Raw genomic sequence first — 115,343 nt, 5'->3', positions numbered from 1 at the left:
GACGACGGTCATCTCTTCCTCACCGACCGGGACTCGTTCCTCATCATCTCGGGAGGGGTGAACATCTATCCGCGGGAGATCGAGGATGCCCTCCTCTCCCACCCGTCGGTGCTCGACGCCGCGGTCATCGGCGTGCCCGACCCCGATCTCGGCGAGCGGGTGACAGCGGTAGTACAACCGGTCGAGGGGCAGCACGGGGACGACGACCTCGCCGACGCGCTGCTGGAACACCTGCGACCGCGGATCGCGCGATTCAAGTTGCCGCGCGAGGTGATCTTCCGAGACACCCTGCCGCGCACGCCGACCGGGAAACTGGTCAAGCGCAACCTCTGACCCTTCGAGGCTCGTCGACCTCGACGCGCTCCTCCGTCGCTTGCTCGGCCCGGCGGCTTACGCTCCTCGCACCTCAGGGAGCAGAAGTGGGCCGCTCGCTTACGCTCCTCGCACCTCAGGGAGCGGAAGTGGGCCGCTCGCTTACGCTCCTCGCACCTCAGTATCTGCGGCCTGGCGGCCGTCGTGGACTACGAAAGAACACTCGTGAGCGTCCGAATTTCTTGCTCCCTGAGGTGCGAGCGAAGCGAGCCACGAAGGGCATCGCAAGGCAACTCACCACGCCCTTCGTGGCTCGTCGCTTGCGCTCCTCGCACCTCAGGGAGCAGAAGTGGGCCGCTCGCTTACGCTCCTCGCACCTCAGGGAGCATGGGGGTCGCATCTTGCGGATCAGGGAGCAGTGGGAGTGCCCTTCCCGAACACCCCACCGTGGCATCCGGCCGGTCCTAGACTGGCCGGATGTCGGGTAACGCGTTCCGCTGGCCCTTGATCGCGACGCTCGCGGCGATGATCGTGTTGGTCGGAGCAACTCCCCCGAGCGCATCCGCCGCGCCGGCTGCCCGTCCAGAGGTGGTCGTGTCGTCGTCGTCGATCGCCACCGAATGTGCGGGTAAGCCCGTCCGGGTCGCGGCCCGCTGGTACTTCCCACCCGGTCAGCCCGCCGCGGTCGTCTGGCTCCAGCACGGCTTCTCCCGCACCGCGGCCAACCTCGACATCGTGGCCCGCGCATACGCCGACGCCGGCTTCCTCGTCGTGAGTCCGACGCTGGACTCGGTCAACCTCGGCGGGTGCGCCGTCGCCTACAACATCGCCGACAACGCTGCCTTCGCCCGAACGATCGGTGGGGTGTTCGGGTCGGGTCGCGACCTCGACAGTCCACTGGCGAACAGCCTTGTGCAGGCACGAGACGCCGCCGGACGGACCGACGTGACCATGCCGTACCGGATGGTCTTCTCGGGGCATTCGGCCGGCGGTGAGTTCGTCGTCGTGGCGGCCGACGCACTGCGCCGAGCCGACCCGGTCGCCTATCGGCGGCTGGCCGGACTCATGTTGTTCGATCCGGTCAACTCGTTCTTCGGCGGTCACTTCGCCACTGCCGCAGCGACTCTCGGCACCGATCGGCTGCCGATCCGGGTCATCGCGTCGCAGCCCTCGGTGTCCAACAACTTCGGCCAGGGTGTGTCCGTCCTGCAACGGACGACGCGGCAGGCGTTCCTCGGCTCGCGACTGGTCACGGGCATCCACATCGACGCCGAAGGCGAGTCGACCGACCTGATCGGCGAACTGTCCGAACTGGCCGTCCCGCGTCCCCGCAACGGCCGGGTCCTCCGCACGCTGGCCACGGGCTGGTCGTCGGACATGGTGAACGACGCCGCCACCGCGACCTACTACCCCGGCGGCCGCTACTACGACCACCTGCTCGACACCCGCACCGTCACCACACTGCCCGTGGGCTGAGCAAAACGCGAAACGGCCCCCGCACTCGCGATGAGTGCGGGGGCCGCGTCGTGTTCGGGTCAGTGACTACCGGTAGTCGTTGGAGAACCCGTAGTCGTCCAGCGGCACCGCAGCGCCGGCCGGAGCACCGAAGGTGCCGTCCGGGCTGTAGTAGGTGTCGTCGTACGACGGCACCGCGTATGCCGCGGCACGCGCCTCCTCGGTCGGCTGAACCTGGATGTTGCGGTATCGGTTGATACCGGTACCGGCCGGGATCAACTTACCGATGATCACGTTCTCCTTCAGACCGATCAGCTTGTCGCTGCGGCTGTTGATCGCGGCGTCGGTCAGGACACGCGTGGTCTCCTGGAACGACGCCGCCGACAGCCACGACTCGGTCGCCAACGAGGCCTTGGTGATACCCATCAGCACCGGACGTCCGGCAGCGGGCTCGCCGCCCTCGGTCACGACCTGACGGTTGGCCGCCTCGAACTCGGCGCGCTCGACGAGCGAACCGGGCAGGAACTCGGTCGAACCGTGGTCGATGATCGTCACGCGACGCAGCATCTGACGCACGATGGTCTCGATGTGCTTGTCGTGGATCGACACACCCTGGCTGCGGTAGACCTCCTGGACCTCGTTGACCAGGTGGATCTGCACCTGACGGGGACCCATGACGCGCAGCACCTCGTGCGGGTTGGCCGAGCCCTCCATGAGCTGCTGGCCGACCTCGACGTGGTCGCCGTCGGCGAGGAGCCGCTCGGAACCGTCGTCGTGCTTGAACACGCGCAGACGCTGACGCTTCGAGATCTTGTCGATGACAACCTCTTCCGACCCATCGTCCGGGATGAGGGTGATCTTGTAGAAGCGGTCGTCGTCCTCGAGGCGCACCCGGCCCGAGACCTCCGCGATCGGCGCGACGCCCTTGGGGACGCGGGCCTCGAAGAGCTCCTGGACACGCGGCAGACCACCGGTGATGTCGTCACCGACGCCACCCTGGTGGAACGTACGCATCGTCAGCTGGGTACCGGGCTCACCGATCGACTGGGCCGCGATGATACCGACGGCCTCGCCGATGTCGACGAGCTTGCCGGTGGCCATCGAACGGCCGTAGCACATCGCACACACACCGGTGCCGGTCCCACAGGTCAGGACCGAACGGACCTTGACATGCGTGATGCCGGCGGCGAGCAGTGCCTCGATGGCCGGGTCGCCCAGGTCGTGACCGCGCTCGACGATGACGTTGCCGTCGGCGTCGACCGCGTCCTGCGCCAGCGTGCGGGCGTAGGTCGAGGTCTCGACATGTGCATCGCGGATGAGCGAGCCGTCGGCCTGCTTCTCGGCGATGGTCGTGGTGATGCCACGCTCGGTGCCACAGTCGGTCTCACGCACGATGACGTCCTGCGACACGTCCACCAGACGACGGGTCAGGTAACCCGAGTCGGCGGTACGAAGCGCGGTGTCGGCCAGACCCTTACGGGCGCCGTGCGTGTTGATGAAGTACTCGGCGACGGTCAGGCCCTCGCGGAACGAGGACTTGATCGGACGCGGGATGAACTCACCCTTCGGGTTGGTCACCAGACCCTTCATGCCCGCGAGCGAGCGGATCTGGGTCATGTTGCCCGCGGCACCCGACTTCACGATCATCGGGATCGGGTTGTCGTCCGGGTAGTGCGCCTCCATGGCCGCACCGACCTCTTCGGTCGCCTGCTTCCAGATCTCGACCAGCGAGTCACGACGCTCGTCCGGGGTGAGGGCACCGCGCTGGAACTTGCGCTCCAGGCCGTCGGCCCGCTCCTCGTACTTGTCGAGGATCTCGGCCTTCTGCGGCGGCACGAGCACGTCGGCCATCGAGATGGTGACGCCCGAACGGGTGGCCCAGTAGAAGCCGACGTCCTTCAGCTTGTCGACGGTCTGGGCGACCACGATCATCGGGTAGCGCTCGGCGAGATCGTTGATGATCACGGCCTGACGCTTCTTCGGCATCTGCTCGTTGACGAACGGGTACTGGATCGGCAGCAGCTCGTTGAACAGCACACGACCCAGCGTGGTCTCGATGTCCCACGCCTGACCGTACTTCCAGCCGTCCGGGAACTGCTCGGCCTCGATCTCGGCCGGCGGACGCTGATCGGTCAGACGCACCTTGATCCGCGAACGCACGGTGAGTGCACCACGATCGACGGCCATGATGGCCTCCGACGGGTTCGAGTAGACGCCGCGCTCGACGTCGTCGCCCGTGGCCGGGGTGTACTCGCCGATCGCACCCTCCTGGAGGGTGGTCAGGTAGTACAGACCGGTCACCATGTCCAGACGCGGCATGGCGAGCGGGCGGCCCGACGCCGGCGACAGGATGTTGTTCGACGACAGCATCAGGATGCGTGCCTCGGCCTGCGCCTCCGCCGACAGCGGGAGGTGCACGGCCATCTGGTCACCGTCGAAGTCGGCATTGAAGGCCTCACACACCAGCGGGTGGAGCTGAATGGCCTTGCCCTCCACCAGCTGCGGCTCGAAGGCCTGGATGCCGAGGCGGTGCAGCGTCGGTGCACGGTTCAGCAGCACCGGGTGCTCGGAGATGACCTCTTCGAGGACGTCCCACACCGCGGGACGCTGACGCTCGACCATGCGCTTGGCCGACTTGATGTTCTGCGCCTGATTCAGGTCGACCAGACGCTTCATCACGAACGGCTTGAACAGCTCGAGAGCCATCAGCTTCGGCAGACCACACTGGTGCAGTTTGAGCTGCGGACCGACGACGATGACCGAACGGCCCGAGTAGTCGACACGCTTGCCGAGCAGGTTCTGACGGAAACGACCCTGCTTGCCCTTGAGCAGATCGCTCAGCGACTTCAGCGGGCGGTTGCCCGGTCCGGTGACCGGACGGCCGCGACGACCGTTGTCGAAGAGTGCGTCGACCGACTCCTGCAGCATCCGCTTCTCGTTGTTGACGATGATCTCGGGAGCACCCAGATCGATCAGTCGCTTGAGGCGGTTGTTGCGGTTGATCACGCGGCGGTACAGGTCGTTGAGGTCAGAGGTCGCGAAGCGGCCACCGTCGAGCTGCACCATCGGGCGCAGCTCCGGCGGGATCACCGGCACGGCGTCGAGGACCATGCCCAGCGGCGAGTTGCCCGACTGCTGGAACGCCGCGACGACCTTGAGTCGCTTGAGCGCACGCAGCTTCTTCTGGCCCTTGCCGCTACGGATGGTCTCGCGCAGCGACTCGGCCTCGGCGTCGATGTCGAAGGTCTCGAGGAGCTTCTTGATCGCCTCGGCACCCATCGAACCCTGGAAGTACTCGCCGTAGCGCTCTTCGAGCTGACGGTAGAGCTTCTCGTCGATGATCAGGTCGCCCAGCGAGAGCTTGACGAACTTGTCCCAGATCTCCTCGAGGCCGTCGAGCTCGCGCTGAGCGGCGTCGCGCATACGACGCATCTCACGCTCGGCACCGTCGCGCACCTTGCGGCGCACGTCGGCCTTGGCGCCCTCGGCCTCCAGCTCGGCGAGATCCTGCTCGAGCTTCTGCTGACGCTCGTTCAGGTCGGCGTCGCGCTGGTCGGCGACAGCCTTCTTCTCGACCTCCATCTCCGCTTCGAGCGTCGAGAGCTCGTTGTGGCGGAGCTCGTCGTCGACCGCGGTGATGACGTAGGCGGCGAAGTAGATGATCTTCTCGAGATCCTTCGGCGCCAGATCGAGCAGGTAGCCCAGCCGGCTCGGCACACCCTTGAAGTACCAGATGTGCGTGACCGGTGCGGCCAGCTCGATGTGGCCCATGCGCTCACGGCGCACCTTGGCCTTGGTCACCTCGACGCCGCAGCGCTCGCAGATGATGCCCTTGAAGCGGACGCGCTTGTACTTACCGCAGTAGCACTCCCAGTCCCGGGTGGGGCCGAAGATCTTCTCGCAGAACAGGCCGTCCTTCTCGGGCTTGAGCGTGCGGTAGTTGATCGTCTCCGGCTTCTTGACCTCACCGTATGACCAGTTGTGGATGTCGTCGGCTGTCGCCAGACCGATCTTCAGTTCGTCGAAAAAGTTGACGTCGAGCACTTGTTACCTTTCCAGAGCTCTGTTGTCAGTGGGCGCGGGCGCCGGGAGTGAATCCGGCGCCCGGCCCGAGGTGGTGAGGGTCAGTTGGCGAGATCGTCGACGGTGGCCGACTCGTTGCGCGACAGGTTGATGCCGAGGTTGGCAGCGGCGCGCTCCAGGTCCTCGTCGTCGGTGTCGTGCATCTCGATGGCCGCACCGTCGGAGCTCAGCACCTCGACGTTCAGGCACAGCGACTGAAGCTCCTTCAGCAGCACCTTGAACGACTCGGGGATACCCGGCTCCGGGATGTTCTCGCCCTTGACGATCGCCTCGTAGACCTTCACGCGGCCCACCACGTCGTCCGACTTGATGGTCAGCAGCTCCTGCAGCGTGTACGCCGCGCCGTAGGCCTGCATGGCCCAACACTCCATCTCACCGAAACGCTGACCACCGAACTGCGCCTTACCACCGAGCGGCTGCTGGGTGATCATCGAGTACGGACCGGTCGAGCGAGCGTGGATCTTGTCGTCGACCAGGTGGTGCAGCTTGATGATGTACATGTAGCCGACCGACACCGGGTACGGGAACGGCTCGCCGGAACGACCGTCGAACAGCGTCGCCTTGCCGTCGCCGTTGACCATCACCTCGCCGTCGCGGTTCGGCAGCGTCGAGGACAGCAGTCCGGTCAGCTCCTCCTCGCGAGCGCCGTCGAACACCGGGGTGGCGGTGTTGGTGTCGGGCTCGGCCGAGTACATGTCCTCGGGCAGCCTCGACGCCCACTCCGGCACACCCTCGGCGACGTTGATGTTCCAGCCGGCCTTGGCGACCCACCCGAGGTGGGTCTCCAGGATCTGACCGATGTTCATACGACGCGGCACACCGTGGGTGTTCAGGATGATGTCGACCGGGGTTCCGTCGGGCAGGAACGGCATGTCCTCCTGCGGGAGGATCTTGCCGATGACGCCCTTGTTGCCGTGACGACCGGCGAGCTTGTCGCCGTCCTGGATCTTGCGCTTCTGGGCCACGTACACGCGGACCAGCTCGTTGACGCCGGGAGCCAGGTCGTCGTCGTCCTCGCGGCTGAACACGCGCACGCCGATGACCTTGCCGGTCTCGCCATGCGGCACCTTCAGCGAGGTGTCGCGGACCTCACGGGCCTTCTCACCGAAGATCGCGCGCAGCAGACGCTCTTCCGGGGTCAGCTCGGTCTCGCCCTTCGGGGTGACCTTGCCGACCAGGATGTCGCCGTCGCGGACCTCGGCACCGATACGCACGATGCCGCGCTCGTCGAGATCGGCGAGCACCTCGTCGGAGACGTTCGGGATGTCCCGGGTGATCTCCTCGGCACCGAGCTTGGTGTCGCGGGCGTCGATCTCGTGCTCCTCGATGTGGATCGAGGTGAGCACGTCCTCTTCGACGAGACGCTGGCTCAGGATGATCGCGTCCTCGTAGTTGTGACCCTCCCACGGCATGATCGCCACGAGCAGGTTCTTGCCGAGCGCCATCTCACCGTTCTCGGTGCAGGGGCCGTCGGCGAGGACCTGGCCGGACTCCACGCGCTGACCCTCGTCCACGATCGGACGCTGGTTGGCACACGTGCCGTGGTTGGAACGCGCGAACTTGCGCATCCGGTAGGTGTCGCGGGTGCCGTCGTCGGACATGACGGTGATGTAGTCGGCCGAGACCTCTTCCACCACACCGGTCTTGCCCGACACGATGACGTCACCGGCGTCGACGGCGGCACGCAGCTCCATGCCGGTGCCGACCAGCGGCGACTCGTTGCGCACCAGCGGCACGGCCTGACGCTGCATGTTCGCACCCATCAGGGCGCGGTTGGCGTCGTCGTGCTCGAGGAACGGGATCATCGCGGTCGCGACGGACACCATCTGACGCGGCGAGACGTCGAGGTACTCGACGTCGGTCGCGCCGACGAACTCGACCTCGGAGCCCTTCTTGCGCACCAGGACACGCTCGTCGGTGATGCGGCCGTTGCCGTCGAAGTTGGTGTTCGCCTGTCCGATGAGGAAGCGGTCCTCCTCGTCGGCGGTCATGTACTCGATCTCGTCGGTGACGACACCGTCGACGACCTTGCGGTACGGCGTCTCGATGAAGCCGAACGGGTTGACCCGCGCGTACACCGACAGCGAACCGATCAGACCGATGTTCGGACCCTCAGGGGTCTCGATCGGACACATGCGGCCGTAGTGCGACGGGTGCACGTCGCGCACCTCGAGGCCGGCGCGCTCACGGCTCAGACCGCCCGGGCCCAGCGCCGACAGACGACGCTTGTGGGTCAGACCCGACAGCGGGTTGTTCTGGTCCATGAACTGCGACAGCTGGCTGGTCCCGAAGAACTCCTTGATCGCCGCCACGACGGGACGGATGTTGATCAGGGTCTGCGGGGTGATCGCCTCGACGTCCTGGGTGGTCATGCGCTCACGCACGACACGCTCCATACGCGAGAGGCCCACGCGGATCTGGTTCTGGATCAGCTCGCCGACGGTACGCAGGCGACGGTTGCCGAAGTGGTCGATGTCGTCGACCTCGACGGGCACCTCGACTCCACCGGGGACGGTCATGTAGGTGGTCGTGTGCGGGTCGGCCTCGTGCAGACGCACCAGGTACTCGACGGTCGCGATGATGTCCTCGCGGGTCAGCGTCGACTCACCCACCATGGGGTTGCCGGTCAGGCCCAGCTTCTTGTTGACCTTGTAACGGCCCACGCGAGCGAGGTCGTAACGCTTGTCCTTGAAGAAGAGGTTCTCCAGGAGGTTCTCCGCGGACTCCTTGGTCGGCGGCTCACCCGGACGCAGCTTGCGGTAGACCTCGAGCAGCGCCTCGTCCTGGTTCCCGGTGTTGTCCTTCTCCAGGGTGGACATCATGATCTCGGAGAAACCGAAACGCTCGGTGATCTCCTCGGCGGTGAAGCCCAGCGCCTTGAGCAGCACGGTGACCGGCTGACGGCGCTTGCGGTCGATACGCACACCGACGGTGTCGCGCTTGTCGACGTCGAACTCCAGCCACGCACCGCGACCCGGGATCACCTTGACGGTGTGCAGGGTCTTCTCGGTGGTCTTGTCGATCGAGGCGTCGAAGTACACGCCCGGGCTACGGACCAGCTGGCTCACCACGACACGCTCGGTGCCGTTGATGATGAAGCTGCCCTTTTCGGTCATGATCGGGAAGTCGCCCATGAAGACGGTCTGCGACTTGATCTCGCCGGTGTTGTTGTTGATGAACTCCGCGGTGACGAACAACGGCGCCGCGTAGGTCATGTCCTTGTCCTTGCACTCCTCGACGGAGGCCTTGACCTCGTCGAAGTGCGGCTCGGAGAACGACAGGGACATGGAACCGGAGAAGTCCTCGATCGGGGACAGCTCGTGGAGGATGTCCTCGAGCCCGCCGGTCGGGTTCTCGTCACCGCGGGCGATCGCCTTGGCGCGCCACTCCGGCGAACCGACGAGCCATTCGAATGAATCGAGTTGGAGGTCGAGGAGGCCTGGGACCTCCAGCGGCTCGCTGATCTTTGCAAACGACGCGCGATGCGGCGCGCCGGGGATTGTTGAGGTGGACTGGCGGTTGACTGCCAAGATGCGTCCTTCCAACACGACGTTTTCACAACCTAGATGTGCAGTACGTGGCTTGATGGGCCGTTCGCTGGTGACACCCTGGGATCGGCGATCACCGCAGCACACACGTCTAAGGAGTGGCCGAAGAAGGATCGATAGATGGACAGGAGGCAGCCAGCGCAACGTCCAACTGTAGCAGAAAATAGACGCACTTTGTCAAGCCGTCTGGAAACGATTTCGCGCGGGTGGCTGCCTGCACGTCGATCGCTGGTCACAGCGTGGCCCGACATCGCCTCCACGTCAAGCGCTACGCGCGAAATTCGTGAAGTTGGGTTTTGCCACCGCTGCCGACCTGGTGATCTGCGTGCGCGAGAGGCCGATCAGAAGGGCTCGACAGCGCGAATCCGCCACTGGTCACCCTCACGCACCATCGCGAACTGTGCGCGCGGCGCACCGCTGTTGGTGGCCATGCTGTTCTGGGTCTCGCTCACGACGAGGTTCGCGATGACGGTCGCCGTCGCGCCGTCGTCGGCTCCGCTGAGGTCCCGCACGCCGATCGCGTCGACACGACACTCCGCACCCGTCTTGGTCTGCGTGATCAGCTCACGCTGCGCCTTCAGGGTCTCGTCGAACTCGGTACGCGCCTGACCGGTGAGGGCGTCCTGGGCACGCTTCTGCCACTCGTCGAGTTCGGTGTGGTCGTACCCGAACACCGCGCAGATCCGCTCCTGGGCCTGCGAGGTCAGCTGCGCCGTCGACTCCTGGTCCACGAACGCCTTGTTGGGGCCGATCTCGGCACCGGGATGAAACGCCAGGATCGCCGCGACGACGAACAGCCCGGCCGCGACCGCGGCGAGCACTCCGGTGCGGATGCCGAGGAAGTTGCGCGCACCGCTCCTCCCCCGCCGGTTCGACCGCCTGCCGGGACGCCGCCCCATCGGGCGGTCCTTCGTGCCCGTCGTCGGAGCACCCGACGCCGACGCGTCGCCCCGGCGCAGGGTCGAGACCCGCGCGACGGGCTTGGCCTTGGGCTTGGTGAGGTCGGGCTTGGTGGTGTCGGGATTGGTGGGGGTCTCGGGCTCGGCCGACTCTGCGTTGACCGTGGTTGCGTCGCGAGGCTCGTCGCCAGGCCCTTCGAGGCTCGTCGACTTCGACTCGCTGCGCTCGCTCAGCCCGGCGGCTTTCGCTCCTCGCACCTCAGGGGGCAACGAGGTCCGGCCGGCGACCTTCGGGGTCGGACGGCGCTTCGGGGTGGGCTTCTTCTTCGGGCGATCGGCGGCCATCAGTTGCCCCCCTCCGGAGCCGGGGCCGCGGGAGCGGGCGCACCGCCGGCGTCGGTGTAGGCGATGCCCTCGAGTCCGAGGATGTTCTCGGCCTTCCAGGCGTCGCCGTCCTTGGTCATGCTGACGTCGAAGCCGCGCGTCTCGTCGATGCCGGGCTGGCCGGGACGTTCGAGTGTCGTCACGACATAGACCAGCACCTTGGCCTTGTCCTCGTCGGCGTCGACCTCGCTCGGTGCGCTGCGCAGCAGTCGCGCGCTCAATTTGGCGGTGTTGGGACCGGCCGTCCCGAGCATGTCGAGGACGCTGCCGTCCTTGCCGCCGAGCACCTCGGTCTTGGCCTTGCCGGTCAGCGAGGCCTCGGCACGTTCCCGGAAGCCGTCCAGATCGGCCGGGTCGATCGTCGTGATGTTGAGGACGGCCTGCTCGGCCGCCTGCGTCGCGGCGTCACGGGTCTCCTGTGCGGGGTACTCGTCGAAGTAGACGTTGTAGGCGCGTACACCGAACACGGCCACGAGCACCACGCCGACCACGACCGCCACTGCGGCCAGTGCAACCGGCGCGTACTTCGCCGCCCGGCGCACGGCGGGGCGGATGCCGCTGGGCTTCTTCTCTGTCGGTTCTGGGGTGCCAGTCATCGGGAACACACTGTATATATCGCTCCTGAGCGCAAGCCAAGGCCACGAGCCGGACCATGCGGCCTGATCGCGACGGCGTCGCTCGTCGGGTGGTCGGGTCTACCGCGGCCGGACACCGAGCAGCGCTGCGAGCTGCCGGGCGAGCGGGTTGAGGTTGAGCTTGTCGGGATCTTTCTTGGGGGTGTTGTCCCACGGCTGCGGGTAGGCGGGGTTGGCGTATTGGGCGCGTTCGGCGCTGCGCACACCGGTCGGGTTACCGAACGGCACCGTGCACTTGGCCTCGGTGTTGAACGCGAAGTCGTCGTAGCGCGGATCGAAGTCCGGATTCTGTCGGCGTGCCTCCGCCAGCACCAGATCCGTGCTCTCGTAACCGCGGGTACAAGCCGCGGGATTGTTGGTCTCGAGGACGACGCCGAAGTGGATCTGGCCGTCGCCCGGAGCGGGTGCATGGCTACCCGCCGACAGCGCGGACAGCATGGCGAACGTCGTCGACGTCGTGTAGGTCGCCGGCTCGATCGTGCGGGCCACCTCGGCGAGATCCTTCACGACCTTGGAGAGGTCGTTGCCGTTCTTCTGGATCAGCTCTGAGATCTGCGTCGCCGACAACGTGCCCGTCGTCAGCAGTCGCCGAAGGTCGGGATCGGCCGAGGCCAGCGTCGCGGTGACCAGATTCAGGTTGCGCGACCACGTGAGGATCGCGTCGGACTGATCGGCCTGGGTGCCTAGCACGACGTTCGAGTTCTGGATGAGCGCGACGGTCTCACTCAGGTTGTCCACGCCGGCCCGCGACAGCTTGCCGAGCGAGTCGACGAGGCGGGTGAGGTTCTCACCCTGCCCGTTGAACGCGCGGCCGAGTTCGGTGATGACGGTGTTCAGGTCGTCGACCGGGATCGAATCGGTGAAGTCGATCGCCGAGGCGACCACATCTTCGAGCGGCTCGGGAAGCGAGTACTTGGTGATCGTGTCGCCGCCCTTCAGGTACGGCCCTTCCGACGACGTCGGTTGCAGGTCGACGAACTGCTCGCCGATCGCCGACCGGTTCGCGACGACCGCGGTCGCCGACGCCGGGATCTCCGGCCCACCCGAGTCGATGTCGAGCGCGACGTCGACTCCCTCGGACGTGAGCGTCAGCTTGCCGACGCGACCCACGGGCACACCCTGGTAGGTGACCTCGGCGTTGGTGAAGATGCCGCCCGAATCGGGCAGCTTGGCGGTGACCGTGTACATCCCGACGCCGGCGAGCTTGTCCAGGCGGGCGTACTTCGCGCCCACGTACACCAGCGCCACCAGACCGACGATCACGAACACGATCAGCTGTATCTTGACTAGCTTGCCGATCATCGTCCTGCTCCTGACGGGTTCTGGGTGGGCGCCGCCGGTGCGAGTCCCATCGCGGCCAGCGGGCCGTCGAGGATGCCCTGACCCGGGGTCGCGGGAGTCGGCATCGGGCCGGCGCCCTCTGCCGGCCGGGAGAAGGACGCGGGATAGCGCCCACCCGACGGCGGGGTGTTCGGTCCCGGACGCCAGTTCGGACCCGGCGGAAGCAAGGTGATGGTCGGCCACCCGTAGCGCGGTCCGTTGCCGCGGTAGTACGGGTTGCGCGGGTCGACCGGCACGCTCACGCGAGCAGGCGGCGAGTACTTCGGGGTCCCCTGGCCGACGCCGAGCGCCTCGAGCTGATTGAGCACGCGGAGGTCGAGCGTCATGAACAGGTTGGTCGAGTCACCGCGGACACCCGGCAACAGCCAGTCCGGGAACGGGTGGGTGAGCATCAGCGGCGCCGCGGTGATGAGATCGGGAGCCGCGGCGGCGAGCTGGGTGAGCACCGGCCGCAACGCCTTCAGATCGTTGATCAGCGCCGTGCGCGACTTGCCCAGCACATCGGTACCGACCTGACCGAGCTGATCGAGCTTGGTCAGCAGCTCGACGAACTGCGGTCGCTGCTCCTCCAGCACCTCGACGCCCGCGGGCAGCTGCTTGAGGATGCGGTCGATCTGCGCGGTCTGCGCGGCCGTGCGCGTCGACAACTCGGCCAGACCGTCGATGGCGGTGATGATGTCGTCACGCTGCCGGTTCAGCCCGGCGATGAGGTCCTCGGTCTCGCCGATCAGGTTGCGGACCTTGTCGGTCCGGCCGTCGAGCGCCTTGTTCAGCTCGGTGACGATCGGCTGCAGCTGATTGAGACCACCGCCGTTGAGCAGCAGGGCCAGTGCGCCGAGAACCTGCTCGATGTCGGTGGCGGTGCGTGTCCGCGACACCGGGATCGGCTGGTCGGGGTTCTGGCGCGGCGCGTCGGCACTGCCGTCCGGTTCGGTCAACGCCACGAACTTCTCGCCGAGCAGCGAGGTCTGCTGCACGCTCGCCTCGGCCTCGTCGGAGAGATCGACGTTGTTCTGCACCTCGACGGTGACCTGGGCGAACCACTGGTCGTTCGGCACCTCGACCTTGGTCACGCGCCCGACCGGGATGCCGTCGCGCTTGACCGTCGACTGGGGCACGAGGTCGAGCACGTCGTCGAACTGGATCTTGTACGTGCGCGCGTTGTCCCCGGTGTTCACGCCACCGGGCAGCGGGATCGACTGGATGCCGTTGGACATGCAGCCGGTCACCAGCAGGGTCAGCGACAGTGCTGCGCCGGCCATCGCCGTACGCATCGACGAGCGGTTCATCAGTTGCCTCCCCGGGGTCGCGGGGTGGACGACGGGGCCGGCGACCTCGAGGACGACGGGTTGCCGATCTCGGGGTCGGGGTTGCCCGGGACGGTGCCCGGCACCGGCGCGCGCTGCAGCTTGTTGTTGCTCATGATGCCGAACGGCAGCACGGGCAGCAGCGGCTCGAGCACACCCTTCTGGATCTGGTCACCGATCTCCTCGCACTGGCTGATCAGCGGACGCAACGTGTCGCTGAACTGATCGGCCGCGGGGTTGCCCGGCAACAGCTGCCCGAGGTCGAGCAGGCGACACTGCGCTCCGATCAGGTCCTGCAGGTCCGGGATCGTCAGCCGCATCGACAGCGTGCCCGACTCGGCGTCGTAGGCGTTGATCAGGTTGTTCACCGTGATCGGCAGCACGGTCAGGACCTCTTTGAGGTTGTTCTTCTGGTCGAGCAGCGCCTGGGTCGTCGGCTGCAGGTCCTTCACCGTCTCGCCGATCTGCTCGCGGTTGTCGGCGAGGAAGGTCGCCACGTCGCCGAGAGCGATCGACAGTTTGTTCAGCGCGGCGGCGAGCTGCTCGCGCTCACCGGCGAGGAACTGGTTGAACGAGGCCATCTGGGTGTTGAACTGCCGTACCTGCGCATCGTTCTCGCGCAGTGCGCCGACGAAGGTGTTCAGGTTCTTCACGGTGTCGAAGAGGTTGCCGCGCGAATCGCTCAGCGTCGTCGAGGCCTTCGACAGTCCCTCGATGGCCGCACCGAGCTTCTCGCCGTTGCCCTCGAGGTTCTCCGCGCCGGTCGTGACGAGTTCACTCACCGCACCCTGGCGGCCGGTGCCGTCGGTCTTGTTGGCGCCATCGGGTCCGAGGGCGTCGGACAGTTCCTTGACGCTGGCGTAGATCTGGTCGACCTCCACCGGGACCATCGTCTGGTCGACGGAGAGGGTGAGGTCGCGCGGCGCCTTCTCCCCACCCGTGTAGGCGGGGGTGAGCTGCACGTAGCGATCCGCGACGACCGACGGGATGATCTGCACCGCACGGACATCCGCGGGCAGCTCGACCCCGCGGTCGACGGTCATGGTCACCTTCACCGTCTCGCCCTCCGGCGTGACCGAGTCGACCTTGCCGACGGCCACACCGAGCACCCGGACGTCGGAGCCCTCGTAGATGCCGACCGACCGCTTGAAGGTCGCGGTGATCTTCGTGGTGCCGGTCGAGGAGAACACCCACCAGAGCGCTCCCGCGAGGATGAGCGCGATGATCAGCCCGATCACGATCACCACGATGTGCCGCGGCGTGAACCAGCGGCCGGGACCCGAATTCTGGGTCAGATCCGGTGTGGTCATCAGCCGACTCCCGTCCCGCCCTGGTTCTCCAAGGCCTGCTTGTTCGGCGGACGCGTCGTGTTCTGCTGTGGCAGCGCCGGCGGCAGCAGGTTCACCACCGAGGACTCGAACCAGCGACCGTTGCCGAGCACGTTCGCGTACAGGCGATAGAACGGCGCCATGTACTTGATCGAGTCGCGGATGTTCTGGTTCTGACGCTGCAGCAACTCGTTGACGCCCTTCAGCGCGTCGAGTGCCGGTCCGATCTGCTCCTCGTTGTCGCGCACGATGCCGGTGAGCGAGTCGCTGAGGCTCGTGGTGCTGGCCAGCAGCGCCGAGATGTTGCGCTGACGGTTGTTCAGCTCGTCGAGCAGCTGACCCGCGCCGCCGATGAGGCGCACGAACTCCTCGTTGCGATCGGCCAGGATCTTCGAGGTGTCCTTCGTCGCGGCCAGCAGACGCTGAACCTCCTGGTCGCGGCTGGAGATCGTCTGCGACAGGCGGGCGATGCCGTCCAGCGCCGGACCGGTCGTACCCGCGGTCCCCGAGAAGGTGTCCGAGAGCACGCGCATCGACTCGGCCAGCTGGTCGTTGTCGAGCTCGCCGATCTGCTCGGCCGCGCCCGAGAACGCCTCGATGACGTCGTACGGGGCCACCGTGTCGGTCAGCGGGACGTCGGGATCGGCGGGCTCGCTGCCACGCGGGTTCAGCGACAGGAACTTCTGACCGAGGATTGTCTTGATCTGGATGGTCGCCTGCGTCTGGTCGCCGATCCAGGTGTCCTCCACCCGGAAGGTCACGTTGACGCGATCCCCGTCGAGGGTCACGTCGTCGACCTCGCCCACCTTCACGCCCGCGACGCGCACCTCGTTGCCCGGCTTCAGACCGGCGGCCTCGGTGAACTTCGCGGTGTAGCGCGCACCCGCGCCGAGCAGCGGCAGTTCGGCGAGATAGAACGAGCTCAGTCCGAGCATCAGCAGGATCAGGATGCCGATGGCACCGATGCTGACCGGGCTGCGCCGGCCGCCGAAACGCCGGTGCGGATGCTGCACCGGGGCGTCGGCCTGATCGCGGTCGGTCTCGTCGCGGTCGTCGCGCACGTTCGGATCGTTGTTGTCTGCCATCGTGGTCACCCCCCTGGCCGGTCGTCTGCCCAGCAGCGCGTCGCCGCACTGGTGTAGAGCACATGGTTGATGTCGGGCAGCGGGATCAGCGGCTGCGTCAGCACCGGCGACTTGCCGTTGCCCGCCACCACGTCGATGCCGCAGAGGTAGAACTGGAACCAGGAACCGAATGTCGCTGCGCGACCGATCTTCTGGAGTTTGATCGGCAGGTTGGTCAGTGTCTCCTCGATGTCCTCGTCACGCTTGTTGATCTGGTCGGCCAGCGATTTCAGTCCGGCGATGTCGCCCTGGATGGACGGGCGCGTCGCACCGAGGATGTTCGCCGTGACCGAGGTCAGGTTGGAGACCGAGGTGATCGCCGAACCCACCGAACCGCGTTGTGCCGCAAGGCCGGTCACGAGCTTCTCGGTGTTGTCGAGGAGGCTGGTGAACTGCTCGTCGTTGCGGTTGACGGTGTCGAGGACCTTGGTGAGGTTGGTGATCAGCTCACCGATGACCTTGTCCTTGTCGGCGATCGCGTTCGTCAGATCGGCCGTGTCGCTGACCAGACGGGTGATCGAACCACCCTGCCCGTCGAAGATCGCGATGATCTGCTCGGTCAGTTTGTTCACGTCGGAGGCCGACAGCTGCTGGAACAGCGGCCGGAAGCCGTTGAACAGTTCGGTCAGGTTCACCGGCGGGTGGGTGTCCGTGACGCCCGGCGTCAGGCCGAACGTGTGACCCTGCGCGACCGTCTGCGACGGGTCGCCCGCCCCGCGCTCGAGGGCGAGGTACCGCAGACCGGTCAGGTTGCGGTAGCGGATGAAGAGCTGGGTGCCGTCCGGCAGACGGTCGCGGTCGACGTTGAACGAGACCTTCGCCTTGTTGCGGTCATAGACCTCGACGCTCTCCACCTGCCCGACGCGCACGCCCGCGATCCGGACGTCATCGCCGGGATTGAGCAACGTGGCGTCGGTGAACACGGCGTTGAACTTCGCATCACCGTCACCACCGGCATTGGCGATGGTCACCGCGAGCAGACTCGTGGTCACCACGGTGACCACGCCGAAGACGATCAGCTTGATCAGCGGTCCGACGATCGACTTCATTTGATGTCGACCTTCGCACCCTGCAGCGCACCGCCGCCGATCATGGTCACCCAGGTCGGCACCTCTTCCGGCGACTTACCCGACGTGGCGCCGTAGATGACCTGCAACTGCTTGCGATACTCCGGGTCATCGAACGGGTTGGACTCCACCGCCACGGGCTTCGCACCGGCCGGGGCCGACGAGACGGTCCCCGCCGGGACGCCGCTGAACTGGGGCTGCGGGAGCTGCCGGACGTTGCGCGGGCCGGGGTTGCGGGACGGCGGCTGGTAGCTGCCGTCCGCCAGGCCGCCGCCCGGGTACTGCGGGAACGGGCGGTCGCCACCCATCTTCGGGTCGTAACAGACGGCAGGCGGATCGAGGTCCATGAAGCGGGGTTCGTCCTGGTTCGGTAGGTAACGGCCACGGGGATTGACGAACTGCAGGTTCACTCGCACACCCGGGTTGTCGGTCCCCTCGCCGACGATCTTGCGCGACTCCGGGATCAGACCCGCGAAGTTGCGGAACGTACACACGAAGGTCGGCGACTGCTTGGCCAGTCCGACGAGCAGTTCCTCGGAGTCGACGGCGAGGTCGATCAGGTCGGTGCGATTGGCGCGCAGCCAGCCGGTCAGGTCGTCGGATGCGACGCCGAGGGTGGCGATGAGCGTCCGGAGGTCGTCCTGACGCTCGACGATGGTGTTCGTCGTCGTGCGCAGCGAGTCGAGTGCGTCGACCACATCGGGCAGCGCCTGCGAATACGTCTGGGAGAAGCTGGCGAGTCCCTCGAGGGTGCCCTCGAGCTCGGGCAGGTTCTCGTTGATCTCGCCGAAGATCTGGTCGAGTTCCTCCAGCGTCGTGCCCAGCTGCTCACCGCGGCCGGACAGCGCCGACGACAGCGAGGTCAGCGTTGCGTTCAGGTCCTGGGGCGGGATCGCCTCGAGGACCGGCAGCAGCTTGTCGAACAACTGCTGGATCTCCAGGGCGTTGCCGCTGCGATCGGTCTCGATCGTCGCGCCGTTGCTCAGCGTCGGGCCCGAATTGTCCTCGGGCACCTGCAGGGCGACGTACCGCTCACCGAACAGCGTCTTCGGCAGGATGCGCGCGGTGGTCTTGTCCGAGAGCGTCGAGGCCTGATCGGGGTTGAGCCCCAACACCACTTCGACGCGACCGTCGGGTCCGGGCTTGACCTCGCGCACCTCGCCGACGGTCATTCCGCGGGCCTTGACGTCGGCGTTGGCCGGCAACGCGTTGCCGGTCGAGTCGGTCACCAGCGTGACATCGGTGAACTCGGTGAACGACTTGTTGAACTTGGTGATCGTGAGGGTCAGGAACAACGCGACCACGAGGAAGAACACCAGGCCGAGCAACCGTTTACGCAGCAGCGTCACGCTAACCCCCCACTCGCACGGTCGTCGTGGTACCCCAGATCGCCAGACCGAGGAAGAAGTCCAGGACCGCGATGAGCACCAGTGCCGCTCGGACCGCGTGACCGACGGCCACGCCCACACCTGCGGGACCGCCCGAGGCGTAGTAGCCGTAGTAGCAGTGCACCAGGATGATCACGAACGCGAAGACCAGCACCTTGCCGAACGACCACAAGACGTCGGCCGGTGGCAGGAACAAATTGAAGTAGTGGTCGTAGGACCCGCCGGACTGACCGTTGAAGACCGTCGTCACCACGCGTGAGGCCAGATACGCCGACAACAGGCCGAGCACGTAGAGCGGGATGACCGCGATGAAACCGGCGATGACACGGGTCGACACGAGGAACGGGATCGACGGCACGGCCATCGTCTCCAGCGCGTCGATCTCCTCCGAGATGCGCATGGCGCCGAGCTGGGCGGTGAAGCCACAGCCCACGGTCGCCGACAAGGCGAGGCCGGCCACCAGCGGCGCCACCTCACGGGTGTTGACGTAGGCGGAGAGGAAGCCGGTGAGGGCCTGCGAACCGATCTGATCGAGTGCGGCGTAACCCTGCAGGCCGACGACCACGCCGGTGAATCCCGACATCAGCACCATCACGCCGATGGTGCCGCCGATGACCGCGAGTCCGCCCGAGCCGAACGCGACTTCGGCGAGAAGGCGCATGACCTCACGCGTGTAGTGCACCAGCGTCTTCGGGATCCAGGCGAGCGTGCGGCCGTAGAACGACATCTGCTCGCCGGCACCGTCGAGCACCTTCAGCGGCTTGCCCAGCTGCTTGCGGGCCTCGTACATGTAGTACTCGGGCCGGCTCTTGGCGATGGTCACACCGCCCCCACCTTCGGTCACGTCTAGCTCCCCTTCGGTGGGACGACCTGCAGGTAGACCGCAGTGATGATCAGGTTCGCCAGGAACAGCAGCAGGAACGTGATGACGACGCTCTGGTTGACCGCGTCACCCACGCCCTTCGGGCCGCCCTTGGGGTTGAGGCCCTTGTACGACGCCACGACTCCGGCGAGGACGCCGAAGATCGCGGCCTTCAGCGTCGAGACCCAGAGGTCGGGGAGTTGCGCCAGCGCGCCGAACGACGCGAGGTAGGCGCCGGGCGTGCCGCCCTGGACGACCACGTTGAAGAAGTAACCACCACCGATGCCGATCACGGCGACCAGACCGTTGAGCAGCATCGCCACCAGCACCATGGCCAGCACACGTGGAACGACCAGGCGCTGGATCGGATTGATGCCGAGCACCTCCATCGCGTCGATCTCCTCGCGGATGGTGCGTGACCCGAGGTCGGCGGCGACGGCCGAACCGGCCGCGCCGGCGATCAGCAACGACGTCACCAGCGGCGAACCCTGCTGGATGACGACGAGCACGCTGGCCGCACCGGTGTAGGACTCCGCACCGAGCTGCTTGATGAGCGAACCCGTCTGCAGCGAGACGATTGCGCCGAACGGGATCGCGATCAGCGCGGTCGGCAGGATCGTCACACTGGCGATGAACCAGGCCTGCTGGATGAACTCCCGCCACTGAAACGGGCGCACAAAGGTCTGGCGTGCAACATCGACGAAGAGCTGAACGATATTGCCGGTCTGTGACAGGGCACCTGTCCCGGCTTGCGCGATTCGGTCGACGCCACGCGTGGTGGCACTGCTCATCCTTAGGGAGTCCGCCCTTCGTTCCCATCAGCACGATGGCTGGGCTTGGTCAGTGCATCACCGGGTGTGTGCCACTGCTCGGTCGGGGCATCGCTGCCGCCGTAGTCGATGACGTCGGTGTTGGCCTGATCGGACCGCGCGTGCCCGGCGGTGACGCCGGCGGGGGCGGGGGTCCACTCGTTGTCGCCGCCCCGGCTCTCGCCGCCCCGGCTGTCGCCGGGTTCCCGACCGTTCGCCATGTTGTCGGCGTGGGCGCGGCTCTCCTCGCGGATCTGGTCTTCTTGTTCCTGGCTGCGCCGGATCGCTTCCTGCGCGTTCTCGGGCAGGTCGGGCAGCATCGCGTGTACGCGTTCGCGGTGACGGGCGATCGCCTTGCGTTCGGGCATACCGGGATTGGGCTGCACCTGCGGGATGATCTCGGTGAAGTCCTCCTTGGTACCACCACCGGAGATACCCGCGGCCTGCATCGCCTCTTCCTGCTTCTGGACCGCCTCGTCCTTCTCCTCGGACATACCGATCGGACCGAACCGATCACCCGAGAGGAACTGCTTGACCACCGGCTGCTCCGAGGTCAACAACTGCTCACGCGGACCGAACATCACCAACTCCTTACGGAACAACATGCCGATGTTGTCCGGAATCGTCCGCGCGATGTTGATGTTGTGCGTCACGATCAAAATCGTCGCATCGATCTGCGCATTGATGTCGATCAACAACTGGCTGATATAGGCCGTACGCACCGGATCCAGACCCGAGTCCGGCTCATCACACAAAATGATCTGCGGATCCAGCACCAACGCCCGCGCCAAACCCGCACGCTTACGCATACCGCCGGAGATCTCACCCGGAAGCTTGTCCTCGGCACCGGTCAGACCGACCAGGTCGATCTTCTCCATCACGATGTCGCGGACCTCGTTCTCCTTCTTCTTCGTGTGCTCACGAAGCGGGAACGCGATGTTGTCGAACAAACTCATCGACCCGAACAGCGCACCATCCTGGAACAACACACCGAACAGCTTGCGGATCTCATACAGTTCCTTGGCCGAACACTGCGTGATGTCGGTCCCATCGATGATCACCGACCCCTGCTCGGGATGCAGCAAACCGATCAACGTCTTCAAAAACACCGACTTACCGGTACCCGAAGGACCCAGCAGCGCCGAGACCTCCCCCTCCGGCAGGGTCAGCGACACATCACGCCAAATGTTCTGCGAACCGAACGACTTCGTGAGCCCCTCGACACTGACCTCAACACCCACAACTTCCTCCAGACGATCGCTGCCCCCGAGGCGGCCACGGTGTGACCGCGCACCAACCGGCGGCATGTGTGGTTGGGGTCACTCTAACCGACCCGACCCTGCCCACGACGCCACCGCGTGGTTCTCAGCATTGGCTGTGAGGAAAGCTACCGCCCGGTAACTCTCTCGCGACGATGACAATATCCGATGGTTCGCGGTGAGGGAAGTGGGGTCACGCCCCCCGATGTGACGGCCACCGCAGACCTGGGCTCGACCTGCGGGACATCGAATCGACGACCTCACCCCGCCCCTCGGTTCGAGGGGCGGGGGTGGTCGAAGTGATGTCTGCTTCTGATTCGGATGAACCGATTCGGCCGTTACGACGTCTAAGTCTCATGACCGTCTTCCCGGCCGATCGATATGGACTCATCAGGCGCGAAGCGACACTTCGCGTCGGCATCACCGACGACAAGGTCGCCGCGGCAGTCCGTCGGGGCGACCTGATCCGCGTTGCACCAGGTATCTGCGTGCTAGCGGATTCCTCGATAACGAAAGACGCGGACGCGCTTTACCGGCTGCGGTGCATTGCGGTGGCTGATTCGATCCGTGACCGCAGTACTGCGACGCTGAGCCACGACTCCGCCGCCGCACTCCACGGCATGCCGCTCCTCCACCCGGACCGCGACGTCGTCCATCTCACCAAGCGGACAAAAGGAGGTGGCTTCGTCCGCGGACATCGCCACGTGCACGTCGGCCCGCTACCCCACGACGACGTCACCGTCATCGACGGCATCGGCGTGACCACGCTCCCTCGTACCGCCGTTGACGTCGCCGTTGCCGGCAATTTCGAACGAGCTCTTGTGGTCTTCGACCGTGCGCTGACGCTGAAGGCAGATCGAGAGGTCATGTCGGAGATGCTCGCCGCCCGCGCGCGGTGGCCCGGCATCGCGGCGGCCCGACGCGCACTCGAGTACGCCGATCCCCTGTCGGAGAGCGTCGGCGAATCCTGGAGCAGGGCACAGATCATTGCGGCGGGGTTGCCGTTGCCGCGCCTCCAACACACCTTCCGGACATCCGAGGGCGAAGTGCGCGCCGATTTCGATTGGGACGGAAACGTCATCGGAGAATTCGACGGGATGCAGAAATACGGTCTCAGACCCGGTGAGACCCCGCGCGAGGCGCTGATCCGGGAGAAGAAGCGTGAGGACTCGCTGCGGGCGAAGGGGTTCATGGTGGTCCGCTGGACGTGGGGCACGCTCGAGCGCGGCGAACTCGTCGACCTGCTGAGGCCTTGGCTCGAGAAGCCTGACGGCTCCGCGGCCTAGCCGGACTTCCAGACTTCGTTTCGTCGAAGCGACCTCGATCGAAGTCGCCTCGACGAAATGAGTTCTGGAAGTCGCCCACCCCTCCCCGAAACAGCAACGAGCCCAGGACAGCGATGCTGTCCCGGGCTCGTGAACGCTGGCGCGTGAGAAGCGGTCTTACTTGACCGAAACCTTGGCGCCGGCCTCTTCGAGCTTGGCCTTGGCAGCCTCGGCGGCGTCCTTGTCGACCTTCTCCAGCAGAGCCTTCGGAGCGCTCTCGACGAGGTCCTTGGCTTCCTTCAGGCCCAGACCCGAGACGACCTCGCGGACGACCTTGATGACCTGGATCTTCTTGTCGCCGGCACCCTCGAGGATGACGTCGAACTCGTCCTGCTCGGCAGCAGCCTCGGCGCCACCGGCAGCCGGCGCACCGGCAGCGGCAACGGCGACCGGAGCGGCCGCGGTGACCTCGAAGACCTCTTCGAACTTCTTCACGAAATCGCTGAGCTCCAGCAGGGTCAGTTCCTTGAACTGATCGATGAGCTCGTCAGCGGTGAGCTTCGCCATGATTGGCGTCCTTCCTGTCGGTCCCCGTACGGGGGTTGGTGTTCATCCCCGTACGGTTCGGGGATTGTGGTGGTGGTGCGGCGGACGACCTATTCGGTCTCGCCGGCTTCGTTCTTCTTCTCCTGCAGGGCCGCGGCCAGGCGCGCCACCTGCGAAGCCGGCTGGTTGAACAGACCGGCGGCCTTAGCCAAGTTGCCCTTCATGGCACCGGCGAGCTTGGCCAGCAAGACCTCACGGGTCTCAAGGTCGGCGATCTGCTCGATCTCGGCAATGGACAGCGCGCGGCCGTCCATGTACCCGCCCTTGATGACCAGAGCCTTGTTGTCCTTGGCGAACGTCTTGATCGCCTTCGCGGCCACAACCGGCTCACCTTCGATGAAGGCGATCGCGGTCGGACCGGTGAACAGCTCGTCGAGCCCTTCCACGCCCGCCTCAGCAGCGGCACGCTTCACCAGGGTGTTCTTGGCGACGGAGTAGGTTGCACCCTCACCGAGGGAACGCCGCAGCTGGGAGATCTGGGTGACGGACAGACCACGGTATTCCGTGACAACCGTCGCAGTGGAGCCCTTGAACTGCTCTGCGATCTCCGCAACAGCGGCGACCTTTTCGGACTTGGCCATACTTCGCCTCCTCTCCTCGTCACTATGAGTTGGTCGAGTTCAACCAAGAGCGACGGGCGCAGGGAGGCGATCGAGGGCGGAGATGACAAACGCCCCGGCACACAGGCACGGGGCGTGAACGCACACACTGAACGTGTGGAGCGACATTCCTCGTTCATCCTGCGTGGGCCGGCGACCTCGTCGCGCCTTCGTCCGGGAAATCCCGACGACCAACGGTCTCTGGTTGAACCGATACGACACACGGGTGTGCATCACATCGAGGGCTAGGCTACGCGGACGTGGACGAACAATCCAAATCGCCCGATCCGCACGCCCCCGATGACCGCGCGCGGGCCGCCGCGGACGCCGTCTACGACCGCCACCTGCAGCGGGCCTTCTGGCTTCCGGGAACACGCGCGGCCGCGGTCGCCTGGCCGATCGGACGCATGCAGGCGCAGTTCGGATCGTGGCACTACTGGTGGCACGCCCACCTCGTCGACCTTCTCGTCGACGCAGCCATCCACCGGGTGGCCGGCTCATCCCACGGCGACCGGTCATACGACCCCGACATCGCCGACGACGTCGACCGGTTGCTGCGCGGCATCCGGATCCGCAACGGCGGCCGCTGGACCAACAACTACTACGACGACATGGCGTGGCTCGGACTCGCGATCGAACGCGCCGACCGCCATCTGCACCTCGACCACGAAGGCGGACTCCGCGTGCTCGCCGGCCAGATGCTCGACGCGTGGGTGCCCGACGACGGGGGCGGGATCCCGTGGCGCAAAGCCGATCAGTTCTTCAACGCGCCCGCCAACGGCCCGGCCGCGATCCTGCTGGCACGCACGGGTCATGTCGAGCGCGCGGTGGCGATGTGCGACTGGATGGACGCCAACCTCGTCGATCCCGACACCCACCTGATCATCGACGGCCTCAAGAGGCTCCCCGACGGTTCGCTGAAGCCCGAGACCGGCACCTTTACGTACTGCCAGGGCGTCGTGCTGGGCGCCGAACTGGAGGCCCTGCGCGCGACCGGGGATCGCACGCACCTCGACCGCCTGGCCCGGCTCCTCGACGCCGTCGAACGCCACTCCTGCACCAACGGGGTGATCGACGGAGGGGGCGGCGGCGACGGGGGCCTCTTCCACGGCGTGCTGGCCCGTTACCTGGCGCTCGTCGCCACCGACCTTCCCGACGTCGGCGGTTCGGATGATCTGCGTGCTCGTGCAGCACGGATCGTGACCCGAAGCGCGGACGCCGCGTGGGCCAACCGCACCGAGGTCGCCGGACACCCGGTCTTCTCCAGCGACTGGCGCCGACGTGCCGTGATCCCCACCGATGGTGGGGCAAAAGCCCAGTTCGTGGCGGGTGCGGTCAATCCGTCGGAGGTCCCGGAGCGAGACCTCTCCGTGCAGCTGTCGGCCTGGATGGTGCTCGAAGCCGCGGCGGCGATCGACCTCGGTTTACCTGAATGTGACCAGGAACACACACGCCGATGACCAAAAAGACGCCGCCCGGTTAGCCATCCGATACCGGGCCTGAGTTATTCTTCAACGAATGCGTGAAGTGACCTGGAACACACTGTAATCCGCAGCCAGCGGACGAACCGGGGAACCCACGACCGACACGACGGGGTGTCGGTGTCCACCCGGCCGTCTCGATCCGTGCAACAACCCGCGGGTGCGCCACCTCCCCCAGGCAGGGTGATGCACCATGACGTATCAGCTGGATCCCACACAGTCGCGCGCACGGGTCGTTCCGTCGACACGCACGCGCACCAGCGGTGCGCCGCATTTCGGCACCCTCCCCCTGGGCGATCCCACCGGCGGCGCCGACGGCATCCGCTGGCGTGAACAGGTCGACGGCAAGCAGCTCTACCCACGCGTGGTCATCGACCGCAACGTCTCCATCACCATGAGCGACGGCGTGGTCCTGCGCGCCACCGTGATCCGCCCCGCCAACAGGTTCGGGCAGACGATCCTCACGCCCTACCCCGCGGTCGTCAACATCAACCCGTACAACCGTGCCGCCATCGACTTCATCGACCAGACCCTGCACGCCCCGGTCCTCGGCAAGGCGCTGCACACCGCGTCCCGGTCGATCGACGCCACCGGCACCGCGCTCGAGGGACTCACCACGCTGACGAAGACGCTGTCCGGTGGCGTCTTCGACGTCTTCGGCATCAATCGGAACCTGGTGCGCAGCGGGTACGTACAGGTGGTCGTCGATGTCCGCGGAACCGGTGCGAGCCTGGGCAAGTGGCAGATCCTCGGCCCTCGCGAGCAGCAGGACTCGGTGGAGGTCATCGACTGGGTGACCGGGCAGGAATGGTGTGACGGAAGCGTCGGGATGGCCGGTTGGTCGTACTCTGCCATCAACTCGCTGCAGGCCGCGGACAAGCGGCCCGCCGCGCTCCAGGCCGTCTTCGCGGTCGAGGGGTGCGACGACCTGGTGCGCGACATCTACATCACCGGCGGCATGCCGTCGGCGTTCATCCCGGTGTGGTTGTCGGCGGTCAATATGCTCAAGTGGGTTCCCAACCCCGCCAATGTGATCCGCGACCTCGTGCGCGGCGACGCGGTGCGCTGGGCGATCGACCGGGTGAAGTCCCCCGCCACCGAGATCCCCTCGTTGCTGTGGGGGTTCCTCACCGCACGCGATCCACGTATCTTCGACGACCCGTACTTCGACGACCGCGATCCGGTCGTCGACCGCATCGAGGCGCCCACCTTCACCGTCGGAGCGTGGCATGATCTGTTCGGCCGCAGTGCAACCGGCGTCTACGAGCGGTTGCAGATGGAGCCCGGACGCAAGCAGATGATCGTCGGCGACGGTTATCACCTCGACGTCGGGTCGGGGTACGGCGGTCAGTTCGCTCCCCCGCGTCTGGACGTCCTCGAACGCGCGTGGTTCGACCGCTGGCTCAAGGGGCACCGCAACGGGATCGAGTACTACGGACCGGTCACGATGCTGCAGCAGGGCGGCGCCTGGACCGCGGGCCAGAGCTTTCCCCGCCCGGGGGTGGCTCCGACGCGGCTCTACCTCACCGCCGAGTCATCGTCGACCGCCGACCATTCGGTCCACGACGGGTCGCTGAGCACCACTCCCGCTCAGGGGGTTTCGTCGCTGCACGTACGTCCGGACAGCCGCGGGCTCCGTTCCCGCGACATGACCCAGGTGACCGCGGGCGCGACCCTGGTCCTCGGCGCCGACTACGCCAAGGACGCGCGTTACCAGGAACGCGGCGCACTGTCGTTCACCACCGAGCCGGTACTCGAGGCCACCCCGATCAGCGGCGCGATGAACCTGCGCCTCAACGTCGCAACCACGGCACACGAGGCGATCTGGGCGGTGACCGTGAACGACGTCGCGCCCGACGGCACGTCGGTCGTGTTGACCAACGGCGCGCTGTCGGCCTCGAATCGCGCTCTGGACCAGTCGAAGTCGACGTACGCCGACGACGGCAGCCTGCTCTCCGCGCACCACTACCTGTCCCACAAGCGCAAGCTGCCGGTGCCCGCCGACGAACCGATCCGCCTCGACGTCGACCTCGTCCCCACCGATGCGGTCCTGCAGCCGGGTCATCGGCTCCGTGTCGACGTCTACGCCGCGAGCCTGCCGCGCTACCTGACCCTCGTGCCCGACCTCATCAAGGCACGCGGCCGACGCCATCAACGTCTCGTGCTCGACCCCGACCACCCGAGCCACCTGACCCTGCTGGCCGGCGACGGGCTGCGCTGAGGTCGTTCTCCGGACAGGCCGAGGAGCGGCCCAGCTGGCATAGTGGCTGCCATGCACACGGATCGCGCCGATCGGGGACCGACGTGAGACTCGGCATGCTGTATTCCCTCTCGGGCAACCAAGCGGAGATGGAGCAGTCGATCCTGGACGGGGCGATGCTCGCGGTCCACCAGATCAACTCCCGCGGCGGCGTTCTGGGTTCGGACATCCAGGTCGCGATCTACGACGACCACTCCGAGGTGTCGTCGACCGCCCGCGGGGTAAATCATCTGTGCACCACCGAGAACGTCGACGCCATCGTCGGTGGGTACACCTCCGCGGCCCGCCTGGCGCTGACCCCGGCCATCCACGCGAACGCCTCGTTGTTGATGTATCCCACCTACTTCGAAGGTGAGGAGACCGACTCGCGGATCTTCTACTGCGGCGCGGCGCCCAACCAGTACATCGCCGACTATCTGGCGTGGATCGCCGGCACACTCGGCCGGCGCGTGTACGTCGTCGGCTCGGATTACATCTATCCGCGCGTTCTGGCCGAGGCGATCCGACGACTGGCCGGAAGCCTCGGGATCGAGATCGTCGGTGACCGCTACGCACCCCTCGGAGAGACGAGGTTCGAATCGATCATCGACGACATCGATCGCGTGCGTCCCGACGTCGTGGTCTGCAATCTCGTCGGCGCCGACTCGACGACCGCGTTCTACACGCAGCATCACCTCGTCGGACTGACCCCGGACACGGTTCCGATCGCGGCGACCGTCACCACCGAACTGGACCTGGCCCACATGCCGACCGAGGTCAGCGACGGTCACTACATGGTCGCGACCTACTTCTCCGAGCTGTCGTCGCCGGTGAACGACACGTTCCGGCGCGATCTGGCCCAGGTGCGGGGCCAGCGGTGGAGTCACGCCGCCCAGATCGGGGCGTTCAATGCGGTGCACGCGCTCGCGCTGGCCGCCGAGCAGGCCCAGTCACTCGACGTCGACGCCCTGTCGCGCGCGCTCATCGGCATCCGTTTCGAGGACAATCCCGAGGGCGCGCCGTTCTACTTCCGTGCCAATCACTACAGTTCGCATCCGTCCTACGTCGGCCGTGCCGCGGGCGGGAAGTACGAGGTCATCGCCGACTTCGCCGCACGCCAGCCCGATCCGTGGTGGTCAGGGAGCCGTCCGCCGGCTCCGGTCGCCCCGCCCGCGGGACGTCTCGCCGACGCATAGGGCGAGGTAGTAGTCGGTGCGGTCGACCATCGACTGCAATCCGCGTCCGGTCAGCTTCTCGATGCGGGACAGGCGGTATCGCAAGGTGTTGATGTGGATGCCCAACTCGTTGGCCGTCGCGCCCGAGTGGCAGTCGAGCGCGAAGAACGTCACGAGAGTCGACACGTAGCTCGTGTCCTTTTCCTTGTCGTAGGCGAGCACGGGGTCGAGCAGCGAACTGCGCAGCGCCGCTGACCGTTCGGAGTCACCGGCGAGCAGCGTCGCGGCGAGCGGCACCGGCAGGGCGATCGTGGCCGACGACTGGTCGTCGGCGCGGGAGTTCCGTTCTGCCATCTGCCGCGCGTTGATGAGCCCCCTCGTCAGGTCGTCGCTGCTGCGGATCACGTAGGAGCTGCCGCCGACGGCGAGCTCGGCGTGCCGGGCGACGAAGACGTCGGCGAACATCTGCAGATGTGCCTCGAAGTCGCGTCCCGTCGGGGGCGTCGAGTCCTTCTCGGTGCCGGTCTTGATCAGCGCGTATGCCACCGAGTCATGTGCTGCCGCAACGGTTGCGAGGCCCGCGCAGGCACCCAGGTCGTGCAGTGCGTCGACGACCCTCGCCGCCGAGGTGTCGCTGTGCGGCCCGATGATCACCGCCACCGAGTGGACGCGGTCACCTGTTCCGTAGCCGAAGGACCCCACCCACGGGTCCATCGCCGAGGACGGGATCCGCGCCTCGATCAGCTCGCGGACGAGGGAACCTTCCAGCGGTCTGCGCATCGTCCGGTTCACCCGCAACAGGTACGCGTCGGCGTCGGCGTCGTTCGCGAGTTTGCGGACCCGGGTCGATTCGAGGGGACGTCGACGCGGATTCGAGAGCACCAGCGCCGCGCCCGACCTCGGCAGGGAGATGTGCAGGGCCGCGGCGGTCCCGGGAATCGCGTGCAGGAGAGCGGGGGGCAGGGCGGTGGACTTTCTCAGGAGATCGGTGTCGACGGTCGCGGACGGCACCGTGAGGACCGCGCCGTCGAGCACCACGGCCCCGCTGATCCCCGACGCGCGGTGAAACGCGCCGAGGGACGCCAGAATCGATGCCACCGGACCTGATTCGTCGATGGCATCGTCGACCATCGCACGCGGCGCGACGACCATCTCGACGTCGCGGAAGCTCCTCGCCCTGGGGAGCATGTAGATCGGCACACCGTGGCTCACGCAGGCGGACACGAACTCGGCGGACAGGTTGTCGTCATCGGTGTCCACCACCACGGCTGCCGCTGCGCACTGCCGCAGGGTCGCCGCGAACGTCTGCGGTGCTCCCGACGCCGGCCACCCCGTCGGGCCCATGAGGACGAGGTCCCCCGCGCCCACCTCGGCGGGCTTGATCCGACCGACCTCGCAGGTTCCGGACACCTCCACGTGTCGCGTCCGCTCGGCGGCCCCCGGAGTGACCGACAGCAGACCCACACCGACGACGACGTCACCCACCGTCGCCATCCGATCGCCTCCTCGCCGCCGCCCTGTTCGTCGATTATCGGTGCTCACAGTCGTTCTCACCACCCGACCGCACACCGCCGTCGTTGTTTCCGTTGTGTGACATCACGTTTCCGGTCCATGTCGGACACATCCGCGTTACGCGCCGCCCACGACGGTTTGCGCAGGTCGCGCGCTCTCCATCGGTCCGTCGCGTGTCAACGTCCAGCGGTCGGCGCCGTGGTACTGGCTGATGAGCCAATTGTTCGGCGGGCCCGCGCCGGGTTTCGTGATGGGCGTCCCGAGACCGCCGAGCCACGAGGAAGTACCCATGACGAAAGCCATCAGCCGGACCGACAAGGTCCGTACCGCCGTCGACATCGGCGGGACGTTCACCGACGTCTTCATCCAGCACTCCGACGGCACGATCGTCACGGCCAAGTATCCGACGCAGAGCAACCCCATCGAGGGCGTGCTGGCCGGGATGGAGCAGGCCGGCGTCGGATGGGAAGATGTCGAGTTCTTCTCGCACGGAACGACAATCGCGACCAACGCACTCATCACGAGGAAGTTCCCGAAGGTCGCCCTGGTGACGACCGAGGGATTCCGCGATGTGATCGAGATCCGGCGCGGCGACCGTGAGTCCTGGGATCCGTACCAGGAGGTCGCACCTCCGGTTGTCCCACGTCGGCATCGCCTGACCGTCAGCGAACGGATCGGCTACGACGGAACCGTGCTCGAGCCGCTCGACGAGGACGCTGCCCGCGAGGTCGCACGGGTCCTGCGCCGCCGCGAGATCGAGACCGTGGCAGTGTGTTTCGTCAACTCGTTCACCAATCCCGCACATGAGAACCGGATGGCCGAGATCCTCGCCGAGGAGCTGCCGGGCGTGTCGATCACCACCTCCAGCGATGTCCTGCCGGAGATCTTCGAGTACGAGCGGTTCTCGACGACCGTCGCCAATGCCGCTCTGGTCCCGATCATCGGCCCCTACGCCCGGACGCTCGAGGGCCGGCTCGCGGATGCCGGCTACGACAACGATGTCCTGCTGCTCCATTCGGGCGGCGGAGTCATGACACCGGCCATGGCCGAGAAGTACGGCGCCCGCCTGGCCGCCTCCGGGATCGCGGCGGGGGCGATCGCGAGCCGGCACATCGCCCGCACATGCGGGTTCGAGAATTCGATCGGGTTCGACATGGGCGGCACCTCGACCGACGTCTCGCTCACCGACAACGGCGTGCTGGCGACGACCAACATGTGGAGCGTCGCGTTCGGCCACCCGATCTGCTTCCCCAGCATCGAGGTGCTCACCATCGGCGCCGGTGGTGGTTCGATCGCCTGGCTCGACGACGCCGGTTCGCTGCGCAACGGTCCCCAGTCCGCGGGGTCCGACCCCGGACCGGCCTGCTACGGCGCGTCCGGGGATCTCGCCACCAACACCGACGCCAACCTGATCCTGGGCACCGTCGGCAAGAAGCTGGCCGGCGGCGTCAAGGAGCTCGACGAGTCGATGGCGCGGGCCGCCCTGGAGAAGATCTCCGCGCCACTGGGTCTCGACGTCGAGACGGCGGCGCAGTCGATCATCAAGGTCGCCAACGCCAACATGGCCGACGCGATCCGCCTGATCTCCATCCGCAAGGGCCACGACCCGCGGGACTTCGCGCTGGTCGGTTTCGGCGGAGCCGGCCCCCTGCACGCCGCCTACCTCGCCAAGGATCTGGGCATCCCGACGGTCATCATCCCGCCGCACCCGGGCGTCACCTCGGCCATGGGCTGCATGCTGGTCGACATCCAGCACGACATCACCCGGATGTACCTCGCCGACGCCGACGGCGCCGACCTCGACCACCTGGCCGCGACCTTCGCCGAGTTGCAGGAGGAAGGACGCGAACGTCTGACGGCCGAGCACGTCGACCCCGCCGACATGCTCTTCGAGTACTACCTCGACATGCGCTACGAGGGACAGTGGCGGGCGATCGCGGTGCCCGTGTCCATGCCGCTGACGAGTCTGGACGAGGTCGTCGCGACGTTCCACGCGACACATCTCAAGGAGCACAACTTCGCGGCGGAGGACACCGGCGTCGAGATCTACCGGATCTCGTTGCGCGCCATCGGACTCACCCCGCGGATGGACGTCACACCCGCCGACCTCATCGATCCGGCGACCTTCTCGCCGGAACCACTCGAGGTGCGGGACGTGCTCTTCCCCGACGAGGTCGCCCGGCTGGCGACGCCGGTGTACGACCGCGCCGGCCTGCCGCCCGGAGCCGTGCTGACCGGCCCGTGCATCGTCGACCAGCTCGACTCGACGACCGTCGTCCCGCCGCGGACATCCGCGCGGGTCGACGAGTGGGGCAACCTCCTGCTCACCGCCGCCGAGTGATCTCCCAACCGTCTCAGACAGAACAGGAAACCCCAACCATGGCAACAACACTCGACCCGGTCACGTTCGAGGTGCTGAAGAACGCCTTCATCAACACCGTCGATCAGATGGCCGAACAGATCCTGCGCACCTGCTACTCGTTCGTCATCTACTCCCGTGACTTCTCCTCGGCGCTCTGCGACACCGAGGGCAACACCGTCATGCAGGGCACCGGCGACATCGCGGCCCACGTCGGAACACTGCACTACACCGCGAAGGCGGTCATCCGGCAGTTCGAGGGCGACATCCATCCGGGCGACGTCTTCGTGATCAACGACGTCTACGAAGGCGGAAGCCACTTCAACGACACCCGGATCATCCGGCCCATCTACTACCAGGGCGAGCTGCTCGGCTACGCCCAGGCCAACGGCCACTGGGCCGACGTCGGCGGCGCCACTCCCGGGTCGTTCAACGTCAAGGCGCTCGATCACATGGGCGAGGGACTGCGGATCCCGCCGACCCGCCTGTGGAGCAAGGACCAGTTCCTCGAAGACGTCGCCTACCTCATCGCGAAGAACACCCGCAACCCGCGCGACATCATCGGCGACATGCAGGCACAGGCGGAGGCGACCCGCGTCGCCGAGCGCGAGATCCAGCGTCTGTGCGACAAGTACGGCGTCGAGACCATCAAGACGGCGATGGCCGAGGTGCAGGACTACGTCGAGGATCTCACCCGCGCCAAGATCGCCGAACTTCCCGATGGTGTCTGGTACACCGAGGATTACATCGATCAGGACCCGGCGCGCGGGGAGGGTCTCATCCCCATCAAGACACGGATGACGATCTCCGGAGACACCGTTCACTACGACCTCAGCGAATCACACGCCTCGATCTCGTCGATGCTCAACGCGGGATTCGGCGGGTCGTTCGCCGGCATCGTCGCCGGCACGAAGATGCAATTTCCCGACATCCCACTGAATTCCGGGTTCTACCGCGTCGTGACAGCAGACCTCGGGCCACTCGGGTCGGTGGTCAACGCCGACTGGCCGTCGCCGTGTGCCGGCTTCTGCTCGGGCCCGTTCGAGAAGATCATGAGTTCGGTCTTCGAGATCTGGTCGGACATCCAGCCCGAACGGGCGATGGCGTGCACGTTCAACCTGGAGTACCTCCTGGTGGGCGGCCGAGATCAGCGCGGCGACGGCAACCCGAATTTCATGTGGTACGACTGGATGATGGGTGGCTGGGGCGCCCGCAACGGCGCCGACGGTTACAACGCGTCCGCTGCCGTCTTCGGAGTCCAGTACGGCACACAGCCTTTCGAAGGGCAGGAGCGTCTGGCCCCGGTCCTCACATCGTGCCACGACCTGGTGCCCGACTCCGGCGGGCCCGGCAAGTTCCGCGGGGGCCTCGGCGCCGAGAAGGGCGGAAAGCTGTGGGCCAGCGACAACACCGTCATGTCCTACTGCTGTGATCGCGAACGGTCGGTCACCTGGGGACTGTGGGGCGGCCTGCCGTCCATCCCGCACGGGGTCTGGCTCAACAAGGGCACCGAGGACGAGCAGTACCTCGGCTCGATCTTCGCCGCGGTCCCCATCAAGTCGGGAGACGAGTTCACCCGTCCGTCGGCCGGTGGCGGCGGTCTCGGGGACCCGCTCCAGCGCGACGTGGACGCCGTGCTGGAGGACGTCATCGACGGTTACGTCTCGATTGCCCGGGCGGAGAAGGACTACGGCGTCGTCGTCAAGGAGATCGATCCCGAGATCTTCGCATACGAGGTGGATCTCGAAGCCACCCTCACCGCACGCGAGTACATCCGCAGCAATCGGCACGCGTGGATCGAACGCGACCCGCAAGCGGTCTCCGAGGAGTACCGCTCCGGTCTGATCAACGAGATGGACTGTGTCCGCCAGTACGGCGTGATCCTCGACTGGGGCAGCGGTGACGTCCTGACCAACACGACGTCGCAGTTCCGGCAGATGTTGCAGCGGCGCACCGTCATCCACTGGACCGACGACCCCACCGTCGACTTCGTCCCGGGCACGCTGACGGTGTCGGAGCCGGCCACCGTCTGACGTTCCCGGCACCGGGGACCCGATTCGTACGACACCCAGCGGCGGGTGATGGCGACGACGCCATCCACCCGCCGCTGCCGGCACATCTGACCACCACTCGAACACCAAGGAATGCAATGACTCTCGACATCTCGTCCTCCAGGACGGGCGGAGTTCCGCCCCTGGACGTCACATACACCGACGATCCCCAGGTCCTCGCACGCGCCGCGGCCGAGGACTACTCCATGCACATCGTGCCCAACTCGTGGCGGACGTCGCGTTCGTCGGTGTCGATGGCCTGGTTCGGCCTGATGAGCGCGATGTTCTTCGTGGTCGTCGGCGCCACCGTCTCGCTCTCCGTCGGAGCCGCCGACGCCCTCATCGGCATCGGACTCTCGGTCGTGGCCTACGGCGCCATCAACTCCGTCGCCGCCAAGTTCGCCAATCAGACCGGAACCAGCGTCTCGCTGTTCTCCCGCGTCGTGTTCGGCCGTGCCGGATCCGCCTTCGCCGCAGCCCTGTTCGGGATCACCATCGCGTATTACGTGGTGGCCGAGGGCGCGATCGTCGCGTCGGCCCTGCACGCCTACTTCGGTGCACTCCCGATCGCGTTCTGGGCGTTGGTGGTCGTCGCCTATCAGGCGCCGCTGGCGTGGCGCGGTGTCGCCACCTGGCTCGACCGGCTCAACGGGGTGCTGTTGCCGCTCTATGTGGTCGGGCTGGTCGGTTCGGTGGTGTGGGCGATCGCCGAATACGGTTACAGCAACGACTGGCTCACCTACGAGCCGGAGGCCGCGGCCGATCTCGGGGTGCCCGGGTGGTGGTACGCCTTCGTCATCTACATGGGCGTCTGGGTCGTCACGATGATGGCCTGGGACTACGCGCGATTCGGCCGCCCGCAGGATGCGACCTTCAACGCACGGGTGTCCTTCGGTACGCCGTTCTACGTCGTCACCCTCTTGATCAACGCAGCGGTCGGTATGTTCCTCGCCCAGACCATCACCATCGCCGGACCGCTCTCCGAGGAGTCGGCGATCCTCGGGATCGTCGGCATGATGGGTATCTGGGGTCTGCTGTGGGTCGTCGTCAGCCAGACACGCGTCAACAGCGGCAACTTCTACCTGGCGTCCACCAACTTCCAGAACTTCTTCGCCCGCACGGTCAAGTTCTCGATGCCCCGCACCTTCTGGGTCGGCGTCGTCGCGGTGATCGTCTACCTGATGATGCTGACCAACGTGCTGTCCTGGATCACAACCTCCCTGCAGTACCAGGGCGTCCTCATCGTGGGATGGGTCGCCATCGCGCTGACGCACATCGCCTGGATGCGGCTGCGTCGGATTCCCGCCGACTCCCTGGAGTTCCGCCCGGGACGCGTGCCCGCGGTCAACCCCGCCGGCGTCGGCGCGTGGGCGACCGCGTCCGTGATCGGCATCGCGCTCGTCTTGTTCGGCGGTACTTTCGGCGCGGTGTGGGCGTCACCCATCGCCTTCGTCGTCGCGGGCGTCATCTACGCCGTGGCGCTGAAGTTCCGCCGCGAGGGCTGGTTCACCATGCAGCGACCCCACGATCCTCGCGATGAGGTCGACGACATGTGGGAGGCACGCATCCGCTGCCACTGCTGCGATGACAGCTACATCGCCTACGAGATGGACCGCGACCCGGCCGCCGGACATGCGCCGATCTGTCTGGCCTGCGCATCCGACGACCTGGAGTTCCAGCGGGCCGCCGACAAAGAGGCTGCCGGGCGGTAGTTCTGCAAACCCACCACCGTTGACGAATCCACCACCAAGCTGGAGCAGTCCAAGCTGGAGGTGGATTCGTCCATGCGTGGGGGTCTGCGGTGCCGGATGTCACCCGTCGTGACCGGGGTGGCGCACGCAGGGAGAGGTCGATGTCACCGTCACGTTCTCGTTCCCACTGGAGAACTCGGTGTGATGGATTCCCACGGCGAATCCGCGCGCGTCCTCGACGGTCAGGTCTCGGGGATCCCTCGACGGCGACTGCTGCTTGCGTGTGAATCCCTGGGACATCAGCTTCTCGATGCCGCGGCGCACCGTGTCGACACGCTCGGCGGAGGGATCGCGGAAGGTCTGGTTCTCGCGGTACCACCAGGGTGGGCCCGACGGCATCAGTGTGTTCGGGTCGGTGGCGCAACCGTTTTGCTGAAACCTCATCGAGGTGTTCGCCGGCATGGGCGTCGTCACGTAGTCGGGATCGACAGCGGCCATGTTGCCGCTGACCGCAACCCACACGTCTTCCTTCGACATCGACAGCGCAGGAATGTCTTTCGGCTTCTGGACGCCGCAACCGGACAGTAGGGCGCCGACAACGAGCAGACAGGCGGCGGCCACCGACGCGGGTGTTGATCGGTCACGCAGCAACTTCGGCATCATCGCGGGAAATCCGGTCCGGGAGCCAAGATCACCGGCGGCTCGGGTTTCTTCCCGACGGGCATGTGGTCGGGCGCGCGGTAGACGTAATCGTCTGGTTCCTCACCCCGGATGACCTTGACCATGTTCTCGAATGCTCCCGATGTCGGATCGTCCCAATAGCTACCGTGACCCTCCGGTCCCCAGACGACCTCACCGCTGTGTGCGCCGTCGCCGTACAACCCCGTGTCGAGGCGTCGAACTCCCGGAGTGCTGTCCGGGTCTCCCCCGTGTTGGGTGCCGCCGAGGCTCTGCGAGAAATGGACCGGGTCGCCGGGTGCGGTGAGCGAGAAGCGCTGCACGTCCGGATTCGGGTTCCGCCACGGGCCGTCGAGCACACCGGTCCCGGCCGACGACGCGTAGATCACGCGATCAGCGTTGAGTCCCAGTTGCTCGGCCGTACCGACCACCGAGCCACCGTAGGAATGACCGATGTACGTCGTTGCGGCATCGGGTGCCTCCGAAGCGAGCGTGCGGTCGAGATCACGTCCGAATTCGACCAGTCCAGGAGCCATCTGAGTTGCGGGGGTGGTGTCGAATGCATCGTCGTCGCCGGTCAGGTCGGGATAAAGGCCCTGCGGGAGATCACCGTTCATGTACAGGATGACCGGCCCGCCGGTCGCATTAGCCAGGTTGTACGCGGCACGCTGATTCGTCCCGCTGCCGTCGAGGTTCGTGCCTGTGCCGGGAACGTACACGGTCACATTGGGATTGCCGGGACCGATGGCTCCGACCACCTCGATCATCCGACCGTTCGGCGTGTTCTCGAACCCCAGGAAGGTGCGCTCCACCGCTTGGCCCGTCAACGGATCTGTCGTGGGTTCGAGCAGCTCGACCAACCGGTCGACGCGGCGCTGGTTCGGCGGTTGCTTCTGCCGTTCGTCGATCAGGGCGTTGCGCATGTTCGTCTCGTTCGCGTCGATCCGGACCGGGAACGGCACCCCGTTCATGTTTCCGATCGCCTGCGGGTCGGCCTGTGCCAGTCGGCGCAACTGCTCCGGCGTCAGACTCGCCAGCAGCGCCGCCCGCTGGTCTGGTGTCAGGCTGCCCAGGTGCGTGACCAGATCGTCGGGGTCTCGAGGACCAAGACCGGGTACGTGAATGTCGGGCTGTCCGTTCACCATCGCCGCAAGGTCACCCGAGAGTCCTTCGAGCCGGGCGCCGTAGTTCTCGTCGAGTTCGTCCACAGTGGACAGACCGCGGTTGATGGCGTTCTGGATGGTCCGGACTTCTTCGGCCTTGTCCTCGTCGGGGTGCGAGACGGTTCCGTCGCCGTCGACGGAGAAACCGCGTGCCACGGCAGAGTCGACCTCGCGCAGCACGTGGTCCTTGGCGAACCCGAGGTCCCGTGCCGCGTCGCCTGCCTCGTCGGCTATCTGGTTCAACACATTGCGGACCTCGCCGCCGTGGTCGCGTTCCTGATCGATCCTGGTGTTCGCCGCGTCTCGCGTGAGCCCGAACCAGGACCCCGCTCCGTCGATGGCCCGGACCGCGGAATCGAGCGCACCGTCGAGGATCGAGGCGTTCGCGGCGGCGATACCACCTGCGGATCCCAGGGCACCGGTGTCCCAGGTGCGCAACTGAGAGATCGTGGGGCGCATCAGCGTTCGGCGAGACCGCGGATCCGGCCGGCCGCGACGCCATCGGTCTCCTGAGCGCGCGAGTTGAAAATGCTCAACGCGTCCCCCAGTGCGGTCAGTCGGGTGCTCACGGAATCGATGCACTGCTGCGCCGGCACGCCGATACTCCTCGCCGCTGCCAGCGTCCGGCTACCCGCCCCCGTCATCGATCCGAATGACGAGAAGTCCAGATCGCTGACCGCGGTGCCCTCAGCACGCCAGGTGGTGGCGATGTCCGACACCTCTGACGGCAGGATGCCGAAACGCGCGGACGGCGTTTGCGATTCCCCGGGCGGCGCCGGCACCGGCCCAGGCTCGGCCGGCATGGGATGCCGAGGAGGTGTCGTCGACGGCGCCGATGGTGTCGGTGCGGCCGGCGTCGTCGGGACCGCGGGTGTCGTCGGTGTCGTCATGTGCTGTGCCCCGTTCACAGTGTGCGTCGAATTCACGCTCGGACGTCGACGCCACGATACCGGTCCACCACCCCGGCGTGGCGAGCACAACCGGCCACGAGTCATCCGTTCGGCGGAAGAACTCGGTCTCACCCCACCCCGGAATCCGACAGCACGACGCGATAGACGAACGCGGCTTCGGGACCCAGCACGAGCCCGACGAGTTCGATGAGCGTCAGCACGAACCCGCGCCCGTGCGCCGGACCGGCGGTGCCGTCGAGGTGGTGGGCGAGCTCGTGCAGCACCACGAGTTCCCGGAGCGCCCAGCGTCCCTCGGCCGCCGACGGGATGGCGATCTCGGCGGCGACTGGCACACCGTCGGATCTCCGAACCCGCGCGGCGTAGTGCGCGGAGCGCTGACCACGGCGTTCACGGACCGACACCGGTTGCGACGCGCGCTCGAAGCTCGCCTGCACCCCGGGTAGCGCGAGCACCCTGCGGACGTAGTCGTCGACGGCGTCGACGGACGCGAACCTCACCTCAGCGGGGAGGGTCACCTCGGTCCCGGCAAGCTGCACCGTCCGCGACGACGACACGTTGTCGAACAGACGGTGCACGAGGTGCTCGGCCTCGTAGAATCTTGCGCGCCCGGTGTCTCGTTCACTCACGGCATCGCCCATGATGAGGGACCCCGGAGCCGATGGGAGAGTTCATGCGCCGTCCTGATCTCGATGCAGTGCGCAAGCGCGTGATGCGGCTGCCCGGCGCCTCCCTGGTTCTCCGCATCGTCATCGACATCGCGCGAGGAAACCTCACCGACCGGTCGATGACCCTGGCAGCGCAGGCCTTCACCTCGATCCTCCCGATCGTGATCCTCGTGCTCTCCCTGCCGGGCAGCGACGTCGTCGACGACGCACTCACCGGGCTCGGCATCCCGGTCAGCAGCTTCGACACGCCCACGATCGACGACCCGACGTCGGCCACGACCTTCGGCGTCCTCGGTGCGCTGATGACCATCGCAGGCGCCACCTCCCTGTCACGTGCCCTCGGCCGAATGTATGTGTCGATCTGGGACGTCGCCAAACTGTCGTGGGGCGGCTTTTGGCGGTGGGTTGTCGTCGTCTTTCTCATCCCCGCAGCGGTGACCGCCCAGGGCCTGTCCACGGGATTGCAGGCCACCTCGGTGTTCGGCATACACGTCGGCGACCGCGGCATCCTCGGGATCGTGCTGATCGTCGCCGTGACCCTCCTGATCTGGTCGGCCACGTTCACCGCGATCCCCCGGCTGCTGGTGTCGTCACAGGTACCGATGAAGTTGCTCCTCCTGAACGGACTCGGCACCGGCCTCCTCATCACGGTGCTGCTCGCCGGTACCCACGTCGCGCTGCCCACACTCGCCGCAGGCACGATCCGCAGCTACGGCACGCTCGGCGTCGTCTTCGTCGCGATCAGCTGGCTGTTCGTCTTCGCACTGATCCTCGTGGTCACCGCCATCGTCGTACACGCCACGGCGACCGACGAGGGCCGCGTCGGCCGGTGGGTGCGGCGGTGGGCGGGCACCCCGACGCCGTTCGTCCCGCAGCCGTCGATGGCCTGGTACGACCGTCCCACCTCGAGGGCCGCCGAGGACTCCGCTGCGAGAGCCGAGCCCTAACCCTCCAGCGCGCCTCGGGCGCCGCCGAACTCGCGGTCGGCACCGATTTTCGCCCGGCGTCCCGCATGGTCACCGGCCCGGCGTGCGGCCTCGGAGTATCCGGCGGACGCGCTCGACGGACGCCAGGTGCCGCGGGCGCTCGACTCCGTCCGGTAGAAGTCGGTCACCTCGATCTCCTTGTTGCGCAATGCGACCGCCGTGGAGCGGGTCGACTCACCGGAATCGCGTTCGGCGGCGATGGCCTCGTCGCGCGCCGCGTCGCGGGCCTCGGCGAGGCGTTTGCCGATGCGCTCGGCGAAGGCCGACTGGAAGTTGAGCCGGGCGGTGATCGGTGACAACGGCTTCTCCTCGACGACGCGGCGGGCACGCCACCCGCTCCCCCGGGTGACGACCCGCGCGAACGTCTCGCCCTTGTAGGCGCCGGACCGCAGGTAGGCGTCACTGGCCGCGACCATCTGCACGATCAGCGACGTGTAGAGGGCTTCGCAGGCGTCGATGTCGGCTTCGTAGCCGTAGGCGAGCACGAAGGTCGAATTGCTCGCGACGTCGACCGTCACGTCGTTCGCCATCGAGATCGCGACGAAGAGCTGCACGTAGGTGCGCAGGCCGCGTTTGCCCGGTTCGCCGATGGCGATCTGGCGGCTGACCGGGGTGACCTTCTTGCGCGCGGCGGGGTCGTGGGCCCGCGCCACGGCCAGGTCGATCGACGACGCGGTCGCGAGCCGCTGGGCGGCCTGCATGAAGGTCTCGGCCTCGTGCTCGTTGTCGGTGTTCTCCGCCTGACGGAGAAGTGCGGAGATCCGGGTGAGCAGCTTGTCGTCGCGCATATGTTTCAGACTATCCAGCGGCCCGTTCGGTTCCATCCGAGCGCGAATTGCCTCGAGACGACGTCTCGGCGACGCGAAGTGCCAGGGCACCCACGGAGACCACGACCCCGACCCACAACCCGGCGACTCCCCACTGCCGTTCCGCGACTCCACCGCACACCGCGCCGAGCACGAACACCGGCCACATCCAGAACACCGACAGCCACGCCCACGGCCGATCGGTGCCCAGCGACGCGACCAGTTCGTGCGCGGACTTCACCAGCGTGCCGGTGACGTAGGTCAATCCGCCCTGGACGGTCGACGTGTGCGACAGCGCGGAGTTGATCGCACCGGTCGCCACCGCCACGACGATCATCCCGGCGGTCGGCGATGCGGTGAGCGCGACGACGGTGCCGACGAGGAGCGCGACGGTCACGGCCACGAGAACCCAGACCGGCGAGCGCGCGACCCAGCGACTGATCGCGGCACCGCCCACCGCGCCGCCGAAGAACGCCGCGACGAGTCCGGCGACGAGAGCGATCGTCGACCATCGGCCCGCCGACGTCGACTCACCCAGGATGGTGGAGTTGCCGGACATGAAGGCGACGAAGCTGCCCTTCAGCACGACGAACGCGATGGCGTCGACCAGTCCGGCCACGAACAGCAAGGCCGCGGCGATCGCGACATCCGGGTGTCTGCTGCTCAAGTACCTGTCCAGTCGGGCCGCCATGGGCACGAATCTAACGCCCGCGCGTCCGGTCAGGCTGTTCGACGGCCCCTGGTCATCTGCCCGGTGCCCACCGCGCGATGTCCTCGTCCCCCACGGGCCGATCCTCGACAGCCCGCTGGGTCATCCGCAGCGGATTCCCGAATGGATCCCGAAACGCGCAGTCGGTGCCGTAGGGCTGGTCTTCGGGGTCCTGGGTGAACTCGACGCCGCGTGCGACGAGGGCCGCGTGGGTGCCGCGGCAGTCGTCGGTGGACAGGATCGTCACCGGCATCGCCCCCTGCGTCACGAGGTCGCGGACCTTGTCGACCGTCTCGCCGGACAGCGCGGGCGGCCCGGGCTTCTCGAGGAGGATGAGCCTGTCGGGCTGCCCGGGCGGCGCGACCGTCAGCCATCGCATGAACCCCATGTCGACGTCAGTGTCGACCGTGAAACCGAGTGTCCCCACGTAGAAGTCGAGCGCGACGTCCTGGTCGAGGACGTAGATGGAGTGGATGCCGATGCCATTGATCACGGTTCCGACGATACGACCGCCCGTGCGGCCCGCGCTTCTCCGAAATCGCTCACTTCCGACGACGTCGGGACATCGGCGATCGCATCGGCCGGCCGGGTCCAGCGGCGCACATGACACCCGGGCACGGGAAGTGGCGCCACATTCGTCCGGTAGGTGGTGGGACTGCAGCCGACGACCCGGGTGAACGTCCGGCCGAAGGTGCCGGGACTGTCGTAGCCGACGCTCAGCGCGATCTCCAGCACCGGGCTGTCGGTGGTTCGCAGCAACGCGCAGGCTCGCTCGATGCGCCTGCGCTGCAGGTAGCGGTGCGGCGTCTCGCCGAACACGGCCCGGAATCGGCGGATGAAATGCGACGACGACATCACCGCGATGCGGGCGAGCGTGGCCACGTCGAGATCGTCGGCATAAGCGCGGTCGATGGCGTCGCGCGCGCTCAGCAACCGTCGGTTCTCGGCCTCGCGCGGGGTGAACATGTCACCCAGTGTCGCCGATGTTCGCCGCCGACGGTTGATCAGCGCTTCTCGCAGGCGATCCCGTCCTTGTCGCGATCGCTTTCGCTGTTGGCGTCGTAGAGCGCGTCGTCGACGGTGAACGTCGTGACCGGGGTGCCCGACGTCGAGTCGACGGCACCCGTCTGGCCCACACCATGCGGATGATCGGCGTTGAGTGCTGAGCAGTTGGCGTAATCGGTCGCCGCCGATGCGGGTGCCGCCACCATCAGCGGGGCGACCGTCATCGACGCCGCGGCCAGGAATCCGAGGACCATCTTTCGCGAGCAACGCATCGTGCTTGACCTTCTTCTGTGTGTCCCCCGACACCTCATCGTGACGAGGTGACCTTACGGGGTCACGTCGTCGACAAGCGCGCTCATGGCGAAGATTGGTCCGGCCGACGGACAGGCAGGCTGTTGTCTGACAACGCGTGTTGATACAGTCCGCCCGAGAAACGCACACGACCAGCGGGGGAAGAATGATCAGGAACGACGTCGAGTTCGAGTCGTCGGGGACGACGTGCCGGGCCTGGTGGTACCGCCCCGACGGCTCCGCCCCCGCACCGGTGATCGTGATGGCACACGGCCTCGGCGGGGTGCGGCAGATGCGGCTCGACGCCTTCGCCGAACGGTTCACCGAGGCCGGATACTCCTGTCTGGTCTTCGACTACCGCCACTTCGGGGACAGCGACGGCGAACCGCGCCAGCTCCTGTCCATCCGCCGCCAGCTCGACGACTGGGCCGCGGCGATCGCCTTCGCGCGACGCCTCGACGGCGTCGACTCGTCACGAATCGTGTTGTGGGGCACCTCCTTCGGCGGCGGCCATGTCCTCGTGGCTGGTCGCCGCGACGGTCGGGTCGCCGCGGTGATCTCCCAGTGCCCGTTCACCAGCGGGATCGCGTCGACCGCCGCGCTGGGTGTGGTGTCCGGCGCGAAGGTGACCGTGCGCGCGCTCGCCGACATCGTCGGGTCGGCATTCGGCCGGCCGCCGGTGACCGTGGGGCTCGCGGGCGAACCGCGAACCGCGGCGCTGATGACGGCACCGGACGCGGTGTCGGGATATCTGCCGCTCATCCCCGAGGGCCTCGAACTGCCCAACCAGGTCGCCGCCCGGGTCGGCCTGACGATCCCGTTGCACTCCCCCGGCCGGGCGCTCAAAGACCTCGACTGCCCGACCCTGCTGTGCGTGTGCGACGGGGACACCGTGGCTCCCGCGCGCCCGACGGTCAAATACGCGCGCCGCGCGCCGCGGGCCCGGGTGATCCGGTATCCGGTGGGCCACTTCGACATCTACATCGGCGACGATTTCGAGCAGGTCGTCGGCGACCAGCTCGAGTTCCTGCGCGCAACCGTGCCCGTCTAGGTCCTACAACCCGAATCGCGCCTGCATCGCTCGCAGCGTCTCCGCCGATGCCAGCAGTCCCGCGCGTTCCGAGTCCGACAGCGGGACGTCGAGCCGGGTCTGCGCACCGCCTCGGTCGACGACGGTCGGCAACGACAGGCACACACCCTCGAGCCCCTCGATGCCGTCGGCGCGTGTCGACACCGGCAGCACCCGGTGCTCGTTGTTCACGATGGCTTCGACGATCCGCGTCGTGGCGAGCCCAATGGCATAGTTCGTGGCACCCTTGCCCTCGATGATGGTGTAGGCGGCGTGCACGACCTCGTGGTGGATGCGTTCGCGCGCAACGGCATCCAGCGCCGGCCGGCCGGGCAGCGGTTTCCACGACGTCAGCGGCACTCCACCGATCGTCGCCGAACTCCACAGCGGGATCTCGGTGTCGCCGTGCTCGCCGGCGATGTAGGAGTGCACGCTCTGCACCGCCACGCCGCAGTGCTGTGCGAGGAGGAATCGCAACCGCGACGAGTCGAGCACGGTGCCCGAACCGAAGACCTGGCTGGGTGAGAGACCGCTGATCTCCTGGGCGGCGTAGGTGACGATGTCGACCGGATTCGTGACCATCACATAGATGGCGTCAGGGGCCACCTCCAGGACACCCGGGAGGATGGCGCGGGTCAGACCGATTGTCGCCTCGGCCAATTCGAGGCGGGACTGACCGGGCTTCTGCTTCGCACCCGCGGTGAACACCACGACGTCGGCGTCCGCGCACACCGACACGTCGTCGGATCCGATGATGTCCGCCCGCGGGACGAACTCGAGTCCGTGGGACATGTCGAGCACTTCGGCGGTCACCTTGGCCGCGTTGATGTCGAGGAGCGCGATCGTCCGCGCCACCCCGCGGATGAGGGATGAGTAGGCGATCGCGGTACCCACCGCACCCGCCCCGATGATGGCCAGTTTCGTGTCTCGTGCATCCATCGGTTCACCGTTTCCGCCGTCACGTCGCCAGGTCGTCGCGTCCAGCCTAGGCGGTGTCACCCGCGATGTCCGGGCACGGCGACCGACCCGCGCCGCGCCCGGCTCGGGTGGATGTTGATAGCCTGACGACCGAGAACGGTCGCACCTGCACGCGCGGGTGCCGGGGAACCTGGTGCGAATCCAGGACTGGCGCGCAGCGGTATGGGGGACGGAACCGGCACGAAGCCACTGGGGAGACCCGGGAAGGCGCCGGTTCCGAACGAACCCGAGTCCGAATACCCACCGCTCTCGCTCGAGTCCACCGTGTATCTCGCGCACAGATACCCAGACCGTAAGGCCGTACCTTCCGTGTCCCGTCGTACCGTCGGCACGACCGAGATCGCCACCGCTCCGCCGGTTCGGCGACTCCGTTCGACGCCGCTAGCCGCAGTTCTGCTCGTCCTCACCCTCCTCAGCATCGCCCTGGCCACGGCGTTCGGCGCCGAGACCATTCCCGTCGCCGACGTGTGGCAGACCGTCGTCGGTCGCCTGACCGGTGCGCAACCCGACACCGCGCACGCCGTGATCATCTGGGATCTCCGTCTCCCCCGGTCCGTCCTGGCCGCGCTCGTCGGCGCCGGCCTCGCACTGGCCGGCGCTCTCATGCAGGCCCTGGTCCGCAACCCGCTGGCCGAGCCCTACCTGCTGGGAGTGTCGGCAGGTGCGGCGGTCGGGGCCACCGCCGTCATGACCCTCGGCGTGCTGGCCGGCCTCGGGGTGTGGTCGCTGTCCGGCGGGGCGCTTCTCGGCGCACTCGCGGCCACCGTCACGGTGTACCTGGTCGCCCGCGCGCAGGGCGGGTTGACCGCGCTGCGACTCATCCTCTCCGGCGTCGTGTTGTCGTCGGCCTTCATGGCGCTCTCGTCGCTGCTCGTGTTCACCGCCGCCGATCCGCACGCCGCCGACAACGTGATGTTCTGGATGCTGGGCAGCGTCGCCGGCGCCACGTGGGCGAAGGTGCAGATCGCGGGGGTGGTCGTGCTGGTCACCGTGATGGCGATGCTCGCGATCCATTCGTGGCTCGACGCCTACGCGGCCGGCACGGACACCGCGACGTCACTGGGGGTACCGGTCCGCGCGATGCGCAACGCGCTGTTCGGGATTCAAGGCGTCCTCGTCGGCGTCCTCGTGGCGGTGGCGGGCGGGATCGGTTTCGTCGGTCTCATCGTTCCCCACGCCGCCCGGTTGCTCGTCGGCGCCACCCACCGCGCGATGCTGCCGGTGGCGGTCTGCGGCGGGGCGCTGTTCCTGGTGTGGGTCGACGTCATCTCCCGGGTCGCCGCCGCGCCTCGGGAGATGCCTCTCGGTATCGTGACCGGGCTGATCGGCGCACCGATCTTCCTGTTCCTCATGGGTCGACGCCAGTACGTGTTCGGCGGGGGCTCATGACCGACGCACCCCGACACCCGTCGATGGCGTTGCTCACGAACGCACTCGCGTGCCGGCGAGGCGGGCGCGTCATCCTGCGCGATGTCCACCTCGACGTCCCGGCGGGCACCCGACTGGCGATCGTGGGTCCCAACGGCTCGGGCAAGACCACCCTGCTGCGCACGCTGTGCGGTCTCGAACGCCCGGTCGCCGGCACCATCGACGTGGGCGGCGACGATCTGCACCGCATCCCGTCACGGCAACGCGCGCGGTCGATCGCGGTGGTCGGTCAGGAGGAACAGCCCTCCGCCGAACTGACCGTCGCCGAAGCGGTCGGACTCGGCCGGACCCCGTACCGGTCGGCCTGGTCCACGGGGAGTTCCGACGACTCGACGGTGGTCGCCGACGTGCTGGCGCGGGTCGGCCTCGACGGCTGGGGCACCCGCTCGTGCACCACCCTGTCCGGCGGCGAACGGCATCGCGTCGTGCTCGCCCGTGCACTCGCACAGCAGACCCCGATCCTGGTGCTCGACGAACCCACCAATCACCTGGACGCCGCCTGGCGCCTCCGGTTGATGGACATCCTCGACGAACTCGACGCCACCGTCCTCGCGGCGATGCACGACCTCGACCTCGTGTTACGCCACTTCGATTCCGTCGCAGTGGTTTCCGATGGCGGTGTGGTCGCCCACGGCCGACCGGTCGAGGTCTTGACGCCGGATCTGCTGGCGAACGTCTTCGAGGTGTCCGGGACTGTCGTCACGCACCCGTCGACGGGTCTGCCGCACCTGCTGCTCGACACCCCGACCTCATCTGCGCCCCGAACCCGCCTGTCCCCCGAGCTCTGACGAAAGTCACCCCGTGAGAGGAAAACCCTTGAGTACACGTACCTTCCGAATCCATCCGATCGCAGGCGTCCTGGTCGCCGCGTTGACCCTGGGCGCTGTCACCGCCTGCGGAACCGACAGCACCACCGCGTCGGAAAACACCGTGACCGTGACCAATTGCGGAACCGACGTCGCATTCCCCCAGCCCCTTGATCGACTGTTCGTCAACGACGGCGGCATGATCGCGATCGCACTGGCGGCGGGCGCCCGGGACAGCATGGTGGCGGTCAGTGCGCTCGCCCGCGACAAAGACGTCCTGCGGCTCGAGTACGGACCTCAGGTGGACACGCTCAACGAGGTCGCGGCCGAACGCCCCACTCTCGAGAACATCGTCGCGGCCGAACCCCAGGTGCTCTACGCCGGATACAACTACGGCATGAGCGAGTCCCGCGGGATCACGCCGGAGATCCTCGCCTCCCACGGCATCGACGTGTACCAGCTGTCCGAGGCATGTCGACAGGTGGAAGGCGAGGCCCAGCGCGGCACCATGGACCCGTGGGTCGCGCTCGACACCGATCTGCGCAACATCGGCACCATCACCGGCAACCCGGATCAGGGCGCCGCCGCGGCCGACGAAGTGTCCGATCGCTTCGAAAAGCTCCGCGCCGCTCCGCAACCCACCGACAAGCCGACGGCCTTCGTCTTCGACAGCGTGTCCGACACCATCTTCTCCTCGGGGTCCTACGGCGGCCCGCAGGGCATTCTCGACGCCGCCGGCGCCCGCAACGCGACGGAGGACATCCAGGACACCTGGACCGCCGTCAGCTGGGAACGCCTCACCACCGCCGACCCCGACGTCATCGTGTTCGTCGACTATCCCGGCCAGTCGGTCGACGAGAAGATCGCCGCGCTCCGGTCGAACCCGGCGAGCCGAAACCTCAAGGCGGTGCGCGAGAACCGATTCGTGAACCTGCCGTACGCGATGTGGGTGTCGAGCCCGCTCAACATCGACGCCGCCGAGATCATGCGCAACGTCCTCGAGAACCACGGTCTCGCACCGGAATCCGGGATCACCCCGGCGCTCGACGTCGCGCAACTGGACCTCGGGGGCAACAACTGGCTGGAGTGAGGTCAGCGGCCCTATCATAAGCCACCGACAGATCGCCGTCGCTCAATAGCTTTGCACAACAGAGATTTTGGCCTCACCGTACGTCCACTTCGGTGTACACTCGAACGTACATTCGCAGCTACGGTTCTCGGGGGGGTGACCGTCATGGCCGACACCACGCACATCGACGGTTCGCTGCCCACGTCGCGGGCGCCCGAACTCCTCGCCGAACTGCACCGGCTGATCGGTGAACTACAGACCGTCGACCTGAGCGCGTGTTCGGATACCGAACTCGTCGACGTCGCCGCCGACACCGAGAAAGCGATCGCCCGCCTCACCTACGCCGGTGACCGGCAGATGGTCACCATCGCCGACCGCGACCTACCCCATCGCACCGGATACCGCTCCATCACCGCGTTCATCACCCACCGACTGAGGGTGTCCGACCCGATGCGCCGCAACAACCAGCGTGAGGCGACCGCCACCCACCTCACCCACACCGGCGAAGCACTGCCACCCGAACACCCCACACTGGCAGAGTCTTTCGCCGAAGGTTCCGTCGGGACCGCACACCTCCAGGCCGCCCTCGACGTCCTCGACCGAATTCCCCACGCCGTCGAGCACGATGTGAAAGTCGCTGCCGAACGACAGATGGCCGAGATCGCCGAAGCCCACACGCCTGCCGACATCACCCAACTCGGCGCGCGGTTGCTCGCCCACCTCGACCCCGACGGCACCCTGGCCGACGACACCGACCAGAAACGCCGCCGCGGCCTGTGGATCGGCCGGCAACGCGCTGACGGTACCGCCAAGGTGTCGGGCACCCTGACCCCCGAACTCGTCGCCCGACTCACGATGATGTTCGCGGTCTGGGGCAAACCCGGACTCAACAACCCAGACGACCCCGCCTCACCCCGTGGGCCGGCCGGAGCCGCCGACCCCGACGCCCTGGCCACCGCAGCCGACCGCGACCACCGCACCCCCGCCCAGACAAATCACGACGCCCTCGACGCCGCACTGACCGCCGGTTTCGCCGACGGCGCACTCGGCACGACACACCGTGGCCTGCCCGTGCAGCTGATCATCAAAGCCGACCTCGGCGACCTGATCCGCGAAGCGGGGCTCGCCACGACCGCCACCGGAACCCTGCTGCCCATCCCCGACCTGATCGCGATGGCCGGTGAGGTTCAGCCGTGGTTGGCGATCTTCAAAGACGCCACCGCCGTGCCGCTGTACTTCGGTAGGGGCAAGCGTCTGGCCACCCGCGAACAGCGCTTCGTCTCCTTCGCCCGCCCTGACGGCGAGGTGTGCTCGGCTCCCGGGTGCGATCAACCCGCCACGCAGGTGGAACTCCATCACGCCCACAAGGACTGGGCCAAAGGCGGTCTCACCGACATCGACGACCTCGCCCCCGCCTGCCCACGACACAACCGCATGGTCGGTGACCAGCCCGGCCAGTACACCACCCGCATCGCACGGTCCGGACCCGACGAAGGCCGCTGCGTCTGGCGATTGAACGCCGAACCCGGCGCGCCACCCAACCCCGACCGCCTCAACCGCCGACCCGACATACCCCGGCGGTTCGCAGAACATCTGAACACCGTGCGCGACGAGATTCACGGACCACCAACGCGAGGATTTCGCAGGCTCGGTCGCCGGACCCTTCGTGACGCGCCCTCCGCAAGCTCCGGGCGCTCCTCAGGGAGCAGGGGGCCCGGCGACCAGGCGCGCCCCGACGCCATCGGCCACGGCGACCGCGGCCGACGCCTCGAACTCGCCTACCGACAACTCGTCCACCCACCGGCACCGCCGGAGCACCACGCCACCCAACCCCTGACCCCAGTCGAAGCAGCCCTCACACGCATACTCACCGACCACGCATGAGTGCCACGCAACGCGGCGAGCGGACCACGCAGACACAACACGAGGGGCCCGACATCGGAATGCCGGGCCCCTCGTGGGTGTCAGTGCGCCTGATGCGAGATCAGGCCTGCGGTGCCTCCGCGAAGTTGCGGGCGACCGCCGGGTCGACCGGGATGCCCGGGCCCGTCGTGGTCGAGACGGTGACCTTCTTGATGTAGCGGCCCTTGGCTGCCGACGGCTTGGCGCGCATGATCTCGTCGTAGGCGGCGCCGTAGTTCTCGGCCAGCTTGGCCGGGTCGAACGAGGCCTTGCCGATGACGAAGTGCAGGTTGGCCGCCTTGTCGACGCGGAAGTTGATCTTGCCGCCCTTGATGTCGTTGACGGCCTTGGTGACGTCGGTGGTCACGGTGCCCGTCTTCGGGTTCGGCATCAGGCCGCGCGGTCCGAGGACACGCGCGATGCGGCCGACCTTGGCCATCTGATCCGGGGTGGCGATCGCGGCGTCGAAGTCCAGCCAACCGCCCTGGATGCGCTCGATCAGGTCCTCGGCACCGACCTCGTCGGCACCGGCGGCGGTGGCCTCGGCGGCCTTGTCGCCGGCGGCGAACACGATCACGCGGGCAGTCTTACCCGTGCCGTGCGGCAGATTGACGGTGCCTCGAACCATCTGGTCTGCCTTACGGGGGTCGACGCCCAGGCGAATCGCGACCTCGACGGTCGCGTCGGTGTTCTTCGACGACGTGTCCTTGGCGAGCTCCACAGCCTCCAGCGGGCTGTACAGCTTGGTCTTGTCGACCTTCTCGGCCGCGGCCGCGTAGGCCTTGCTCTTCTTGCTCATTGCTCTGTTCCTTCTCCGCACTCGAACGGCGGGGTGTGTGGTGCGGGCCGAGCCGGCCCTCCCACGGGGATGACTTGGGTGTGTCAGCCTTCGACGGTGATGCCCATGGACCGAGCAGTGCCGGCGATGATCTTCGCGGCCTGATCGATGTCATTGGCATTGAGGTCTTCGGCCTTGGTCTTGGCGATCTCACGGACCTGGTCCATGCTCACCTTGCCGACCTTGTTGGTGTGGGGCTCGCCGGAGCCCTTCTGCAGCCCGGCGGCCTTGAGGAGGAGCTTCGCAGCCGGCGGGGTCTTCAACTTGAAGTCGAAGGAGCGATCTTCGTACACGAAGATCTCGACCGGGATGACGTTGCCACGCTGCGACTCGGTCGCCGCGTTGTACGCCTTGCAGAACTCCATGATGTTCACGCCGTGCTGACCGAGCGCCGGACCCACGGGCGGGGCCGGGTTGGCCTGGCCTGCCGAGATCTGGAGCTTGATGATCCCGGCGAGCTTCTTCTTCTTGGGAGGCATCTTCTGTTCCTTGCTTGTTTACTTGCGAATTCACGCCCGCTGGAGACGTGAAAGTCTGTGTTTGTCTGCTTCTCCCGCTCCCTGAGGTGCGAGCGAAGCGAGCCTCGAAGGGTCAGATCTTCTCGACCTGATTGAACCCGAGCTCGACCGGCGTCTCACGACCGAAGATCGACACGAGCACCTTGACCTTGCGCTGCTCGGCGTTGACCTCGCTGATCGACGCGGGAAGCGTGGCGAACGGGCCGTCCATGACGGTGACCGACTCGCCGACCTCGAAGTCGACCTCGATGACGTTCGACGCGGCGGCGGCTGCGGCCTCGACACCCTCGGCGGCAGAACCCCGCGAGGAGGCCGGCTTCTTCGCCTCGGTGCGCGGCATCAGGAACTGCAGCACCTCGTTGAGCGAGAGCGGCGACGGCTTGCTGGTCATCCCGACGAAGCCGGTGACGCCCGGCGTGTTGCGCACGGCGCCCCACGACTCGTCGTTGAGTTCCATGCGAACCAGGATGTAGCCCGGCAGCACCTTGCGGTTGACCTTCTTGGGCTGGCCGTTCTTGATCTCGGTGACCTCTTCGGTCGGCACCTCGACCTGGAAGATGTAGTCGCCGACATCGAGATTCTGCACGCGGGTCTCGAGGTTGGCCTTCACCTTGTTCTCGTAACCGGCGTAGCTGTGGATCACGTACCAGTCGCCGGGCGCCCGCCGGAGCTGCTTGCGCAGTTCCTCGACCGGATCGACCTCGGCTTCTTCGGCCGGGGCTTCCTCGGCAGGAGCCTCGGCGTCATCCGCCTCGGCCTCACCTGCGTCGGGGGCATCCTCGGAGACCGTGTCCTCAGCCGCGGCCTCGTCACCCTCGACGACAGTCTCGTCGGCAACCGCGTCACCCTCGGTGTCCACCGCGTCGGCCACGGCCGCGTCGACATCGGCGTCAGCCACGTCGACGGAATCGGTCGAGGCGAGTTCGTTCTCCGGGGTGCTCACTGCAGCCCACGCTCCTTATGGTTCATCTGGCGGTCGTACTCCTCGTCGCCGGCCGAGCCCACCGCGTGGGTCAGCCGAACAACCAGAGAACGCCCTTGGCGAAGGCGAGGTCGAGGCCGGAGATGAACGCGGTCATCACGATGACGAACACGAGCACGACGATCGTGTACGTGATCATCTCGCGCCGCGTAGGCCAGATGACCTTCTTCAGCTCGGCGACGACCTGCGTCAGGAACAGCCAGATCCGAACGAACGGATTCCGGCTCTCCCCCGCAGACGCCTTCTTCTTCGTCTTGCGTTCCTTGACGGCGACGGACCCCGAACCGGAGTCGGTGTCACCATCGTTTGCACCCGCCGACGAGCGACGCCCGCGAGCAGAGCGTTTACCGGACGGACGCAGCTCCTTGGCGGTGCCGGTCGACGTCTCGTCGCCCGTTCCCGCGTCGGTGGCCCCGTCGCGACCGTCGAGCTCAGCCGCAGCCGAATCGGCCGCAGAACCTTCTGCGGCGTCTTTGGCGCGGGCGGCCCGGTCTCGCTTGCTCAACTTCGCGGTCCTCTCGTCAGCGTGTGCCCTTCACCAGGGCAGGGGCGACAGGACTTGAACCTGCAACCTGCGGTTTTGGAGACCGCTGCTCTGCCAATTGAGCTACGCCCCTTTGCGACGCCCTCCACCGGAGTGGTCGGCGTTGCCGTCTCATCGACCCGGCCTCACGACCCGCCGGCGATTCGTCGCCGACAAAACCAACGCGCCACCCTATGGGTAGCGCGCAAGCCTGAATCAATCAGACACTTCAGTGTAGATCACCGGGGCGGTGGACCCAAAACGGGCTCGCCTCCGACCCCTCGACGACCGTACACGTCGGTCCCTCGGCCTGCCGTCGGCATGCCCCGTGACCAGTCAGTTGAACTGGATGACCGCCTGCGCGCGTCCGAAGATGCGGCGGTCGCCCTGCTTGGCGGTGATCGCGATGGTTCCGCGGCGGGTCGCGGGATCGAGCGACTTGACCTTGCCCGTGAAGTCGACGGCCGCACTGTCGTCGGCGGGCACGTAGACCGGGCTGGTGAAGCGCACGTTGTACTCGCAGAAGGCCGCCGGGTCACCGATGAACTCCGAGACGAAGCTCGCGCCGAGCCCCATGGTCTGCATGCCGTGGGCGACCACGTCGTCCATCCCGGCCGCGCTCACGACATGGTCGGAGAAGTGGATCGGGTTGGGGTCGCCCGCGACGCCCGCATAGTTCGCGAGGTTCCCGCGCGTCAGCAGGTAGCGCCTCGGGGTCAGTTCCTGCCCCACCGCGAGGGTGTCGAAATCGATGGCACCGAAGGCGCCGGGCGACTGCGTCGGATCGGGGAGGTCGTAACGACCTGCCTTCGGCTCCACGGTGTGCCCGGATTCACCGATGGCGCCGACCTTGATCATCACGTGGTCGAGGGACGCCTCCAGCTCGGGGTCGACGTCCATGCCGGGGCGCGCGGCCAGCGACGTCCAGGTCGTCATGACCGGCTCGTCGTGCTGGTTCCAGATGACGTTCTTGGTGACCATCAGGTCGATCATCTCGGGACTGCTGACGTGACGGAACGACTCGAGGGAGACGTCGCAGATCAGGCGGTCACCGACCTTCATCGGCTGGTGGTAGATCAGCCGCTGATCGGTCTGCATGATCTGCCACATGTCGTAGCCGGTGATGACGTCCTCGAACAGCTTGCGCTGGGCGATGATCCCCAGCACGGACACGTAGGTGGGCGCGGCGATCAGGCGGTCGTGACCGAAGGCCCGTGCGCCCTCCTCGCTCCAGTGGGTCGGGTGCGCATCCTGCACGGCCATCGCGTGCTTACGGATCTCCTCGCGGCCGATCTCGTAGTAGTCGTCGACGGTGTAGTGGAAGCCGACGAGGCTCTGGGTGTGGGCGGCGATCTCCTCGGGGGTCGGCTTCGCACCACCGTTCGACGCCTCGTCCGCACGATCCTGGATCTCGGCTTCGTTTACCTGTGACATTGAGCACTACTCCCTTCGGGCCCGACACAGCAAGACGGGCCGCCTCTCCGAGAGGCGACCCGCTGCTGGATGTACTTCGAAAAGGCCGACGACAGCGTCAGCGCGATTCCTTGTGCGCCTGATGCTTGCCGCAGTTCGGGCAGAACTTCTTGATCTCGAGGCGATCGGGATCGTTGCGGCGGTTCTTCTTGGTGATGTAGTTACGGTGCTTGCACACCTCGCAGGCCAAGGTGATCTTGGGGCGAACATCTGTTGAGGAGGCCACTTGATTGCCTTCTTTCGGGTGGTACGTGGTCGGGTTCGGAAGTTCCCTCAGGGCTTGCGACCCTTGCGCTCGGTTCCGGTCGGACCCGATGTGTAGCGGTGGAGGGACTCGATCCCTCGACCTCACGATTATGAGTCGTGCGCTCTAACCAGCTGAGCTACACCGCCCCGCGGACTTCTCGTCCAGCGAGCCCCCTGACGGAATCGAACCGTCGACCTTTTCCTTACCATGGAAACGCTCTGCCGACTGAGCTAAGGGGGCGTGCCCCGGGCAGTTGCGCCCGAGAGCCTTAACGAGGTTACACACTCGCGTCTGCGCTAGACAAATCGCTGGTCGGAGACCGTCTGTAGTGCAGTTTCGCGAAGATGAACCACGCTGTGGCAGGTATAGGATTCGAACCTATGTAGCTTGCGCGACGGATTTACAATCCGCTCCCTTTGGCCGCTCGGGCAACCTGCCGTGCCGCTCTCCCAGGCCGTCGCGACAGCCGTTCGAACAACGCCGTGAAGAATACAACGAACACCACGTCCGCGCGCAAACCGGCTGGTCAACTCCACTCCGATCGCCATGACATACCCTGTCGGACATGGCTGATTCATCGTTCGACGTGGTGAGCAAGATCGACCGCCAGGAGGTCGACAACGCCCTCAACCAGGCTGCCAAGGAGTTGTCCCAGCGGTACGACTTCCGGGGCACCAACACCGGCATCGAGTGGTCCGGCGAGGAGAACATCGTGATCACCTCCGACGCCGAGGAGCGCGCTCAGGCAGGCCTCGAGGTGTTCAAGGAGAAGCTGATCCGCCGCGACATCTCCCTGAAGGCGTTCGACGCCGGCGAGGTCGTCGGCTCCGGCAAGACCTTCAAGATCACCGGCACCCTGGTGCAGGGCATCGACTCCGAGCACGCCAAGAAGATCTCCAAGAAGATCCGCGACGAGGGACCCAAGGGCGTCAAGGCGCAGATCCAGGGCGACGAGCTGCGCGTGTCGAGCAAGAAGCGCGACGACCTGCAGGCCGTCATCGCGCTGCTCAAGGGCGAGGACTTCGGTATCGCCCTGCAGTTCGTCAACTACCGCTGACCGCCGCCACCGCGCCCGCACCGACATCGGCATGCGGAAACCGATTCGGGTTCTGCGTCGTTTGACCGGATGAAGGCGCCAGCACTCCTCGGCCGTCCGGGTTCGCCCGGACCGGCCCGAGGACACCGAGACCCGCGGCGCCGGACAGACGAGGACCCGATGCATCTCAACGGATTGAAGACGGCGGCTCTGCTGGGCCTGATGTCGGCGATCATCGTCGGCATCGGCGCGCTGTTCCAGAGCCCGCTGATCCTGTGGGGATCGGTGGTCGTCGCCGTCGGCATGAACGCCTACGTCTACTTCAACAGCGCGAAGATGTCGCTGAAGGCGATGCACGCGCAGCCGGTGACCGAACTGCAGGCGCCGGTCATGTACCGGATCGTGCGTGAGCTGGCGACGACGGCGCACCAGCCGATGCCCGCGCTCTACATCTCTCCCACCGAGTCACCCAACGCGTTCGCCACGGGCCGCAACCCCAAGAACGCCGCGGTGTGCTGTACCACCGGCATCCTGCACCTGCTCGACGAGCGTGAGCTGCGGGCCGTGCTGGGCCACGAGCTGTCGCACGTGTACAACCGCGACATCCTCATCAGCTCGATCGCCGGTGCGATGGCGGCGGTCATCAGCGGCCTCGCCAACTTCGCGATGTTCATGGGCGCCTTCGGCGGCCGCGACAACGCGCCCAACCCGCTGGCGATGCTGCTGATCGCCGTGCTGGGACCGATCGCGGCGACCCTGGTGAAGCTGGCGGTCTCCCGGTCGCGCGAGTTCCAGGCCGACCAGTCCGGCGCAGAACTCACCGGGGACCCGCTCGCGCTCGCCTCGGCGCTGGCGAAGATCTCCGGCGGCGTGCAGGCCGCGCCGCTGCCGCCGCAACCCGACATCGCGGCTCAGTCACATCTGATGATCGAGAGCCCGTTCCGCGCCACCGATCGGATGGCCCGGATGTTCGCCACCCACCCGCCGACCGCGGAACGCATCCGCCGGCTGCAGGAGATGGCCCGCGACGACCGTTCCGCCGGTTGAGCGAGTCCCCTGCCGGTTGAGCGGAGTTCCCTGCCGGTTGAGCGGAGTCCCCCGCCGGTTGAGCGAGTTCCCTGCCGGTTGAGCGGAGTTCCCTGCCGATTGAGCGGAGTCGAAACCCCCTCAGCCGACGCGTTCGATCGTGTAGTCCACGAGCGATGCCAGGGCCCGGTGGGCCGGTGACTCGGGAAGCTCGGCCAGCATCGCGTGCGCCTCGTCGGCGAACTCCTGCAACTTGGCCCGGGCGGCGGTCATACCCGCCGACGAGCCGAGCAGCTCGATCGCCTCGGCGACCTCGGCGTCGTCGGTGAGCGGCCTGGCCGTGCCGTCGGCGGCGACGAGGAGCTCGCGTAACCGGGCCGACGTCGCGTCGTCCCCGGCGACGGCGTAGAGCACCGGCAGCGTGTGCACGCCTTCGCGGAGGTCGGTGCCCGGCGTCTTGCCCGACTCCACCGACACCGAGCTGATGTCGATGATGTCGTCGGACACCTGGAAGGCGACGCCGACGATGTCGCCGATGCGCGAGAGCCGCTCGATGTCGTCGGCGGTCGCCCCCGAGGCCATGGCCCCGAAACGGGCGGCGGCGGCGATCAGCGACCCGGTCTTCTCCCAGACGACCCGCAGATAGTGCTCGACGGGGTCGGCACCGGGCTTGACGCCGACCGTCTCCCGCATCTGACCGGTGACGAGTTCGGCGAAGGTCTCGGCGATGATGCGTACCGCTTCGGGACCCAGCGTCGAGACGAGTCGCGAGGCGCGCGCGAACAGGAAGTCACCGGAGAGGATGGCCACGCTGTTGGTCCATCGAGCGTTGGCGCTCGCCGCACCGCGCCGCATGGCGGCCTCGTCCATGACGTCGTCGTGGTAGAGGGTGGCGAGGTGGATCATCTCCACCACCGTCGCCGAGGTGATGACGTCGTCGGAGTCCGGGCGCGGACCGAACTGGGCGGCCAGGATCGCGAACATCGGCCGGAATCGCTTTCCGCCGGCCTTGGCGAGGTGGGTCGCCGCCTCCGTCATGACCTCGTCGCCCGACGAGAGCTCGGCGAGGAGTAGATCCTCGACCCGCTGTAGCGAGGAGCGCACCGTATCGGCGAACTCATCCGACACCAGGTCAACCCCGGCGAATGTGGACTTCACGGAAACGCGGCCCCATCTCGTCTGATCCGGCAATTCTCGTCGGTGCGACACGCGATCGCCGCGTCAACCCCACCTGCTGCTGAGCCTAACCCGTCGGGGGTCCGGACATACTGGTCGGGTGAGCACGGACACGACCCCTCTTTTCCCCGATTCCGCCGACGTCCTCGTCGTCGGCGCCGGACCGGGTGGATCCGCGGCGGCCGCCCATGCCGTCGCCGCCGGCCGGGACGTGGTCCTCGCCGACGCCGCGGTGTTCCCGCGCGACAAGACGTGTGGTGACGGACTCACGCCGCGCGCCGTCGCCGAACTCGACGCGCTCGGGTTGGGCACGCTGCTCGCCGACCGTCCGCGCATCGACGGACTCCTGCTCAACGGTTGGGGTGCCCGCCAACAGGTCCGGTGGCCGTCCGGCCGTTTCCCGTCGTACGGGAGCGCGGTGGCACGAACCGAGTTCGACGAGGCCATCCGCGCCCACGCGGTGTCGGTCGGAGCGCGAATGATGCAGGGCGTCAAGGCTGTTGACGTCGAAATGGACGGCGACCGGGTGGGCGCGGTGACCTTCGCGACCCCCACGGGCTCGCACACGATGCGGGTGACCGACCTCGTCGTCGCCGACGGGGTCCGGTCGGGAGTCGGCAAAACGCTTGGGCGGCAATGGCATCGAGACACCGCCTACGGTGTGGCCGCACGCGCATACGCACCCTCCGCGCGCGCCGATGCGCACTGGATGGGGTCGCACCTCGAGCTCCGCGGACCCGACGGCGGACTGCTGCCCGGGTACGGCTGGGTCTTCCCACTCGGCGCGGCCGGCGGCGGCCAGGTCAACGTCGGCGTCGGCGCGCTCGCCACGTCGAAGCGGCCGGCGCACATGGCCCTTCGGCCGATCCTCGAGCACTATGCCGCGATGGTGCACGACGAGTGGGCACTCGACGGCCCGCCCGTCCGCATCACCTCGGCCCTGCTGCCGATGGGCGGTGCGGTGTCCGGCGTCGCCGGCCGGAACTGGATGCTGATCGGCGACGCCGCGGCATGCGTCAACCCGCTCAACGGCGAGGGCATCGACTACGCCCTCGAGACCGCGAGGCTCGCCGTCGAACTCCTCGGCACCGACGACTACACGGACCGGTGGCGTGATGTCCTGGTGGAGCACTACGGGCTCGCGTTCTCCGCCGCCCGCCGCCTCGCCGGGCTGCTCACCATGCCGAAGGCCGTCCCCACGCTGGGACGTCCCGGCATCCGGTCCCCGCACCTGATGTCCATGGTCGTGCGGGTGATGGGCAACCTGATCACCGCCGAGGACGCCGACCTCGTCGCCCGTGCCTGGCGCACCGCCGGACGCGTCTCCCGGCAGATCGACCCGCGTCCGCCGTTCTCCTGAGGTCCGGCCGTCGACACCGTCGTCTGGCGCATTGAGACGGCAGGGCTGTAGTGTTCCAACCGGTGTGGTCGCCGCCACACCTGTGACACAATCAGGCCACCCGTCGACCCAGGAGATGCACGATGTCCGCCGCATCCACTCTCGCCACCCGAGCCAAGCACGCCCTCCAGAACCGGCTGGCACAGCGCTATCACCTGCGCGGCGAGATCGACCACATGGATGCGGTCGGAGACCCCACCGCCATCGCGCGCGCCCTCGCCACGCGAGAGTTCCCGTGGGGCATCACGCAGGCCTTGAGTTTCGCCCTGTTCCGGACGTACGCGGTGCCGTCGATCGGCGACCTCCTCTACAAGACCGGTCAGTTCACGGAGTCGACGCAGAAGCGCTACGACGACACGGTGCTGCTGCTCGACGCCCCGACCGAGCACGGTGTCGACAGCCCGGCCGGACGGGCGGGCATCCGCCGCATCAACCAGATGCACGGCATGTACGACATCCCGAACGACGACTTCCGCTACGTGCTCGCCACCTTCGTCGTCTGCCCGGTGGAGTGGGTGAACGCCTACGAATGGCGCTCACTGACCAACCACGAGATCCTCGGTCTCACCAACTACTACCGCCGGCTCGGCCAGGTGATGGGCATCAAGGACATCCCCGAGACCTACGACGATTTCAAGAAGTTCTACGACGAGTACGAGACCGCCCATTTCGCCTTCAGTCCCGACTCGCTCGCCGTCGCCGACGCCACCCTGGACCTTTTGGGCACGTTCATGCCGTACAAGCTGCTGCCGCGTGCGGTGGTGCGCCGGATGTCGTTCGCGCTCATGGACGATCGGCTCCTCGACGCATTCGGCTATCCGAAACCGACCGCGTTCGAGCGGGTGCTGGTCCGCGGCGGACTCAAAGCTCGTGGACTCGCCATCCGGCTCTTCGCACCGCCGCGGACAGAACCGCTCTTCGGACGGCAGACGAAGCAGGTTCGCAGCTACCCCAAGGGTTTCCGCATCGACGACCTCGGCACCTTCGCGCCGGGGTGCCCTGTGTCGCACGACACCGTTCCCGGCGTCGAGACACCGCGGGCCGCGAACTCCTAGGCCCGCGCCGAGTGGATCGCGGCGATACCACCGGTCATGTTCTCCCACCGCACCCCCGAGAACCCGGCTTCGCGGATCAGGTCGCCGAGGGCGAACTGATCCGGCCAGGCCCGGATCGACTCGGCGAGATAGACATACGCGGCCGGGCTGCTCGACACCTTCGTCGCGACCGCGGGTAGCGCCTTCATCAGGTACTCCATGTACACCGTCCGGAACGGCTTCAGCGTCGGCGTCGAGAATTCGCAGATCACCAGCCGCCCACCGGGTTTCAGCACTCGCCGGAGTTCGGCGAGTGCCGTCGGCACGTCGTTGACGTTGCGCAGGCCGAACGAGATGGTCGCGGCGTCGAAGGAATCGTCGGCGAACGGGAGCGACAGGGCGTCCGCGGCGACCTTCGGCACGGCCCGGTGCGCCCCGGCCTTGAGCATGCCGAGCGAGAAGTCGGCGGCGATGCAATGCGCACCCGACGACGCCAGCTCGACGGTCGACACCGCGGTACCGGCCGCGAGGTCCAGGACGACGTCGCCCTGGTGCAGGTCGAGTGCCCGACGGGTCTTCTTGCGCCAGCCACGATCCCGACCGAATGACAGGACCGTGTTGGTGAGGTCGTAGCGCCGAGCGACGCCGTCGAACATCGCCGCGACCTCGGCCGGGTCCTTCGCCAGGCTCGCCCGGCCCAGACTCGCTCGTTCCGGTGGTGTCGCGCCCGTCGATGACATGCCGATCACGCTACCGGGCGGCGCGGGTCGGACTGCCGTGAGGTTCGTCGCCGAAGGAGCGGCCCCCGCACCTCAGGCCGGCCGCCCCACCTCGGTCACGACCCCACCACCGGTCACGGCGGCGTAGTGGTTCACCAGCTCCGCGCACACCGACGGCCACGTGCGGGCGCGCACGGCCTGCACCGCCGCGCGGCCGAAGGCCGCTCGCACCGACTCGTCGTGCAGTGACTCGACGATCGAGGGGAGCGCGTCGGCGAAGCTCGCGACCTCCAGCAGGTATCCGGTCCGGAAGGCCGAGACCAGGTCGCGCGGGCCGCCCGCGTCGGGACCGATCACCGGCAGCCCGCTGGCCATCGCCTCCTGGATGGCCTGGCAGAACGTCTCGTGTTCGCCCGCGTGCACGAACACGTCGAAGCCGGCATACGCGCGCGCCAGCGCCTCACCGCGCAGTTCACCGGTGAACACCGCATCGGGCATGACACGTTCGAGCCGGTCCCGCTCGGGACCGTCGCCGACGATCACCAGCTGGACTCGCGGGTTCCCGGACAGCCCGGCGAGCCGCTCCACGTGCTTCTCCGGAGCGAGCCGTCCCACGAACCCGACGATGAGGGCGTCGTCGTGTGCTCTCGACCCCAGCCACTCCGCGCGCAGTGACGCGTCGCGTTTGTCCGGCGAGAAGAGACCCACATCCACCCCGCGGCCCCACCGCGCGAGCCGCGGCACGCCGTGTGCGGCGAGTACCTCCAACGTCGCCGTCGACGGCGCGAGGGTGAGGTCGCACATCTCGTGCAACCGGCGCGTGTATCGCCACGCGAGCTTCTCCACCGCACCCAGCCGGTAGGCCGCGGCGAATCCGGCGACATCGGTCTGGAACACGGCCACCACGGGCACGCCGAGCGCTCGGGCGGCGAGCGCGCCGGCGGCACCCACCACGAACGGCGACGCCAGGTGCACCACGTCCGGTTCGAAGTCGCGCAGGGTGCGGTATAGCAGCGGCGACGGCACTCCCACCGGAAGCGAGGTCACCCGCGGCACCTGCACGGCCGGCAGCAGGTGCACCGGGGTCCGGCGGCCGACCAGCCGCGGCCCGCCCGGCTCGCCGCGCGGGGTGTCGGGTGCGATGACGACGGCGGTGTGCCCGGTGGACTCGAGATGGTCGACAACCCGGAGGACGGAGTTGACCACCCCGTTCATCTGGGGCAGGAAGCTCTCGGCGACGATCGCGACGCGCATGAGCACGATGGTCGACCGTGGACGTGACCGGCCCGCACTCCGGGACGTGTCGGTCCGCCCAATTCGGGGTGAACACCTCCTTGCCCGCGCACCAGGGCACAGTGGAGAGGTGGCCGACACCCACCTGCTGCTGCTGAGCCGCTGGCTCACCCCCGTGCCGGGGTTCCTCACGCCGCTCACCGGGCCGGGCTGCCGCATCGGCTACCTGCCCACCGCGTCGTCGATCTATCCCGATCACGCGTGGCTCGACCTCGAGCGGGACACGCTACGTCAGCAGGGATACGAGGTGACCGAGCTCGACCCGGAAACATCCGGCACGACTGCCTTCGCCCGGCGACTCGGGGAGGTCGATGCCGTCTTCGTCGCCGGCGGCAACACTTTTCACCTGCTCGGCGCGCTGCGGGCGGCCGGCGCCGACCGTGTGCTCGTCGACGCGGTACGAGCCGGCCTGCCCTACATCGGGGTCAGTGCAGGCGCCGCGGTGGTGGGCCCCGACATCGCGCCGCTGGCACTTCTCGACGATCCCACCGAAACCGCTCCCCTGACCTCGACCGAAGGTCTCGGGCTCGTCGGGGTCACGGTGATCCCGCACGCGGAGGGCACGGTCGGGGGTCGCGGCCCGGTCGAGGCGACGCGGAGACTATTCGGTGCCGGCCACCGGCTTCATTTCCTGCGTGACGACGAGGCGATCGTCGTCACCGGCGAAACCCTCAGGGTGATCCCGGGCTGACCGTCTCGTCGCGCTCGGCCGTGTCTCCTTCGGCCGCAACGGCATCCGGCTCGTCCGGCTCGTCGCGTCGCGCCCAGCGCCGGCTGAACTCCGCGACCGCGACCATCAGCAGGCCGACGACCAGCCACGCCCCGACGACCACGGACAGGGCCGGGATGATCGACAGCACCGCGGTGCGACCGGTCGGGCGTGCGAGATCGGGGTTGTAGACCGCGTAGTCCACGCTGATGCGCTGCCCCTCACTCAGCTCCGTCGGATACAGCAACCCGAAGCGCGGGCTGTGGAACGAACCGTCGGGCGTCTGGAAGTTCACCGCGGCATGCAGGCTGTCCACGGAGACGACCTCGGCCATCACGGTCGCCTTGCTCGCCTCGATCGTCGAGTCGTTCTTGAAGCACCCGGCGATCAGGGTCAGCGCCATGAAGGTGATCGTGACGCCGACGACGAGCAGACCGAGCTGCACGCGTCGCTGGATCACCGGATTCATGCCGTTCAGCCTAGCGGGCATCGATCGGGCGGTTCGTGCCCCGACCACCGCTGCCGTGTCACCGCCGCCGCGCTACCGCAGACGTGCCGCGATCGCCGCGTGCACGGCTCGCAGCCGCTCCCGGTCGGTGGCGACCTCGACGACCTCGATACCGCCCGACACCGGGTCCTGCGCCAGCACCGCACCCAGTTCGCCGACGGTGACCCGCCGATGCGGGATGTGGAAACCCGCGCACATCGACGCGATGTCGGTGCGGTGAGGTGTGCCGAAGACCCGTTCGTATGCTCCCGCGTACACCCCGGTGTTGTACCGCGGATCGCCCTGTTCCAGCAGGCCGAAGATGCCGCCGCCGTCGTCGTTGGCGACCACGATCCGCAGCGACGACGGGCGCGGCTCCCCGGGTCCGACGACCAGACCGGTCGCGTCGTGCACGAACGTCAGGTCACCCATCAGCGCGATGGTCCGCGCGCCGGCCCGGTCCCGGTCGAGCGCCATCGCGGCACCGATCGCCGTCGAGTTGGTGCCGTCGATACCCGCGACGCCGCGGTTGGACAGGACCCGCACGCCGTCGGCGATCCGACCGGCCAGGGCGATGTCGCGGATCGGGTTGCTGGCCCCGACGACGAGTTGGTCACCCGCGGCCATGGCGTCGCCGACCGCGCGTGCGACGTGGAGTCCGGTCGCCGGCCCCGGTTCGTCGAGTTCGGCGGTCACGGCGAACGCCACGCGTTCCTGGACCGCCGCGCACTCCTTGAGCCAGTCCTCACGCGGTTCGCCGACGACCTCGATGCGCGTCCCGGTCGCGTAGACGTTGCCGGAGACGTCCGGCCAGCGCGGCCCGGTGGTCAGTGCGTAGACCCGGACCTCGGGGTCGGCGAGCAGGCGGGACACCCCGCGATGCAGCGTCGGCCGGCCGCAGATGATCGCCTGCTGGGGCCGCACCGAGCCGAGGCCCAGCGGATGCAGCGGCGTCGTCGCACGCGGAGCCGTCGGCTCGGCGACCGTCGGGACCCCCGCCAGACCCGGATGGACGCCCGATCCGTGCCCCGACACGACCACGGTGTCCAGGGACAGGTCGATGGGCAGCGGGACATCGAGTCGGCCGACGGGCGCCTGCGTCCAGGGCAGTCCCCCGGGCCGGCCGGAGAAAGTGCCGAGGTCACTCGTCGGGTCGGCGCCCACGAGCTCGTCCGGGTCGGGGACCAACGGTTCGCGCAGCGGGATGTCGAACTGCACCGGGCCGGCATTGCCGGTACGGGCGCCACGCGCGGCGGCCAGGACGCGGCCGACCGCCGACCGCCACTGACTGTTGGTGTCGAGATCCTGTTCGGCGAGACCGAGACTGATCGCCGCGCGCACCTGGGTCCCGAAGATGCCGAACTGTTCGACGGTCTGATTGGCGCCGGAGCCGAGGAGCTCATAGGGACGGTTGGCACTGATGACGACGAGCGGCACCCGCGCGTAGTTCGCCTCGAAGACGGCCGGTCCCATGTTCGCGACGGCGGTGCCGCTGGTCATCACGATGGGTACGGGCTGCCCCGACGACACCGCGAGCCCGAGCGCCAGATACCCGGCCGACCGCTCGTCGATCCGCACGTGCAGCCGGAGACGCCCGGTGGCATCGGCGGCGTGCAGAGCGAAGGCGAGCGGCGCATTGCGCGATCCCGGGCACAAGACGGCCTCACGGACACCGCCGCGGATCATCTCGTCGACGATGACCCGGGCCTGCAGCGTGGACGGGTTGGGCCCCGGGGCGTTCTGGGCCGGTCGGTTCATCCCACAAGACTAGGTACCCGAGTTTCGACATCGCGGCGGGGAGCGGCGTTACCCTCGTCACGTGGGCTTTTACGACGACCGAGTCCTGCCGCACCTCATCGAACGCACCTGCGGCATGGCCGCATTGACACCGCTGCGAGCGCGGGCCTGCGCCCCGTTGTCCGGCCGGATGGTCGAGATCGGATTCGGTTCGGGCCTCAACGTCGGCGTCTACCCGGTCGCGCTCAGCGAGGTCGCGGCGGTCGAACCGTCCGCGGTCGGCTGGTCGATGGCCGCCGAACGCGTCGCCGCCTCACCGGTGCCCATCGAACGCGCCGGACTCGACGGCCAACGACTCCCCTTCGACGACGACTCCTTCGACTCCGCGCTCACCACCTTCACCCTGTGCACCATCCCCGATGTGAGGGCGGCGCTCGGCGAGCTGCGACGCGTGTTGCGCCCCGACGGCCGGCTTGCATTCCTCGAACACGGCCGCGCACCGGACTCCCGCGTCCGCCGATGGCAGCGGCGACTCGAGCCGGTCCAGAAGCGCGTCGCGGGCGGTTGCCATCTCACCCGCGACGTGCGAGCCGCACTGACCGCCGCCGGCTTCGCACTCGGAACCGTCGACGAGTTCTATCAGCCGGGCGTCCCGAAACCGTTCGGTGCGTTGAGCCTCGGGACCGCCCGACCCGCCTGAGCGTCGACCCGCTCGATTCGCCCCGCTCGCTCCGCTCCCGGCGGCGGGCTCCACTCGCCCCGCTCGCTCCCGGCGGCGGGCCTAGGGTGGACCCAGTGCGTCGCTGGACAGTGCTGGTACTCCTCACCGCGGTCGCGACGCTGGTGCTCGAGGTGTTCGACGTCGACGCCGCGGCCCTGTTCGCGGGCCTCGTGGTCGCGGGTGCCCTCGCGATCGCCGGCCGGGCACCCGGGCGGACGCACACCGGTTCCGACGATTCCGACGACCCGATCGTCCCGCGGTGGGCGTTCGTGGCGTCGCAGGGCGTCCTCGGGGTCTTCATCGGCACGATGGCCGAGCCGGAGACGATCAGCGGCCTCGGGTCGTCGTGGTTCCCGGTCCTCGTCATCGGTCTGGGCACGCTCGTCATCTCCATCGCATGCGGCGCCCTTCTCGGACTGCGCCGCGACGTCGATCCGCTGACCGGCTCCCTGGCGCTCGTCGCCGGCGGGGCGTCCGGACTGGTGGCGCTGACCCGCGAATTCGGTGGCGACGAGCGGATGGTCGCGGTCATCCAGTACCTGCGCGTCGCGCTGGTGACCGTCACCATCCCGCTGGTCGCCTCCCTCGTGTTCGGCGCCGACGGCGACGCGGTCACGCCGGGCGCCGACGCGTGGTCGGCGGAAAGCCTGCAGGATCAGGCCTGGGGCCTGCTGCTGCTCGCGGTGTGCCTCGGCGTGGGGATTCCGCTCGGCCGGTTGCTGCGCATGCCCGCCGCCGGTCTGCTCGGTCCGCTGGCGCTGGCGACCGTGGCCGAGCTGACCGGGATCGCCGGTTCCGCGGAGGTCTCCCCCGCCCTGCTCGCCGTCGCCTACGCGGTGATCGGATGGCAGGCGGGTCTGGGTTTCACGATGCCGCGACTGCGTGCGATCGGCCGCGTCCTGCCCCTCGCGCTGGTGCTGATCCTCGCCATCGGGGCCGGCTGCGCACTTCTGGGCGTGGTGCTCTCGGCATGGACCGGCGAGTCGATGTTCGACTGCTATCTGGCGACGACACCGGGCGGCATCTACGCGGTGCTCGCCGCCGCCACCGGGGCCGGCGGGAACGTCGCCTTCGTCGTCGCCGCCCAGATCCTGCGCGTGCTGCTCATGCTGTTCGTGGCGCCCTTCGCGGCCCGTCTCGCCGCGCGGCGGTCGCCGTGAGCGTCCCGGACCGGTCGGCGCTTACGTGTGACCCGCGTCCCACGTAAAGTCGGGGAGATGAGCGGGGAATCGAACATCGACAGCACATCCACTCCCGACAACCGATCCACCGGGCACGGTCGCGAATTCGACGTCGTCGTCTACGGCGCCAGCGGCTTCGTCGGTGAACTCACGGCGCGGTATCTGGCCGATCACGCGCCCATCGGCACGAAGATCGCACTCGCGGGACGCAACGAGTCGAAGCTGACCGACGCCCGCAAACGACTGCCGCTGCGAGCGCACGACTGGCCGCTGATCATCGCCGACGCGGAGTCGCCCGCGGCGCTCGACGCCATGGTCGCGCGCACCCAGGTCGTCTGCACCACCGTGGGTCCCTACCTCAAGTACGGCGAGGCCCTCGTGGTGGCGGCGGCCACCGCCGGCACCGACTACGTCGATCTGACCGGCGAGGTCCCGTTCGTCCGCTACTCCATCGACAAGGTCCACGAGGTCGCCGCCGCCTCCGGGGCACGCATCGTCCACTCCTGCGGCTTCGACTCCGTACCGTCCGACATCACCACCTACGCGCTGTACAAGAAGGTCTCCGACGACGACGCCGGCGAGATGACCGACACCACCCTCGTGGTGGCGTCGATGCGCGGCGGGATCTCCGGCGGCACGATCGACTCCATGCGGGTCATCGCCGAGGAGGCACGTAACGCGCAGTCGCGGCGGCTCATGCTCAACCCGCAGGCATTGTCGAGCGGCCCGGGCGACGTGCCGCGGGTCAGCCTGTCCGACGAGCCGAGCGACCTGTCCATCATCAACGCCAAGAAGGTCGACCCGTCGCTGCGCGGAACGCTCGCCCCCTTCTTCATGGCGGCACACAACACCCGGATCGTCCGACGGTCGAATGCGTTGCTGGACAACGCCTATGGCAAGAACTTCCACTACGCGGAGACGATGAGCGTGGGCAGCGTCCCCGCGGTGTCGACCCTGCTCGCCGGCGCGGTCGCGGTCGGCACCGGCGCGTTCATGGGGGCGATGAGCTTCGGCCCCACGCGTCGGGTCCTCGACCGCGTGCTGCCGAAACCCGGTGACGGACCGAGCGAAAAGGCCCGTGACAGCGGATATTTCGTGGTCGACACATTCACGCGGACCACCACCGGCCGACGATACCGGGCTCGGATGCGCGCCCAGGGCGACCCCGGGTACAAGGCCACCGCGGTGATGCTCGCCGAGAGTGCATTGGCACTGGCCCTCGACCGCGACCGGCTGCCCAAACGCTCCGGGGTGCTGACCACGGCGGTGGCGATGGGCGACGCCCTCGTCGACCGCCTGCGCAACGCCGGCTTCACCATCGACGCCACCGAGCTCACGGACTGACCAACTCCTCATCCGACGACGCCCGACCGCGCCGTTCGACCCCGCTCCGGGTCGTCCCTGCTATTCCGGGACCACCACCGGCACAGTCGAACTCGCGGCCGGGCGGTGTCGTTTCCATGGTCGGAAATTTTCTGGCACTCTCACCCCTGGAGTGCTAGACGAGCCCGGGATCCGGTGCTATCTTCGTTGGCAGTACAGCGATGAACTGCTCGTCTGACGGGTGGCGAGCAGCCTTGTAGAACAGGAGGTGAACTGCTGTGCTTCGTTTCGATCCCTTTTCCGACATGGATGCCTGGACCCGAGGCATGATGACCGGTTCAGCGGCCGGAACCGCCCGCACTCCCCGTTTCATGCCTCTGGACCTTTATAAGGTCGAGGATCACTATCTGCTCGTCGCCGATCTGCCGGGCGCCGACCCCGGCTCCATCGACGTGAGTGTCGACAACGGCGTCCTGACGTTGTCCGCCCAGCGGAGTACGCCATCCGACGAAGGCGTGCAGTGGCTGACCAGCGAACGATTCTCCGGAACCTACCGCCGCCAGCTGACTCTCGGCGACGCCATCGACAGCTCGGCGATCTCGGCGCGCTACGACAACGGCGTCCTCACCGTGACGATCCCGGTCGCCGAGAAGGCCAAGCCGCGGCGGATCGAGGTGGAGAGTTCCGGCCGACCACAAGCGATCGAGACCGGGACGGTCACGTGACCGCCGCCCGCTGAACGCGGGTGATCTCTTGCCCCCCTTGAGGTGTGAGCGAAGCGAGCCATCGCTCCTCACACCTCAGGGTGCGGCGCGGCTCGCTCACAACACATTCCGGCCGAGAGCGATCTTCAGGAATCGGATCCGAACAGGTCCGCGAGGGGCGCGGGCCGACCGAACAGGTAGCCCTGGGCGTAGTCGAAGCCGAACTCCTCCAGTATCGGGAGCACCTCTTCGGACTCGATGCCCTCGGCCACCATCTGCACCCCGGTGGCCGCGGCCATCTCGCCGATCGCCCGGACGACGGCGCGGTCCGGGGAGCTGTCGGCCAGTTGCGCGATCAGGGTCCGGTCGACCTTCAGCACATCCACCGGGAGGTCCCGGACGTAGCGAAGCGCCGAGAACCCGGCGCCCAGGTCGTCGATGCAGATCGTGCAACCGAGATCGTGCAGTGCGTCGATCGCCCGCGAGGCGGACGTGTCCACGCGGATCGCCTGATCCTCGCGCACCTCGACCCAGACCCTCGACGGGTCCACGCCGTGTCCGTCGATCAGCCCGGCAACATAGGAGACGAGCCCGTCGTCCCACAGCTGCTGTCCGGACAGGTTGAGCGAGACGAACGTGTTCGCGCCGACTTTCCGGGTGATCTCGCCCGACAGGTCCCGGATGGCCTCGCCGATCGCATGCCGCCCGATGGGCGCCAACAGCGAGATCCCCTCGGCCACAGAAAGAAATGCGTCCGGAGCGAGGACACCGAGTTCGGTGTGCCACCGGAGCAGGGACTCATAACCGACGACCCGCCGGTCGCAGACTGAGACGATCGGCTGATAGAAGACGGAGAAGTCGCGCTCGACCGACCGGGTCAGCCAGCCGGCGAGATCGACCTCGGCCCGGATGTGACGTTGCATGGTGGGGGAGGCGAACACGACGGCCCGTCGGCTGCTGAGCGCGACGCACAGCGCGGCGTCCGCGTGGCGGACCAGATCGTCCTCGGAACTCGCCTCGAGCTGCTCGTCGCCGACGGCGACACCCATGCACACGTCGAGGAACCAGCTGCGCTCGCCGTCACTCACGGAGTGGGCGCCGAGTTTGGTGCGGGCCGCCTCGATCAGTGCGTTGCGTCCGAGTTCCTCGTCACCGGCACCGGTCCACGGGAGGTAGATGAGCCAGTAGAAGTCTGACCGTCGGTGGAATCGAGCCTGCGGACTGATGGGCATCAGCACCTGCTCGATGAACCGTTCGGAGGCCGCGGCCGACGCCTCGTAGCCATACGCGACCACAGCACGGTGATACGGGTCGACCGACACCGCGATCACCGAGGTGCCGAACGTCAACACGACGTCATTCGCTGAATCCGATCCCCCCAGGCGGCGCCGGGCGCCGCAGTTCTCTACCGGCAGATTCTACCCAGCCGGCGTCCCCTTCGGAAGGCGGGCAACTCGACCCGGGTCGGGGTCCGGTCCGGGCGATATGACTGTTCTCACAAGTGCCTGGCAGTGGCGTCGAAACCGACGGCGGATTTTTCCGACCCCGGGACCGACGAGGGGGGCACATTGCTTTCTTATGTGATGTTCGAGAGTGCCCGGACCGGCGCGCGCGCCGTTTCGCGACTATTCTCGGCAGGTCTGCTAACGATTCCGAGAGTGACCGCAAAACTGCTGGTAAGGTGCTTTCATTGCCTATGCGTAGGACAGGAAAGATTGCGCGATTTCCGCCAATGCGGTCGCAGTGGCTTTAATGCGAATCTCGGCGAACAAGCGGCTGCCCGCACAGCCGCCGACGGAAAGCGGTCGTGGTTGATGGCGTTGATCAGGAGGGTGCTCCGTCGCTACGACGCCCGGTCGATGGCGACGCTGATCAGCACCGGTGGTGTCATCCCGCTACCGGTCATCAGCGTGCTCGCTCCCGAGACCCTCTACCCGGGCGGGATGCCGATCCTGTTGATCATCTGGTCGTTCATCGCTGTCGTCTTCGCGGTGACGGCCATCCGCGCTCGGCTGACCGATCTCGAGTTCGCGTTCCTCGGCGGCCTGGGCATCGTCGGGATCTGTGGCACGTCGATGATCCTGGCCTCGCCGCGTTCGTCGGCACTCGTCCTCGCGATCGTCGCGGTCATCCCGGCGATCGGCGCCATCTCGGCGACGACCCGGCTCATCCTGTCCCATCTGGCACTCGCGGTCGTGTGCGCCGCCTTCGTCCTGGCAGTCACCTCTCCCTCGCTGCCCGCCTACCTGATCAGCTTCGGCGCGATGCTCGGTCTGATCGTGGTGCCGGTCTTCCTCGTGGTCGCACTGCGCAAGTCGATGGAGGCCGTGCTGGACCAGCAGACCCGTCTCGTCGGAATCGATCCGCTGACCGGCCTGCTCAACCGTCGCGGTTTCCTGATCCGCGCCTCGCAACTCCTCTCGGCCGCACGCTCGTCCACCGGGTGGATCGGCATCCTGCTGCTCGACGTCGACCACTTCAAGAAGATCAACGACCAGTACGGTCACCTCGCCGGCGACGGCGTACTGCTGGCGGCGTCGGCAGCGATCCGTGAGCACGCGCCCGTCGGTTCGGAGGTCTGCCGCTACGGCGGCGAGGAGTTCCTCATGTTCCACGTGGTCCACGACGCCGACGAGCTCTGGCTCAGCGCCGAACGTCTTCGAGCAGCGGTGGCCGCCGCCGCGCCGGTGACGATCAGCGTCGGTGGTGTCTGCGCGCCGTTGCGCCTCGCGGGGGACGATCTCGTCTCGGGCCGCTACGAGACCGCCTCGTCCACCGACGACGTGATCGGCAACCTCCTGGGTCAGGCAGATGCCTGCGTGTACCAGGCCAAGGAGAACGGCCGGGATACCACGGTGATCGAGTCCATCGACGCGGTGATCTGGGACGACGGCGCACCCAGTGCCCATGCGGCCGACGCCGAGCGGACGGTGTCACCGCCGTCGGCGAGCCTGTACGAGGTGTTCTACCGGCGCCCGGCCGACTTCGTCGACATCGACAGCCGGACCAGCGGACGTTGAGTCGTGACCGCCTGCAGGGCGTCGGCCTCCCGACGCATCCGCTGCCAGGTCTCCGGGCTGGTGAGGCTGTTCAGGCGGACACGGTCCCACCACATGAGCCGGGTGCGGTAGCGGTCGTCCGGGAACGGGGTGGCCGGCACCGACTCGTCGACACGTCCGCCACCGGACTGCCAGCGCCGCAGGACGTGGTCGGCCGCGGTCGCCATCATGGCATCGACTCCGGACATCTCCATGATGACCAGTCCCAGCCGCGACAACTGCCCGGCAACCGAGCCCGCGATCGACGAGCGCTCGTCCACCCAGGCCGTCTTGACCTCGACGATGCCGCCGTGCAGACGCTCTTCGATGGCATTGACGAGCTGGACCTGACCGGGTTGGCCGGCCCATTCGACCAGCGCATGCGACTGCGCGGCCGCCTCGAACCGGGGCTGGACCCGCAGTCCGCCGACGACCTTGCCCTCGGCGTCGAGCACCGCGAAGAACATCGCCGTGCCCTCGCCGCCGGCGACCTCGTCGTACTCGAGCGCTGCGGCGCACCCGTGACGGTGGTATGAGGCGTCCGCGCCGGCGAGGTACTCGCGCCAGAGGGCGGGCTCGGACCGCGGGCTGGCCACGACCACCGAGTACTCCGTGCCGGTTTCGGGCGCGACCGATCGCAGCATGCCGGTGCGGACCACATCACTGGTAGTTGTCATCTTATTCATCGCAGTATTCCCTTCCAGGAATTAGGAAATTTAGAGACGAGATCTCCCCCGACCCCGCGTGTAATGCTGCCACAGGGGGGCATTTATGCACTCCCACAAGCGCACTTCTATTAACCGAACCGCCTCATTGGCGGTTGGCGTCGCGCAATCTCCTGCGACACCATGGGCGTATGCACACGCCGCCGGACGCCGCCGCCACCCTCTACTCACCGGATGAACTACCCGCCGAGTTGACCGCCGAACCCTCGCTGATTGTGTCCGATATCACCGAACGAACGGCCCGCGCACTCGACGAACTCCTCCCGCCCGCGGAGCCGGCGCTGTGGGACGAGGCGCCGCGTTTCGTGCACTTCCCCTGGCGTAATGCCCTCGTCAAGATCCCCGGTCCGCGCACGTTCCGACGACTCCGGCTCGACCGCAACCGACACAAGCTGACGGCCGCACAGCAGAGCGCCGCAGGCGACCTCCGGATCGGCATCGTCGGTTTGAGTGTGGGACATGCGATATCGCTCACCCTCGCACTCGAAGGACTTGCCGGCGAATTACGTCTGGCCGATTTCGACGAACTCGAACTGACAAATATGAATCGAATTCTGGCCACGCTCATGGATATTCATGACAACAAGGCAGTGATTGCCGCGCGGCGGATTTCTGAGATCGATCCCTATCTCACCACCGCCGTATACTCCGACGGAATAACAACCGAGAACATCGATGAATTCCTCGACGGCCTCGATCTCGTCGTCGAAGAATGCGATTCCTTCGATGTGAAGGTGCTCGTCCGCGAGAAGTGTCGGTCGCGCGGAATCCCCGTACTGATGGAAACCAGTGACGGTGGCACCCTCGATGTCGAGAGGTTCGACCTCGAACCCGATCGGCCTCTTTTCCATGGCCTGGCGGGCGATCTGCGGATCGAGGATCTCGTCGGACTCGACCGCGCGTCCCTGACCCCACTGGCCGTTCGGGTGCTCGAGCCGACGAAGGTCACCGCGCCGATGGCGGCGTCGGCCATCGAGCTCGGCCACACGGTCACCGCCTGGCCGCAACTCGGCGGCGATGTCCTGCTGGGCGGTGCCACGGTGGCCGCGGCGGTACGGCGCCTCGTCCAGGGCAAGCCCCTGAGCTCAGGACGGGTCCGCTTCGATCGCGACTCGTGGCTCGATGGTCTCGAGGACCCGATCGGGAAGGCTGTCGAGGACGGTGGTCGGCAGACGGCGGCCACACCCGAACCGCTGCCACCGCACGAGCAACCACCTGTGGAGGCGATGACCGACCTCGAGCTCGTCCTGCACGCCGCGAGGCGCGCGCCGTCGGCGGGCAACCAGCAGCCGTGGCAGATCACCGCCGACGAGGATGCCGTCACCATCACTCTGGACCGCACGCGTACCTCGACCCTGGATGTCGGACACCGGGCGTCGGCGGTGGCGGTGGGCGCGGCGCTGTACAACGCACGGATCGCGGCGACCGCGCGTGGTGTGCTCGACGACATCGAGATCGTCGACGACGCCGAGACCCTCGCCGGTCGGGCCCGGTTGAAGTGCCTCGACACCGGTTCACGGTCGCCGGGGGCGGAGGCGGAACTCAGCGCGCTGCTCGCCCGCGGAACCCGACGCGGTGTCGGGGACGGGTCCCCGCCGTCGGACGACGACCTCGCCCGGTTGCGCGACGCCGCCACGAGCGACCGGACCCGTCTACTGGCCCTCACCGACCGCGCGGACATCGACCGCTATGCATCGATCATCTCCCGCTCGGATCGCGCCCGGTTCCTGACGCCCGAGCTGCACGGCGAGATGTTCGAAGAGCTGACCGACGACCCGGCCGCCGCCGAGGGCATCGACGTCGCCTCGCTCGACCTGCCACCGGCCATGGCGGGCATGTTCGACGTGCTGCGCCGCGCCGACGTGATGGCCCTGCTCGACGAATGGGGTGGCGGCACCGCGCTCGGCGCCGACGCCGGGTCCCGGGTCGCGTCGTCGTCCGCGGTGCTTGTGCTGGTGCAGCGGGGCACGTCCGCCGGGGACTATCTGCGCGGCGGGATCGTGGCGGAGCAGTTGTGGGTCGCCGCCGAGCGGCTCGGGTTCGACGTGCATCCGATGACGCCGACGTTCCTGTATGCCGGCGACGACGAGACCGCGCGCGGGCTGTCGAGCAATCACGGCGACGAACTGGCCGCCCTGCGCCGCGAGATGCTCGACACGTGGCCGCTCGACGCCGACGAGGCACCCACCATCGTGCTGCGGCTGTCGCGCGCGGATTCGCCGTCGGTGGTGAGCCGGCGCCTGCCCACGGGCTCGTGAGGGGGCGGGACTAGGGCTGGCCGGGGTTGAGCTTGATGAACAACGCGTCCATCTCGGCACAGAGGCGATCGCCGTGGTGCAGGGTGCCCCGGACGAAGACCTTGCGACCCTCGACGCGGTCGGCCCAGGCGTGGATGCGCAGCGGGGTGTTCAGGGGCGTGATGGACCGGTACTGCACGTTCAGGTAGGCGGTCCGGCTGACGTGCTGCATCGCGACCGCCGACGCGAAGCCGCCCACGTCGTCGAAGGCGACGGCCACCTGTCCCCCGTGCGCGGCGTTGTTTCCGCCGAGATGGAAGTCGCGGAACGTCAGCTCGGCGACGACCCCGGTGTCGTCGACCTCGGTGACGACGTAGGGCGGCAGCGTGATGTTGCCCCGTGAGGGCAGGTCGATGCGGGTGCCGGCCGGCGAATGCCATTCGTCGATCCGGACTTCCGCGAGCCGTTCGTTGACGGCGGCCAGCCGGTCGATGAGTTCGTCGACCAGCGCGTCGTCCGGGCAGGCGTAGCGGGCGTTGTCCATGAGCAGGCGGACCTGCTCGCTGAACTCACCGTAGCGGGGCCCGCCGCGTTCGGTGGTGATGGCCGTATGGGCCCGGAAGCCACCTTCGTGGGGATCCTCTTCAACGGTCTCGACGGCGCGATCGTTCGCTTCGGTCACCGGTCAACCGTATAAGAGGCAGCGGTGCCGCGACCTAGTCGGTGTCGGTGTGCCGGTGATCGAGCGACCCACTCGCGGCGCTCCCGGCGCCGCGACGATGTTCGGCGAGATCGACGCAGACCTTTCCACGAGCCAGCCGCCGCGTGGACTCCGGTATGTAATCCGGCACCCCACGCGGCCCGCGTTCCTTCTCGTCTCGGATCCGGACCGCCCTCCCGACGATCACCGCGACCGCCGCGGACACGACACACCACGCGCCCCCGATGATCAGAATCCACCCCCATACAGCCATACGTACAGCTAATCACCCGAAACTGAGATTTCGGTGATGTTCGAGCCGACCGCCGACCGCCATCCAATACTTGAATGCAATCCGCGTCGAAGCTGTATCCACTTCGTGACCTCCGCCCACCAATCCGTACGGCGTCGGGCGCGGTGGGTTCGGCGGAGGCGGCGTCGTTAGGCTGACCCCATGACTGCGACGTCAGAAACCCAGGGACCCGCCGATCAGCCGTTCGACCCGACATCGTGGGCGGCGGTGCCCGGCTTCGACGATCTGACCGACATCACCTATCACCGCCATGTCGGCGAGGGGCGCGAGCACGGCATCGTGCGCGTCGCATTCGACCGCCCCGAGGTCCGCAACGCCTTCCGTCCGCACACCGTCGACGAGCTGTACCGCGTCCTCGACCACGCGCGGCGTTCACCCGACGTCGGCACCATCCTGCTCACCGGCAACGGCCCGAGCCCCAAGGACGGCGGGTGGGCCTTCTGCAGCGGCGGCGATCAGCGCATCCGCGGACGTTCCGGTTACCAGTACGCCACGTCGCACGACGACGACGTCGCAGCGGCCGGCGCCGACACCGTCGACGCGGCACGGGTGAAGGCCGAGGGCGGGCGCCTGCACATCCTCGAGGTCCAGCGCCTCATCCGGACGATGCCCAAGGTCGTCATCGCGGTCGTCAACGGCTGGGCGGCCGGCGGCGGGCATTCCCTGCACGTCGTCTGCGACCTGACCCTCGCGTCGGCCGAGCACGCCCGGTTCAAGCAGACCGACGCCGATGTGGGTTCCTTCGACGCGGGCTACGGAAGCGCGTACCTCGCCAAGCAGGTCGGACAGAAGTTCGCGCGCGAGATCTTCTTCCTCGGGGAGGCCTACGACGCCGAGACCATGCACCGGATGGGCGCGGTCAACCGCGTCGCCCCGCACGCCGACCTCGAGGCCACCGCCATCGAATGGGCGCGCCGGATCAACAGCAAGTCCCCCACCGCCCAGCGCATGCTGAAGTTCGCGTTCAACCTCACCGACGACGGCCTCATGGGTCAGCAGGTCTTCGCCGGCGAGGCCACGCGCCTGGCCTACATGACCGACGAGGCGGTCGAGGGGCGCGACGCCTTCCTCGAGAAGCGCGACCCGCGCTGGGACGACTACCCGTACTACTACTGATCGGCCCCGCACGCGGGGACGTCGACCTTCACGGTCGGGTCGTCGACGAGCGGCTGGATCGGCACCTCGGCGTCGCCGTGGGCCGAGGTGGGCTCGTCGATCTTGAGGACGATCGTGGCGGTCTGCCCCGGCGCGATGCCCACGCGGGTCGAGTAGTACGGGCGGCCGTGCAGCGTCTGCTCGACGTAGAAGGCGCCGCCGTCGCCGAGGGTCATCTCCTTCAGCACCGCGCCCTTGGTCGCCAGGAACTCCACGTTGGCGAGGTTGGTGCCCTTCTTCACCGACAGTTCGGTGCCGAGGTTCCCGGCGACGTAGTCGGTGGTGTCGGTGGTGTCGAGCGTGTTGGTGAGTTTCACCGTGATCGTCGACTCCCTCGTGTCACCGTCACATCCACCCGAGGAGTAGCTGATCTCACGCCGGAGGTAGTAATCCAGTTTCGTCCCCGACGCGTTGCCGACGGCCACCTGCAGGTAGGGCGAGGAAGTGTCGGAGATCTGGTGCCCGAGCTTGGTCGACTCCAGGATCCGCTGGTTGTCGGCGTCGGTGCTGTAGATCATGATCCGCCGCTCGTGGACACCGCGGCCGAGTGCCTCCAGCAGATCCCGGGTACTCCCGCCGGACGTGACGAGTTTGTTCACGACGGCCTGGGAGATGGACTGCAAGTAATCTTTTCGCGCCGCGTTGTCGTCGGCGAAGCGCTGATAGGCCGTGGACAGGGTGATCGGGACGACGTTGTCGGCGGTGATCTTCTCGCGGCCCACCGACACCGGCCCGACCACCTCGAGGACGTACTTCAGCGCGATCGGGTCCAGCGCGATCGCCCCGTCGAGCTGCCGGCCGGTCTGTGCCCGCCAGTTCGCCAGCCAGATCTGTGCGGCGTCGGGGAAGTGGGCGCTGAGGTTGCCGTTCCGGAAGTCGGTGTAGGGCCGGTAGTACGAGTAGACGGCGTCGTACTCGGGCCCCAGGTTGATCTGCGGGGTCGCCGGGTCGCGGAACTCCGAATTGGCGCCGAGCTCGGGTATCGTCACGCGGCCCCCGGTCGCGTTCAGCACCGCGAAACCGCCGACGAGACCACCGGTTCCGCGCGCCTCGGACGGCGTCTGGAACGCCATGAAGTAGTTGCGGGGACCGTCGGCGCCCAGCATCGACGGGACGAGTTGGGCGGCGATGTTCGTCGCCTGCACCGTCGAATCGGCGGCATCGACCTGCTCGGCGAGCTGATCCCGGGCATCGGCCACCACGCCGAGCCAGCTCGGCTCGATCGCCGAGACCTGCGCGGCCACCTCCGCCGACTTCTCGGCAACCGACTGCAGGGCCGGCTGGGCCTCGCGCAACAGAGCCAGGTTCACGGTGTTCCCGGTACGCAGACGATTCGGGTCGAGCACGGTCGCGAGATCGGCGGCCGGCACCAGCACGTCACCCGAGAGCGCGGCCACCGCGTCGCTCATCTCCTGCACCGACTTCAGCGGCGAGCCGACGACCGGCACGGCCGCGGCCGCCGACCACAGAAAGCCGGAGCTCCGGTCCTCGGCGTCCTGGGCGCGCGCGGTCGCCGCCTCGGCGGCCCGCCGGGCACCGGCCTGATCACCGTCGAGCATCAGGGCCCGGGCCCGGCTCGCATCCGCCCGCACCGACTCCAGGTCGTCGCGGACCTGGAACGCCGAGTACGCCAGCCACACCATGGCCGCCGCGACCAGGACCAGCAGGACCGCGACGATCTGGACCACGCGGTTGCCCGCCACCCGCCGGATCATCGGCCCTCCCCCGCGACCCGCTCGGTCGCGGATGAGGGGGCCTGTGCCGCCAGCCACGCGACCACGGCCGTCACCTTCGGCTCGACTTCGGCGAACACGCGGTCGAAGTCCTCGCGCGGCCGGCCCATCGGGTCCACGATGTCGAGCAGGTCGGAGTTGGGGTCGAGGCGCCCGCGTCCGGCGATGATCTCCGGCAGCGCGCCGAGGTCGCACAGTGCGGCGAACTCGGTCAGCGTGAACACCCGCTTCCAACGCGCCGGCGCCATCTGTTGCGCCACGGCACGGTGTTCGCGACTCATGCACAGCACCAGGTCGGACTCCACGAGCATCGGCGGACGGAGATACCGAGACTCGAATCCTGCGGCGTCGTAGCCGTTCTCGACCAACACGGCCGAAGCGTGCGGATGGATGGGCTGGCCGTTGAGCGCTCCGACGCCGGCACTGGTCGACGTCACGGGGACACCCGCCCGGCCGGCGAGACCGGTCAGCACGCGTTCGCCGATCGGCGAACGGCAGATGTTCCCCGTGCACACGAACAGGATCGACATCGGCGGCGTCGCCGTGTGATCGGATCCGGTCACCATTCCTCCTCGATTCTGCGGGCCACCCGCGCCATCACTTCCGACTGCCCCAACTGCGCATGCGTTGCGGCGGCGGGCATCACGTCGACGACACCCACTCCGCCCGGATCGACCACCCGTACCCAGTTCTCCGGATCCGGGTTGTCCTGCGCCGCGACGTAGACGACCTTGCCGACATCGACGGGACGCAGGTCATAGCTGCGGGCCGCGGCGGCCAGGCTCCTCGTCCGGCCCTCGAAACGCCGCACCGCCTCGGGGTCGTGCCGCTCGGCCAGCTCCCGCAGCGGGTGGTCCGCGGAGCGCAGCTCCTCGTCGTCCACGGTCCCGAGTTCGGCCGGGGTACGGGAGTCCAGCAGCACCAGCAGCGCCACCTCCTCACCGAGTTCGACGAGCCGGCGGGCGATCTCGTGGGCGATCACACCACCGACCGACCATCCGACGAGCCGGTACGGTCCCTGCGGCTGGGTCGCCCGGATGGCCTCGACGTGCAGCTCCGCGATGCCCTCGACCGTCGGCGGGAGTTCCCGGCCGGGGAGTACGAGTTCGGGCAGCTGCAGGCCGAACACCGAGGCCGATCGCAGGGAGTCGCCCAGCACCCGGAACGGTTCGACGATGCCGGCCGCGGTGTGCACACACCAGACCTCCGGGCGCCGGGCCGAGGAGTCCGGTGACAGGGACACGACGCGTTGCGCCGGAAGCTCCACCCCGGCAGGCCCGTCCACCAGTCGGGCGACCTCGGCCGGTGTGCGGTGGCTGAACAGGTCCGCCGCGTCGAGGACGCGCCCGGTCCGGGCGGCGAGCTCGTCACGCAACTGCAGCAGGGCGAGCGAATGCCCGCCGGCGGCGAAGAAGTCGTCGTCCATCCCGACGTGTATCCCGGCACCGCCGTCGGCGGCGTCGAGACCCGCCGCATCGCGACCGAGTGCGGGCTGACCGAGGACGGTTCGGAAGGCCTCGAGAACCGCTGCCTCGGTGTCGTTCTCGGGGTCGCGTCGGGACTCCGACCAGATCGGTTCGGGCAGCCGTCTCGTGTCGATCTTGCCCGCACCGCTGAGCGGCAGGTCATCGAGCGCGACGATCCGGCTCGGCACCATGTGCCGCGGCAACGACGACCGGCACACGGCCTGGAGCTCGGCGACCGGCACCGACGGCGACACCACGTAGGACACGAGGGCCGGTCCCACCGGGCCCTGCCGCAGCACCGTCGCCGAACCTTCGGCGCCCGCCCGCACGAGCACCGCATCGATCTCGGCGGGCTCCACCCGCTGCCCGCGGATCTTGACCTGACGGTCCGCCCTCCCGACGTAGACCAGCTCACCGGTGTCGCGGTCCCACCGCACGAGGTCGCCGGTCCGGTAGCGCCGACCGCCGCCGGGGCCGGCGACGAAGTTCGCGGCGGTAAGCGCCGGGTCGCCGAGATAGCCTCGGGCGACTCCGGTTCCGCCGATGTACAGCTCGCCCACGACGCCCGGCGGGACGTGGCGCAGCTGCGCATCGAGCACCTCGGCGCCGATGCCGGGGCGCGGATGCCCCAGCCGGATCGGGTCGCCCTGGCGGTGGGCGCTGGTGGACACCGTCACCGTCGTCTCGGTGGGGCCGTAGATGTTGAGGACCTGCGCGTGTTCCGACCACGTCGTGGCGAGATCGGCCGACAGGGCCTCGCCGCCGATGTACACCAGTCGCAGCGCACCGATGGCCGCCGGGCGGAGGGTACGGATCACCGACGGTGTGGCGGTGAAGACGCTGACGCGCGTGTCGTCGAGGAACCGGGTGAGATCGTCTCCGCCGGCGATCCCGGCGGGAACCACCACGAGGGTCGCGCCCGCTGCGAGCGGCAGCAGCATGTCGTGGAACGTCGCGTCGAAGCCGGGACTGATGGCCATCCCGACCCGGTCGGTCGGTTCGACGTCTCCGAGCGAGGCCACCCGGTGAACTCCGCGATGGGTCACGCCGACGACGTTCGGGGTGCCGGTGGTACCCGATGTGGTGATGATGTAGGCCAGCGCGTCCGGTGACACCGGCGTGACCGGTTCGGACACCACCGGTTCCGTCGGTCGTCCGGGTATGTCGGCGGGCGTGAGCACACTCGCGCGGGCACCGGCGACCACATGATCGATCCGGGCCGCGGGGTAGGTGACATCGACCGGTACGCACACGCCGCCGATTCGGCTGACCGCCCAGATCGCGACCACCGACTCGATCGACCGCGGCACCACCACCGCCACCGCGTCGCCGGCGCCGAGGCCCCGCTGCCGCAACGCGCGCGCGGTCACCGACACCCAGCCGTCGAGCTCGCGGTAGGTGAGCGACCTGCTCTCGTCGGCGATCGCGGGACGGTCCGGGAACATTGCGACGGCTTCGGTGAGGAGCTCGGCGAGCAGCGGTTCGGCCCCCGTCACCGATGACGACCGCGCACGGCTGGCGACGAAGCGCCGCTCCGCGCCGGTGAGCGGTTCGATCGACGCGAGGCGGCGCGCGGGCTCCCCGACCACCGCGGCGACCGCCGCGACCAGGCGCTCGCCGAGGGCGCGTATCGCGCTCTCGTCGAACAGTTCCCGGCCGTGGTCGACACGCAACCGCCAGCCGCCCGCGTCGGGTACTGCCACGACGTGGATGTCGAACTCGCTGCGCGGCAAAGTCCACGCGTCGTCCGAATCGGCGTCCGCAGGAACCGAATCCGACATCGGCGGCTCCGGCGCGCCGGCCGGGTCCGCGAGCGAGAACGCGACCTGCACCAGCGGATGGCGTCCGGGGACGCGCGGCGGATCGATCAGTGCGACAACATCGTCGAACGCAATGGCCGCGTGATCGAGGGCCGCGAGGTCGTCGTCGCGGACGCGTGCGATCAGCTCGCCGACCGTCATGCCGGGGACGACCCGGGTGCGCAGCACGACGGTGGAGATGAGCATGCCCACCGTGCCGGCGGTGCCGGAGTCGCGACGCATGGACGCCGGTGTGGCCAGGGCGATGTCGTCGGACCCCGACTGAACCGCGAGGGCCAGCACCACGGCCGCGTGCAGGATGTGGAACTCGCTCGCGTGCGCCCGCCGCGCAGCCGACGACACCGCCTGTCCGACATCGCCGGCCAGCGGATACTCGATGTTCGAGGTCCGGAGGTCACGAACGGCGGGCCGTCGCTGCGCGAGATCGAGTTCCCCGCTGTGCCCCTCGAGTGCACGACGCCAGAAGTCCAGCAGATCGGCCCGGGACCGCTCTTCGTCGGCCACCATCTGTCGGGCGACCGTCGCGAATCCGGTCGGAGCCGGACCGAGTTCGAGGCCGGCGAGGAGGAGTCCGAGCTCGCGCTGCACGATGGCGGCGGACTCGCCGTCCATCGCGATGTGGTGCGCGATCATCACGACCGCCACCGGGGTGAGCTGGTCGTCGCCGGTGACCAGCCACACCCGAACCGGCGGCTCGCCGGTGAGATCGAAGGGCTCCCCGAGCATCCCGATGCCCGCGGCGGTCGCGAGCTCGGTCGTGCTCACCCGCTGCAGGGGCGGTCGCCATGCCCCGAGAACCCGCTGACGGGGTCCGTCCGGGGTGGCGAGATACCGGGTGCGCAGCGCCGGATGGCGGTCGACGAGCGTCTCGACGGCGGTGATCACCGCGGGTTCACCGGTGCCGGCGGGGATGGGCACCACCACGGGCACCGCGTAGATCGGCACGGCGCCCAGCATCTGCGCGCCCACCCACATCCGACGCTGCGTCGGGGCGAGCGGCAGGTCGCCGAGGTCGGTCTCGGGCACGGCCGTGTCCGTCCGGTGCGACACCGTCGCGTCCGTCGGCCCCGATGCCGAGGCAGCCCGGGCGGATTCCTCGTCGGGGAGGTCCGACACCGCCTGCGCGAGGGCGACCGGGGTGGGGTTCTCGAAGAGCAACCGGGTGGGCACGCGGACCCCGAGACGACGCCCCAGAGCGGAGGTCACACGGGTGGCCGACAGCGAGGTCCCGCCGAGCGTGAAGAAGTCGTCGGTGTCCCCCACCGACCCCGGCGTCACCTCCAGCACCTCGGACATCACCTCGGTGATCGCCACGACGAGCGAGGTCGGGGACGCTCCGCGCGAGGGCGGAACCGACGGCGCGGATACCGACCTGCCGACGTTCGACATTTCCGGCAACCGTTGCGCCACAGATGCTTCGGTCAGCGGACCGGTGGCCCCCGGGAACGGTTGCTCGGCGTCGCCGGCGGCGGCGAGCACGAATCTGCGGAAGTCGTCGAGCAGGGTGCGGGCGACGTCGGCCGGGACGGCTGCGGAGTGCACGACGGTGATGTGCAACTCGTCGTCCCGTTCGGCGAGGACGACCTCGATGTCGAACTTGGCGTCGACCGTGGCCGTGAACTCCGGGATCAGGGTGGCCACCACGGAATCCGCCCCGGTTCCCGGATGATTCGACGACGGACCGGCGAGCACGACCTCGCCCGACGACTGGGGCACGACGTCCTGGTTGACCAGCAGCACCGAGATCAGCGGATCCCCCGCGGCCCGACCGTCGGGACGAACAATGCGGGCGACGTCCTCGTAGGGGACCTCGCTGTGGGGCTGGGCGGCGAGGGCGGCGTCGCGCGCCCGCTCGACGGCCTCGCGGATCGTCAGGTCCGGATGCAGGCCGGTCCGCAGTGCGACGGTGTTCACGAACATGCCGACCACCGACTCCCACTCCGGCGCAAGCCGGCCGTGCACCGGTACACCGATCAGCAGGTCCCACTCACCGGTCCACTGCCCCAGCACCGTCGCGAGCGCGGCGTGGGCGACCTGGAAGATACTCGCCGACAACGCCTTCGCGGTCTGGTGCAGTGCGTCGGTCCCCACGATGGTGGTCGACAGTCGCCCGGTGGCGCCGCCTCGTGCCGCCTCGTGGAGATCGGGGTCGTCACCGTCGAGGTCGACGCTGCCCGGCAACCGGAGGAGCCCGGGGGCATCGGCGAGAGTCGAGGCCCAGAACCGCAGTTCCCGCGCGTATCTGCTGTGCGGATCGGACGGATCGCCGAGCCGTGCGATCTGCCATTGAGTGAAATCGGCGTACGTGAACGCCTCGTCGGCGGGCACCGACAGCCGCTGGCCGTCGTACGCGCGGAGGAGGTCGGTGAGCAGCACCCGGATCGACCACCCGTCGATCGCGATGTGGTGCAGCACCGCCGCCAGGTGCGTGTGCGGGTCCTGCGCCGAGTCGAGTTCGAAGACCGCGGCCCGGAACCCCGACTCGGACTCGAGGTCGAAGGGCCTGCGCAGGAAGTCGTCGATCTGTCGGCGGAGCCCCTCGGGACCCGCCTCGGCGTCGACGAGGCGATGTCGCAGCACCGGGCTCCGGTGCTCGATCCGGCGTTGCCGCGGACCCGACGGCGAATTGGGATAGACGGTCCGCAGGACGGCGTGCGCCGCCACCACTTCGTCGACCGCCTTCCGCAGGCGGGCGAGGTCGACGCGGCCACGGATCCGGAGCACGACGGGAACGTGGTAGGCCGTCGAACGCGGGTCGAAGTGGTGGTGAATCCACATGCGTCGCTGCGGATATGCCAGCGGCAACAGCTCCGGCACCGGCAACCTCGCGGGCGCCGGCTCGGACGCCGATCCCCCTGCGGTGTCGCGGAGATCGTCGACGCGCCGGGCGACCCCGGACAGCGTGCGCGCCTCGAAGATCACGCGGACCCCGATGTCCGCGCCGGTCGCCGCGGTCAGCCTCGACGTCACCTGCGTGGCCGACAGCGAGGTGCCCCCCTCGGCGAAGAAGTCGGAATCGGCGTCCAGGGACTGCACGGGACGTCCGAGGACCTCCGCCCACACCGTGGACACCAGTTTTTCGGTGACCCCCGACGGTGGACGCCCCGCACGGGCCGTCGAACTCCCTGTGGTGCCGGCGAAGTCAGGATCGGGCAACGCGGCCACGTCGACCTTCCCGTTACGCCCGATCGGCAGCGCGGACGCCGGCACGAACGCACTTGGTATCATGCTGCGCGGCAACAGGTGTGCCAGTTGCCGTGGCAGGTCCGCGACCTGGGCACCGTCCTCGGCCACCACCCACGACACCAGGATCTTCTCGCCCGACGGGCTGGTCCGCGTCGCGGTCACCGACGTCGCGACACCGGGCAGCCCCGACAACGCCGCGTCGACCTCGCCCGGTTCCAGACGCACGCCGCGGATCTTCACCTGGTCGTCGGTGCGGCCGTGGATCACGAAGGTGCCGTCGGGACGGCGATGGACGAGATCGCCGGTCCGGTACATCCGCCCGCCGTCGACGCGGGGATCGGCGACGAACCCGCGCGCCGTGGCGGCCGGATCGTCGAGATACCCACGCGCCAGGCAGTTCCCGGCGAGGTAGAGCTCGCCGACCGTGTGATCGGGAACCGGCCGCAGCGCATGATCGAGCACGTACATGCCGACGCCCTGCAGAGGCACCCCGATGTGTACCGGCCCGCTCGCCGCGCTCCCGTATCGCGCGCTGCTCACCGCGACCGTGGCCTCGGTGGGGCCGTACTCGTTGCTCAGCGTGTGCTCGACCGTCCAGTCCCGGACCAGCCCGGCGCCGAGCGCCTCACCGCCGACCGCCACGTGCCGGACGCCGGGCAGTTCGTCCGGGCTCAGGGTCGCGAGCACCGACGGCGTGGTCAGCAGGACGCTCACGCGTTCGGCGTCCACGAACTCGGCGAGCTCGTCGGCTGCGATGACGTCGGGCGGGCACACGACGATGGCCGCGCCGGCGACCCGAGGCGGCACGAGACCCATCAGGTGCGCATCGAATCCGGTTGCGTATGTATGCAACACCCGGTCCGACTCGTCGAGCCGGAGACGGGCCACGGTGTCCCGCGCCCAGTCGGAGAGACCCCGATGGGTCACCTGGACCCCCTTGGGCAGTCCGGTGGTTCCCGACGTGAAGGTGATGTAGGCGACGTCGTCCACCGACAGCGGCCGCACCCGCTCGGCGGTGTCGAACGGTACCGTGTCCGCGGCGTTCGTGCCGGAATCGACTGCATCGGAGAGCAACTCGTCGAGCACGAGAACCGGCACGCTCGCGGGTACCGACTCTGCCGTCGCCGCGAGGGTGAGGACCGCGCGGGGCCGGCACCGCTCGATGATCATCTGCCGCCGCCCCGCGGGGTCCGCGGGATCGACGTTGACGAAAGCCGCACCCGCTCGGGCCACCGCGGTGGTCGCGATGACGCCGAAGGACGAGCGAGGCAGCAGTGCGACCACCACGTCACCCGGGCCGATCCCCGAATCGATCAGCGCGCGTGCGGCGAGCGTCGCCAAGCGGTCCAGCTCGGCGTTGGTGAGCGCGGAACCGGATCCGAGGACGCGATGGCGGCGATCGACGATCGCGATCGCATCCGGATCACCGACGAGTCCCGCGGTCAGCAGCTCGTCGAGCGTCTCGGGACCGCGAGACACGTTCTGGGCGTCGAGATCCGGCAGGGACGGGGCCGACCGGGCGGGGCCGAGCAACTCGGCGACCGGGCTGAGCGGCTCGCGCACCCCGCGCCGGATCGTCTCGACCACGAGGTCGCACAACGCATCCAGCCGCGCCGCGCTCGCCACCGCACCCGTGCACGCCATCGTCAGATGGAGTGCGCCGTCGCGGCGGAACATCGACACGTCCACCCCGAACAGCGGGACACCACCGAAGGGGATGCCGCCAGAAGCACTGTCCCCGGACGAGATGACCCCGGGTGAGATGACCTCGAACCCCGACGGGCTCACCGCCACGAGCTCGTCCGGGACGCTGCCGAACGAGACCTCGAACAGCGGCGTACCCGCCTTGACGCGTTCGGGGTCGGCGATCTCGGTGATCTCGGTGAGCGGGAGATCCGCGTGCGCGAACGCGCCGAGGTCGACCGCGGTGACCGCGGCCAGGAGGTCGACGAACCGGAGGTCGAGGTCGATCGGGGTGTGCAGCGGAACGGCACGGGCGAACAGTCCCGGTACGTCGAGCAGTTGCGGATCGATGCGCCCGGACAGTGCCGTGCCGATCGTGACGACGTCGGTGCCGCCCTGCCTCGCCAGAACCGCCGAGAGCGCGGTGTGCACGACGATGAAGGGCGTGCTCTGTCTCGTCACGGCGAGCGCGTCGAGTACCTCGGTCTCGGTGCGGTCGAGGGTCCGGAGCGCGCGGTGCACCACCATCTGGTCCGGGGAGGACGGGTGAGTGGCCCCGGGGCCGAGCTCCGGCAGGCGCAGCGGTTCGACGGCACGATCGAACGCGGAGACCCAGTGCGCGACGAGCTCGTTCCGCCGCGCCGCCAATGTCCCGGCCCGCCACGCCGAGTACTCCCGGTAATCGACTCCGCCGGCGGCCGGGAGTGTCCCGGCCAGTGCCGACTCGAGCTCTGCGAACAGGATCGGGAACGACTCACCGTCGACCGCGATGTGATGCGCGACGACGAGAAGCCGGGTCTGGCCGGCCATCTCGCAGATGCGCACCCGCCAGGGCAGCTCGGCGGCCAGGTCGATCGGGGCGTGCAGTGCACCCAGCCTCGCGGCCATCGACTCGTCGTCCGCGACCGGGACCGTCGTCGCCAGTTCGGCTTCCAGGACATCGAGGACGTCCTCGTCGCGGAGGCGGTGCTGCACCGGCCCGTCGACACCGACCGGGAACACGGTGCACAACGCGTCGTGTCGCGTCACGATCCCGACGAGGGCGCGGCGGAGAGCGTCCGGGCGTGCGTCGACCGGGAGCGCGAGCGGCATCAGGTAACCGGTGAAGTCCGGTTGGGTGCGCCACCGGAGCCACAGGTCCATCTGTTCGGGGGTGAGCGGCAGATCCGCACCGGCCACCGGAGTCACGAAGGCGGCGAGACCGGAGCGGACACCGTCGACGGCGCGGCCGGTCTGCGCCGCGGTCTCGAGGTGCGCGGCGAGCGCGGCGACCGTCGGGTGCGCGAAGACGTCGGCGACGGTGACGTGATTGCCTGCTCCGGCCAGGGCGGCCGCGAGCCGCGCCGCCGACAGCGAGGTGCCGCCGGCCGCAAAGAAGTTGGTGTCCGCGGCGACGTCGGCATCGGTCCCGATCACCGCGCGCATGGTGTCCGCGATGGACTGCTCGACCGGCGTCAGCGCCCGCGACGACCTCGCGGCGGCCTCGGGGAGCATGCCGGTGAGGCGGCGGCGGTCGAGCTTGCCGGTCGGCGTCATCGGCCAGCCGTCGACGATCGCGACCCTGGCCGGAACCATGTGGCCGGGAAGGATGTTCGCGCAGAACCCGAGGATCTGTTCCTCGTTCAGTGCGTCCAGGACGTCGAAGTCGGCGAGACCGTCCTCGGTGACGAACGCGAGAAGCCGTTCGTCACCGTTCCGGTTCCCCGGATCCACCAGCACACGCGCGTCGCCGACGCCGGGCACGTCACGGAGCGCGGACACGATCTCGCCGAGTTCGATGCGGTGACCGCGGATCTGGACCTGGTCGTCGGTGCGGTCGAGATAGACCATGCGGCCACCGGCGATCTCGCGCACGCGGTCTCCGGTTCGGTACATCCGTCGTCCGGTACCACTCGGATCCGCGACGAATCGCGATGCGGTGGTCCCCGGTGCGTTGTGGTAGCCGAGGGTGACCTGGTCGCCGCTGACGTACAGTTCGCCGACGGCGCCGACCGGGACCGGGCGGAGGTCGCGGCCCAGGATCGTCATCGCGACACCGTCGAGCGGAACGCCGATGTCGCTGCGATCGTCGTCGACGTCGACCTCGGTGGCCGTCAGGTGCACGGTCGTCTCGGTGATGCCGTACATGTTGACCAGCGCGACCTCGGGATGGTCGGCCGCCCAGTTCCGTAACAGGGCCGGCGACAACGGTTCTCCGCCGAAGACGACGGTCCGCAGCGCCGTCGGTCGGGAGTGCGGGACGGTGGCGGACACCGCCGGGTCGATGAGGTTGCCGAACGCCGTCGGGGTCTGTGAGCAGACGGTGACCCCGTACCGGTCCATCGCCGCGCCCAGCAGCCGTGGGTCGAGGACCGTCTCGCGCTCCAGCACGACGACGGAGCCGCCGGAGGCCAACGGGCCCAGGATCTCCCAGACCGAGAAGTCGAACGCGTAGGAGTGGACCCAGCTCCACACGTCGTGGTCGGTCGCCGCGATCGTGTCCAACGCGGCGCCGAGCATCGCCGCCAGGTTCGTCCGGGTCACCATCACGGCCTTCGGGGCGCCGGTGGACCCGGAGGTGTGGATCACATAGGCCCCGCCCGGGACCGGTTGTGCTCGCATCTCTTCCGCTGCCGGGCGGACCTCGACCCCGGTCTCGATGAACGCGGCGGGGGCGGTGGCGGCCACGATCAGTTCGGTCCGGGACGGTGGGTCGCCGGGTTCGATCGGCACGTACACCGCGTCGGCCATCAGCACCGCGACGATGGCGATCACGGTGTCGGCACTCCGCGGAAGGATCAGGGCCACCCGATCCCCCGGCCGCACACCGTTCTCGCGCAACCTGTTCGCGACGGTCTCGGCGCGGTCGAGGAGTTCCCGGTAGGTCAGGGTCGTGTCACCGGCGATCACCGCCGTGGCCTCCGGCCGGGTCTCCGCCCGGCGCCGCAGTGCGTCGATCGGGTCGACGGGTGTGGTCCGCCGGGCCGCCCGGTCGGGTCGCGCCCGATCGACCGGGGCCGGCACGCATCGGGCGACGACCGACTCCGGCGGCGCGATGCCGAGCGCCACGACCGTCTCGACGAAACGATCCAGCAGATGCTCGGCGACGACAGTGTCGACTCGGCCGCCGGCGACGGTCAGCACGACCGACAGGCCATCCGGTTCTTCGAAGACGGTGAATTCCAGGGCGGTTCGTGCCTGCCCGCTCGGCAGCGTCTCGACATCGGCGAAGACGGCCGCTCCGGGGAGATCCGGCCGGGAGGCGTGGTAGGCGAAGATGACATCGGCGAGCCCGGTCGGCGCCGCGTCGGCGTGCGTGATCGCCGCGGTGAGGTCCGCTCCGACGCGGGCGAGGGCCTCCGCGACACCGCTGTGCCGCACGCCGGTGGTCCGCACCGGAACGGTCTCGACGAACATGCCCACCGGACGGAGTTCCTCGGTGGTGAACCGCCCCGCCACCGGCACCGACATCACGAGATCGTCGGAGTCCGTGTACTCCGCCACGGTGGCCGAGAGGGCCACGCACAGCAGGGTGTTCAGCGTCGTCCCGGCGTCCCGCGCGCGAGTGGCGGCACTCTCGCGGGCGGCGAGACCGATGGTGCGGCGCAGGATGGTCGCCGGACCGGAGGTGAGCCCCACCGGCAGCGTCCGTGCCGGTTCGGGCAACGCGATGCGGGCGGGGGCCTCACGCATCACCCTCGCCCAGTGGACTTCTGCCGCCGGATCGGTCACGTGCGGCCGTGCCTCGAGTACGGCGCCGAAACCCACGGCGTCCTCGGCCCATATCGGCTCCGCGCCGTCGAGACGGGCGCGCAGCGCGTGCGCGAAGTCATCGACGACGATGTGCAGTGACCACTCGTCGATCGCGATGTGGTGGGCGACCAGGACGAGCTCGGTCCGTCCGCCGGTCTCGTCGACGATCGCGCGCCAGGGCAGATCCACCGTCAGGTCGAACGGGGCCGAGACCGCGAGTTCGACGCCCGCGGCGTCGAGTGTGGCCGCACTGATCTGCGCGGCGGCACGCGCTTCGTCGACCGTGCGGACGACCGCGACCGGCTCGCCGCCGGCGTCGGGATACACCGTCCGCAGCGCCTCGTGCCGGGCCGCGACATCGACGAGGGCGGCCCGCACGACGTCGGCCGCGATGTTCTCGGCGAGAACGAGGCGCACCGGGAGGTGATAGACGGTTGCGTGCATGTCGGCGCGGTTGAGCAGCCAGATCTCCTGCTGCGCACGGGTCGGGCGGTGGCCGTCGGCTCCCGGGGTTCCCGGTGACTCCCCCGGTCCGATGCGGCGCGGCGCGGAGGCCTCGAGGACCGCGGCGAGTTCGGCGAGAGTCGTGACATCACCGAGATCGCGCACGCTCACGACGACCCGGAGCGTGTCGCCGAGGTACGTCGCCAGCTGCATGAACCCCAGCGAGGTGGCGCCGAGCTGGACGAGTTCGTCGTCCATCGACGGATCGGGTACGCCGAGAACGTCCGTCACCGCGTCGGCGACGGCGATCTCGATCGGTGTCGACGGACGACGTTGCGCAACAAGCGGTTCCGGAACCGCCGCGATCAGCGGGGCGGCGGCGGATCGATCGACGACGCCGTTCCGGTCGAGGCGCACCGAATCCAGGATGGCCACCCGGCGCAACCACTGCACGGCCGGCAGCTCGGCATTGACCCGGCGCCGTACCGCGGCCCGAACCCGTTGCGGGTCGCGACTTTCCGCTGTCCCCGTCACGCCGGGTTCGGTCTGCGCAAGGCGCAGCGCGATCCCGACACCGTCGTCGAGTACCGCCGCGGTCGCCGCCGCGACACCGGGAACCCCGGTGGCAGCACGCTCGAGGAGCGCGAGATCGACGCGGACGCCGTCGATCTCGACGACATCGCCGGATCGGTGATCGATGACGAGGTCACCCGTCCCTGGTTCCCGGTGGCCCTTGTCCCCGGTGGCCACCATGCGCCGACCGGGCTGCCACGGACAGGCGACGATCATCGTCGCGGTACGCGCCGGGTCGCCGGCGAAGTACTGCGGCGCACCGCTTCCCACGACGTAGACGTCACCGGTGATCCCGGGGGGCAGGGGACGAAGCCGGTGGTCGAGGATCGCGACGTCGACCCCGGGCCGCGGCCGCCCACTCGGCAACGGCCGATCGATCGGCTGATCCGGCCGGATGCGTTCCGTCGCGGTGAAGGGCCCCAGCATGCCCCCCGGACCGTAGGTGCTCCGCAGGTCCCGTCCGAACGCGTGCCGGACGGTCGGGGCAGGCGCGGTGCCGGAGTCGACGACCAGCACGGTCGTCGCGTTGCCCGGCACTCCGTCGGCGAGGATGGCGGAGGGGACGATTCCGTGCGTCGCCAGGTCGGCGTCCGGGTCGACGAGTCGCAGCCCGTGCGCGGCACACGCGACGATCTCGAGATGTGCCGCCCAGGAGGCCTTCGGTGCCGTGCACGCGAGTCGCCCATAGCTCGGGTCGGATGCGGCCGAGGCGAATACGCCGTCGGCGATGAGCCCCGCAACCGCCCGCTGTGTCATGGCGGCGACTCCCGCCACCCCGACCACGAAGCACGCGGTGTCGTCCGGACGGGGCGCCGGGTTTCCGGCCGCCGGCGCGACGCCGGCCAGTCCGGCGAGCGTGTGCACGTCGCCCGCGCGGACACCGACCGGCGGGTCGGCGTCGTCGTCACCGATCACCAGCGCCGAGCCGGCGGATTCACCGATCTCATCCGGGATCGACTGCGGCGCAGCAGGATCGAGCAGGAGTGCAGCGGCCCCCGAGGCGGCGACGGCCCACCAGGCCAGCAGCCGGTCCGCATCCGACGCGACGGCGATGGCGACCGTGGCCCCGGGACGCGCACCGAGGGTGCGCAGCTGTGCGCCGAGTCGGCGCGCACGAGCGTGCAGTTGCTCGAAGGTGAGCGGCGCCGGCGACGACGTTCCGGGGAACTCGACAGCAGGCTCGTGCCGGCGACGGGCAGCGACGTCGGAGACGGCGTCCCAGACGGTGTCCGGGGCCTCATCGGGTACCTCGCCCTCCGACGACACCCGGTACGAACCGTCGTCGGGGAATCGCAGCGGGAGGTCGTCGACCCGGGTGTCCGGGGCGTGGAGGAATGCGTCGGCGAACGTGTCGAGCATCGACAGGAATTGAGCGTGGTGTTCGGCGACCTCGGCGTCGTCGTACCGGTTGGGATTCGCCTCGACGCCGATCATCAGCGAGGAGTCCTGGTCCTCGCCGGGTACCGGGTAGATGTTGATCGTCAGATCGTCGGCCGGGCCCACGGTCAGGATGTGGAACGTGGCCCGCGCCTGCCCGCAAGGGAATTCGCGCTCGAACAGCATCAGGTTGAGCATCGGACCAGAACGTTCCTGGGCCGCCGTCCGCGGCGTCGCCCCGGAGGCCTCGTCGCCGGCGACGTCGGCCCAGATGTCCTCGCCACGGTAACGCTGATGCCGCAGCGCACCCATGAGTGCGGCCTGGGTGGTCTGTAGCGCGTCGGCGACCGTGCCCGCTCCGGTGACCCCGGTCCGCAGCGGCACGATGTTGGCCACCGGCAGAGGTGTGGCCCGCAGCGCCGCAGTCGTCCGCGCGGCGACCGGGAACTGGAAGATGACCTCGTCGCCCCGTGCGGCCGCCCGGCCGAGGTAGGCGGCGAAAGCGGCGACGAGCACGTTCGGCAACATCGTCGAACCATGGTGTGCGGCCTCCCGCAGCCTCGCCATGGTGGCGGGCGGCACCGCGGACGCGACGCGTCGGGCCACCGCGGTCGGACGCCCCGGACGGTGCGCCAGCGTCGCGGCGATGCCGACGCCCGCCATGTTCTCCCGCCAGTACGCGCGGTCGGTGCCGAAACGCTTCGACTCGCGATACTCGGCGTCGGCCCGGGCCGGCAGATCCAGATCGACCGGCTTCTGCGGCGGAGCGGGCTCGCCGGTCACCGCCGCGTGATAGGCCGCCAGGGCCTCGACCATCCGGTCCTTGCCGCCCATACCGTCCGAGAGCAGGTGATGGCCCCGGTTGTAGACCAGCGACTTGTCGTCGGACAGCCGGAACAGGCACCCGCGCGCAGTCCGGTCCACGCGCGGATCGAGCGGACGCGAATAGTCCTGCGCCATCATCTCCTCGGCGACGGCACGCGGATCCGGTCGGTCACGGAGATCGATGATGTCCGCCCAGTAATGCAGGCCGGGGTCGTACACGCCGACCAGACCGTCGTCGGTGTCGACGAACCGGAGCTGGGTGAATTGCGCGCGCTGCACCACCTCGCTGGTCGCGCGCACGAACAAGTCGGCGTCGATGGGACCGTCGATCTCGACGTACTGGGCGACGTTGATCGGCACATCGAGCGCCGCCTGCTGGGTGAACCACAGCGATCGCTGGGCGGCGCTGAGCGCGAAGGGCCGCGGAGAGTTCGGTGCCGCCGTCTCGGGATCGGGCGAGTTGTTCATGCGACGTCCCGGCGTTCGCACCTACGGCCGGAAAGACCCGGGCTCACGGCCCGGGCCGACCGTCTGATCCCCCCGGTCCTCGACAAAACGACATACGAGTGCGACGAGGCGGAAACAACGGCGCGATACAACTCAACGCCTCGCCTCACTCGTCATGTTCCGTCCTCTGATCACATCTTCGCCGACCGTGGGATCCGTCGGCGATTCGTTGGCCCGCCACCGATTGTCAGACGTTCCTCGTCAGTACGACCCGGAAGTGACTCGACACGGCCAGTCTGCCGAATCCGACGCGCACCAAGCAGGATACGGAGAGCCTATGGGACTAATTGAGCGCGTACAACTCGGGACCACCGATTGGCCTGAGTGGCCCTCGAATTCCCAGCGTGAATAAACATCGCCTATTTGACGGTCGAATTGGTTCACGTTCTCAGACCATCGTCGAAGTGTGGTGAAATGTCGCGGAATTGCACCCGAACAGCGAATGGCCGGAGAAACGAATACGACGACCTGTGACAACAGACCGCCGCATTCGGATCAACTCCACGATGAACGAGATCAGCCCCCGAAGACGTCGCGCAGCTGCTCGACCTCGGCGACACGCTCGGCGTGGGTCGGCGCGGTGGGCGAGGCGAGGATGCACGTGACGCCGGCTTCGCGGAACGCCGCGACCCGCTCGGCCACCTGGGCCTTGGAACCGATCAGCGACATCGACGTGACGAGGTCCTCGGGAACCGCGGCCGCGGCCTCCGCCTTCTTGCCGTCCAGATAGAGGTCCTGGATCAGCTTCGCCTCGTCGACGTAGCCGTAACGGACGGCGAGCTGGTTGTAGAAGTTCTTGCCGCGCGCGCCCATCCCGCCGATGTACAGGGCGGCGTGATGACGCACGAGCTGCTTGGCGTTGTCGATCTGCTCGGCGTCGTCGGAGATGCGCGCGGTGGCCTGCACGACGATGCCCAGATCGCCCAGCGACGCATCCCGCTTGGCCTTGCCCGCCGCGAGCGACTCACCGAAGGCCGCGTCGATCTGCTCCGGGTGGAACAGGATCGGCTGCAGCTCGTCGAACATCTCGGCGGCGAGTTCGATGTTCTTGGGGCCGATGGCGGCGAGGAGCAGCGGGATGTTGTCCCGCACCGGGTGGTTGATGATCTTCAGCGGCTTGCCCAGCCCCGAACCGCCGTGCTCCTCGTCGAGCGGCAGCGTGTAGTGCTTGCCCTGGTAGTTCAGCTTCTCGCGGCGCCAGACCATCCGGCAGATCTCCGCGTGCTCGCGGGCGCGACCCAGCGGATAGTCGTACTTGACCCCGTGGAATCCCTCGATCACCTGCGGACCCGACGCGCCGATACCGAGCACCGCCCGGCCGCCGCTGATGTAGTCGAGGCCGGCCGCGGTCATCGCCAGGTTGGTGGGCGTACGCGAGTACATCGGGAGGATCGCGGTCTGCAGTTCCATCGTCTCGGTCTTGGCCGCGATGTAACCGAGCTGGGAGACGGCGTCGAAGCTGTAGGCCTCCGGGACCGCGATGCGCTGCACGCCCGCCGCTTCGAAGTCCGCGAGGTTGTTGATGGTCTCGCGGAAGTCCCCCGCGTAGTTGATCGGCATGCCCAGCTTCATCGATGTCATGCCGTTGGATTCTTCCACAGGGACGCCCGGTTTCCGAGAGTCTGTTGAACGTCCGATAGGTAGGCCCCGCCCGGGTCCCGTTCGGCGGAACTGTGCCGGGATTTTAGGAAAATGGGGGCGGTAGGTCCCACAATCATCACCATGAGCGGCGAGATGCTGATCCTGGTGCTGTTGGTGATCACAGCCCTCGGCTTCGATTTCACCAACGGCTTCCACGACACCGGCAACGCCATGGCGACGTCGATCGCCACCGGCGCTCTCAAGCCGAAGGTCGCGGTCGGGCTGTCGGCGGTGCTCAACCTGGTCGGCGCCTTCCTGTCCGTGGAGGTCGCCGCGACCATCACCAAGGACGTGCTGGAGATCCAGCAGACATCCGGCCCCGACGCCGGCGAGCTGGTGGCCGGCCTGTCGGCGACGACGGCACTGCTGATCATCTTCGCCGGGCTCATCGGCGGCATCCTGTGGAATCTCTTCACCTGGCTGTTCGGCCTGCCCTCGAGTTCGTCCCACGCCCTGTTCGGCGGACTGATCGGTTCGGGGCTGGCCGCGATCGGGGTCAGCGGCATCAACTGGTCCGGGATCACCTCCAAGATCCTGATCCCCGCGCTCTTCGCGCCCGTCATCGCATGTCTCGTCGCGGGCTGCGGCACCTGGCTGGTCTTCGCGATCACCCGCCGGATCGCCGACCGGGAGAAGGAGAACGGCTTCCGCTACGGACAGGTCGCCACCGCATCGCTCGTCTCGCTGGCCCACGGCACCGGTGACGCCCAGAAGACGATGGGCGTCATCGCCATGGCGCTGATCGCGACCGGGCACCTCGAGGCGTCCAGCGTCAGCCACGGCCTCCCGTTCTGGGTGGTCCTCAGCTGCGCGGCCGCCATCGCGATCGGCACGTACCTCGGAGGCTGGCGGATCATCCGCACCCTCGGCAAGGGTCTCGTGGAGATCACCTCGCCGCAGGGCATGGCCGCCGAGGCCTCGTCGGCCGCCATCATCCTCACCTCGAGCGCGGCGGGTATGGCGCTGTCGACCACACAGGTGGCCACGGGCTCGATCCTGGGCTCGGGGGTGGGCCGCAAGGGCGCCCAGGTCCGCTGGTCGGTCGCCGGCCGGATGGCCGTCGCCTGGGTGACCACCCTGCCGGCCGCCGGCGCGGTCGGCGCCGCCTGCTACTTCATCGCGCACCTCTTCGGCGACGTCACCGGAGCGCTCATCATCTTCGCGGTGCTGGTCGCGGCGTCGGGCTACATGTACTGGCGCGCGCAGGAGAACAAGGTCGACCACGAGAACGTCAACGACGCCTGGGAGGGCGACGCCCGCGTCGGCGAGGAGTGGGAGGAGGCGGTCGCGACCGAGGAGAACGACACCAGCCTCCCGCTACCCCCGGTCATCCCGGCCGAGATCATCGTCCAGCACGACCCGGAGAGGAGCTCCTGAGAGTGGACACCTTCGAGGCCATCGGCAAAGTACTCGTCGTCGGACTGGCGTTCGGGGCAGGCCTACCCGCTCTGTTCGCCATCGGACTGCGAGTGCAGTCCCTCGGCAACGGTGCCGTCGACGCCGACGGGGCCGCCTCCGACCCGCATCCTGCGCTGAAGGCCCTGGCGTATGTGATCTTCGCCATCGTCATCCTGGTGATCGTCGTCGGGATCCTCTGGATCACCCGGCAGACGATCTACTACTACACCGGAATCAAGCTCTTCCCGTTCGGCTACAAGTGATCGTCCCCGCTTCTGATCGGAGCCACGCCGTGGACCGCCCGACGCTTCTGCAGAAGGTCGTGGAGTGGTTGCGCGCCGGATACCCCGACGGCGTCCCTCACAACGACTACATACCGCTCGTCGCGCTGCTACGACGACAACTGACCGACGACGAGGTGACCCAGGTGTCGGCCGAGCTCGTCCGCGAGTCGCCGCCGCCACCCGAGCCGATCTCCCGGATCGACACCGCAGTGAAGATCACCCACTACACCCGTGACCTGCCCCACGAGGACGACATCTCGCGGGTGCGTGCACACCTCATCTCCCGGGGATGGCCGTTCAGCGACGACCCCGACGGGGACGATCCAGACAGCGCCGATCCCGACAGGAACGATCCGACCGACGGGGATCCGTCCTGAGATCCCTGCGCCCGCTTCTGCTGCCCGCCACGCCGGCGGTCCTCGACCGGGTCGACGACCTGCGTGCCGTCCTCGACGGCTCGACGGCCGTGCTGCCCGTGCCCGACGACGCCCGCGCTGCGGCCGAACTCGGTTCCGCGCTGGACGTAGGGGCTCCGATCGACGACCGGGTGTCCCTGGTCGTCTCGACCTCGGGGTCGACGGGCACCCCGAAGGGTGCGCAGCACTCCCCCGCGACCCTCGCCGCGTCGTCGCGGGCCACTGCCGATCGCCTGGGCGGGCCCGGCAACTGGTTGCTGGCGCTCGCGCCCCATCACATCGCCGGCCTGCAGGTCATCCTCCGCGCGCTGACCGCCGGCCAGACCCCGGCGATCCTGGACTTACGTACCGGTTTCGATCCCGACGTGTACGCGCGTGCCATATGCGAGCTCGACGGTCCGCGGCGGTACACCTCGCTGGTTCCCACCCAGCTGGTCAAGATTCTCGACCATCCCGCCGCGACGGCCGCCTCGCGTACGCTCGACGCGATCCTCGTCGGCGGAGCGGCGACTCCGAAGCCGTTGTGGGACAGAGCAGTCGCCGAGGGCCTCCCGGTCGTCGCGACATACGGGATGAGCGAGACGGCCGGTGGTTGCGTCTACGACGGGCGGCCTCTCGACGGTGTCTCGGTCCGCATCGCCGACCCCGCCCCCGACGGCGTGGGCCGCGTCCTGCTCGGCGGCCCGGTCGTCGCCTCCGGATACCGCAATCTGCCCGACCATCCGGCGTTCGCCGAGCCGGGTTGCTTTCGTACCGACGACCTCGGGGTCGTCGACGACGCCGGGCTGCTCAGCATCGTCGGCCGCGCCGACGAGGCCATCTCGACCGGCGGGCTGACCGTGGTACCGCAGGTCGTCGAGGCCGTGATCGCCGACGACGCCGCGGTCGCCGAATGCGTCGTCGTCGGGCTCCCCGACGACCGGCTCGGCGAGGCGGTGACCGCGTTCGTCGTGGTCCGTCCCGGAGAACGCCTCGACGTCAACCGCATTCGCGGATCGGTCATCGACCGGCTCGACCGCTACGCGGCACCCCGGCGGATCGTCGAACTCGACGCACTCCCCCTGCGCGGCCCCGGCAAGTACGACCGCCGCGCGTTGCGGGCTCGCTTCGGTTCCTGAATTCAAGTCCGCCCCGATCGGCGACATCTGAGGCAGGTGTCGCCATTCGTGGCGCTGGGCGCACCGTTGCACGACAGCTGCATTCAGGCAGCGGTCGCGAGCGCCTGGCTGATCGACGTCGCGACGTAGTGGGCTCGGGCACGGAGGTCACCCCAGGTGTAGTTCAGCACCGTCCAGCCGGCCGCGATGAGCGCGTTGCGTCGGGCGCGGTCACGCTGAAACGTCTGCGCGTCGCGGTGGAAGGCAAATCCGTCGATCTCCACCGCCACCATCCGGTCGAGAAAGGCGAAGTCGATCACGTACCCACAGCTCGGATGGTTGGCCGCCCAGCCAGTGAGACCCGCGTCGCGCATGACCTGTACCGCGAGACGCTCCGCAGCCGACCGTGCACCGGTTTCCAGCAACGTAATCGTCTGCCCCATCTCGACAGCGCCGAGGCACCCGCGCCGACGCTGGTAGGCCTCACCGAGACGTTCGATGGTGAGAGGTGCTTCTGCAGTGCGGCGTCGATGACTTCGACGCCGCTTTCGACCGCACCTTCCAGCACCGACAACGCGATTCCCGTCACCCGAAGGTCGCTGCGTACCAGAAGGTCCGCGTCGGCGAGGGTGCGGTGAACGATCCGCACGCCCATGACCGCCCCGCCGTGCCGGCTTCGAGGTGCGGTCACGGTCATGACCACGGGTAGCTCGTCGACGACGCCGAGCCACCACGCGGCCGCGAGGCCCGACAGCACCGCTCGGGGACCTACCGACAAGGTGGCGATCCGAGCTCGGGTTCGTTCGGTCGCCGGATGATCGGCGAGCCGGTACAGGCGTGGTCCCACACGAATCCAGTCACCTGCCGCCACCCGGCGGCGGACTGCCCACCGGTCGAGGTCGTGTTCACGGGCCTGGGCCGCGGTGATCAGGCCGTCGTGGTCACGAGCGAGCGCGCGGAGTCCAGGGGGGAGATGCATGAAAAGTCAGACGCACCAAGCCTCACGCGGGTTCCACCCGCTTCCCCGCGTCGCGCAACCCTCCGCGACATCTGAGGCAGGTGTCGCGTCTCGTAGCGCGAGGAGCAACGTCGAGCGACACCTGCTGGGCCGCCGCCGCACCGGCGCGACCCCGTGACACGATGAACTCCGTGGCTACCCCTTCGCAGTGGATTCAGGGCGCTCGTCCGCGCACGCTCCCCAACGCCATCGCGCCGGTCGTGGCCGGCGTCGGCGCGGCCCTGCACGCCGGCGACGTGACGTGGTGGAAGTCGGTACTCGCGCTCGCGGTGGCCGTCGCGTTCATCATCGGCGTGAACTTCGCCAACGACTACTCCGACGGTGTGCGCGGAACCGACGACGACCGCGTCGGCCCGATGCGCCTGGTCGGCTCGGGTGTCGCCTCGCCGAAGGCCGTGAAGACCGCCGCGTTCCTGTGCTTCGGGATCGGCGCGGTCTGCGGGCTCGTGCTCGCGATCGCGACCGCGTGGTGGCTCGTGCTGGTCGGGGCGATCTGCATCGCCGGCGCCTGGTTCTACACCGGCGGCAAGCGCCCCTACGGGTACGCCGGTTGGGGTGAGGTCGCGGTGTTCACCTTCTTCGGACTCGTCGCCGTCCTCGGCACCCAGTACGTCTCCTCGGGCCGCATCGACTGGGTCGGGCTGGCCTGCGCGGTCGGCGTCGGCGCGATCTCGAGCAGCGTGCTGGTGGTCAACAACCTGCGAGACATCCCCAGCGACACCGAGTCCGGCAAGATCACGCTCGCCGTGCGCCTCGGCGACGCCCGGACCCGGATCCTCTTCGCGGCGCTGCTCCTGACCCCGCTCGCGATGAGCGTGGTGCTGGCCTTCGCGACCCCATGGGCGCTGGTCGGGCTGGTGACGTTCCCGCTGCTGTGGCAGGCCTACACGCCGGTGAGGACGGGTGCGGCCGGCCCCGGTCTGATCCCGTCGATCGGTACCACCGGCAAGGCGATGCTCGCGTGGGCGGTCGTCACGGCGGTCACACTCGCACTGACCTGAGGCCGGCCGTTCCCGGGATCAGACCTGGGCCTCGACGTCGGGCAGGATCGCCACCACGGCCGCGCGGAGTTCCGCTGCGGTGGTGGCGGATTCGATCAGTGCCCGCGATGCATCGTCGGCGGTGTCGATGATCCCGAGCAGCAGGTACTCGGCGCGCAGCCGTCGGTCGCCCCGTTCCCGCGCGATCTCCATGGCCCGGCCGAAGGCGTCCCGGGTGTCGCTCGCGAAGCGCGGCCGGGAACCCCGGCCTCGCGGTCCGCGCCGGCCGCGCCCCGGCTCCCACGGCCCCTCCCCGGCGAACGGTCCGCCCGGACCGGGGCCGAAACCCTGGCCCCAGGGACCCGGTCCGAAGGCGCCCGGTCCGAAGGCGCCCGGACCGAAAGGACCCGGGCCGAAAGGACCCGGGCCGAAGCCCTCGGGACCGCAGTCGGGCCGGGGGCCGCGACCGCGGCCGTGGCGGTGACCATGGTCCCCTCGTCCTTCCCCACGGCGTCCGTCCCCACGTCTCCCGCGACCACGACCTCGGGGTCCGCGCTCGGCGCGCTCGCCCCACCCGTCGGGCAGGTCCTCACCGAACCGCCCGCGCACCGCCTCGCGGACCTTGTCGAGGTCGATCCCGATCGTGCGCAGTGCATCTCGGTCCTCCTCATAGCGTTCGCGGAACGACTCGTCGTCGGCGGTCTCCGCGGTGTCGGACCGACCCGCGTGCTCGTCGTGGTACTGACGTACCGCCTCCCGGGCCGACGACAGCGTCAGGCCATGGTCGGCGAGCAGCGCGAACAGCGGGCTCCGGGCATTGCAGAGCATGCCCAGGATCAGGTGGTCGTTACCGAGTTGCCGGTGACCCAGGTCGCCGGCCTCCTGCGTGGCGAAAGCCAGCAGCATCTTGTCATCGCGACTGATTCGCTCAAACATCTGAATCTCCTTCTGGCCCGCTCGCACGGGCCTCACGTTGTGAGTGCTTCTGATGCACGGCCTGTCGGCTGATCTGCAGTACTTCTGCGATCGCCTGCCAGCTCCACCCGTTGGCACGGGCGTTGGCCACCTGCACGTCCTCGAGTCGGTCGGCCAGGGTGCGCAGTGCGCGTACCGCGGCCAGGCCCCTCGCCGGGTCGCCGCTCGCGGCGTCCCCGGCCAGCTCGGCGCTCGATGCGTCGGGTGCGGTGTCGGTGCTGTGGTCGTCGTGCATGGTGTCAGGTTATGTTGACACGACGGTCTTGTCAAGAATTGTTGACGAGCGGGGAATGCGGCATCTCGCCCGGTCGCGGGTCCGCGGGCCGTACTACTCGTTCTGGATCGACTCGCTGATGTTCATCCGGCCGGCACGGACCGCGGGTATGAACGCGCCGACCAGGCACAACGCGACCGCGATGGTCACGAAGAGCAGGGCCGACGGCCGCGGCGAGTAGAGCACGGTCAGCGACGTCGTGATGGTCAGGATCTGGTTGCTGAGCAGATGCATCGCAGCACCGAGGACGACGCCCACCACCGACCCGACCAGGGCGACCGCACCCGCCTCGGCGAGCACCGTGCGGGAGACGAACCTGCGCGAGGCGCCCATGGCCCGTAGGACGCCGAGCTCGCGCCGGCGTTCGAGAACCGACAGCAGCAGCGTGTTGAGTAGTGCGATCGCGGCTGCACCGGCGACGATCCACTGGATGGCGACCGCGAACGCGCCCGCCTGCTCGACGGTGGCCTGGGTCGCGGCGAGGGCCTCCGCGCCGCTGTAGACGCTGATCGGTTTGTTGCCCGTCGTCGGGACGTTCTGGACCAGCGCATCAAGGTCCCGGCGGACCTGAACCGGGTCGGCGTCGGGCGAGGTGATCACCTGCAGGTAGGTGTCACCGTCGCGATCGAACCAGTCGGCCAGCAACTCCTGCGACATGGCCGCCACCCCGGAATCGAGGGAGACGTAGTCGACCGTGTCACGCACCACCGTCTGCCGTGGGCCGTTGGGAGTCGCGAGTTCCACCGTGCTGCCGGTGTCCACGTCCAGCGCCCGCGCGAGGACATTCGACATCAGGATGCCGTCCCCGGCGAGCACTCTCGCCACCGCCTCCGGCGAGGCCTTGCGCATGAACGGAGCCCGCGAACCCGGCTCGAGCCCTTGCACATTCGCCTTGCTCTCGCCGATGTTCACCGCGGCCCACTGGCCACCGACCACCTCGGTGACGCCGGGAACCGCGGTGACGCGCTCGGCCACCGACGCCGGCAGGATCGGCCCCAGGGGCAGGGTCGCGGCCGACGTCGACGACACGTAGAAGTCCGGATCACCCAGCCCGTCGAGGGATTTCGACATCGAGGAGACCAGATTGTCCAGCGCGCCCGATGTCCCCATCCCGACCGCGATGGCCACCGCGACCGTCATCAACGTCGCCCACGCGCGCCGCGGGGCTCGCTCGGTGTTCACCGACGCGAGCTGCCCGGGACCGCCGAACCAGCGCGCCACCCGAACCACCGCCCAGGCCAACGGCTTCGACAGCGCGAAACACAGGAGCAGCGCGCCGACCAGATAGAAGACACCGGCGAGGATGGCCGGCCGGCCCGGCACCGTCGACACGATGACCCACGACGCGATGAGGCCGGCGACGCCGAGGACGGCTGCGACCACCACCGCGGGACCACGCCGGGACGCGGAGTCCGACACCTCCACGGGAGCCATCGCCTCCACCGGCGAGACCGCGAACACCGACCGCGCGGCCAGCGTCGTCGCCGCGACACACGCCACCACGCAGGCGATCACCGCGGCCGCGGGCGCATAGGCCGGCAGGTGGTAGTTGATGACGGTGCCGACCGAGTCGGCCGGTGGTTCGGGCAGGCTGCCGATCACGGCCCGCCCGGCCAGGATCCCGAGCGGGATGCCGAGCGCGCCGCCGACCAGACCCATCAACGCGGCCTCGCCGAGCATGTCACCGACGAGGTGAGACCGCTTGGCGCCCAACGCACGGATCATCGCGAGCGACCTGCGCCGCGACGCCACCGCCATGTTCATCGTGTTGAACACCAGGAAGGCGGCGATCACCAGCGACACCAGCGAGACCAGCAGGGTCGCATCGCGGGTCACCGAACTCGCGACCTCGGCCTGTTTGGCGCGGAAGTCCGGGTCGACCACCACCGCGCGGCCGTCCACGATGCCCTTCACCTGCGCGCGAACCGCGGACACGTCGGCGCCCGGTTCGGTCACGACGAGGATCGAGTCGAGGCGGCCCTCGAGTCCGACGAGCCGTTGCGCGAGATCGACATAGGCGAAGACGAAGCGGCCGCTGTTGAGGCCCGCGGCCTGCGCGTTGCCGAGCACTTCGAGGACCTCGACGTCGATCCCGTTGACCGACAGGCGGTCTCCGCGCTCGAGCCCGAGACCCGGACCGACGAACACGCCGGTACGCAGGCGATCGAGATCGACGGTCGCCGACTGCGGACCACCCGCCTGCTCCTGCTGCACGGCGGCTCGCAGACTGCCCGACAGCTGGGTGACGCGCTGGTCGGAGCCGAGCAGCGGCACGGCCGAACCGTCGACGACGACCGACCCGCGGATCATCGGCACGACGGCCGCCGCCGCATCGACGTCGCGACGGATCTCGCCGGCCAGGGACTCGTCGACCCCGGTGTCGGTGATGCCCGCGACCTCGATGTCGGCGACACCCGACACCGCGTTGTTGAACTCGCGCACCGATTCCGACGCCGACCCGTAGGTCCCGAGTACCGCGATCAGCAACGCCGACGACACGACCACCACCGCCAGCGACGTGAGCAGGCGCAACCGATGGGTACGGATCTCGCGCAGGTTCAGCAGCCGGATGCGCGTGAGACCGGCGAGCAGGGCGGAGGGTCGAGTACCCCGGCTCGGCACTAGGCGATCTTCCCGTCGCGGACCGTGATGGTGGTGTCGGCGACCGCGGCGGCCTTCGGATCGTGGGTCACCATCACCACCAGCCGGTCGGGCGTGTCGTGGGCGACCTCCGAGAGCAGTTCGAGTACCGACTCACCCGTCTTGGAGTCCAGATTCCCGGTCGGTTCGTCGGCGAGCAGGATCGTCGGGTCCATGATGAGCGAGCGGGCGATCGCGACGCGCTGCATCTGGCCGCCGGACAGCTCCGACGGCCGATGATCGACCCGGTCGCCGAGTCCGACCCGCCGAAGCAGTTCCACCGCACGAGGTTTCGCCTTGCGCAGGGACTGGTTGTCCAGGAGTCGCGGTAGTGCGACGTTCTCCCACGCCGACATCGTCGGGACGAGATTGAAGAACTGGAAGATGAATCCGACGCGGTTGCGCCGGAATTCGGAGGCGGCGGTGTCGTCGAGCGCGCCGAGATCGACCCCGTCGATGCTGATCCGCCCGGACGTCGGGGTGTCGAGAGCCCCGAGCACGTGCAGCAGGGTGCTCTTGCCTGCTCCCGACGGACCGACCACCGACACGAACTGCCCGCCGTCGATCGAGAGGTTCAGACCGTCCAGGGCGCGGACCCGTTCGTCGCCCATCTGGTACTCGCGCACCAGATCGACCGCCTCCACCAGGGCACTTCCGGTGCCGGGCGTCCGCCCGGGTTCCATCGACACTCCCGGATCGTAACCCACCCGCGGTGTCCGGCCCGGGTCTCAGGCGGTCCAGCGACCGGTGGCGAGGAACTCGTCGAGCACCGTCTCGGCGGGGCCGAGGTCGAACGAGCCGGTGGCCAGCCAGTCGTCGTCGAAATAGGTGGTCGCGTACCGATCCCCCGAGTCACAGAGCAACGTGACGATGCTGCCGGGCGTCCGCGCGGCGACCATCTCGGCGACGAGCGAGAAGGCCCCCCACATGTTGGTGCCGGTGGACCCGCCCACGCGGCGGCCGAGGAGATCGCTCGAGCGGCGCGCGGTCGCGATGGACGCCTCGTCGGGCACGCCGATCATGCGGTCGATGACCTGTGAGATGAACGACGGCTCGACCCGCGGGCGGCCGATCCCCTCGATACGCGAGCCGGTCTCGGCGGTCAGCGTCCCGTCCGCCGACTCGTACGCGGGCAAGAACACCGAGTTCTCCGGGTCGACGACCGCCAGCCAGGTGTCATGGCGCCGGTAGCGCACGTATCGCCCCAGGGTCGCCGACGTACCACCCGTACCGGCCCCGACGACGATCCACGTGGGTATCGGATGGTCTTCTTCGGCCAGCTGCGCGAAGATCGACTCGGCGATGTTGTTGTTGCCGCGCCAGTCGGTCGCGCGTTCGGCCATCGTGAACTGGTCGATGAAGTGGCCGCCGAGCTCGCCCTCGAGACGCAGCGCCTCGGCGTAGACCTCGCCGGGGTGATCGACGAAATGACACCGCCCGCCGTGGCGTTCGATCAGCGCCGTCTTGGCCGGGGACGTGCTCTTGGCCATCACCGCGATGAACGGGACGCCGATCAGCTCGGCGAAGTAGGCCTCGCTCACCGCCGTCGACCCCGACGACGCCTCGATGACCGGAGTGCCCTCGACGACCCACCCGTTGCACAGGGCGTAGAGGAACAGTGAACGCGCCAGCCGGTGCTTCAACGATCCAGTCGGGTGGGTCGACTCGTCCTTGACGTAGAGGTCCACACCGACCTCGCGAGCCCCGTGCCCGTCGAGTGGATCCCCGCCCGGTCCGTTGCCGGCGGGTTCGGTCCAGCGCGACCACGCGGGCAGTGCGACGCGCAGCAGGTGGGTGTCGGCACTGCGTCGGCCGTCGGCCTCGATGAGGCGGATGGCGTTCTGGGTCCAGGCGCGGTCGGCGCGACGGTCGACGAGCCGCGTCGGCTTCACTTCTCGCCGCGGAGCCGTGCCTGCAGATCGTCGTGCTTGGACCGGCGACCGGCCTCCAGGGCCGCGATCTCGCTGTTGACCTTCAGACGCAGCGTCTTGAACAGAACCATGCCGAGCGGGAGTGCGATCAGCACACCGAACACCGCCGCGACGAGGAACGGCACCTCGACGTCGGCGAGGCGTCCGCCGACCATGATGATCACGACCACCGCGGCGACGAGCAGCAGCCGCGCGAACGTGTAGGCGAACAGGGCGACCGCCAGGGTCATCGGGCGTCCACCGGCCTGCGGCGCGGTGTCCGCGGCGGTCGTCTCGCGGGCGGCGTCGCCGGGGGCGGCCTTCTTGCCGGGGGCGGGTTTGCCGGAGGCCGGTGTGCCGGGGACGGGGGTGGGGTCGTGCGGTTCACTCACCCCTCCAGCCTACTGGGCGGTCCTCACGCTCCCGCAGGTCGCAGGGCTTTGCACGCTCTTTACCTCCCGCTGACGGTTCGAGTACCTGGGCGATTTGCGTGTATTCATGAAGAACTCGTCCACCACGTGCAGAGCCGCTTCGCCACCTCCGGCGCGCCGACCGAGCACTCCAACACGCAGGGGGAACCATGACCAGCATCGAGACAGCACCGCCCGCGACCTACATCACGCCTGGGCTCGCCAGCCAGCACACGCTGACCCCCGGCCAGGTCGCCGCGATGTTCAACGTCAATCCGAAGACGGTCGCCCGCTGGGCGAGCTCGGGCATCCTCGGCTCGATCCGCACCCCGGGGGGCCATCGGCGCTTCCGCGAGGAAGACGTCGTCGCCCTGCTCAACCGTCGCACGCATTGACCCGCGTCGGGCCCTCCCCTGTCGCCGGCGGCCCGACCAGCCGGCCGGGACTCATCCGATCGGCCGAGATGTCCGGGTCCGGCCCGCGTTCACCCTGGTCTCTCAGGCATCTCACGTACGCTGGACTGCGGGAGGTTGTCATGATCTATCTGTTCGCCGTTCTGGGTCTTCTCGCCATCGGTTTCCTCATGTGGCGCGCCTTCGGACCCCATGCCGACGAGTCCGGCGACACCCCCTCGTCCGGCCCCCGTCGCGCCCGGCCGCGCGGCCCGCTCGGTCCCGACGACGACCCCGATTTCCTCCGCGACCTGGACAATCGCACCCGCGGTACCAACGGCACCGACGGTGACGAGATCTGAGGCGTGGGGGCCGGCAGAAAAGCTGAGACCAGGTTCAGAACGTCTCTACGGAACATACCCAGGGGTAGGGTATCGTCCACTTCACCATCGATTCCACGATGGCTGATCCGAGAGAAGGCGCCGTTGAACCCGGGACGATCTCCGCGAGGGACGTCAACCGATGACGACCTGAGCTTCGCCGAGAAGATCGGTTATCTCTTCGAACACAGTCGTGACGAGAACGGCATCCGATATACCGGCAAGAAGATCGCCGAGAAGGCCAACCGGCTCGGCTACTCGCTGTCCGACGCGTACATCTCCCAGCTACGCACCGGCAAGGCCCGGACGCCGTCGTTCCGTACGGTCGAGGCCATCGCCCGCGCCTTCGACGTCAGCGTGACCTACTTCCTTTCCAACCCCGACGAGGATCTCGAACGCGTTCGGCAGCAACAGAATTACGTCGAGATGCTCCAGGTGACCGGCAGCCATCTGTCCGGGATCGACATGGGTTCGCTGTGCCCGGACACGATCGACGCGCTCATCGACCTGCTCAAGCTGGTCAAGGCGCAGGCGCTCGCCAAGAAGGCCGAGGAGAACTCCCCGAGCGAGGCTTCCAGCTGACGCCTGCCGCTCACAGACCTGCGTAGGAGTGCAGGCCGGAGACGACCAGGTTGATGATGAACAGGTTGAACAGCATCGCCACGAAGCCGGCGACGTTGATCCAGGCCGCGGCATTGCTGCGCCAGCCCGCCGTCGCTCGTGCGTGCAGGTAGGCCGCGTAGATCACCCAGGCGATGAAGGACACCGTCTCCTTGGGATCCCAGCCCCAGAACCGGCCCCACGCAGCCTCGGCCCAGATGGCACCGCAGATGACGCCGAGACCGAACAGCGGGAAACCGATCACGACGCACTTGTAGGCCAGGCGATCGAGCTGATCGGCCGACGGCAGGTGCTCGACGACGCGGCGGACCGAGCCGGCGAAGCCCGGGCGGCTCGCGGCCGCGGCGGAACCGTCGGGCGAGGTCGCCGCCCAGCGCATCTTGACCAGGTAGAGGATGCTCGCGACGCCCGAGACCAGCAGAATGCCCGAGGACACCGAGATGATCGACACGTGCACGGCGAGCCAGTAGGACTTCAGCGCGGGGACGACCGGCGCGGCCTGGGTGTAGAGCCAGCGGCCGGCGATGAACATCAGCAGGATGACGGGAAGCAGCACGAAGGAGAGCAGCGGACGATGTTCGCGCTTGCGCAGGATGATCAGTCCCGCGAGCACGCCCGCGGCGCACGTCATCGAGATGAACTCGTACATGTTGCCCCAGGGCGCGCGTTCGGTCGCGATCCCGCGGAGCACGATCGAACCGAGGTGGGCGGCGAGTCCGACGACGACGACCGGCAGCGCCATGTTGCCGAGCTTCTCGCCGAGAGTCCGACGCGAGGACTCGTCGACACGACCGGGCACTCGCGCCTCGGTCCCGCCCGCACCGGCGTTGACCAGCTGCTTCTGCTCGAGACGGCGGCCGCGGACGGCCGCGAGCGCACCCAGGAACAGGATGACCGCGACGACATAGACCGTCATGGCGGTGCCGTACAGCAGGTCCGAGTACCGCGCGAGTGTCTCGTCGATCGGCATCGCCGGTGCTTCGGTGTTCATGTGCTTCCTTTCGCCGGCTGCTAGAGCCGCCGGGTCGTCCGCCGCGAGGCGGGTGCGCCGGCGTCGTCGGCCACGAGATCGGCCGCCTGCTCGTCGAAGCCCTCGCCCCATCCGGCCTGATCGGTGCGTGCCAGGCCGGCAATCTCTACTACAGTACGTCGTTGCGTGTCGCCCCCGACATCGCCGTCGGATTGCGCGCTCGCGACCGGCACCGGGACCAGCCGGGCCCAGATGCGCCGGCGGCGGATCAGCAGCGACACCAGCAGACCACCGAGCATCACGATCGCGCTCACCAGCACCCAGACCTGGGCGGGGTCGTGCGAGACCTGCACCGACACCCACCGCTCGTAGCCGTCGAACGTCACCGTCGTGCCGTCGGCCAGGGTGTGGCTCTGGCCGACCCCGAGGTTGACCTGCGCCTGACGCTGGAGGCGGCCCTGTTCGATGAGGTCCTGGTCGAGCGAGTACACGTTCTGCGCCTTGCCGGTGTCGAGACCGGTGTCGCCCTTGAAGATCCGGATGGCGACGAAGGGGTCGTCGGGTTCCGGCGACGCCGAGGTCAACAGCGAGCCGTGGAACGACGCGGTCGGCGCGAACAGGCCCTCGAGGGCGATCTGGTTCTTGCGACGGTCGTCGGCGTCGGGATAGAGGCCGGCCGGGGTGTCGAAGCGCGCGGCACCCGACGAGAGCATCGTCTGGAGCTCATCCGGCACGAACAGGGTCGTCTGTGAGCGCTTCTCCCCGTTGGGGAAGGTCACCGTGAACTTCGGCGCGAAGCCGTTGCCGAGTACATAGACCCGGTCGCCGGCGACGCGCAACGGCTCGTTGACCCGGACCGAGGCGGTCTCCCAGCCGGCGGGATCACCCAGGTTGCCGACGCCGCCGTCGCTGCCCGCGGCGTACCGGATGGTGGCGTCGTACATGTCGGGCTGGCCGCTGGGCAGGAAAATCGCCGAGAAGTCGTCGACGCGGAAACAGAACGGTGAGAGGTCGGTGCCGTCGACCAGGTTGCCGGCGCGGAACGAGTCGTAGATGGCGGTCGAGGTGTTGCACACGCCCTGCTCGCCGTCGGCGACGAGACTGCGGGTGCCCTCGTAGCCGTACATCTTGCCCACCGCGATCGACACCAGGAGCGCCAGCAGGGCGAAGTGGAAGACCAGGTTGCCGAACTCGCGGAGGTATCCCTTCTCCGCGGAGACCTCGACGCATCCGTCCGGGTACGCCGCGCTCGGCTCGCGGACGACGACCTCGCGACGCCAGCCGCGCAACCGGCCGTCGATCCGGCGGGCGACCGTTTCCGGGTCGCCGTCGACGGTGTGCGTGACGTGCCGCGGCAGACGGGACAGGTTGCGGGGTGCGGCAACGGGTTTCGCGCGCAGGCTGTGGAAGTGCTCGACCATCCGCGGCGTCAGACAGCCGACGAGGGAGATGAACAGCAGCACGTAGATTGCGGTGAACCAGGCGCTGGAGAAGACGTCGAACAGCTGCAGCCGGTCCATCCAGACGCCGAGCTGACCGCGGTCGGCGATGTACTCCAGGGTCTTCTGCTCGTTGAGCTCGCGCTGCGGTAGCAGCGCACCGGGGATCGCGGCGAGCGCCAGCAGGAACAGCAGGATCAGCGCGGTCCGCATCGAGGTCAGCGAACGCCACAGGTTGCGGACCGGCCACAGCACCCGGCGACGCGCCCAATGGGGCTTGCGTGCCGGCTCGGGCGTGTCCACCTGCGGGCGGTCGGTGAGATCGGTCATGGGTCCAGCGCTCAGATCGGTAGTTGGGTGTCGGTGACGAAGCGGACCTGGACCCACACGATGAATTGGTCCCACCAGCCGGTCAGCAGGGCCACGCCGACCCCGATCAGCAGGACTCCACCGATCACCTGGATCGTGCGGGCGTTCCGGCGGAGCCAGCCGAGACTGCGCAGGGCCCACGCCGAGGAGAACGCCAGGACCACGAAGGGCAGGCCCAGCCCCAGGCAGTACGCGACGATGAGGGTCACGCCTTTGGCCGCCGTCGACCCCTCGGTCCCGCTGACGGTGGCGATCACCGCGGCGAGGGTCGGTCCCAGGCACGGCGTCCACCCGAGCGCGAAGACCGCACCGAGCAGCGGCGCCCCGACGATGTTGGAGACCCGACGCGGTTCGAAGCGGACCTCACGCTGCAACGCCGGGATGAGACCGATGAAGACCAGGCCCATCGCGATGGTGACGACCCCGCCGATGCGTTGCAGCAGTTCACGATTCAGCACGAAGGTACTGGTCACGCCGAGGACGGTCGCGGTGGCTGCGACGAAGACGACGGTGAAGCCGAGGACGAACAGGCCGGCGGCGAGCGCGACCCGCGACCGGCCGCTCTTGGCCTGTTCGCCGACCTTCACCGCGGGCGCCTCCGCCCCGACGAGACCGGCCAGATAGGACAGATAACCCGGGACCAGTGGCACGACGCACGGCGACGCGAACGAGACGAGCCCCGCGAGCAGGCATGCCGCGAAGGCGAGCAGGATCGGTCCGCTGGACACGGTGTCGGCGAACGTGTCGCCGATCGACGAGGCGAGGATCGTGGTCGAGCCGTTCATCACACCGGGCCCGCCGGTTCGGCCGCGACGCGCTGGACGACCTCGTCGAGTTCGGCGTCCGAGACCGCCTTCAGGAACACCGCCGCCGGGCGGTGCTCCCGATCGAGCACGATCGTCGTCGGCACCACCGAGGTGGGCGTCGTCAGCGCGGCCAGCGACATGCCCGGGAAGTCGTAGATCGAGGGATACCCGACCTTGCGGTCGATCATGAAGTCCTTCGCGGACTCCCGGTCGTCGCGCAGGTTGATGCCGAGGAACTCCACGCCGTCGGCGCGGTAACGCTCGTAGACGCGCTCGAGGTCATCGGCCTCGCCACGGCAGGGCCCGCACCACGATCCCCAGACGTTGATGACGAGGGCTTTGCCTGCGAACGGAGGATCGGACAGGGACAGCTCCTGCCCGGTCATCAGATCCTCGCCGGTGACGTCGGCGATCGGCTTGCGATCCTCGGGCGCATAGGTGATGACGGTCTGCCCGCCCGGTGAGACGAACTGGAAGGTGTTCCCCTGCGCGACCGCGTCGTCGCCGGTGCTGCAGCCGGCGATCAGCATGATCAGGGCCGACAACACCGTCGGCAGGAGCAACTTGCGCACTGGGTCAGACCTTCGGTTTCACGCACCGGTTGCCAGCGGGTCCGAGGACCCGGCCGGTTCGGAGTAGATGATGTCGACGAGGGCGTCGTCGTCGTAGATGAGGCTGGTCAGCGAGGCCAGCGAGCACTGGCGACGACGCGGGTCGTGCCAGAGGCGCTGACCTTCGAGGAACCGGCGCAGCGTGTACACGGGCAGCTGGTGGCTGACGCAGACGGCTTCGTGACCGCGAGCGGCGTCGCGGGCCTTGTTGGCCGCGGCCAGCATGCGGTGCGCGAGCTGGATGTAGGGCTCGCCCCAAGAGGGGGTGAACGGGTCCCGCAGTTTCGGCCAGTGCCGCGGCTTGCTCAGCGCGCCGTCGCCGACCGAGACCTTGAGGCCCTCGAAGACGTTCTCGGCCTCGATGAGGTCGTCGTTGGTCAGGATCGGGATGCCGTGCGCGGCGGCGATCGGCGTGGCGGTCTCCTGCGCGCGTTGCAGCGGCGAGGCGAACACGGCCCGGACGTCGTGGTCGGCGAGTGTGTCGGCGACCTTGCGCGCCTGCGCCTGGCCGTCGGCGGAGAGCCGGAAACCGGGCAGACGGCCGTAGAGGATGCCGTCGGGGTTGTCGACCTCTCCGTGGCGCATCATGTGGACGATCGTGTGCATCAGGCGTTGTCCCCCGGTGTGGCTGCGGTCGCGGCCGCCTGCGCTGCCGCGGGCAGCGCATCGGCGATCTGCGAGAAAGCATCCTCGTCGAGCGCCGCGGACACAAACCAGGCCTCGTAGGCGCTCGGCGGTGCGTAGACGCCGCGCTCGAGCAGAGCGTGGAAGAACGGCGCAAACCGCCAGGTCTCCGTGGCGGAGACGCCGGCGTAATCGACGATCGG

General features: G+C 68.4%; 93 protein-coding genes, 4 tRNA genes, 1 pseudogene and 1 riboswitch (2 of these 99 only partly in view). Of the genes and pseudogenes, 35 read left to right on the top strand and 63 right to left on the bottom strand.

Features of this window, described 5'->3' with window-relative positions:
* Positions 1-333 carry the final stretch of an acyl-CoA synthetase gene (locus KTR9_RS05960; RefSeq protein WP_014925634.1) on the top strand. 1,182 nt of this gene lie to the left of the window's left edge, so only the last 333 of its 1,515 coding nucleotides appear in the window; its start codon lies off the left edge, out of view; it ends in the stop codon at positions 331-333.
* Between the two features lie 456 nt (positions 334-789).
* The gene (locus KTR9_RS05955; RefSeq protein WP_044506030.1) at positions 790-1,788 is read left to right on the top strand and encodes a hypothetical protein; all 999 of its coding nucleotides are present in this window, start codon (positions 790-792) and stop codon (positions 1,786-1,788) included.
* Positions 1,789-1,854: 66 nt separating this feature from the next.
* On the opposite strand, the gene KTR9_RS05950 is transcribed toward KTR9_RS05955, so the two are convergent.
* From KTR9_RS05950 to KTR9_RS05890, 13 genes are all read right to left on the bottom strand, one after another.
* Entirely contained in the window at positions 1,855-5,811 is a 3,957-nt protein-coding gene (locus tag KTR9_RS05950; protein WP_010844665.1) for a DNA-directed RNA polymerase subunit beta', read from the bottom strand.
* Positions 5,812-5,891: 80 nt separating this feature from the next.
* Entirely contained in the window at positions 5,892-9,380 is a 3,489-nt protein-coding gene (gene rpoB / locus KTR9_RS05945) for a DNA-directed RNA polymerase subunit beta (protein WP_035718262.1), read from the bottom strand.
* Positions 9,381-9,739: 359 nt separating this feature from the next.
* Positions 9,740-10,642, bottom strand: a complete 903-nt coding sequence (locus KTR9_RS05940; RefSeq protein ID WP_014925631.1) for a hypothetical protein — start codon at positions 10,640-10,642, stop codon at positions 9,740-9,742.
* Complete coding sequence (locus KTR9_RS05935) at positions 10,642-11,277, bottom strand: lipase chaperone (protein WP_014925630.1); 636 nt, start codon at positions 11,275-11,277, stop codon at positions 10,642-10,644. The genes KTR9_RS05940 and KTR9_RS05935 overlap by 1 nt, the downstream gene beginning before the upstream one ends.
* Before the next feature lie 99 nt (positions 11,278-11,376).
* Positions 11,377-12,618, bottom strand: coding sequence for an MCE family protein (locus KTR9_RS05930; RefSeq protein ID WP_010844669.1), 1,242 nt, complete (start codon positions 12,616-12,618; stop codon positions 11,377-11,379).
* Complete coding sequence (locus KTR9_RS05925; protein ID WP_010844670.1) at positions 12,615-13,946, bottom strand: MCE family protein; 1,332 nt, start codon at positions 13,944-13,946, stop codon at positions 12,615-12,617. Before KTR9_RS05925 ends, KTR9_RS05930 begins: the two co-directional genes overlap by 4 nt.
* On the bottom strand, positions 13,946-15,274 hold the full coding sequence (locus KTR9_RS05920; protein WP_014925629.1) for an MCE family protein: 1,329 nt from the start codon (positions 15,272-15,274) through the stop codon (positions 13,946-13,948). The genes KTR9_RS05925 and KTR9_RS05920 overlap by 1 nt, the downstream gene beginning before the upstream one ends.
* Positions 15,274-16,377, bottom strand: coding sequence for an MCE family protein (locus tag KTR9_RS05915; protein WP_014925628.1), 1,104 nt, complete (start codon positions 16,375-16,377; stop codon positions 15,274-15,276). Before KTR9_RS05915 ends, KTR9_RS05920 begins: the two co-directional genes overlap by 1 nt.
* Before the next feature lie 5 nt (positions 16,378-16,382).
* Positions 16,383-17,465, bottom strand: coding sequence for an MCE family protein (locus tag KTR9_RS05910; protein WP_014925627.1), 1,083 nt, complete (start codon positions 17,463-17,465; stop codon positions 16,383-16,385).
* A complete protein-coding gene (locus KTR9_RS05905; RefSeq protein ID WP_010844674.1) occupies positions 17,462-18,832 on the bottom strand; it encodes an MCE family protein in 1,371 nt (456 codons plus the stop codon). Before KTR9_RS05905 ends, KTR9_RS05910 begins: the two co-directional genes overlap by 4 nt.
* 1 nt (position 18,833) lies before the next feature.
* The gene (locus KTR9_RS05900) at positions 18,834-19,661 is read right to left on the bottom strand and encodes an MlaE family ABC transporter permease (protein ID WP_044507639.1); all 828 of its coding nucleotides are present in this window, start codon (positions 19,659-19,661) and stop codon (positions 18,834-18,836) included.
* A gap of 56 nt (positions 19,662-19,717) precedes the next feature.
* The gene (locus KTR9_RS05895; protein WP_004023366.1) at positions 19,718-20,524 is read right to left on the bottom strand and encodes an MlaE family ABC transporter permease; all 807 of its coding nucleotides are present in this window, start codon (positions 20,522-20,524) and stop codon (positions 19,718-19,720) included.
* A 2-nt stretch (positions 20,525-20,526) separates the two neighbouring features.
* Positions 20,527-21,783 carry an ABC transporter ATP-binding protein gene (locus tag KTR9_RS05890; protein ID WP_044506025.1) on the bottom strand — a complete coding sequence of 419 codons (1,257 nt, stop codon included), beginning with the start codon at positions 21,781-21,783 and terminating at the stop codon, positions 20,527-20,529.
* Positions 21,784-22,157: 374 nt separating this feature from the next.
* Here KTR9_RS05890 and KTR9_RS05885 point away from each other — a divergent pair, with 374 nt between their 5' ends.
* Positions 22,158-23,087 (top strand): hypothetical protein, encoded by a 930-nt coding sequence (locus KTR9_RS05885; RefSeq protein WP_044506022.1) that lies wholly within the window; start codon positions 22,158-22,160, stop codon positions 23,085-23,087.
* Positions 23,088-23,243: 156 nt separating this feature from the next.
* Here the strand turns inward: KTR9_RS05885 and rplL are convergent, their stop codons facing one another.
* Positions 23,244-23,633 (bottom strand): 50S ribosomal protein L7/L12, encoded by a 390-nt coding sequence (gene rplL / locus KTR9_RS05880; RefSeq protein ID WP_010844580.1) that lies wholly within the window; start codon positions 23,631-23,633, stop codon positions 23,244-23,246.
* 89 nt (positions 23,634-23,722) lie between these two features.
* On the bottom strand, positions 23,723-24,253 hold the full coding sequence (rplJ, locus tag KTR9_RS05875; RefSeq protein ID WP_010844579.1) for a 50S ribosomal protein L10: 531 nt from the start codon (positions 24,251-24,253) through the stop codon (positions 23,723-23,725).
* 278 nt (positions 24,254-24,531) lie between these two features.
* Between rplJ and KTR9_RS05870 the strand changes: the two genes are divergently transcribed.
* The 3 genes from KTR9_RS05870 (at position 24,532) to KTR9_RS05860 (ending at position 29,187) form a co-directional block, all read left to right on the top strand.
* Positions 24,532-25,731: a glycoside hydrolase family 76 protein gene (locus KTR9_RS05870; RefSeq protein WP_014925623.1), complete on the top strand. Its 1,200-nt coding sequence runs from the start codon at positions 24,532-24,534 to the stop codon at positions 25,729-25,731.
* Positions 25,732-25,945: 214 nt separating this feature from the next.
* Entirely contained in the window at positions 25,946-27,973 is a 2,028-nt protein-coding gene (locus KTR9_RS05865; RefSeq protein WP_014925622.1) for a CocE/NonD family hydrolase, read from the top strand.
* 95 nt (positions 27,974-28,068) lie between these two features.
* Complete coding sequence (locus tag KTR9_RS05860; RefSeq protein ID WP_044506020.1) at positions 28,069-29,187, top strand: transporter substrate-binding protein; 1,119 nt, start codon at positions 28,069-28,071, stop codon at positions 29,185-29,187.
* Here KTR9_RS05860 and KTR9_RS05855 read toward each other — a convergent pair.
* Positions 29,128-30,660 carry a PucR family transcriptional regulator gene (locus KTR9_RS05855; RefSeq protein ID WP_014925620.1) on the bottom strand — a complete coding sequence of 511 codons (1,533 nt, stop codon included), beginning with the start codon at positions 30,658-30,660 and terminating at the stop codon, positions 29,128-29,130. The genes KTR9_RS05860 and KTR9_RS05855 overlap by 60 nt on opposite strands.
* Before the next feature lie 135 nt (positions 30,661-30,795).
* Positions 30,796-30,969, bottom strand: a complete 174-nt coding sequence (locus KTR9_RS27595; protein WP_158409746.1) for a hypothetical protein — start codon at positions 30,967-30,969, stop codon at positions 30,796-30,798.
* Between KTR9_RS27595 and KTR9_RS05845 the strand changes: the two genes are divergently transcribed.
* The 3 genes from KTR9_RS05845 (at position 30,968) to KTR9_RS05835 (ending at position 36,800) form a co-directional block, all read left to right on the top strand.
* Positions 30,968-33,019: a hydantoinase/oxoprolinase family protein gene (locus tag KTR9_RS05845; protein ID WP_014925619.1), complete on the top strand. Its 2,052-nt coding sequence runs from the start codon at positions 30,968-30,970 to the stop codon at positions 33,017-33,019. The genes KTR9_RS27595 and KTR9_RS05845 overlap by 2 nt on opposite strands.
* Positions 33,020-33,057: 38 nt before the next feature.
* The gene (locus tag KTR9_RS05840) at positions 33,058-35,070 is read left to right on the top strand and encodes a hydantoinase B/oxoprolinase family protein (RefSeq protein WP_010844573.1); all 2,013 of its coding nucleotides are present in this window, start codon (positions 33,058-33,060) and stop codon (positions 35,068-35,070) included.
* 116 nt (positions 35,071-35,186) lie between these two features.
* Complete coding sequence (locus KTR9_RS05835) at positions 35,187-36,800, top strand: purine-cytosine permease family protein (protein ID WP_014925617.1); 1,614 nt, start codon at positions 35,187-35,189, stop codon at positions 36,798-36,800.
* Positions 36,801-36,899: 99 nt separating this feature from the next.
* Here KTR9_RS05835 and KTR9_RS05830 read toward each other — a convergent pair whose 3' ends face one another.
* The 4 genes from KTR9_RS05830 to KTR9_RS05815 all read right to left on the bottom strand — a co-directional run bounded on the left by KTR9_RS05830 (position 36,900) and on the right by KTR9_RS05815 (position 40,157).
* Positions 36,900-37,442, bottom strand: a complete 543-nt coding sequence (locus KTR9_RS05830; RefSeq protein ID WP_014925616.1) for a hypothetical protein — start codon at positions 37,440-37,442, stop codon at positions 36,900-36,902.
* Entirely contained in the window at positions 37,439-39,079 is a 1,641-nt protein-coding gene (locus KTR9_RS05825) for an alpha/beta hydrolase (protein ID WP_014925615.1), read from the bottom strand. Before KTR9_RS05825 ends, KTR9_RS05830 begins: the two co-directional genes overlap by 4 nt.
* Positions 39,079-39,510, bottom strand: coding sequence for a hypothetical protein (locus tag KTR9_RS05820; RefSeq protein WP_014925614.1), 432 nt, complete (start codon positions 39,508-39,510; stop codon positions 39,079-39,081). The genes KTR9_RS05825 and KTR9_RS05820 overlap by 1 nt, the downstream gene beginning before the upstream one ends.
* A 128-nt stretch (positions 39,511-39,638) precedes the next feature.
* Entirely contained in the window at positions 39,639-40,157 is a 519-nt protein-coding gene (locus KTR9_RS05815; protein WP_014925613.1) for a TIGR04338 family metallohydrolase, read from the bottom strand.
* A 44-nt stretch (positions 40,158-40,201) separates the two neighbouring features.
* Between KTR9_RS05815 and KTR9_RS05810 the strand changes: the two genes are divergently transcribed.
* Positions 40,202-41,143 carry a YhjD/YihY/BrkB family envelope integrity protein gene (locus tag KTR9_RS05810; RefSeq protein ID WP_014925612.1) on the top strand — a complete coding sequence of 314 codons (942 nt, stop codon included), beginning with the start codon at positions 40,202-40,204 and terminating at the stop codon, positions 41,141-41,143.
* Here the strand turns inward: KTR9_RS05810 and KTR9_RS05805 are convergent.
* Genes KTR9_RS05805 through KTR9_RS05785 form a run of 5 tightly spaced genes read right to left on the bottom strand, consistent with a single transcriptional unit; the run spans position 41,140 to position 43,974 of the window.
* A complete protein-coding gene (locus tag KTR9_RS05805) occupies positions 41,140-41,970 on the bottom strand; it encodes a DUF2786 domain-containing protein (protein WP_044506017.1) in 831 nt (276 codons plus the stop codon). The genes KTR9_RS05810 and KTR9_RS05805 overlap by 4 nt on opposite strands.
* 10 nt (positions 41,971-41,980) lie before the next feature.
* Positions 41,981-42,679, bottom strand: coding sequence for a YoaK family protein (locus KTR9_RS05800; RefSeq protein ID WP_044506016.1), 699 nt, complete (start codon positions 42,677-42,679; stop codon positions 41,981-41,983).
* 52 nt (positions 42,680-42,731) lie between these two features.
* Entirely contained in the window at positions 42,732-43,190 is a 459-nt protein-coding gene (locus KTR9_RS05795; RefSeq protein WP_014925609.1) for a VOC family protein, read from the bottom strand.
* On the bottom strand, positions 43,187-43,663 hold the full coding sequence (locus KTR9_RS05790) for a helix-turn-helix domain-containing protein (protein WP_044506015.1): 477 nt from the start codon (positions 43,661-43,663) through the stop codon (positions 43,187-43,189). Before KTR9_RS05790 ends, KTR9_RS05795 begins: the two co-directional genes overlap by 4 nt.
* A 38-nt stretch (positions 43,664-43,701) precedes the next feature.
* Positions 43,702-43,974: an excalibur calcium-binding domain-containing protein gene (locus KTR9_RS05785; protein ID WP_035718198.1), complete on the bottom strand. Its 273-nt coding sequence runs from the start codon at positions 43,972-43,974 to the stop codon at positions 43,702-43,704.
* 185 nt (positions 43,975-44,159) lie between these two features.
* Between KTR9_RS05785 and KTR9_RS05780 the strand changes: the two genes are divergently transcribed.
* On the top strand, positions 44,160-45,044 hold the full coding sequence (locus KTR9_RS05780; protein WP_014925607.1) for an alpha/beta hydrolase: 885 nt from the start codon (positions 44,160-44,162) through the stop codon (positions 45,042-45,044).
* A 3-nt stretch (positions 45,045-45,047) separates the two neighbouring features.
* Here KTR9_RS05780 and KTR9_RS05775 read toward each other — a convergent pair whose 3' ends face one another.
* Positions 45,048-46,001 (bottom strand): L-lactate dehydrogenase, encoded by a 954-nt coding sequence (locus tag KTR9_RS05775; protein ID WP_014925606.1) that lies wholly within the window; start codon positions 45,999-46,001, stop codon positions 45,048-45,050.
* Positions 46,002-46,120: 119 nt separating this feature from the next.
* Positions 46,121-46,302: riboswitch (cobalamin riboswitch) on the top strand.
* Positions 46,303-46,349: 47 nt separating this feature from the next.
* Between KTR9_RS05775 and KTR9_RS05770 the strand changes: the two genes are divergently transcribed.
* The 4 genes from KTR9_RS05770 to KTR9_RS05755 all read left to right on the top strand — a co-directional run bounded on the left by KTR9_RS05770 (position 46,350) and on the right by KTR9_RS05755 (position 51,227).
* Positions 46,350-47,429, top strand: coding sequence for a FecCD family ABC transporter permease (locus tag KTR9_RS05770; RefSeq protein WP_044507633.1), 1,080 nt, complete (start codon positions 46,350-46,352; stop codon positions 47,427-47,429).
* The gene (locus KTR9_RS05765; protein WP_014925604.1) at positions 47,426-48,256 is read left to right on the top strand and encodes an ABC transporter ATP-binding protein; all 831 of its coding nucleotides are present in this window, start codon (positions 47,426-47,428) and stop codon (positions 48,254-48,256) included. Before KTR9_RS05770 ends, KTR9_RS05765 begins: the two co-directional genes overlap by 4 nt.
* Positions 48,257-48,338: 82 nt before the next feature.
* Positions 48,339-49,364, top strand: coding sequence for an ABC transporter substrate-binding protein (locus KTR9_RS05760; RefSeq protein WP_238554109.1), 1,026 nt, complete (start codon positions 48,339-48,341; stop codon positions 49,362-49,364).
* 144 nt (positions 49,365-49,508) lie between these two features.
* Entirely contained in the window at positions 49,509-51,227 is a 1,719-nt protein-coding gene (locus KTR9_RS05755) for an HNH endonuclease signature motif containing protein (protein WP_044507629.1), read from the top strand.
* A 100-nt stretch (positions 51,228-51,327) separates the two neighbouring features.
* Here the strand turns inward: KTR9_RS05755 and rplA are convergent, their stop codons facing one another.
* The 10 genes from rplA to KTR9_RS05705 all read right to left on the bottom strand — a co-directional run bounded on the left by rplA (position 51,328) and on the right by KTR9_RS05705 (position 56,264).
* Positions 51,328-52,044, bottom strand: coding sequence for a 50S ribosomal protein L1 (gene rplA, locus KTR9_RS05750; RefSeq protein WP_010841971.1), 717 nt, complete (start codon positions 52,042-52,044; stop codon positions 51,328-51,330).
* An 83-nt stretch (positions 52,045-52,127) separates the two neighbouring features.
* Positions 52,128-52,562: a 50S ribosomal protein L11 gene (gene rplK, locus KTR9_RS05745; RefSeq protein WP_004021736.1), complete on the bottom strand. Its 435-nt coding sequence runs from the start codon at positions 52,560-52,562 to the stop codon at positions 52,128-52,130.
* Positions 52,563-52,674: 112 nt separating this feature from the next.
* Positions 52,675-53,544, bottom strand: a complete 870-nt coding sequence (nusG, locus tag KTR9_RS05740) for a transcription termination/antitermination protein NusG (protein ID WP_014925601.1) — start codon at positions 53,542-53,544, stop codon at positions 52,675-52,677.
* A 70-nt stretch (positions 53,545-53,614) separates the two neighbouring features.
* Complete coding sequence (gene secE, locus KTR9_RS05735) at positions 53,615-54,088, bottom strand: preprotein translocase subunit SecE (protein ID WP_014925600.1); 474 nt, start codon at positions 54,086-54,088, stop codon at positions 53,615-53,617.
* Between the two features lie 39 nt (positions 54,089-54,127).
* Positions 54,128-54,200: transfer RNA gene (locus KTR9_RS05730), tRNA-Trp, on the bottom strand.
* A 242-nt stretch (positions 54,201-54,442) separates the two neighbouring features.
* A complete protein-coding gene (locus KTR9_RS05725) occupies positions 54,443-55,540 on the bottom strand; it encodes a fused (3R)-hydroxyacyl-ACP dehydratase subunits HadA/HadB (protein ID WP_014925599.1) in 1,098 nt (365 codons plus the stop codon).
* A 97-nt stretch (positions 55,541-55,637) separates the two neighbouring features.
* Positions 55,638-55,805, bottom strand: coding sequence for a 50S ribosomal protein L33 (gene rpmG / locus KTR9_RS05720; RefSeq protein ID WP_003929651.1), 168 nt, complete (start codon positions 55,803-55,805; stop codon positions 55,638-55,640).
* Between the two features lie 93 nt (positions 55,806-55,898).
* A tRNA-Met gene (locus tag KTR9_RS05715) sits at positions 55,899-55,972 on the bottom strand.
* Positions 55,973-55,993: 21 nt separating this feature from the next.
* Positions 55,994-56,066 (bottom strand) — tRNA-Thr (locus KTR9_RS05710).
* A 117-nt stretch (positions 56,067-56,183) separates the two neighbouring features.
* Positions 56,184-56,264: transfer RNA gene (locus KTR9_RS05705), tRNA-Tyr, on the bottom strand.
* A gap of 127 nt (positions 56,265-56,391) precedes the next feature.
* Here KTR9_RS05705 and KTR9_RS05700 point away from each other — a divergent pair.
* Both KTR9_RS05700 and htpX read left to right on the top strand, forming a co-directional pair.
* Positions 56,392-56,883: a YajQ family cyclic di-GMP-binding protein gene (locus KTR9_RS05700; protein WP_044505993.1), complete on the top strand. Its 492-nt coding sequence runs from the start codon at positions 56,392-56,394 to the stop codon at positions 56,881-56,883.
* A 159-nt stretch (positions 56,884-57,042) separates the two neighbouring features.
* A complete protein-coding gene (htpX, locus tag KTR9_RS05695; RefSeq protein WP_010841976.1) occupies positions 57,043-57,909 on the top strand; it encodes a zinc metalloprotease HtpX in 867 nt (288 codons plus the stop codon).
* A gap of 120 nt (positions 57,910-58,029) precedes the next feature.
* Here htpX and KTR9_RS05690 read toward each other — a convergent pair whose 3' ends face one another.
* Entirely contained in the window at positions 58,030-59,046 is a 1,017-nt protein-coding gene (locus KTR9_RS05690; protein ID WP_014925596.1) for a polyprenyl synthetase family protein, read from the bottom strand.
* 118 nt (positions 59,047-59,164) lie between these two features.
* On the opposite strand from KTR9_RS05690, the gene KTR9_RS05685 reads away from it, so the two are divergent.
* Complete coding sequence (locus KTR9_RS05685; protein WP_044505990.1) at positions 59,165-60,424, top strand: geranylgeranyl reductase family protein; 1,260 nt, start codon at positions 59,165-59,167, stop codon at positions 60,422-60,424.
* 122 nt (positions 60,425-60,546) lie between these two features.
* Positions 60,547-61,518, top strand: coding sequence for an oxygenase MpaB family protein (locus KTR9_RS05680; protein WP_044505988.1), 972 nt, complete (start codon positions 60,547-60,549; stop codon positions 61,516-61,518).
* Here KTR9_RS05680 and KTR9_RS05675 read toward each other — a convergent pair.
* Positions 61,515-62,237: a demethylmenaquinone methyltransferase gene (locus tag KTR9_RS05675; protein ID WP_044507626.1), complete on the bottom strand. Its 723-nt coding sequence runs from the start codon at positions 62,235-62,237 to the stop codon at positions 61,515-61,517. The two genes, KTR9_RS05680 and KTR9_RS05675, sit on opposite strands and share 4 nt — an antisense overlap.
* 72 nt (positions 62,238-62,309) lie before the next feature.
* The gene (locus tag KTR9_RS05670) at positions 62,310-63,470 is read right to left on the bottom strand and encodes a glycosyltransferase family 4 protein (protein WP_044507623.1); all 1,161 of its coding nucleotides are present in this window, start codon (positions 63,468-63,470) and stop codon (positions 62,310-62,312) included.
* Between the two features lie 109 nt (positions 63,471-63,579).
* Between KTR9_RS05670 and KTR9_RS05665 the strand changes: the two genes are divergently transcribed.
* Positions 63,580-64,200 (top strand): Type 1 glutamine amidotransferase-like domain-containing protein, encoded by a 621-nt coding sequence (locus KTR9_RS05665; protein ID WP_014925591.1) that lies wholly within the window; start codon positions 63,580-63,582, stop codon positions 64,198-64,200.
* Here KTR9_RS05665 and KTR9_RS05660 read toward each other — a convergent pair.
* Positions 64,181-64,687, bottom strand: coding sequence for a hypothetical protein (locus KTR9_RS05660; RefSeq protein ID WP_044505986.1), 507 nt, complete (start codon positions 64,685-64,687; stop codon positions 64,181-64,183). The two genes, KTR9_RS05665 and KTR9_RS05660, sit on opposite strands and share 20 nt — an antisense overlap.
* A 72-nt stretch (positions 64,688-64,759) precedes the next feature.
* Positions 64,760-66,463 (bottom strand): 2-succinyl-5-enolpyruvyl-6-hydroxy-3-cyclohexene-1-carboxylic-acid synthase, encoded by a 1,704-nt coding sequence (gene menD / locus KTR9_RS05655; protein WP_044505984.1) that lies wholly within the window; start codon positions 66,461-66,463, stop codon positions 64,760-64,762.
* A 61-nt stretch (positions 66,464-66,524) separates the two neighbouring features.
* On the opposite strand from menD, the gene KTR9_RS05650 reads away from it, so the two are divergent.
* The 4 genes from KTR9_RS05650 (at position 66,525) to KTR9_RS05635 (ending at position 70,392) form a co-directional block, all read left to right on the top strand.
* Entirely contained in the window at positions 66,525-67,142 is a 618-nt protein-coding gene (locus KTR9_RS05650; RefSeq protein WP_014925588.1) for a class I SAM-dependent methyltransferase, read from the top strand.
* A 95-nt stretch (positions 67,143-67,237) separates the two neighbouring features.
* The gene (locus KTR9_RS05645) at positions 67,238-68,323 is read left to right on the top strand and encodes an AbrB family transcriptional regulator (RefSeq protein WP_014925587.1); all 1,086 of its coding nucleotides are present in this window, start codon (positions 67,238-67,240) and stop codon (positions 68,321-68,323) included.
* Between the two features lie 57 nt (positions 68,324-68,380).
* The gene (locus KTR9_RS05640; RefSeq protein WP_044505982.1) at positions 68,381-69,688 is read left to right on the top strand and encodes a saccharopine dehydrogenase family protein; all 1,308 of its coding nucleotides are present in this window, start codon (positions 68,381-68,383) and stop codon (positions 69,686-69,688) included.
* 257 nt (positions 69,689-69,945) lie between these two features.
* Positions 69,946-70,392, top strand: a complete 447-nt coding sequence (locus KTR9_RS05635) for an Hsp20/alpha crystallin family protein (RefSeq protein ID WP_014925585.1) — start codon at positions 69,946-69,948, stop codon at positions 70,390-70,392.
* 125 nt (positions 70,393-70,517) lie between these two features.
* Here KTR9_RS05635 and KTR9_RS05630 read toward each other — a convergent pair whose 3' ends face one another.
* Positions 70,518-71,723 carry an EAL domain-containing protein gene (locus tag KTR9_RS05630; RefSeq protein ID WP_014925584.1) on the bottom strand — a complete coding sequence of 402 codons (1,206 nt, stop codon included), beginning with the start codon at positions 71,721-71,723 and terminating at the stop codon, positions 70,518-70,520.
* 462 nt (positions 71,724-72,185) lie between these two features.
* On the opposite strand from KTR9_RS05630, the gene KTR9_RS05625 reads away from it, so the two are divergent.
* The gene (locus KTR9_RS05625) at positions 72,186-73,391 is read left to right on the top strand and encodes a GGDEF domain-containing protein (RefSeq protein ID WP_238554036.1); all 1,206 of its coding nucleotides are present in this window, start codon (positions 72,186-72,188) and stop codon (positions 73,389-73,391) included.
* Here KTR9_RS05625 and KTR9_RS05620 read toward each other — a convergent pair.
* A complete protein-coding gene (locus KTR9_RS05620; RefSeq protein ID WP_014925582.1) occupies positions 73,337-74,095 on the bottom strand; it encodes a hypothetical protein in 759 nt (252 codons plus the stop codon). The two genes, KTR9_RS05625 and KTR9_RS05620, sit on opposite strands and share 55 nt — an antisense overlap.
* A 170-nt stretch (positions 74,096-74,265) precedes the next feature.
* Between KTR9_RS05620 and KTR9_RS05615 the strand changes: the two genes are divergently transcribed.
* Positions 74,266-76,392, top strand: coding sequence for an Rv1355c family protein (locus tag KTR9_RS05615; protein WP_014925581.1), 2,127 nt, complete (start codon positions 74,266-74,268; stop codon positions 76,390-76,392).
* Between the two features lie 10 nt (positions 76,393-76,402).
* Here the strand turns inward: KTR9_RS05615 and KTR9_RS05610 are convergent, their stop codons facing one another.
* Together KTR9_RS05610 and KTR9_RS05605 are read right to left on the bottom strand one after the other, a co-directional pair.
* Positions 76,403-77,053, bottom strand: a complete 651-nt coding sequence (locus KTR9_RS05610; protein ID WP_014925580.1) for a PaaI family thioesterase — start codon at positions 77,051-77,053, stop codon at positions 76,403-76,405.
* A 34-nt stretch (positions 77,054-77,087) separates the two neighbouring features.
* Entirely contained in the window at positions 77,088-77,345 is a 258-nt protein-coding gene (locus KTR9_RS05605; protein ID WP_193363229.1) for a hypothetical protein, read from the bottom strand.
* Positions 77,346-77,525: 180 nt separating this feature from the next.
* Here KTR9_RS05605 and KTR9_RS05600 point away from each other — a divergent pair, with 180 nt between their 5' ends.
* Positions 77,526-78,500, top strand: coding sequence for a 1,4-dihydroxy-2-naphthoyl-CoA synthase (locus tag KTR9_RS05600; RefSeq protein ID WP_014925578.1), 975 nt, complete (start codon positions 77,526-77,528; stop codon positions 78,498-78,500).
* Here KTR9_RS05600 and KTR9_RS05595 read toward each other — a convergent pair.
* From KTR9_RS05595 to KTR9_RS05580, 4 genes are all read right to left on the bottom strand, one after another.
* Positions 78,494-80,254 carry a DUF4012 domain-containing protein gene (locus KTR9_RS05595; protein WP_014925577.1) on the bottom strand — a complete coding sequence of 587 codons (1,761 nt, stop codon included), beginning with the start codon at positions 80,252-80,254 and terminating at the stop codon, positions 78,494-78,496. The genes KTR9_RS05600 and KTR9_RS05595 overlap by 7 nt on opposite strands.
* Complete coding sequence (locus KTR9_RS05590) at positions 80,251-80,838, bottom strand: arsenate reductase/protein-tyrosine-phosphatase family protein (RefSeq protein WP_014925576.1); 588 nt, start codon at positions 80,836-80,838, stop codon at positions 80,251-80,253. The genes KTR9_RS05595 and KTR9_RS05590 overlap by 4 nt, the downstream gene beginning before the upstream one ends.
* On the bottom strand, positions 80,832-95,846 hold the full coding sequence (locus KTR9_RS05585) for a non-ribosomal peptide synthetase (protein ID WP_014925575.1): 15,015 nt from the start codon (positions 95,844-95,846) through the stop codon (positions 80,832-80,834). Before KTR9_RS05585 ends, KTR9_RS05590 begins: the two co-directional genes overlap by 7 nt.
* Positions 95,847-96,401: 555 nt before the next feature.
* Complete coding sequence (locus KTR9_RS05580; RefSeq protein WP_014925574.1) at positions 96,402-97,466, bottom strand: LLM class F420-dependent oxidoreductase; 1,065 nt, start codon at positions 97,464-97,466, stop codon at positions 96,402-96,404.
* A gap of 141 nt (positions 97,467-97,607) precedes the next feature.
* On the opposite strand from KTR9_RS05580, the gene KTR9_RS05575 reads away from it, so the two are divergent.
* Genes KTR9_RS05575 through menE form a run of 4 tightly spaced genes read left to right on the top strand, consistent with a single transcriptional unit; the run spans position 97,608 to position 100,742 of the window.
* Complete coding sequence (locus tag KTR9_RS05575; protein ID WP_049942622.1) at positions 97,608-98,903, top strand: inorganic phosphate transporter; 1,296 nt, start codon at positions 97,608-97,610, stop codon at positions 98,901-98,903.
* A 2-nt stretch (positions 98,904-98,905) separates the two neighbouring features.
* A complete protein-coding gene (locus tag KTR9_RS05570; protein ID WP_014925572.1) occupies positions 98,906-99,187 on the top strand; it encodes a hypothetical protein in 282 nt (93 codons plus the stop codon).
* Positions 99,188-99,216: 29 nt separating this feature from the next.
* On the top strand, positions 99,217-99,585 hold the full coding sequence (locus KTR9_RS05565) for a DUF3349 domain-containing protein (RefSeq protein ID WP_010842002.1): 369 nt from the start codon (positions 99,217-99,219) through the stop codon (positions 99,583-99,585).
* The gene (gene menE, locus KTR9_RS05560) at positions 99,582-100,742 is read left to right on the top strand and encodes an o-succinylbenzoate--CoA ligase (RefSeq protein WP_083889017.1); all 1,161 of its coding nucleotides are present in this window, start codon (positions 99,582-99,584) and stop codon (positions 100,740-100,742) included. Before KTR9_RS05565 ends, menE begins: the two co-directional genes overlap by 4 nt.
* Before the next feature lie 83 nt (positions 100,743-100,825).
* On the opposite strand, the pseudogene KTR9_RS05555 reads toward menE, so the two are convergent.
* Positions 100,826-101,700: pseudogene (locus tag KTR9_RS05555) on the bottom strand (DUF559 domain-containing protein).
* Positions 101,701-101,870: 170 nt separating this feature from the next.
* On the opposite strand from KTR9_RS05555, the gene KTR9_RS05550 reads away from it, so the two are divergent.
* Positions 101,871-102,740, top strand: a complete 870-nt coding sequence (locus KTR9_RS05550; protein ID WP_014925569.1) for a 1,4-dihydroxy-2-naphthoate polyprenyltransferase — start codon at positions 101,871-101,873, stop codon at positions 102,738-102,740.
* An 18-nt stretch (positions 102,741-102,758) separates the two neighbouring features.
* Here KTR9_RS05550 and KTR9_RS05545 read toward each other — a convergent pair whose 3' ends face one another.
* The 6 genes from KTR9_RS05545 to KTR9_RS05520 form a co-directional block, all read right to left on the bottom strand.
* A complete protein-coding gene (locus KTR9_RS05545; protein WP_014925568.1) occupies positions 102,759-103,655 on the bottom strand; it encodes a Clp protease N-terminal domain-containing protein in 897 nt (298 codons plus the stop codon).
* The gene (locus KTR9_RS05540; RefSeq protein WP_014925567.1) at positions 103,648-103,929 is read right to left on the bottom strand and encodes a hypothetical protein; all 282 of its coding nucleotides are present in this window, start codon (positions 103,927-103,929) and stop codon (positions 103,648-103,650) included. The genes KTR9_RS05545 and KTR9_RS05540 overlap by 8 nt, the downstream gene beginning before the upstream one ends.
* A 93-nt stretch (positions 103,930-104,022) precedes the next feature.
* A complete protein-coding gene (locus tag KTR9_RS05535; RefSeq protein WP_014925566.1) occupies positions 104,023-106,590 on the bottom strand; it encodes an FtsX-like permease family protein in 2,568 nt (855 codons plus the stop codon).
* Positions 106,590-107,291, bottom strand: a complete 702-nt coding sequence (locus tag KTR9_RS05530) for an ABC transporter ATP-binding protein (RefSeq protein WP_014925565.1) — start codon at positions 107,289-107,291, stop codon at positions 106,590-106,592. The genes KTR9_RS05535 and KTR9_RS05530 overlap by 1 nt, the downstream gene beginning before the upstream one ends.
* A gap of 45 nt (positions 107,292-107,336) precedes the next feature.
* Positions 107,337-108,500 carry a PLP-dependent cysteine synthase family protein gene (locus KTR9_RS05525; protein WP_014925564.1) on the bottom strand — a complete coding sequence of 388 codons (1,164 nt, stop codon included), beginning with the start codon at positions 108,498-108,500 and terminating at the stop codon, positions 107,337-107,339.
* Entirely contained in the window at positions 108,497-108,910 is a 414-nt protein-coding gene (locus KTR9_RS05520) for a DUF4229 domain-containing protein (protein ID WP_014925563.1), read from the bottom strand. Before KTR9_RS05520 ends, KTR9_RS05525 begins: the two co-directional genes overlap by 4 nt.
* 188 nt (positions 108,911-109,098) lie before the next feature.
* On the opposite strand from KTR9_RS05520, the gene KTR9_RS05515 reads away from it, so the two are divergent.
* The 3 genes from KTR9_RS05515 (at position 109,099) to KTR9_RS05505 (ending at position 110,282) form a co-directional block, all read left to right on the top strand.
* Entirely contained in the window at positions 109,099-109,323 is a 225-nt protein-coding gene (locus KTR9_RS05515) for a BldC family transcriptional regulator (protein ID WP_010842012.1), read from the top strand.
* A gap of 140 nt (positions 109,324-109,463) precedes the next feature.
* The gene (locus KTR9_RS05510) at positions 109,464-109,682 is read left to right on the top strand and encodes a hypothetical protein (protein ID WP_010842013.1); all 219 of its coding nucleotides are present in this window, start codon (positions 109,464-109,466) and stop codon (positions 109,680-109,682) included.
* 123 nt (positions 109,683-109,805) lie between these two features.
* Entirely contained in the window at positions 109,806-110,282 is a 477-nt protein-coding gene (locus KTR9_RS05505) for a helix-turn-helix domain-containing protein (protein ID WP_010842014.1), read from the top strand.
* 10 nt (positions 110,283-110,292) lie between these two features.
* Here the strand turns inward: KTR9_RS05505 and ccsB are convergent, their stop codons facing one another.
* The 6 genes in view from ccsB to hemL are tightly spaced (at most 20 nt apart) and all read right to left on the bottom strand, a layout consistent with a single transcriptional unit that may run on beyond the window.
* Positions 110,293-111,312: a c-type cytochrome biogenesis protein CcsB gene (ccsB, locus tag KTR9_RS05500; protein WP_014925560.1), complete on the bottom strand. Its 1,020-nt coding sequence runs from the start codon at positions 111,310-111,312 to the stop codon at positions 110,293-110,295.
* A gap of 20 nt (positions 111,313-111,332) precedes the next feature.
* Entirely contained in the window at positions 111,333-113,060 is a 1,728-nt protein-coding gene (gene resB / locus KTR9_RS05495) for a cytochrome c biogenesis protein ResB (RefSeq protein WP_014925559.1), read from the bottom strand.
* An 11-nt stretch (positions 113,061-113,071) separates the two neighbouring features.
* Positions 113,072-113,884: a cytochrome c biogenesis CcdA family protein gene (locus KTR9_RS05490; protein ID WP_010842017.1), complete on the bottom strand. Its 813-nt coding sequence runs from the start codon at positions 113,882-113,884 to the stop codon at positions 113,072-113,074.
* Complete coding sequence (locus tag KTR9_RS05485) at positions 113,884-114,477, bottom strand: TlpA family protein disulfide reductase (RefSeq protein ID WP_014925557.1); 594 nt, start codon at positions 114,475-114,477, stop codon at positions 113,884-113,886. Before KTR9_RS05485 ends, KTR9_RS05490 begins: the two co-directional genes overlap by 1 nt.
* An 18-nt stretch (positions 114,478-114,495) precedes the next feature.
* Positions 114,496-115,122, bottom strand: a complete 627-nt coding sequence (locus tag KTR9_RS05480; protein WP_010842019.1) for a histidine phosphatase family protein — start codon at positions 115,120-115,122, stop codon at positions 114,496-114,498.
* Positions 115,122-115,343: the final stretch of a glutamate-1-semialdehyde 2,1-aminomutase gene (hemL, locus tag KTR9_RS05475; protein WP_014925556.1), read on the bottom strand. 1,128 nt of this gene lie beyond the right edge of the window; 222 of the gene's 1,350 nt are visible here — the last part of the coding sequence; its start codon lies beyond the right edge, outside the window — the gene reads right to left on this strand; it ends in the stop codon at positions 115,122-115,124. Before hemL ends, KTR9_RS05480 begins: the two co-directional genes overlap by 1 nt.

Origin of the sequence: Gordonia sp. KTR9 (genome assembly GCF_000143885.2) — a bacterium.
Taxonomy (GTDB): domain Bacteria; phylum Actinomycetota; class Actinomycetes; order Mycobacteriales; family Mycobacteriaceae; genus Gordonia.
This window is presented reverse-complemented; position numbering and strand designations above follow the sequence as displayed.

Excerpts from the sequence above, each read along its gene's own strand:
- KTR9_RS05955 (WP_044506030.1), top strand. The coding sequence starts at position 790 with ATGTCGGGTAACGCGTTCCGCTGGCCCTTGATCGCGACGCTCGCGGCG.
- KTR9_RS05940 (WP_014925631.1), bottom strand. The coding sequence starts at position 10,642 with ATGGCCGCCGATCGCCCGAAGAAGAAGCCCACCCCGAAGCGCCGTCCG.
- KTR9_RS05935 (WP_014925630.1), bottom strand. The coding sequence starts at position 11,277 with ATGACTGGCACCCCAGAACCGACAGAGAAGAAGCCCAGCGGCATCCGC.
- KTR9_RS05930 (WP_010844669.1), bottom strand. The coding sequence starts at position 12,618 with ATGATCGGCAAGCTAGTCAAGATACAGCTGATCGTGTTCGTGATCGTC.
- KTR9_RS05925 (WP_010844670.1), bottom strand. The coding sequence starts at position 13,946 with ATGAACCGCTCGTCGATGCGTACGGCGATGGCCGGCGCAGCACTGTCG.
- KTR9_RS05920 (WP_014925629.1), bottom strand. The coding sequence starts at position 15,274 with ATGACCACACCGGATCTGACCCAGAATTCGGGTCCCGGCCGCTGGTTC.
- KTR9_RS05915 (WP_014925628.1), bottom strand. The coding sequence starts at position 16,377 with ATGGCAGACAACAACGATCCGAACGTGCGCGACGACCGCGACGAGACC.
- KTR9_RS05910 (WP_014925627.1), bottom strand. The coding sequence starts at position 17,465 with ATGAAGTCGATCGTCGGACCGCTGATCAAGCTGATCGTCTTCGGCGTG.
- KTR9_RS05900 (WP_044507639.1), bottom strand. The coding sequence starts at position 19,661 with ATGTACGAGGCCCGCAAGCAGCTGGGCAAGCCGCTGAAGGTGCTCGAC.
- KTR9_RS05895 (WP_004023366.1), bottom strand. The coding sequence starts at position 20,524 with ATGAGCAGTGCCACCACGCGTGGCGTCGACCGAATCGCGCAAGCCGGG.
- KTR9_RS05885 (WP_044506022.1), top strand. The coding sequence starts at position 22,158 with ATGACCGTCTTCCCGGCCGATCGATATGGACTCATCAGGCGCGAAGCG.
- rplL (WP_010844580.1), bottom strand. The coding sequence starts at position 23,633 with ATGGCGAAGCTCACCGCTGACGAGCTCATCGATCAGTTCAAGGAACTG.
- rplJ (WP_010844579.1), bottom strand. The coding sequence starts at position 24,253 with ATGGCCAAGTCCGAAAAGGTCGCCGCTGTTGCGGAGATCGCAGAGCAG.
- KTR9_RS05865 (WP_014925622.1), top strand. The coding sequence starts at position 25,946 with ATGACGTATCAGCTGGATCCCACACAGTCGCGCGCACGGGTCGTTCCG.
- KTR9_RS05860 (WP_044506020.1), top strand. The coding sequence starts at position 28,069 with ATGCTGTATTCCCTCTCGGGCAACCAAGCGGAGATGGAGCAGTCGATC.
- KTR9_RS05855 (WP_014925620.1), bottom strand. The coding sequence starts at position 30,660 with ATGGCGACGGTGGGTGACGTCGTCGTCGGTGTGGGTCTGCTGTCGGTC.
- KTR9_RS05845 (WP_014925619.1), top strand. The coding sequence starts at position 30,968 with ATGACGAAAGCCATCAGCCGGACCGACAAGGTCCGTACCGCCGTCGAC.
- KTR9_RS27595 (WP_158409746.1), bottom strand. The coding sequence starts at position 30,969 with ATGGGTACTTCCTCGTGGCTCGGCGGTCTCGGGACGCCCATCACGAAA.
- KTR9_RS05840 (WP_010844573.1), top strand. The coding sequence starts at position 33,058 with ATGGCAACAACACTCGACCCGGTCACGTTCGAGGTGCTGAAGAACGCC.
- KTR9_RS05835 (WP_014925617.1), top strand. The coding sequence starts at position 35,187 with ATGACTCTCGACATCTCGTCCTCCAGGACGGGCGGAGTTCCGCCCCTG.
- KTR9_RS05830 (WP_014925616.1), bottom strand. The coding sequence starts at position 37,442 with ATGATGCCGAAGTTGCTGCGTGACCGATCAACACCCGCGTCGGTGGCC.
- KTR9_RS05825 (WP_014925615.1), bottom strand. The coding sequence starts at position 39,079 with ATGCGCCCCACGATCTCTCAGTTGCGCACCTGGGACACCGGTGCCCTG.
- KTR9_RS05820 (WP_014925614.1), bottom strand. The coding sequence starts at position 39,510 with ATGACGACACCGACGACACCCGCGGTCCCGACGACGCCGGCCGCACCG.
- KTR9_RS05810 (WP_014925612.1), top strand. The coding sequence starts at position 40,202 with ATGCGCCGTCCTGATCTCGATGCAGTGCGCAAGCGCGTGATGCGGCTG.
- KTR9_RS05805 (WP_044506017.1), bottom strand. The coding sequence starts at position 41,970 with ATGCGCGACGACAAGCTGCTCACCCGGATCTCCGCACTTCTCCGTCAG.
- KTR9_RS05800 (WP_044506016.1), bottom strand. The coding sequence starts at position 42,679 with ATGGCGGCCCGACTGGACAGGTACTTGAGCAGCAGACACCCGGATGTC.
- KTR9_RS05790 (WP_044506015.1), bottom strand. The coding sequence starts at position 43,663 with ATGTTCACCCCGCGCGAGGCCGAGAACCGACGGTTGCTGAGCGCGCGC.
- KTR9_RS05785 (WP_035718198.1), bottom strand. The coding sequence starts at position 43,974 with ATGCGTTGCTCGCGAAAGATGGTCCTCGGATTCCTGGCCGCGGCGTCG.
- KTR9_RS05780 (WP_014925607.1), top strand. The coding sequence starts at position 44,160 with ATGATCAGGAACGACGTCGAGTTCGAGTCGTCGGGGACGACGTGCCGG.
- KTR9_RS05775 (WP_014925606.1), bottom strand. The coding sequence starts at position 46,001 with ATGGATGCACGAGACACGAAACTGGCCATCATCGGGGCGGGTGCGGTG.
- KTR9_RS05765 (WP_014925604.1), top strand. The coding sequence starts at position 47,426 with ATGACCGACGCACCCCGACACCCGTCGATGGCGTTGCTCACGAACGCA.
- KTR9_RS05755 (WP_044507629.1), top strand. The coding sequence starts at position 49,509 with ATGGCCGACACCACGCACATCGACGGTTCGCTGCCCACGTCGCGGGCG.
- rplA (WP_010841971.1), bottom strand. The coding sequence starts at position 52,044 with ATGAGCAAGAAGAGCAAGGCCTACGCGGCCGCGGCCGAGAAGGTCGAC.
- rplK (WP_004021736.1), bottom strand. The coding sequence starts at position 52,562 with ATGCCTCCCAAGAAGAAGAAGCTCGCCGGGATCATCAAGCTCCAGATC.
- KTR9_RS05725 (WP_014925599.1), bottom strand. The coding sequence starts at position 55,540 with ATGTCACAGGTAAACGAAGCCGAGATCCAGGATCGTGCGGACGAGGCG.
- KTR9_RS05700 (WP_044505993.1), top strand. The coding sequence starts at position 56,392 with ATGGCTGATTCATCGTTCGACGTGGTGAGCAAGATCGACCGCCAGGAG.
- htpX (WP_010841976.1), top strand. The coding sequence starts at position 57,043 with ATGCATCTCAACGGATTGAAGACGGCGGCTCTGCTGGGCCTGATGTCG.
- KTR9_RS05680 (WP_044505988.1), top strand. The coding sequence starts at position 60,547 with ATGTCCGCCGCATCCACTCTCGCCACCCGAGCCAAGCACGCCCTCCAG.
- KTR9_RS05675 (WP_044507626.1), bottom strand. The coding sequence starts at position 62,237 with ATGTCATCGACGGGCGCGACACCACCGGAACGAGCGAGTCTGGGCCGG.
- KTR9_RS05670 (WP_044507623.1), bottom strand. The coding sequence starts at position 63,470 with ATGCGCGTCGCGATCGTCGCCGAGAGCTTCCTGCCCCAGATGAACGGG.
- KTR9_RS05660 (WP_044505986.1), bottom strand. The coding sequence starts at position 64,687 with ATGAATCCGGTGATCCAGCGACGCGTGCAGCTCGGTCTGCTCGTCGTC.
- menD (WP_044505984.1), bottom strand. The coding sequence starts at position 66,463 with ATGAACCGACCGGCCCAGAACGCCCCGGGGCCCAACCCGTCCACGCTG.
- KTR9_RS05640 (WP_044505982.1), top strand. The coding sequence starts at position 68,381 with ATGAGCGGGGAATCGAACATCGACAGCACATCCACTCCCGACAACCGA.
- KTR9_RS05625 (WP_238554036.1), top strand. The coding sequence starts at position 72,186 with ATGGCGTTGATCAGGAGGGTGCTCCGTCGCTACGACGCCCGGTCGATG.
- KTR9_RS05620 (WP_014925582.1), bottom strand. The coding sequence starts at position 74,095 with ATGAATAAGATGACAACTACCAGTGATGTGGTCCGCACCGGCATGCTG.
- KTR9_RS05615 (WP_014925581.1), top strand. The coding sequence starts at position 74,266 with ATGCACACGCCGCCGGACGCCGCCGCCACCCTCTACTCACCGGATGAA.
- KTR9_RS05605 (WP_193363229.1), bottom strand. The coding sequence starts at position 77,345 with ATGGCTGTATGGGGGTGGATTCTGATCATCGGGGGCGCGTGGTGTGTC.
- KTR9_RS05600 (WP_014925578.1), top strand. The coding sequence starts at position 77,526 with ATGACTGCGACGTCAGAAACCCAGGGACCCGCCGATCAGCCGTTCGAC.
- KTR9_RS05595 (WP_014925577.1), bottom strand. The coding sequence starts at position 80,254 with ATGATCCGGCGGGTGGCGGGCAACCGCGTGGTCCAGATCGTCGCGGTC.
- KTR9_RS05590 (WP_014925576.1), bottom strand. The coding sequence starts at position 80,838 with ATGGTGACCGGATCCGATCACACGGCGACGCCGCCGATGTCGATCCTG.
- KTR9_RS05585 (WP_014925575.1), bottom strand. The coding sequence starts at position 95,846 with ATGAACAACTCGCCCGATCCCGAGACGGCGGCACCGAACTCTCCGCGG.
- KTR9_RS05580 (WP_014925574.1), bottom strand. The coding sequence starts at position 97,466 with ATGACATCGATGAAGCTGGGCATGCCGATCAACTACGCGGGGGACTTC.
- KTR9_RS05575 (WP_049942622.1), top strand. The coding sequence starts at position 97,608 with ATGAGCGGCGAGATGCTGATCCTGGTGCTGTTGGTGATCACAGCCCTC.
- KTR9_RS05545 (WP_014925568.1), bottom strand. The coding sequence starts at position 103,655 with ATGTTTGAGCGAATCAGTCGCGATGACAAGATGCTGCTGGCTTTCGCC.
- KTR9_RS05540 (WP_014925567.1), bottom strand. The coding sequence starts at position 103,929 with ATGCACGACGACCACAGCACCGACACCGCACCCGACGCATCGAGCGCC.
- KTR9_RS05530 (WP_014925565.1), bottom strand. The coding sequence starts at position 107,291 with ATGGAACCCGGGCGGACGCCCGGCACCGGAAGTGCCCTGGTGGAGGCG.
- KTR9_RS05515 (WP_010842012.1), top strand. The coding sequence starts at position 109,099 with ATGACCAGCATCGAGACAGCACCGCCCGCGACCTACATCACGCCTGGG.
- KTR9_RS05510 (WP_010842013.1), top strand. The coding sequence starts at position 109,464 with ATGATCTATCTGTTCGCCGTTCTGGGTCTTCTCGCCATCGGTTTCCTC.
- ccsB (WP_014925560.1), bottom strand. The coding sequence starts at position 111,312 with ATGAACACCGAAGCACCGGCGATGCCGATCGACGAGACACTCGCGCGG.
- resB (WP_014925559.1), bottom strand. The coding sequence starts at position 113,060 with ATGACCGATCTCACCGACCGCCCGCAGGTGGACACGCCCGAGCCGGCA.
- KTR9_RS05490 (WP_010842017.1), bottom strand. The coding sequence starts at position 113,884 with ATGAACGGCTCGACCACGATCCTCGCCTCGTCGATCGGCGACACGTTC.
- KTR9_RS05480 (WP_010842019.1), bottom strand. The coding sequence starts at position 115,122 with ATGCACACGATCGTCCACATGATGCGCCACGGAGAGGTCGACAACCCC.